The organism is Streptomyces inhibens (genome assembly GCF_022221585.1).
Lineage (GTDB): Bacteria > Actinomycetota > Actinomycetes > Streptomycetales > Streptomycetaceae > Streptomyces > Streptomyces inhibens.
In genome coordinates this window covers 7,345,234-7,460,576 of the sequence record NZ_CP084681.1, presented here as the reverse complement: position 1 = coordinate 7,460,576, position 115,343 = coordinate 7,345,234, and the positions used below count along the sequence as shown (strand labels likewise).

The window sequence follows — 115,343 nt, the reverse complement described above, 5'->3', positions numbered from 1 at the left end:
CGGGGTTCAGGACCGGTAGAGCTCCTTCGCGATGATCGAGCGCTGCACCTCCGTGGCGCCCTCGTAGATACGCGGCGCGCGGACCTCGCGGTAGAGGTGCTCCAGGAGGTGGCCACGGCGCAGCGCGCGGGCGCCGTGGATCTGGACGGCGGCGTCGACGACGTACTGGGCGGTCTCGGTCGCCAGCAGTTTGGCCATGGCCGAGCGGCGGGCGATGTCCGGGGCCCCCATGTCGTACGCGGAGGCGGCCGCGTACACCAGGAGGCGGGCGGACTCGACCCGGGTGGCCATCTCGGCGAGCTGGTGGCCGACGGACTGCAGGTCCTTGAGCGGGCCGCCGAACGCGGTGCGCGCGCCCGCGTGCGCCAGCGCCGCGTCCAGCGCGGCCTGCGCCATGCCCACCGCGAAGGCGCCGACGCTCGGCCGGAAGAGGTTGAGCGTGGCCATCGCGACGGCGAACCCGCCGTCCACCTCGCCCAGCACATCCGCCCTGGTCACAGGCGTGCCGTCGAAGACCAGCGTGCCGATGGGGTGCGGGCTGAGCATGTCCAGATGCTCACCGCTCAGGCCCGGCCGGTCGGCGGGGACGAGAAAGGCGGTGACGCCGCGCGCGCCCGCCGCGCCGCCTGTACGGGCGAAGACGGTGGCGAAGTCGGCCTCCGGGGCGTTGGAGATCCAGCATTTCTCGCCGGTCAGCCGCCAGCCGTCCGGGCCGTCCGGCTCGGCGGCCAGGGACAGCGCGGCGGCGTCCGAGCCCGCGCCCGGCTCGCTGAGCGCGAAGGACGCGACCGCGCGCCCGGCGGCCACCTCGGGCAGCCAGCGGGCGCGCTGGGCCCCGGTCCCCGACTGCACGATCGGATAGGCCCCCAGCCCCTGGAGCGCCAGCGCGGTCTCCGCCTCCGTGCACTCCTGGGCGAGGGATTCCCGCAGCAGGCACAGGTCCAGGGCGCGCAGGGCCCCGTCGGCGGGGAACAGGCGGCGCAGCAGGCCCAGTTCGCCGAGGGCGGCGACCAGGGGGCGGTTGACCCGGCCCGGTTCGCCCTTCTCGGCGAGCGGACTCAGCCGTTCGGCCGTCATGGTGCGCAAGTCGGCGCACCATTCCTGTTCGTCCGGTCCCAGCGCGAATACGGTCACGAGGCGGCTCCCTGGTAGCGGTCCTCTATCGCGGTCTGTTGACTGCCGTCATGAACACGTTACGCTGACGACGCATCCGAACGGCAGTCCTCGACCACTCATCGACCGGTCGTGAGCCGGTCGACGAGCGGTCGCACGAGCAGCCGACCGAGTCGGCCACCCGGCCCTAGGGGGCGCATCCGCCATGGAGCTACGGTCCTCGGCCCACGCCGACACCTTCACGCGCGACCGGCTGCCGCCCCGGGAGCAGTGGCCACACCTCACCGATCTGGGCTATCCCGACCGGCTGAACTGCGGCGCCGAGCTGCTGGACGGCACCATCGGACGGCTCGGCGCGGACCGGCCCGCGGTCCGCGACGCGAGCGGACCGGTGTGGACGTACGGACAGCTGCGGGCGCAGGTCGACGCGATCGCCCATGCGCTCACCGACCGGCTCGGGGTGCTGCCGGGCAACCGCGTCCTGCTGCGCGGCCCCACCACGCCATGGCTCGCGGCCTGCTGGCTGGCCGTGATGAAGGCGGGGGCGGTCGCGGTGACCGTGCTCGCCACGCAGCGCCCCGACGAGCTCGCCACGATCTGTGAGATCGCTCAGGTGGGGCATGCGCTGTGCGATGTGCGCTCCGTCGACGATCTCGCCAAGGCCGGGGTCCCGGGGCTGCGGATCACCACGTTCGGCGGGGACGGGCCGGGCGATCTGCGGCAGCTCGCCCGGCCCGGCGGTGCGCCGTACCCGGCGGTGGCGACCTCCGCCGACGATGTCGCGCTGATCGCCTTCACGTCGGGCACCACCGGCCGCCCCAAGGGCTGTATGCACTTCCACCGCGATGTGCTGGCCATCGCGGACACCTTCTCGGCGCAGGTGCTGCGCCCGGGCCCGGACGATGTGTTCGCCGGCAGCCCGCCGCTCGGCTTCACCTTCGGTCTCGGCGGGCTGGTCATCTTCCCGCTGCGGGCCGGTGCCTCGGCCTTTCTCGCGGACTGGGGCGGGCCGGAGCGGCTGCTGGGCGATATCGCCCAGCACCGGATCTCGGTGCTGTTCACCGCGCCGACCGCCTATCGCGCGATGCTGCCCAAGCTCGCCGGGTACGACGTCTCCTCGCTGCGCCGGTGTGTGTCGGCCGGTGAGAATCTGCCCGCCGCGACCTGGCAGTCCTGGTACGACGCGACCGGTCTGCGGATCATCAACGGCATCGGCGCCACGGAGCTGCTGCACATCTTCATCTCGGCCGCCGACGAGGCGATCCGGCCCGGTACCACGGGCCTGCCGGTGCCGGGCTTCCAGGCACGGGTGGTGGGCGCGGACGGTACGCCGCTGCCGGACGGTGAGCCGGGGCTGCTGGCCGTACGCGGGCCGACGGGCTGCCGCTATCTCGCGGACGCCCGGCAGACGGAGTACGTACAGGGCGGCTGGAACATCACCGGCGACACCTATGTCCGCGAGCCCGACGGCTACTTCCACTATGTGGCCCGCGCGGACGACATGATCATCTCGGCCGGCTACAACATCGCGGGTCCCGAGGTGGAGGAAGCGCTGCTGCGGCACCCCGATGTGACCGAGGCGGCGGTGGTCGGGCGGGCCGACGAGGACCGCGGGCAGGTGGTGGTCGCCCATGTCGTACTGCGAGCCGGCGTCCCGAAGGGGGAGGACACCGTGGCCGCGCTGCGCGCCTTCACCAAGGCCCGGATCGCGCCGTACAAATGCCCCCGCGAGATCGTCTTCCGCACCTCGCTGCCCCGCACCCCGACCGGCAAACTCCAGCGCTTCCGGCTACGCGGGCCCCATCTAGAGTGACCCGGTGAACGACCGGCAAACGCAGCGCACCCCACGGTCCCTGATCGTCACGTTCTACGGCGCCTACGGGCGCGGCGAGCCCGACGCGGCGGGCGGCACGGCCGGTCCGGTGCCGGTCGCCGTGCTGATCCGGCTGCTCGGTGTACTCGGTGTGGACCCGCCGTCGGTGCGCTCCGCGGTCTCCCGGCTCAAGCGGCGCGGACTGCTGGTGCCCGCGCGTACGGCCACCGGGGCGGCCGCGTACGGACTGTCCGACGCCGCCCGGCAGCTGCTGGAGGACGGCGACCGGCGGATCTTCGGCCGGCCGGCCGCGCGGCTGTCCGACGGCTGGGTGCTGGCCGTCTTCTCGGTCCCCGAGGAGGAGCGGCACAAGCGGCATCTGCTGCGCTCACGGCTGGCCCGGCTCGGCTTCGGGACCGCCGCGCCGGGCGTGTGGATCGCGCCCGCACAGCTCTACGAGGAGACCCGGCACACCCTGGAGCGGCTGCAACTGGCCCCGTACGTCGATCTCTTCACCGGTGCGCACGCCGGTTTCACCGCCACGGCGGACGCGGTGGCGCGGTGGTGGGACCTGGACGCCATCGCCGCGCAGCACCGCGCCTTCCTGGAGGAGCAGGAGCCGGTCCTGCGACGGTGGTCGCGGCGCCGGTCGGTGCCCCCCGAGGCGGCCTACCACGACTATCTGCTGGCGCTGGACGCCTGGCGCCGGCTGCCCTACGCGGATCCCGGACTGCCCTCTCCCCTCCTGCCGGAGGACTGGCCGGGTGGCCGTGCGGCGGAGGTGTTCGGCCGGCTGCACGGCAAACTGCGGGCGGCGGGCGCCCGTTACGTGCGCGAGGCGACAGCCGGGCCGTAACCCCCCTCCACTCCCCCCGCGCCTCAGCGGCGCCGCTGCTGGGCTCCCACCGTGACGGCCGGCCGCGGGCGGGCGGCGGCGATGACGGAGACCACGTCCTTGAACGAGCTGCACATCCGGGTGCCGGCGACCGCGGCGAGTTCGCCGAACGTGCCGACGCCGTAGGTCACCGCGACCGGCTCCATGCGCGCGGTGACCGCCATCCTCATGTCCCCCACGGTGTCCCCCACATACGCGCTCTGCCAGGCCGCGACGCCCAGCCGGCCGGCGGCCCGCAGCACCATCTCCGGGTGCGGTTTGCCGCGCCGGACCATGTCCTGGCCGATGACCGGGCCGACCAGGTCGCGGATGCCCATGACATCGAGCAGCGCCTCGGCGCTGCGGGTGCTCTTGGACGTGGCGACGGCAAGTTCGACGCCGTGGGCGCGCAGCGCGGACAGTCCCGCGGTCACGCCGGGGAAGAGCAGCTGCGGTCCCTGGCACAGGACTTCGTAGGCGAACAGTTCGCGGTAGCGGGAGATGGCGGCCTGCACCCGGCCGTCCTCCTCGGGCTTGCCCAGCAGCCGGCCGAAGGCGGGGCCGGGCGGTTTGCCGATGGCGGAGGCCGCCTGCCGTGCGGTCACCGAACACCCCTGCTCCGAGGCAACCTTGACCAGCAATTTGCTGATCGCCGGCAGAGTGTTGGCGAGCGTGCCGTCCAGATCGAAGACAGCTGCCCTGATCGTCTCGCCTCCGGCGCCCCGTGCTCCTCTGACGGGACGTTCGCCGACTTCCGTTGCTACGCGCATGGCTGGAGACCTTTCCGGATTCCGATGGTGGGTGCAGGGGCTCGGGTGACGTTGCTGGCTCGGCTGGTCCGTGCGGCCTGCTGTCGACGACTGATGAAGGCAGAGGCGGTCTCGCCATGGCGCACCGCTGTCCAAGGGCGGTACGCGGCCGTCGGGGCAGTTGCAACGGAAGGGATCGTCCCGTTTACCGCCTTCAGATTTAAAAACCGCCCGCGCTGTTTGTCAATGTGCCTTGGTCACACCCTGACGGGTCGACAACACACCCCATCAGAGCCACACTGGTGACACGCCTCCCCCGAGAGCCACTGCAAGACCGAACGAGCGGGGCTAGCGTCGTCTTCGCGTCAGGGCGCGAGAGTTCCAGCCAATCCTCTTGAGCATATCGAACCGCACGGTTGGTTTTCTATGTAGACTGCAATCAGCAGCCGTACTAGAGACGGGACGGACACTGTGCCCACCCAGCATCGCGCCATCCAGAGCCGCCAGGCTCTCATCCGCTCGGCCGCAGAGACCTTCCTGGAGAAGGGGGTTCCCGCCGCGGGCATGGTCGAGATCAGCCGGCGGGCCCGGCTGAGCAAAGGGGCTCTCTACTTCCACTTCACGTCCAAGGACGACCTCACCCTCGCGGTGCGGGACGCCGCGCTCGCCACCCTGCAGGAGATCGAGAACGGCTTCACCTGCTCCACACAGCCATTGGCCACCGCCGTACGGGACTTCGCCGTCGAGCTCTTCGGCCGGGTGGAGTCGGACGTCGTCCTGCGCGCCGGACTGCGGCTGCGGCCCGAGACCGCACCGGGCCTGGGCATCTACGCCCTGGAGCAGCGCTGGTACGCGCTCTTCCTCGACAAGGCGGTGACCTGCGGCACGGGTGAGCCCGGCGGCCGCGCCCCCTCGCAGGCGCCGGACGCCGAACCGCGGCGCACCGCCCAGCTGTTGACCTCGCTCGTGGTGGGCCTGCTGCATCTGGGCGGCGAGGACGGAACGTGGTGGGACAAGGAGGCCGTCGTCGATCTGTGGCGGCTGCTGCCGGCCGCGCCGAGCCGGGTCCCGGCCGCCGGCATCCCGACGCCGGCACAGATGCCGGCCGCGGGCTGATCCGACCCGGCCGTCACGGCCGTACGACCGCACCCCGGAACAAGGCGCCCCGTCCGGCGTCACAACTCGACCAGCACGGCCCCGACATGGCGCCCCTGAGTGAGCTCGCACAGCGCCCTCGGCGCCTGCTCGATCCCCTTCAGCAGGGCATGCGGGAAGACAAGGGAGCCGTCCCGCAGGCCCTGACCGAACTCCTTGGTCCACTCCCGCGGCAGATCCGGGTGTGCGTGCAGCCCGAAGCCACGCAGCGCGACCCGCCGCGTGATGATCAGCCCCGCGTCCAGCTCCACGGGCGCAACGGCACCGCCGTCCCCGCCCAACTGGCTGGAGAGCGCGCCGACCAGCGCGAACCGCGCATCGGGACGGGCCACCGCAAGCGCCGCCGTGAGCTGCTCGCCGCCCACGGTGTCCAGCAGTACATCGATACCATCCGGTGCCGCCCGGCGCAGCTGCCGCTCGATCGGCCCGGCGCCGCGCACGATCGTGTCGTCGTACCCCAACTCGGCACGCAGTCGGGCGGCCTTACGCTCCGAGCCGGTGCTGCCGACGACCCGGCCGGCACCCAGCCGCCGGGCGAGCTGACCGGCCAGGCTGCCCACACCGCCCGCCGCGCCGGTGACGAACACCGTGTCACCGGGTCGGACTTCGGCGGTCCGACGCAGCGCGCCCCAGGCCGTCGCGCCCTGCGACAGATGCGCGGCGGCGGTGGGCAGCGCGTCCGGTGCGAGGCGTCGTATCCGCGACTCCTCGACGAGAGCGAACTCCCGCCATCCGTACGGGTGATGGACGAGTTCGCCGGGGGTGAAGCCGCCGCCGGGGGCGGCCACCACCTCACCGACCGCGGAGCCCCACAGCGCCGCGCCCGGCACGAAGGAGGGCATCGGCAGCGGGGCCCCGGTCATCTGGGTCCGCATCGCGGCGGTCACCGCCATCACCCGGGTGCGCACCAGCACCTGTCCCGGCTCCGGTTCCGGCACCGCGACCTCGGCGATCGTGAAGTGGTGCGCGGTCAGCTCTCCCTCGGCGCGGGCGGCGAGCCGGACCTCCCGGTGCACGGCGGGCGGGGCGGGCACAGCGGTGGGGGACATCGTTGAAGCTCCTTGCACTTGTGGCACTCGACGGTGTCACACCGGAGCGCTCCGACGGGCCACGGCCGCCGAGCCGCACCGCGCTCAGTGGGCGCGAATTCAATACCGCATGGTTGGCTTCTTTATGATGCGGAAATAGACTGCGCGGCCACAGGCGGCGGGTCGCGCTCAGGCACAACAACTCCAAGAGAGCATACGGAGGATGATCGGTGGTCAAGCAGGCACGCGCAGTGCGCACCCGACGCGCCGTCCTCGAAGCAGCGGCTCATGTCATCGGTGCCCGCGGGTACCAGGCCGCCACGATAGCCGAGATCATCCAGCGCGCCGGCGTGACCAAAGGGGCGGTGTACTTCCACTTCACGTCCAAGGACGCACTGGCGCGCGCGGTCATCACGGAACAGACCGATCCGTTCCTTCCGCAAGTCAGCGAGTCCCGGCTGCAGGACGCCATCGACTTCACCCACCAGGTGGCGCTGGCCCTGCGCATTGACCCGCTACTGCAGGCCGGCACCCGTATCGCGGTCGAGACGACCTTCAGCGAGGAGCCCCTGGTGCCCTACCAGGCCTGGACCGACATCATCACCACGATGTTCACCGAGGCGCGGGACAACGGGGAATTACTGCCCGGTGTGGCACCGGACCGGGCGGCCGAGTTCTTTGTCGCCGCCTACATGGGCGTGCAGTTGTTCTCGCGGGCCGCGACCAATCGCGCCGATCTTCCCGAGCGCGTCACGGCTCTGTGGAAGCACACCCTGCCGGGTCTGGCGTCGCCCGGCGCGATGAGCCATCTCGACCCGCACGGCCGCTGTGTGGAGCTCTCCGTCTGACGCCACCGACCCACCGCACCGACAGAGGAACAGCCCCCTTGGCACCGGAAAACAAACCACACGGCCCGCATCTTAGTGCCGCAGGGCCGTCAGCCGGACTCAGCCCGTCAGGGCGCTGAGAGCCGCACCTCACCGCAGCGTGAGGCGGGGCTTCGGCGCGTCGGTGCGCCCGGTGGGCGGTGTGCGGCTGCCCGCCTGGTAGGGCAGCGGCCAGGGGGCGCCCGGCCCCGCGTAACCCTGCTCGGCTGCGGCGTGCAGCGTCCACTGCGGGTCGTAGAGATGCGGCCGTGCCAGCGCGCACAGGTCCGCGCGCCCGGCCAGCACCAGGGAGTTGACGTCGTCCCAGGAGGAGATGGCGCCGACCGCGATGACCGGCACGCCGAGGGTGTTGCGGATCCGGTCGGCGAACGGCGTCTGGTACGAGCGGCCGAAGTCGGGGCGCTCGTCGGGGACGACCTGCCCGGTGGAGACATCGATGGCGTCGGCGCCGTGCTCGGCGAAGGCCCGGGCGATCGCCACCGCGTCGTCGGCGGTGGTGCCGCCGTCCGCCCAGTCGGTCGCGGAGATCCGGACCGTCATCGGGCGTCCGGCCGGCCAGACGGCGCGGACCGCGTCGAAGACCTCCAGCGGGAAGCGCAGCCGGGCGGTGCGGTCGCCGCCGTAGGCGTCGGTGCGGTGGTTGGTGAGCGGGGAGAGGAAGCTGGAGAGCAGATAGCCGTGGGCGCAGTGCAGTTCGAGGAGATCGAATCCGGCGCGGGCCGCGGACTCGGCGGAGCGTACGAACTGCTCGCGGATCAGGGCGAGTTCGGGCTCGGTCAGGGCGTGCGGGACCTGGTTGACGCCGGCGTGGTAGGGCAGCGCGGAGGGCGCCACGACCGGCCAGTTGCCCTCCGGGAGCGGCTGGTCGATGCCGTCCCACATCAGCCGGGTGGACCCCTTACGGCCGGAGTGGCCGAGCTGGACGCCGATGGCGGTGCCGGGGGCGGAGGTGTGGACGAAGTCGGTGACCCGGCGCCAGGCCGTCTCGTGGCCCGGCGCATACAGCCCCGTACAGCCCGGGGTGATCCGCGCCTCGGGGCTGACGCACACCATCTCCGTCATCACCAGCCCGGCGCCGCCCAGCGCGCGGGCGCCGAGGTGGACGAGGTGGAAGTCGCCGGGGGTGCCGTCGCCGTCCACGGCGGAGTACATGTCCATCGGGGAGACCACGACCCGGTTGCGCAGCGTCAGTTCACCCAGCCGGAAAGGGGTGAACATGGGTGGCGTGCCGGGTGGGGTACCCGCCTCGTCCTCGACGGCCGCGACGAATCCGGGATCGCGCAGCCGCAGGTTGTCATGGGTGACGCGGCGGCTGCGGGTGAGGAGGTTGAAGGCGAACTGGCGGGGCGGCTGGTCGATATAGGTGGCCAGCTCCTCGAACCAGGCGAGGCTGGCGCGGGCGGCGCGCTGGGTGGAGGCGACGACGGGGCGGCGCTCCTCCTCGTACGCGGCCAGGGCGCCGGCGGTGTCGGGCTGCTCCTGGAGGCAGGCGGCCAGCGCCAGGGCGTCCTCGACGGCGAGCTTGGTGCCGGAGCCGATGGAGAAGTGCGCGGTGTGCGCGGCATCGCCCAGCAGCACCGTATTGCCGTGCGACCAGCGGTCGTTGACGACGGTGCGGAAGGCGATCCAGCTGGAGTTGTTGGAGCGCAGCGACCGGCCACGCAGCGCGTCCGTGAAGACCTTCGCGCACCATTCGGCCGACTCACGCTCGTCACAGCGGTCGAGTCCGGCCGACCGCCAGACCTCCTCGCGCATCTCGACGATGACGGTGCTGGCGTCCTTGGAAAACGGGTAGGCGTGGAGCTGTGCGACGCCGTGTTCGGTCTCGGCGATCTCGAAGCGGAAGGCGTCGAAGGCGAAGTCGGCGGCGAGCCAGATGTAGCGGCAGCGGTGGGTGGTCAACCGCGGGCCGAAGGCGTCGGCGTGCGCGGTGCGGGTCGCGCTGTGCACCCCGTCGGCGGCGATCACCAGGTCGTACGCGCGGGCCAGTTCGGCTGCGGGCGGCGCCTCGGTACGAAAGCGCAGCTCGATGCCGAGGTCGCGGCAGCGCTGGTGCAGTACGGCCAGCAGCCGGCGCCGCCCGAGCGCCGCGAAGCCGTGTCCGCCGGAGGTGAGGGTGCTACCCCGGTGCACGATGTCGATGTCGTCCCAGCGGACGAACTCCGCCTGGAGCGCGCGGTAGACCTCCGGGTCGGCGTGCTCGATGCCGCCGAGGGTCTCGTCGGAGAGCACGACGCCGAACCCGAAGGTGTCGTCGGGGGCGTTGCGCTCCCATACGGTGATCTCGCGGGTGGGGTCGAGGCGCTTGAGGAGGGCCGCTGCGTACAGTCCGCCCGGCCCACCGCCGATGATGGCGACCCGCATGGCTATTTCCCCTGCCACTTGGGCGTCCGCTTCTCCGTGAACGCGGCGTGGAATTCCGCGTAGTCGGCGCTGTTCATCAGCAGCGCCTGGGTGGCGGCGTCCATCTCGACAGCGGCGGCCAGCGGCATGTCGAGCTCGGCGGTGAGCAGCGCCTTGGTCTGGGCGTGCGCCAGCGCGGGCCCCTCGGCGAGCCGCCTGGCGAGCGCGGCGGCCGCCTCGTCGACCCGGCCCTCCTCGGCCAACTCGCTGATCAGACCGAGCCGTTCGGCCTCCGGCGCCCGTACGGCGTCACCGAGCATCAGCACCCGGGTGGCGTGGCCGAGGCCGATGACGCGGGGCAGCAGATAGGCCGCGCCCATGTCACCGCCGGACAGGCCGACCCGGGTGAAGAGGAACGCGAAGCGGGCGGAGGGGTCGGCGACACGGAAGTCGGCGGCCAGTGCGAGCACGGCGCCGGCCCCGGCCGCCACGCCGTGCACGGCGGCGATCACCGGGAAGGGGCACTCCCGCAGCGCCCGCACGACCTGACCGGTCATCCGGTTGAAGTCGAGCAGCTGCCCGGTGTCCATGCCCAGGGTGGCGCCGATGATCTCCTCGACATCGCCGCCGGAGCAGAATCCGCGCCCCTCGCCGGCGAGCACCAGGGCGCGTACGGAGCGTTCCCTGGACAGCTCGGCGAGCAGGTCGCGCAGGTCGGCGTAGGCCTCGAAGGTGAGTGCATTGAGCTTCTCGGGGCGCGCCAGGGTGACGGTGGCGATCCCGTCCTTCCTGGTCACGCGGATGTGCTGCCAGGTGTCTGTGCTGCGGGCGGATCCTGCGAACGGGCTCATCGGACTGCCTGCCCCCTTTGGCCGGTCGGCCGGTGGATTGCTCTTCCGGATGCTCCTCGCATCTTCTGGATGCCCTTCGAAGCTATCACCGCTTCATGACTCTCGTCACGAGGACGCGATATGAGACAGCGGCGTGGCGCACCCCGCGCCCGGCGCCGTCCGGCCGCCCGTAGCAGCCCACGGGAGCTGCGGAGTTTCGGTTCCCGGAGATCCCGCCGACCGAGGCCGGGGCGCGGGCAGGGCCGACCGGGCCACAGGGGATGGGCCGAAGGTCCCGGCCACCGGATGACTTAGGTCACCCCATTCCCGGCCGCTCGCCCCTCACCCGGCCACCCCCGCGCTCTCTACGGTGGACGTGTCCGATCTGGCCCACAGGTCTTCGACCAGGCCTTTTTGTGAATGGAACGAACAGCGCAATGCTCATGTTCACACCGCCCGCCCCCACCACCTGGCGCCTCACGCTGCCGCACAGCGCGGCCGCCGTCCCCATTGCCCGGGCCATGGTCAGATGCGCCATGCAGGACCTCCGGGCCACGGCCGACCGCACCACGGCGCAGCTGCTGACCGCCGAGCTGGTCGCCAATGCCGTCAAGCACACCCGCGGTACGGACCACCCCATCGAGCTGGTGGTGGAGCGGGGGCCGGAGGGCTGCCGGGTGGAGGTGCACGACGGCGATCCGATGCCCGTCGAGGGGCTCGGCGCTCCGCTCCCCGTGGAAAGGCCGGGTGCTCCGGTGCCGGCGATGGCGGTGACCGGACCCGCGCCGGCGGCGACGGAGGGCGGTCACCTCGCGGACGGCCGCCACCCGGCGCAGCAGGCCGAGGGCGCCGGCACCGCCGACGACCGCACCGGCCGGGGCTGCGCGTACCGCCGTGGCCTGCTGCTGATCCGGGCGCTGAGCTCCGCCTCCGGCTGCCGCCCGACGCCGCACGGCAAGGCCGTCTGGTTCACCCTTCCCGAGCTGCGGGGGCCGCGCCGACACTGACCACGGGCGTCCCGGGAGCCGCCACGGCCTCCCCGGTCCCGGCCGCGGGCGACTGAGGTGTCGTCGTCCCGAGACGCGAGCGACGGCGCCCGTACAGCGCGTAGACCAGCGCGCCGACCACCAGGAACGCGGCGAACTGCAGCCAGGTCGCCGGACCCGTTCCGTACATCAGGTAGCCGCAGAAGCCGATGCCGAGCACCGGGCTGACCGGGAAGAGCGGGACCCGGAAGCGGCGCGGCAGATCGGGGCGGGTGCGGCGGAGCACCATCACGCTGAGGTTGACCACCGCCATGACCGCCAGCGTGCCGATGGTGGTCAGATTCATCACCACGTCCAGCGGGACGACCGCGGCCGGCACGGCGAAGACGGCCGCGACGATCCAGGTGTTGGCGACGGGGGTGGACGTACGGGGTGAGATCCGCTCGAAGATCCGCGGGATCAGACCGTCCCGCGACATCGACATCAGAATGCGGGTCTGGCCGTACATCACCGCGAGCACGACCGAGGCGATCGCGACGACCGCGCCGAACGCGATCACCCCGCCGCCGAACGCCGAGTGGGTGACGTGGTTGACGATCAGCGACAGCGCGGCGGGCTGATCGGCGACCTGGTCGGAGGAGAGCGCACCGATGGCGGCGACCGCAACCAGGCAGTACAGGACGGTGACCACACCGATGCAGACCATGATCGCGACGGGGATGTTGCGCCGGGGGTTCTTGACCTCTTCGCCGGCGGTGGTGATCGCGTCGAAGCCGATGTACGAGAAGAACGCGACCGAGGCGCCGGAGGTGATGCCGGCGACGCCCTGCGGGGCGAACGGCGCGAGGTTGCCGTCCTGGAAGGCGCTGAAGCCGATCACACAGAACAGGGCCAGGATGGCGAGCTTGAGCACCGCCATCGCGGCGGTCGCCCGGGCGCTCTCCCGGATTCCGCGGACGAGCAGGAGCGCGGCGAGCGCGATCACGACGACGGCCGGGATGTTGACGATGCCGCCGTCGCCGGGCGGGTTGGAGAGCGCGGCCGGCAGCTGCCAGCCGGTCAGGCTGCCGAGCAGCTCGTTCAGGTACTGGCCCCAGCCGACGGCGACCGCCGAGACCGAGATGCCGTATTCGAGCAGCAGGCACCAGCCGACGAGGAAGGCGGTGCGCTCGCCGAGGGTGGCGTACGCGTAGGAGTACGAGCTACCGGACACCGGTATCGCGCCGCCCAGCTCCGCGAAGGAGAAGGCGGTGAAGACGCAGGTGACGGCCGCCAGCAGGAAGGAGACGATGACGGCGGGGCCGGCCTCGGCGACGGTGTCGGACAGGCCGACGAAGATGCCGGTGCCGACGATGGCGCCGATGCCGAAGCTCACGAGCTGGAAGAGCCCCATGCTGCGCTTGAGGCCGTTGCCTTCGAGGTCCGCGCCTGATTCGGCGACGAGGACGTCGGGGGACTTGATGCGCAGTCCGGACGGACCTGCAAGAGGTGCGGCGCGCAGCGCCTCCTTGGGGCGGTGGCGGGAGACGGGCGGGCGCATGGGTGGTTCTCTCTCTGGTGGTGCGGTGCGCGTGGCGGGGGTGGGCCACACGCAGAGCGGGGTCCGGACCGGTGGGTCCGAACCCCGCGAGCGGCTCGATGGTAACCGCTGATACCGCATGATCGCCCGCTCGGGCGTATGGCTATACGGCGTGAGGGCCGCCTTATCGGGCGAGCGTCGCGACCAGAACGGCCTTGATGGTGTGCATCCGGTTCTCCGCCTCGTCGAAGACGACGGAGTGCGCGGATTCGAAGACCTCGTCGGTGACCTCCAGCGACGACAGCCCGTGCCGGGCGTGGATCTCCCGGCCGATCGCCGTGCCCAGGTCGTGGTACGCGGGCAGACAGTGCAGGAACTTCACCTCCGGCTTGCCGGTGGCCCGCAGCACCTCCATCGTGACCGCGTACGGGGCGAGCAGGGCGATCCGCTCGTCCCAGACCTCCTTGGGCTCCCCCATGGAGACCCAGACATCCGTGGTGACGAAGTCCGCGCCCCGCACGCCCTCGGCGACGTCCTGGGTGAGCGTGATCCGGGCGCCGCTCTTCTCGGCGAGCGCGCGCGCCTGCGCGACCACCGCGTCATCGGGCCAGAGCTGCCGGGGCGCGACGATCCGTACGTCCATGCCGAGCAGCGCACCGGTGACGAGGTAGGAGTTGCCCATGTTGTTGCGGGCGTCGCCGAGGTAGGCGAAGGCGGTCTCCTCCAAGGGGCGGCCGCCGCCGTGCTCGACCATGGTCAGCACATCGGCGAGCATCTGGGTCGGGTGCCAGTCGTCGGTCAGCCCGTTGAAGACGGGCACACCGGCGTACGCCGCCAGCTCCTCGACGTCGGACTGCCGGCTGCCGCGGAACTCGATACCGTCGAACATCCGGCCCAGCACCCGCGCGGTGTCCTTCACCGACTCCTTGTGCCCGATCTGCGAGCCGGACGGGTCGAGGTAGGTGGTCGAGGCGCCCTGGTCCGCGGCCGCGACCTCGAAGGAGCAGCGGGTCCTGGTCGAGGTCTTCTCGAAGATCAGGGCGATGTTCCTGCCCTGGAGGCGAGGGACCTCGGTACCGGCGCGCTTGGCCGCTTTCAGCTCGGCCGCCAGGTCGATCAGTCGGCGGAATTCCTCGGCGCTGAAGTCCAGCTCCTTGAGGAAGTGGCGGCCCGTGAGGTCTATCGCCATGGGTGGGCTCCTGGTTCGCGGCGGTCGGGACGGGGCTCGTACGGACTCGTACATGGACTCGTACCCTTGGAAGTGTATACGAACCCCTGCATCTCTATACGGCTGCCTGTGAGGCACGCCCCTTGGCCGTCACCTCTGCGCGGCCGTCACGCCTCAGGCTGCCCCCGGCACCGCGTCCCTCGCCACCGGACAGCTCATACAGCGCGGCCCGCCCCGCCCCCGCCCCAGCTCGCTCCCCGGGATGGTGATCACCTCGATGCCGCGCTTGCGCAGAAAGGTGTTCGTGGTGACGTTCCGCTCGTACGCCACCACCACGCCCGGCTCCACCGCCAGCACATTGCAGCCGTCGTCCCACTGCTCACGCTCGGCCGAGTGCACATCCTGGGTCGCGGTCAGCACACGGATGTCGGACAGGCCCAGCGAGGCCGCTATGGCGCGGTGCATATGCTCCGGCGGATGGTCGGTGACCTTGAGGTCCTGGTCGCCCGAGCCCGGCTCGATGGTGTACGAGCGGAGCATCCCCAGCCCCTCGTACTGGGTGAAGGTATCCCCGTCGATCATGGTCATGACGGTGTCCAGATGCATGAAGGCCCGCCGCTTGGGCATGTCGAGCGCCACGATCGTGCGCGCGGAACCCGCCGCGAACAGCCCGCGCGCCAGCAGCTCGACGGCCTGCGGGGTGGTCCGCTCGCTCATCCCGATCAGCACCGCACCACTGCCCATCACCAGGACGTCGCCGCCCTCGATCGTCGAGGGGAAGTCCGCCTGCCCCTCCGACCAGACATGGAAGTCCGCACCGCGGAAGAGCGGGTGGTACCCGTAGATCGCCTCGTAGTGCACGGTCTCGCGCTGCCGGGCGGGCCAGCGCATCGAGTTGATCGACACCCCGTCGTAGATCCAGGCGGAGGTGTCGCGGGTGAAGAGGTGGTTGGGCAGCGGGCCCAGCAGGAAGTCGTCCAGGTCCATCACATGGAAGCGGACCGAGGTCGGCTCGGGATGGCGCTCCAGGAACTCGCGCTTGGTCATCCCGCCGACCAGCGCCTCGACCAGATCCGGCACCGGCAGTTCGTCGAAGGCGGCCCGCAGATGGTCGGTGGCCAGCGGCCCGTACTCCTTCTCGTCGAAGACCCGGTCGAGGACCAGTGTCCGCGCCTCGGGGATCTGCAGGCTCTCGGCCAGCAGATCCCCGAAGAGATGCACCTCCACGCCCCGGTCGCGGAGCACATCGGCGAACCCGTCGTGCTCGGCCCGCGCCCGGCGCACCCACAGCACGTCATCGAAGAGCAAGGCGTCCTTGTTCGAGGGGGTCAGCCGCTTCAGCTCCAGATCGGGGCGATGCAGGATGACCCGGCGCAGCCGCCCGGCCTCGGAGTCGACTTGGAATCCCATCTCCCCATCTTGGCCGCTTCCGGGGCCCGGCGGAGGGAGTCGGGGGATGTCGGGGAGATGTCGGGGTGGCCGGCCCGTCGGTCGCCCTCTCCGCCGTCCCCTCAGCCGTCCTCTCCGCCCTCCTCTCCGCCGTCCCGTCCACCGGCCGGCCGCAGGGTCAGCGCCGCGACCACCGCGGCCGCCGCGGCCACCGCCGCAATGATCCAGCCGCCCCGCAATCCCTCTGTCCCCGGGCTCTGTTGCCCTCCCGTGACGGCGATCAGTACGGCCACGCCGAGCGCCGTACCGAACTGCCGGGAGACCATCAGGACGCCGGAGCCGAGGGACAGCCGGTGGGACGGCAGCAGACCCGTGGCGGCGAACATCACCGGCTGGTACAGACCCGTGCCGAACCCGGCGAGGATCAGGCCGGGCAGGAAGTGCGCCGCGTAGTGCGTGCCCGCGCTGCCGTCGTCGGCCAGGACGAGCCACCAGAGGGCGGCCGCCACGAAACACAGGCCCCCGATGACGCCGGTGCCGCGGGCGCCGATCGCCGCGACGAGCCGGCCGGAGAGTGCGGAGACCACCAGCACCGTGACCGGCCAGGGCGCCAGCGCCAGGCCGGCCGTGCGGACCGAGTAGTGCCAGACATCGGTGAACAGCAGGCTCGCGCCGAGCGTCATCGCGGAGTACGCCACGAAGTAGCTGAGCAGCCCCAGGGTGGCCGCCGTGAACCCGGGCGTCCTGAAGAGCGCCGGATCCACGACGGGCTCCGCGGCCCGGCGCACATGCCGTACGCCCAGCGCTCCGGCCACCACGCCGACGGCGAGGACGGCGAACGTGGCCGGGCCGGTGAACCCCCACTCTGGAGCCTCGACGCATGCGGTCACCCACGCGCCGATGCACACCAGCACCAGCCCCGTGCCCGGCAGATCGAGGGCGTGCCGCTCGCCGCGTACGGACCGGGGCAGCAGCCGGACGCCGGCGCCGACCGCGAGCAGCACCACCGGGACATTGATCAGGAAGATCAGCCGCCAGTCGGAGGCGGCGAGCAAGCCGCCGATCACCGGGCCCGAACCCGCCGCCACGGCGCTGACCGCCGTCCACGCGCCGACCGCGGTGGCCCGCTCGTGCGGCGGGAAGGCGGGCAGCGCGAGGGAGAGGGAGGTGGGGATCAGCACCGCGGCGGCCACCCCCTGCACCACGCGGGCCGCGATGAGCAGGGTGAGGGTGGGCGCCGCGCCGCAGGCCGCCGAGGCGAGGCCGAAGAGCACCATGCCGATCAGGAAGCAGCGCCGCCGCCCCGCCTCGTCGGCGATCCGGCCGGCCGGTACCAGCAGGGCGGCGAGCACGATCGTGTAGCCGTTGAGCACCCAGGACAGCGCGGAGGCGGGCGCCGGCGCGAAGTCCCGGCCGATCTCGGGGAACGCGATGGTGACCGCGAGCAGATCGAGCACGGCCAGGAACTGGGCCGCGGACGCTATCGCCAGGACGAGCCAGCGGCGTGGGTCGGGGGCTCCGGGAGCGTCGGGAGCTGGGGAGGTGTCGGGGGCTGGGGAGGTGTCGCGAGCTTGGGAGGCGTCGGGGCGCGGCGTGGACGAATCGTGCAGGTCACAGGCGCCTGCGGGCGTACCCGTCCCCTGGCGCCCCGGAAGAGGAGTGGTCATGTCGATCAAGCATCGGCCCCGCGCCCGACCGTCACGAGTGGCAGCCCTGACAACACCCGCTACATTCCTGCCACTCGTCCTGCCATACTCGCCGCATGCCCTCCATCGCGGTCGCCGCCACCGAAGGAATGCCGTTCTTCGAACTCGCCATCCCCTGCCACATCTTCGGCTTCGACCGGATCCAGACCCCGCCCGACTGGTACGACCTGCGGGTGTGCGCGATCGGCACGGACGGCGCCGCACCCCGCACCGACGCCTGGTTCAGCACCCGAACCCCGTACGGGGCCGAGGAGTTGATCTCCGCCGACACCGTTCTCGTACCGGGCTCGGCGGATGTGCACGGCGATCCGCCGGCCGAACTCGTCACGGCGCTGCGCGAGGCCCACCGCCGCGGCGCGCGGCTGGTCTCCCTCTGCTCGGGCGCCTTCACCCTCGCCGCGACCGGACTCCTCGACGGCCGCACGGCCGCCACGCACTGGATGTACGCGTCCCTGCTCGCCGAGCGCTATCCGGCCGTCACCGTCGACCCGTCGGTCCTCTACGTCGACCACGGCGATGTGCTCACCGGCGCCGGATCGACGGCCTCCATCGACGTCTGTCTGCATCTGGTACGCGAGGACTTCGGCACCGAGATCGCCAACTCGCTGGCCCGCCAACTGGTCGCCCCCGCGCACCGCCCCGGCGGCCAGGCGCAGTACATCGAGACGCCGCTGCCCGAACGCCGCGACGACTCCCTCGCGCCCCTCCTGCACTGGGCCACCGAACGTCTGCGCCGGCCGCTGACCGTGGCCGACCTCGCCCGCCAGGCCAACACCAGCCCGCGCACCCTCGTCCGCCGCTTCCACGCCGCGACCGGCACCACCCCCATGCAGTGGCTGCAGTCCCAACGCATCGCCCGGGCCCGCGAGTTGCTCGAAGGCACCGACCTTCCCGTGGACCGGGTGGCCGAGGTCTCCGGCCTGGGCACCGCCGCCAACCTCCGCCGTCACTTCACCCGGGCGATGGGCGTACCGCCGATCGACTACCGGCGGTCCTACCGGGCGGCACGAGTGGCGTGACGGGGGAGGAGCAACCGGCGCCCCTCCCCCCTTCGGTCCCCTACAACCGCGGGTCCACCGGCTCCGACTCCAGCGCGAGCACCGCGAAGACCGCCTCGTGCACCCGCCACAGCGGTTCGCCGTCCGCCATCCGGTCGAGCGCCTCCAGGCCGAGCGCGTACTCCCGCAGGGCCAGCGAGCGCTTATGGCCCAGATGACGGATCCGCAGGCGCTTGAGGTTCTCCGGGCGGGTGTACTCCGGTCCGTAGATGATCCGCAGGTACTCGCGGCCACGGCACTTGACGCCCGGCTGTACGAGCCGCCCGTCGGCCTGCCGTATCAGCGCCCGCAGCGGCTTGACGACCATGCCCTCACCGCCGTCGGCCGTCAGGTCCAGCCACCAGGCGATACCGGCCGCGACCGACGCCTCGTCCTCGGTGTCGACGACGAGCCGCCGGGTCGGCGCCAGCAGCCCCGGCCGGTCCGCCGCGCCCTCGGCGGCCGTGACACCGTCCCGGGCCGCCCTCACACCCTCCGCCGCGATCATCCGGTCGATCAGCGCAAGCTGCTCGGTGTGCGCCAGCCCGGCGAGGCTGCGCCCCTGCACCGCGAGAATCTGGAACGGCGCGAGCCGGATCCCGTCCAGCGCACCGAGCCCGGCCGGCTGCTCCCCGGCCGACTCACCGGCACCGTCCGCCGCCTCCGTACCGACGCGCCAGCAGTAGCGCCGGTACGCCTCCGTGAACGCCGCAGCGTCCGCGGCCCGGTCGCGCTGCCGGTCGAGCAGGGACGCCACATCGACGCCCCGGGCGGCGGCCGCCTCCAGCGCGCCGAGCGCCCCCGGGAACGCCGCCCCGGAGGCCGCGCCCACGGCCGCGTACTGCTTGCGCAGCAGGCCGGTCGCCTTCAGGGACCACGGCATCAACTCGGCGTCCAGCAGCAGCCAGTCGGTCTCCAGCTCCGCCCACAGGCCGGCCCCTTCGACGCACTCGCGGACCCGCTGCAGGAGGGACTCGGTCATCTCCGGGTCGTCGAAGAACGGCCGGCCGGTGCGGGTGTACAGGGCACCCGACACTCCCTTCGGCACCCCGAAGTCCGCGGCCACCGTTTCGTCGCGGCACACCAGGACCACCGCACGGGACCCCATGTGCTTCTCCTCGCACACCACCTCCCGCACACCGTCCGCCCGGTAGCCGGCGAACGCCTCCGCGGGGTGTTCGAGGTATCCCTCTTCCGTCGAGGTCGCGCAGGGCGCCATCGTGGGCGGGAGGTACGGCAGCAGCCGCGGGTCGATCGCGAAGCGGCTCATCACCTCCAGCGCGGCCGCGGCGTTCTCCTCCTTGACCGCGAGCCGGCCCATGTACCGGGTCTCCACGATCCGGCGCCCCGCCACATCGTTCAGATCGAGCGGACGGCCGTCCGCCCCACCGGGCGCTTCGGTGGCGAGCGGTTTGGTGGGCTCGTACCAGACCCGCTCCGCCGGTACGTCCACCAGCTCACGCTCCGGCCAGCGCAGCGCGGTCATCGTGCCGCCGAAGACACAGCCGGTGTCCAGGCAGATGGTGTTGTTGAGCCAGTTGGCGCGCGGGGTGGGCGTGTGGCCGTAGACGACGGCGGCGCGGCCGCGGTAGTCCTCGGCCCACGGGTAGCGCACCGGCAGGCCGAATTCGTCGGTCTCGCCGGTCGTGTCGCCGTACAGCGCGAAGGACCGCACCCGGCCCGAGGTCCGGCCGTGATACTTCTCCGGCAGTCCGGCGTGGCAGACCACCAGCCCGCCGCCGTCCAGGACGTAGTGGCTGACCAGGCCCTGGATGAACTCCCCGACCTCGGTACGGAAGGCGGCGTCCTCCTTGTCCAGCTGCTCGATGGTCTCGGCGAGTCCGTGGGTGTGCTGCACCTTGCGGCCCTTGAGGTAGCGGCCGAGCTTGTTCTCGTGGTTGCCCGGCACACACAGCGCATGCCCGGCCCCGACCATGCCCATCACCAGGCGCAGCACGCCGGGGCTGTCCGGCCCGCGGTCGACGAGGTCACCGACGAAGACGGCCACACGGCCCTCCGGATGCGCCGCGTCCACGGCCCTGCCGAGCGCGTCGCGCACCAGCGCATAGCCCAGCCGGCCGAGCAGTGTCTCCAGCTCGGAACGGCAGCCGTGGATGTCACCGATGATGTCGAACGGGCCGGTGAGATGGCGTAGATCGTTGAACCGCCGCTCCATGACGACCTCGGCGGACTCCACCTCCTCCTGGCCGCGCAGGATGTGCACCTTGCGGAATCCCTCGCGTTCCAAATGCCGCAAGGACCGGCGCAGTTCACGCTGGTGGCGCTGGATGACACGGCGCGGCAGCCCGGCCCGGTCGGCGCGCGCCGCATTGCGCGCGGCACAGACCTGCTCGGGCACGTCCAGCACGATCGCCACCGGCAGTACGTCATGCTCACGGGCCAGCCGCACCAGCTCGGCGCGCGCCTCGGGCTGCACATTGGTGGCATCGACGACCGTCAGCCGCCCGGCCGCCAGCCGCTTGCCCGCGATGAAGTGCAGCACCTCGAACGCGTCGCCGCTGGCGCTCTGGTCGTTCTCGTCGTCGCTGACCAGGCCCCGGCAGAAGTCCGAGGAGATCACTTCGGTCGGCTTGAAGTGCCGCGCGGCAAAGGTGGACTTGCCGGAACCGGTGGCTCCGACCAGCACCACGAGCGAGAGGTCGGGGACGGCGAGCGCACGCGACGCCGGCTGGGGGCCGGGGAGCGGCCGGGACTGCGGCGGATTCGGCTGCGGCTGGTGCTGGTGCGGACTCTCCTGCGGGGCCTCGTGCCCGTGCTGGTTCCCGTTCCGGCTCTCGTTCCGGTTCGGGTTCTGGTTCTCGTTCCGGTTCCCGTTCCCGCTCTCGTTCCGGTACTGGTTCTCGTGCTCCGTACGGTCGGCGTCCGTCATGCCGCGACCTCCTTCCCGCTCACCGAACTGCTCCTGCCGTCATTACCACTATCGCCCCTGCCACTGCCTGCACCACTGCTGTCTTCACCGCTGGCGTCATCACCGCTGGTGTCATCACCGCTGGTGCCTTCACCGGCGATACGGAAGTGCGCAAGCTGGGTGGGCGGGCCGACCTCGGGGTCGTCCGGCCCCACCGGTCCGAAGCTCACCTCGTAGCCGTGCCGCGCGGCGACCTCCCGCGCCCACCGCCGGAACTCCTCCCGTGTCCACTCGAAGCGATGGTCCGCATGCCGTACCCGACCGGCCGGCAGTGACTCCCAGCGCACGTTGTACTCGACGTTCGGCGTGGTCACCACGACCGTCCGTGGTCTGGCCGCCCCGAACACCGCGTACTCCAGCGCCGGCAGTCGCGCCGGATCGACATGCTCGACGACCTCGCTCAGCACCGCCGCGTCATACCCCTTCAGCCTGCTGTCGGTGTACGCCAGCGACCCCTGTACGAGCCGTACGCGCTCGGACTGCCGCTCGGACATCCGGTCCAGCCGCAGCCGGCGCCGCGCCTCGTGCAGCGCCCGCATCGACACATCCACGCCGACGATCTCGGCGAACTGCCCTTCCTTGAGCAGCGCACCGACCAACTGGCCCTGCCCGCAGCCCAGGTCGAGCACCCGCGCCGCCTTGGCCGAGCGCAGCACGCCGAGGATCGCCTCCCGCCGCTGTACGGCGAGCGGCACCGGCTTCTCCTCGGTGTCAGCCTCCTCGTCCACCGCGTTGTCGATCTCCTCCGCGGCCACATCGTCCGACTCGGCCAGCCGCTCCAGCTCCAGCCGCTCCATGGCCTGGCGGGTCAGCGACCAGCGCCGCGCGAGATAGCGGCCGACGATCACCCGCTGCTCCGGGTGGTCCTCCAGCCAGCCCTCGCCGGCCCGCAGCAGCTTGTCGACCTCATCGGGCGCGACCCAGTAGTGCTTGGCGTCGTCCAGCACCGGCAGCAGCACATACAGATGCCGCAGCGCCTCGGCGAGCGTGCGCTCCCCCTCCAGAACGAGCCGTACGTAGCGGGAGTCGCCCCACTCCGGGAACGTCTCGTCCAGGGGCACCGGCTCGGCCAGCACCGTCCAGCCCAGCGGCTGGAACAGCTTGCGCACCAGCTCCGCACCGCCCCGGGCGGGCAGCACCGGCACCTCGATACGCAACGGCATCGCCCGCGCCACCAGCTCGGGCCGCGCCGTGCACTGCCCCTTCATCGCGCTCGCGAAGACGCTCCGCAGCGCCACCGCCAGCAGCGAGGAGGCCGCATACGGCCGGTCGTTCACATACTGACCGAGCGCCGAATCCGGAGCGCCGCCACGGCCCTTTCCGCGGTTCCGGCGGACCAGGGCGATCGGATCGACCTCCAACAGCAGCGCTGCCGTGCAGCGTTGTGTGTCCGCCTCCGGGTAGAGGACATGCGCGGTGCCGTGCGACGTCGAGAACTGCTGCGACTTGTCAGGATGCTTGTGCAGCAGGAATCCGAGGTCGGTCGCGGGACGGTCGGCGCTGCCGGTGGTGGTTATCGTCAGAAACACGCGTCCGAGTATTGCCGCAACGCGCCCCGATCCACACCGGTTTTCCGACCGCACCGCCCGACGCCATCTCGACTCGGCCCGACGCCACATCTCGACTCGGCCCGACGCCACATCTCGACTCGGCCCGACGTCATCTCGACTCAGCTCGACCCTTCTCGGCCCAGCTCGACCCAGTTCGGCCCAGTTCGGCCCAGCTCAGCGCGACTCAGTCAGCGCGACTCAGCTCAGCCCGGTTCGCCCGGCTCAGCTCAGCTGCGACTGCACCTGCGCCGAGATCAGTTCGAGGTGGTCCAGATCATCGAGGTCCAGCATCTGGAGGTAGACACGGGAGGCGCCGATGGCGGCGTAACGCCCGATCTTGTCGACGACCTCGGCGGGTGAGCCCGCAAGGCCGTTGGCCTTCAGTTCGTCCACACTCCGCCCGATGGCCGCGGCCCGCCGCGCCACCTCGGCATCGTTCTTGCCGACGCACGCCACGAGGGCGTTGGAGTACACCAGCTCCTCACCCTTCCGTCCGGCGGCTTCGGCGGCCGCCCGCACTCTTCCGAACTGGCGCTCACTGTCTTCGAGCGAGGCGAAGGGGATGTTGAACTCATCGGCGTACTGCGCCGCCAGCCGCGGTGTACGCGTCGCACCGTGCCCGCCGACCAGCACCGGCACCTTGCCCTGGGCGGGCTTGGGCAGCGCGGGCGACTTCTCCAGCTGGTAGTAGGTCCCGTCGTAGCTGAACTCCTTTCCCGTCTCCGTGGCCCACAGGCCGGTGATGATCTCCAGCTGTTCTTCCAGCCGCGCGAACTTCTCCTTGGGGAACGGAATGCCGTACGCCTTGTGCTCCTCCTCGAACCAGCCCGCGCCGAGGCCGAGTTCGACCCGGCCGCCGGACATCTGGTCGACCTGGGCCACCTGGATGGCCAGCACACCCGGCAGCCGGAACGTGCCCGCCGTCATGAGCGTGCCGAGCCGGATACGCCGGGTCTCACGAGCCAGGCCGGCCAGGGTGATCCAGGCATCCGTCGGGCCGGGCAGCCCGTCGGTGGTGCCCATCCGGAGATAGTGGTCCGAGCGGAAGAACGCATCGAACCCGAGATCCTCCGTGGCTTTGGCGACCTTCAGAAGGGTGTCGTAGGAAGCCCCTTGCTGGGGCTCGGTGAAGATTCGTAGATCCATACCTCCATCCTGCACACCGAGCGGCGGACCAACCGTCAGGGCGGGGACGGTTCGAGCCGCGGGAACCGTTCGGACCGTGCGAGGGGTGCAAGTGGTGTCGGCCGTGCGGGCGGCGCTACCGGGCGGCCCACGGGCGGAACGCGGTCCGTAGTGGTGCGTGGATCCGTAGTGGCACGTGGATCCGTAGTGGCACGTGGATCCGTAGTGGCACGTGGATCCGCAGTGGCACGTGGATCCGCAGTGGCACGTGGATCCGCAGTGGCATGTGTGGAGTTGTCCCCATCCGGCGGCGGGTGACCAGGTCCGGCGGGTCTGCCGCCCTGGCCGCCGCGTCGCGTCTTCGCAGGTAGCGGCGGTTTCTGCGGGAGGAGTACGCCTTGTCGCCGCCGAGGTGGTCGGGGCGGGCGGACGTCCGCCGCCGTGCCGGGGTACCCGGGGCCGGTGGTTGCGGGCGAGGGTCTTGTGCCGGCCCCCGGGGCGGCTTGTGGCGTGCGCCGGCCGCGTGCTGGTGGACACGGCACGACGTGGAGTGCACGCTCACCATGGACCGGTCGATGCGGCCGGCGGCGGCCGCATCGGCCTGGACGGCGGCCGGGATCCGGTCGCCACCGGCGCTGGGCGGCGGACCCCCGCGCGACGCCCGCAGAGGATCCCGTTGACCACGGTGCGGTGATCACGCCAACGACCACCACGCCGCCCTGGCCTGGGCAGATGCCGTTCCAGCCTCGCCCATTCCTCATGCGTCAGAGCGCCACGCCCCGTGCCCGGGTCAACGAGACGAGCACGGACCAGTCGCAGCTGAGGGTTTCACTTCGAGGTGACGTGCTGGTAGGGGCGGGTGTAAACCCTGGCCCTCGTCACTGGCCCACCCTTCCGTCGATGCGCTCGCGCAACAGGTCGGCGTGCCCGCAGTGACGGGCATACTCCTCGACCCTATGCACCATCAGCTCCCGAACCGCGATCTTGTCCTTCCCCACGCGCTTGCCCAGGTCCGGGTGCTCGGCCAGCGCGGCGTCGGTCGCGGCCTGCTCGCGCTCCAGATCAGAGAACGCCGCATCGACCACGGCCTGCTCCGCGACCGCTCCGTGGAAGTCCGCATCCTTCTCGCCGTACAGCTTCCGCAGCGGGTCACCGTCGCTGATCCAGTTGCGCCAGTCCCGTTCCACCTCGGCGAGGTGCCGAACCAGACCGAGCAGCGACATCGTCGACGGCGGAACCGAGCGATGGGCCAGTTGCTCCGCATCCAGGCCGTCGCACTTCATCCGCAGGGTTATGCGGTAGTTCGTCAGGAAGTCCTGCAGCGTCGCAAGCTCGCCGTCCGGACCAGGACCTTCGCTGTCGCGGGGGTCGTCGTCCGGATCGGTCCACATGTCGGGGTAGACGGTTGCCTGGGTCCATCGCGCGGGTTGGTCACTCATGCATTGCATGTTCGCCTGTGACGGCCCAAGCTCGCTACTGAGTTCTCGCTTCGAGGCGACGTCATGGTGGCGTCAGGATGAGGGGCCGGTCTCGGCGACGAGGCCCTCCGGCAGGCCAGGCCGGTACTGCATCCGCTTCAGTCAGGTGCGGGTCAAGCCGCCCGGCAGTGGCAGCGCAGTTGCAGTTGCAGTTGCAGTTGCAGTTGGGGAGGCGAGCCCGACGGTGGGCGTACCGTCGAGGTGTGGGGCGTGAGCGCTCCTGGCCCCGCGGCCGGCGGGCACCGTCCGGGGCATTGCATTCCGCGTGGACGCGGTCGGTCTGGTGTTGTCTCACCTCAGGCAGGATTCCGGTCGCGCACCTCCAGCTTCTCCAGTATTCCGGACACGCGATCTCTCGCTTCGTCGACCGTGTCCATGGCCTCGACGCAGTTCCAGTACATCGCCTCCTCGTCCGCGAGCAGCACCACTCCCACCAGCGCCTCGCACACCTCTTGCAGTAGTCGGCACAGGCCGTGTAAAGCGGCCCTGACGTCGCGCACTTCGGACAGCTGAGCCGCCCGCAGCCCACCGGTAGCCGATGCCGGGCACAGCAGTCCCCCGCTGAACCGCCCGCCCGCGTCGCCCAACCCTCGGGCTCTGGACCGCACTTCATACGGCCCGAATATCGCGAGATGGCTGCCGATCGCCTCCGCCAAGGCTTGCGCCTGCCATGCCTCGACGATCACGTCCTGAAGCGTGGCCGCCTCCGTCAGACTGCGCCGACTGGCCGCGATGATCCGCACCGCGTCCATCCGCGCCCCTCCTTCCCTCGTCACTCGCATGCACCCTGCACTCTTTCCACTACCCAGAGTGAAGGCGAACACCCAAAAAAGCCAGGGGAATTCGCAAATCTGTGGACAAGCGAGGCGATGTGGAAAGATCCATGACTCCGGAGAGTGACTGCGGGTGGATACGGATCCGCTCCTCCCCCGCACGCCACAGCGCCCCCACCCGTCACATGGCCGGCACAGGTCACAGGAAATCCGGAAAGGGGCGGAATGAGCCGGGAGCTCGAATTCAACGAATACGAGGCGGGACCGACGCCCCCGCCTCGCCACCCCCGCCTCGACGCACCCACCCCGCCGGCCCCGTCCGCACCGCCGCCCTCTTACTCCTCACCCTCCCGCGGCCGGTCCGGCCGTGCGTCACGGACCGCCGGGAATCGCGACTCGTTGCGCTCGATCTTCGCGGCGAGCGCCGTCAGGGCGTCGATCCCCAGCGTCTCGCAGAACTGCAGCAGATACGCCAGTACGTCCGCGACCTCGTCCTCGACCCGGCCGGCCTTCCGCGGATCGGACATCACCCTCGCCGACTCCTCCGGCGTCAACCACTGGAAGATCTCGACGAGTTCCGCCGCCTCCACGCTGAGCGCCGCGGCCAGGTTCTTGGGGGTGTGGTACTGCTGCCAGTCCCGCGCGGCCGCGAATTCGGCCAGGCGGCGCTGCAGCGCTTGAAGATCCTCACTCATGCCCCTAGGTGTAGCACCTGCACGCCGGGCAGCCCGTCGACGACCGACGGGTCCCGCACCGTCCCCAGCAACCGGACGTGCCCGCGCTCGGCCATCCGTACGGCCAGCGACATCAGCTCGCGCGCCTGTCTGCGGTCCATACAGCGGTCCATCCCGTCCGCCATGACCGTCATCTGCTGCCGGGCCGACGGAATCTCCCCCGCCGGATCCATGGCCAGCACGCCCGGCCCGGTGAGCAGCACCAGCGCCAGCGCGAGAAAGCGCAGCTCACCGTCGCCGAGCTGCTCGACGGGCATCTCCCCGAGCTCACCCCGGTCGAGCACGGCCCGCACACCCGCCGCACCTCCCGCCTCCTGCCCGGTCTGCGGGCCGTGTGCCGTGCCGTGCCCGGCCGCCGTCGAAGCCGCGGCCGTCCCCTCGCTCGTACCGCTCGACTGCCGCGGCACCGCGCGCAGCCCGTCGACGGGGCCGGCACATGCCTCCCGTACCGCCGCGACCAGCACCGCATGCCGCCGCGCGCACTCCCGGCTCGTACGCTCCAACACGGCGGGCAGGTTGTCGCAGGACGACCGCAGCCGCCCCTCGTCGCGCTCCTCCCCCACGTCCGGCCCCCAGCCGCCGGCCTCCCCGCCGCCTCCGTTCCCCCTGCGCCCCCGCGTGCCCCAGGCCCCGACAGCACCCCCGCCAGCTCCGGCCCCTCCGGACCCTCCCGTCTTCCCCGAGCCGCTCCCCGCGCCCCCTCCCCGACCACCGCCACGGGCTCCGCTCCCCTGCCCCGCACTCCCCCGACCACCACCGGCCCCACCACCCACGCCGAATCCACCACTCCCACCAGCCCCACCCGCCCCCGCTCCGCGCATGGCCTCCGGCCGTGGGTCGCACACAAACGCCGACCGGAGCGCGACCACGACCTGCTCGGCCGCGGCCAGAACCAGCCGCTGGCCCGCCGTCTTGCCCGCGACCCGCAACGGCAGCAGAGACGTACCCAGCCGGTCGTCGGGCAGCGGCGCACGGGTCACCGGGGTCGCGCCGGCGGTGTGCCAGGCCGCCTGGACGGCGGGGCGGGTGGGGTCGGTGAGCGCGGTGGTGAGCAGCGTCTCGCCGCCACCGGTCAACCGCTCGCCGACGATGCGGAGTTCGGGCTCGGCCTGTACGGCGAGATCGAGGCTGACGGGGCCGGCCGGGCCGTCGACCGTACAGCCGATACGGAACCCGCGCCGCCCCTGCCCGTCGGGACGCGCCCCCGCCGGCACACACGCCGACGGACCGCCCGCCACCCCCACGGCCCGTGCGAGCGGCTCCCCGCTGCCGAGCCGGGCGAGGATCTCGTACGCCTGCAGCGCACTGGACTTACCGCTTCCGCTCTCGCCGCTCAACAGCGTCAGCGGGCCGAGCGGCAGGGTGATGCCACGGTGGGTCTTGAAGGCGGACAGCCGTAACTCGGTGACCGCCGGTCGCACACTGTCGGTATCCATGAGGGGACGCTACGCAGCGCCCCGACCGGAGAACCGTTACGCCCAACTGCTCTTCCTACGAACGGGGGACGGCCCCCGTTGCCGCTTCCGCGACCTCGGTGCCGGCCGGTGCCAGCAGGAAGACATTGGTGTCGACGCGGTGCATCCCGCTGCCCAGCCCGAAGACGACTCCGCTGGAGAAGTCCAGGATGCGCTTGGCGACATCGGTGTCGGCGCTGCTGAGGTCCAGCAGGACCGGGATCTGCGTCATCAAGTACTCGGCGACCTCACGGGCGTCCGCGAAGGTCTGGACGCGGATGACGATGAACCGCCGCGGCTCTTCCGCCGGCTCCTCCTCGGGGAGGGCACGGTGGTCGGACCAGGAAGGCCATTCGCTGCTGCTGCGGAGCGGGACCACCTCGGCGAGCCCTTCCCACTGCTCGTCGGTGGCATCGGGGCCGTTCACCGAATCACCTCACCCAGAGGAGCGCTGGCTGTCTGCGGTATCTGCATCGCACAATTCTAGAGATAAACATACAAAGCTCGACGCACGCGACACACGCCGCGCCACGTCCCGTTCCATCCTGCACCATGGCCCCTGACCTGTGCCGACATCCTCGACAGATATCCTGCGTCGAGATTGTGTGTGCCTGTTCATCCCCCCTTGTGACGGAGGTCGGTTCTGTCGTGAGTCCTGAGCCTCCCGGTCGCCGTCTGCGCGGCCTGCGTGGCCTGCGTAAACCTGCGAAGAAGCGGCCCGCCGGGCCCCCGCCCGCCGAAACCACGGACCAGTCCGACGCGCCGGAACCGCCGGCCGAAACCACCAGCAGCGTCATCAGCGCCGCCCTCTACCGCGACGGACACCGCGTCAGCACCCACGACACACTCGCCGACGCCTTCCGGCAGCAGCGCGACGCCTCCGGCACCCTGGCCTGGATCGGGCTCCATCGCCCCACCCCGGCCGAACTCGTCACCCTCGCCTCGGAGTTCGACCTCCATCCGCTCGCCGTCGAGGACGCCCTGGAGGCCCACCAGCGGCCCAAGCTGGAGCGCTACGGCGGCACCCTCTTCGTCGTCCTGCGCGCCGCGCGCTATCTCGACGACCGCGAGGTGGTCGACTTCGGCGAGCTGCACGTCTTCGTCGGCCGCGACTTCGTGATCACCGTGCGGCACGGCGGCGCCCCCGATCTGTCGGCCGTACGCCACCGCATGGAGGAGGCCCCCGAACTCCTCAAGCGCGGCCCCGAAGCCGTGCTCTACGCGATCCTCGACGCCGTCGTCGACGGCTACGCGCCGGTCGTCGCCGGCGTCCAGAACGACATCGACGAAATCGAGACCGAGGTCTTCGGCGGCGACCCCCGGGTCTCCCGCCGTATCTATGAACTCTCCCGCGAGGTCGTGGAATTCCAGCGCGCCACCCGCCCGCTGAACGACATGCTGGAAAGCCTGACCGCGGGCTTCGAGAAGTACGCCATCGACGAGGAGCTGCGCCGCTATCTGCGCGACGTGGCCGACCATGCGCTGCACACGACGGACCGCGTGGACAGCTTCCGGCAGGCGCTGCAGGACATCCTCACCGTCAACGCCACACTGGTAAACCAGCAGCAGAACGCCGAAATGCGGGCCCTGGCCGAGGCCGGCTTCGAACAGAACGAGGAGATCAAGAAGATCTCGTCGTGGGCCGCCATCCTCTTCGCCCCGACCCTCGTCGGCACCATCTACGGCATGAACTTCCAGAACATGCCGGAACTGCACTGGGGTTTCGGCTACCCCTTCGCGATCGGGCTGATGGCTGTGGTCTGTGTGAGCCTGTACTTCGTCTTCAAGCGGCGGGACTGGCTCTGACGGGGACGAGCACCCGCCGGCCACCGAGCGGAACGGTGCGTTGTCAGTGGTGGCTCGTATGGTGGGGGCGGGCTCAAGGAGGCGGTGCGTACTGCCGGAGGGGGTGCGTGGGCGGAGCAGTGAGGTGGGGTCAGCGGGCCAGGCGGCCCAGGAGTGAGGAGGCTGCGGCGATGCCGAGTGCCGCGGCCGCGACCAGGACGGCGTAGTCCAGGGCCAGGTGGGCCTGGGTGCCGAGGAGTAGGCCGCGGAGGGCGTCGACTTGGTAGCTCAGGGGGTTGAGCTTGCTGACCGTCTGGAGCCAGCCGGGCATGATCGCCACCGGGTAGAGGGCGTTGGAGGCGAAGAAGAGCGGCATGGTGATGGCCTGGCCGATACCCATCAGACGGTCGCGGGTGAGCACGATTCCGGCGATCGTCATCGACAGGCAGGAGAAGAAGGCCGAGCCGAGGACCACCGCGACGACCACGCCGAGCAGGCGTAGCGGGTTCCAGGTCATGGCCACACCGAGCAGTGCGGCGATGGCGATCACCACCACGGCCTGGATCAGCGCCTTCACCCCGGCGGCGAAGGCCTTGCCGGCGATCAGGGCGGATCGTGGGGTCGGGGTGACCAGCAGCTTGGTGAGGATACCGGCGTCCCGTTCCCAGATGATCATGATGCCGTAGAAGATCGCGATGAACATGGCCGACTGGGCGATGATGCCGGGCGCCAGATAGTCGATGTACGGGGTACCGCCGGTCGGGATGGCGTTGAGGCGGGTGAAGGTCTCGCCGAAGACCAGGAGCCACAGGGCGGGCTGGACGGCGCGGGTGTACAGCTCGGTCCGGTCGTGGCGCAGCTTCTGCAGTTCGACCATGCACATCGCGACGACCCTGGCAGGCAGCACCCGCCAGCCGGTGCGGGCGCGCGGCGGGACCAGCAGCAGGTCCAGCCGTCCGGCGCCGGTGGCGGTGTCAGCCGACTCGGTTTGCGGTGCGGCGGGTGCTTCGGACATCGCGGAAGTCTCCTGACTGCTCGTCGAGGCCGCTGCCGGCGACGTCCCGGAAGACGTCCTCCAGTGTCGGTGCGGCGTCGGACGAGCGCGATGGGGCCGATGGGGTCGAGGGGGTCGAGGGGGTGGGTGTGGCTGTTGGGGGCGGTGTCGTGGGTGGGGACGCGGTGTGGGCGGCGCGGCGGCGGGCGCGTAGGGCGGCGCGGAGTTCGTCCGGTGTGCCGAGGGCGCGGATCCGTCCGTGGTGCATCAGGGCGACGCGGTCGCAGTACTGGTCGGCCTCGTCCATGTAGTGCGTGGTCACCAGCACGGTCATGCCGGTGGCGGCCCGTACCGCGTTGATGTGTGCCCAGACGCTGGTGCGGGCGATCGGGTCGAGGCCGATCGTCGGCTCGTCGAGCATCAACAGACGGGGCGCGCTGACCAGTGCCTGGGCGAGTTCGAGGCGGCGGATCATGCCGCCGGAGTACGTCTTGGCGAGCCGGCCGGCCGCGTCGGTGAGGCCGACCGCCTCCAGCGCCTGGGTCACGCGTGCGGCGCGCTCGCGGCGGGAGACGTCGAAGACCCGGGCGAAGAGTTCGACGTTCTCGCGGCCGGTCAGCCCGGCGTCGGCGGACAGCTGCTGCGGTACGTACCCGAGCAGCCGGCGGACGGCCATCCGCTCCTTCGCCGCGTCGTGCCCGAACACCCGCACCATGCCGGGCGGGACGGGCAGGAGGGTGGTGATGCAGCGGATCGCGGTGGTCTTGCCCGCGCCGTTCGGGCCGAGCAGACCGAAGACCTCGCCCGTGCGGACGGAGAGGTCCACGCCGTCCACGGCCTTGGTCTCGCCGAAGGCGTAGCGCAGGGCGTGGCAGGTCACGGCGTCGGAATGAGGGGAAGAAGGGAAAGGAGGAGATGGAGGGGAAGGAGAGGAGAGTGAGGCGTGGGGGGAGGGCGGGGCGGGTGTTGGACCGGCAGCCGGTCCCGGCTCGCGCTCGTCGTCGGTGGTCATGTGCCGTCCGCCTCCTCGTGCAGGTTGTGGGCGAGCCTGCGCAGCGCCGGGAGGGCCGCCGCGAGCGCTGCCTGGTCGGCCTCGGGCAGGCGCGCGACCTGCTCGCGGACCAGGGCGCTGCGGCGGGTCTCCCAGTCGTGCAGCCGCGCCCGGGCCGCGGCGGTGGGGAACAGCAGTGCCGAGCGGCGGTCGTCGGGGGCGGTCTCGCGGCGCAGACAGCCGGCCCGGCTGAGCTGATTGACCAGGGTCGAGACCGAATTGCCCGCGAGACAGAGCTCCTTCGCGGCGGCCGAGACCCGTATGCCGGGCCGGGCCGCGACCAGCCGCAGGAGTTCCACCTCGGCGCCGCGCAGCCGGGGGGTGGTCAGGCCGGCCCGCAGCCGGCGCCGGATCAGCCGCGGAACAACAGACAGCACATCGGCGAGCGAGTCGGGGAACTCCCCTGCAGCCATGCCTCAATTTTAGTTCTGAGTGAGAGGTAGTGCCGGGGACACGCGCGGGCGGGGCGCCGAACGGCCCACCCGGTAGCATCACGCCCCATGGCCAGGCCCAAGGAGTTCGACCCGCACGCCGCGCTCGCGGTGGCGGTGGAGACATTCCGCCGCCAGGGCTACGAGGGCACCTCCGTACAGGATCTCGTACAGGCGCTGGGCATCAACCGCTCCAGCATGTACGCGGCCTACGGCTCCAAACACGACCTCTACCTCAAGGCCCTGGAACGCTACAGCGCAGGTGAGGCCGCCAAGGCGCAGGAGGACCTGGCGGGCACCGGGCCGGCGCTGCCCGCCCTGCGCGCGTTTCTGCTCTCCTCCGTGGATGCCGCGCTCACGGACCCGGAGCGCGCGGGGTGCATGGTCACCCACGGGGTGATGGAACGCCTCCCCGGTGACCCGGAGGCCGCCACCCGCCTGCGGGGCGCGCTCGGGTCGATGGAGGAGGCCTTCGCCGCCGTGCTGCTGCGCGCCCGCGCGAACGGGGAGCTGGCGCCCGGCACGGACGTACGGAGCGCGGCCCGGTTCCTGGTCACGTTCACACAGGGGCTGCGGGTGATGGAGAAGGCCGCCGACCGCGGGTATCTGACCGAAGTGGTGGATCAGGCGCTGACGGTCGTTTTCGGCGACGGATAGGCACGGGGCGAGGGCCTGACGCTCAGGGCAGCGGTCTGCGGTGCCCTTCGCCGAGTGCAGCGGCCCCTCGCTCGGTCCAGCGGCCCGTCGCTCAGTGCTGTCCGGGAGGCGGGGGCGGAACCGGCGCCCCCGGTGGCGGCGTGATCTTCGCGTGGACCCGGATCTCGGCAACGGCCGTGGCGGACGTCGCGGGTGCCTCGCGGGGCAGGAAGGCGTCGCGGCGGGCGCCCGGGTCCCAGCCGGTGTCCACGACGCGCTTCTGGAACAGAATCGCGGCGCCCAGGAGTACGGCGCCGAGCGCCAGCATCACCAGGACGCCGCCCGTCGCGCCCGCCTTGGCCGCGTTGCCGATCAGGGTGCCGAACCAGCCGAAGTCGGCATCGCCGAAGGTGGTGTTCTCCTTGCCGAAGGCGCCGAGCACCTTGAGCAGCAGCGCCGGTAGAAAGGTGATCAGCACGCCGTTCAGGAAGGCGCCGAGCACCGCACCGCGTCGGCCGCCGGTGGCATTGCCGTAGACGCCGGCCGCACCGCCGGTGAAGAAGTGCGGTACGAGGCCCGGCAGGACCAGCGCGAGACCGAACGCCGGATGCCCCACCCAGGTGAGCAGGCCGAGGCTGACCAGGCCGCCGACGAAGCTGGCGAGGAAGCCGATGAGCACGGCGTTCTGCGCGTACGGGAAGACGATCGGCGCGTCGAGGGACGGCACCGCGCCCGGTACGAACCTGCCGGCGATGCCCTGGAACGCCGGGACCAGTTCGCCCAGGATCGTACGGACGCCGAAGAGGATCACCGCGACCGCGATGCCGAACCGCAGGCCTTGCATGACGGACTGCATGACGTAGTTGCCGAGGTCACCGGCCGCGCTGCCACCGTCGGCCGCGAACGCCTTGAAGGCCGTCGCCCGGCCGGCCTTGGCCAGGTGGACCAGCGACATGATGACGTAGATCAGCACCATGGACAGCGCGGTGGCGACCATCGAGTCCCGCAGAAAGCGCAGGCCCTCGGGGAGCTTCATGTCCTCGGTGCTGCGGCTGCGCTTGCCGACGAGCTGTCCGGTGGCGCCCGCGACGATGTACCCGGCGGTTCCGAAGTGGCCGATGGCGATGCTGTTGTTGCCGGTGACGCGTTTGGTCCAGGGGTGTGCGAAGGCCGGCATGGCGACCAGGAGTATGCCCAGCAGCAGTCCGCCGACGACCACCACGCTCACGGAGGACTGTCCGGAGGTGGCCAGGACCATCGTCAGCAGGGTGGCCATGAAGAGCATGTGATGGCCCGTCAGGAAGACGTAGCGCAGGGGTGTGAAGCGGGCCAGCACCAGGGCGACCGCGAAGCCGAGGATCATCAGCCAGGCGACCCGGGCGCCGAACTGCGCCTGGGCGATACCGACGATCGCCTCGTTGGTCGGGATCACACCGTGCGCGCCGGTCGCGCCCTGGATCATGCCGCCCAGCGGCGCGAGCGAGCTGACCACCAGTCCGGCACCGGCGCCGATCAGCAGAAAGCCCAGCGTCGCCTTGAGGGCGCCGCCGACGATCTGCCCGGCGGTCTTCTTCAGCGCGATCAGGCCCGCCGCGGTGATCAGGCCGATCAGATACGCGGGTTGGCTGAGGATCTCGTTCACGAGGAACATGGCGAGGGATATGAGCCAGTCCATGGCGGCTGTCCGTCCTCCCGGATCGGTGGGGTGGTGGCGTCGCTTCTCAGGCGCCGCGCCTCAGGCAGGCACCGCTTCTCAGACGTCGCGTCTCGGCCGTCGGCGTCTCAGACGTCGTAGGTGTCGCGGAGTACGCGGTCGACCTCCGAGCCGCTGGTGAAGTCCTCGACGACCTTCACCGGTACGCCGAGCTCGCCCAGCGTCCTGGCGATCTCCCGGGAGGTGAGGATCGCGACGGCCTCGGACGCCTTGCCCTTGGCCGAGATGGTGTCGGTCGCCTCCACCGTCACATGGCGGGACCAGCCCCAGCGGTCGAGCACCTGCTCCAGCGTGTTCTTGAGGAACAGACTGGTGCCCACGCCGTTACCGCAGACGGTAAGGATCTTGTGTACGGCGGGCCCGCCGCGCGGCCGCTCCGCGCCCTCCCCCGTCGGCCCGGCGAGCACCGTATGCAGCTCCTCCGGACCGGCCGCGTCCCGCAGGGCCCGTGCCGTCACCGGGTCGGCCAGCAGTTCGGCGAGGGCGGCCATCGCCGCCGTGTGCGCGCCGGAGTCCTGCGCGGCGAGCCCCACCACCAGATGCACCGGGTCATTCGCCTCATGGCCGAATTCCACCGGTTGTTCCAGGCGGACCCAGGAGAGCCCGGTCCTGCGCACGGCGGGTGAGGGCCGGGCGTGGGCCAGGGCGAAACCGGGTGCGATGACGAGGTACGGCCCGTTGTCCTCGACGTTGCGGATCATCTCGGCCGTGTACGCGTCGGTGGTGGCTTCCGTCTCCACCAGCAGCCCGCCCGCCACCCTGATCGCTTCGCGCCAGTCCGCCGCCGGGACGTCCAGGCGTACGGCCGCCAGGGGGAGAAGATCACTCAGCGCTGCCATGGCAGGGGACTCTACCTACGCGCAGGTGGCCGGCACATCGGTGCGGAAGGCCGAAATTCCGGGAGTCTGTCTCCCAACTTCCCTCCGGGGCAACGGCCTTGACAGTCTCCTGTGGGGGGAGAAGCCTGGTTCTTTCGGCAGTTGCCGGAAGTCGGGGGATACCGGGGGAATCGGGGGACTCATCATGAGGTACACGTCTGCGCGCGCGACGGGCCGGACATCGGCGTACGACGCGGCGCGCGCCGCAACCGGAGACCGGCGGCAGCGACCTCGACCCACCCGCCCTACGCGCCGGGCCGCCGCCCTCGGCACCGCGGTCCTCACCCTCGCCCTGCCGCTGGCGGCCTGTTCGTCGGACGGCGGAGGCGAGGATCCCGCGGGCGGCGCCGGCAGCTCGGCGGCCGCTTCGGCGCCCTCCCCCAGCCCCACCCCGACCGTCGACCCCGACGCCTACCGTCATGCGCTGACCGGCGCCCTCGGCCCGCTCGACAGCGCACTGCGCGCGGTCGACAAGGCGGACGAGGGCGGATCGCTGGACAAGGCCCTGGACGCCGCCGCCACCAAGGCCGATGCCGCCGCGGACGCCCTGGAGACGGCCCGTACGCCGGACAACGCCACCACGGGCAACAGCCAACTCGCCCTCGCGCTACGCGCCTTGGGTCAGGACCTCAAGAGCGCCCACGGCGACGGCGGCCGCTGCGCCACCTCGCCGCGCGTCGAACTCGGGACGGCCCAGGGCCCGAAGAGCGTCAAGGAGGCCGGTCGCACGCTCACCGCCCTCGGGTACGACGCCTCGCTGCGGCTGCCGCGTACGGAGCAGGCCAAGCACCGGCGGCTCGCCAACGGCTCGTTCGTCCGCGACGGCAGCCGGGGCGGTCTGGGGCGGCTGACGATCAACAACGGCACCAGCAGCGATGCGGTGGTGACGCTGACCCGCGGCGAGCGGACGGCGTTCTCCGTGTATGTACGCAAGGGCTCCGAGGCGACCGTGCGCAGCGTCAACAGCGGTTCGTACACGGTGTACTTCACCACCGGTGAGGACTGGAGCGCGGGCAAGCGGTCCTTCACCCGTGGGTGCAGCTTCGAGAAGTTCGACGACAAGGCGAACTTCCGGACGGTCCAGGTGTCCGGCGGAACGCAGTACACCGTGCTGAAGTTCACCCTGAACAAGGTGATCGGCGGCAATGCGACCACGAGTCAGGTGCCGCCGGGCGAGTTCCCCTCGTAGCGGTGGCCGGGGCGCCGCAGCGGCTCGGTATCGTGGCGACGTGGGTGACAGCACTGTATGGACTCTGGCGATCGCGGCGGTGACCGGCGGCACGGCCGTGCTCGCCAGTTGGGTCACCGGCCGCGGCAGCACCCGGGCCGCCAGGATCCAGGCCGAGATCGGCGCGCGTGCGCAGCGCGCCGAGCGGCTGCGCGAAAGCCGGCGCACCGCCTATCTGGATCTGATCGAACAGACCCACCGGATGGGCGAGTTGTACTGGGAGATCTCCGCGGCGCTACGGCTGCCCGGCTCCGACGCCCGTACCGCCGCCCTCGGTGCGCTGCACGACCGGGAGGTCGCCGAGTACGCGAAGATCCGTCGCTGCGCGCGGGTGGTCGAACTGGAGGGCCCGCCCTCGGCCGCCGCCGCGGCGCTCGCCCTCCAGAAGGCGACCGGCCCCTTCTACGAGGCCGTCAAGGCCGATCTGGCCGGCGACTCCGATCGCCGGCCCGATTTCGACGCCGCCTACAGCCCCTTCTGGGCGGCGCTGGAGAGGTTCGTGGACGCGGCGCGGGACGCCCATCAGAGCGAGTGAGACAGCGGGACGCAACGGCGCGGATCGGGACGGACCTGGTGGAGACGATGTTGCGGTGAAGGGTGGTGGGGGTGGTGGGAGTGGCGAGCCGGGCGGGCGACGGGCCGGGCGTCCTCAGGGGTTCCGGACGCGCTGACGCGCGCGGTAGGCGCGCAGATTGGCGGCGTTGCCGCAGGTCTTGACGTCGTGCCAGACCCCGCTGTTGTTACGGGAGCGGTCGTAGAAGGCCACCCGGCAGCGGGGGTTGCGGCAGGTCTTGAGGCGGCGGCGGGTGTCCGCCTGCTGTCCTTCCAGGATGGCGGCGAGGATCAGCGAGACCAGGCGCCGCCACCCCGTGCCGCGCGGCTCCAGGCGGACGAGTCCGTCCTCGCCGAGCTGGAGCGCGGCGGTGGCGCTGTGCACCACCGGTGCGGCGGCCACCCCCGCCCCGGATGTCGCGCCCTGCGCCGTCGCGGTCGCCTCGTGCAGAGCATCGCGGAAGGCCCGGAGCTCCTCCAGCCCGTCGGCGTCCAGCTCCACCTGAGGGGCGGGTTGCCCGGTGGCCTGCGACCACTGGGCGATCGCCTCGTTCGCCCACGCCTGCGCGTCCTCCAGGGAGGCGAGGAGGTCCGGCTTCCGAGGGGTGCCCGCGGCGACGGTGTTGAGCAGGTCCTGGGCAAGGCCCAGCCCGTCGGGCGCGGGGTCCAGGTGGTAGCGGGCGTTGGCGGGCCAGGTCATCGCGATCACACCTCCTGGACGTCTTACGGGCGGGCCATCTTTTCACAGGCGTACGAGACGCCTGCCGTTATGCAAGATCCGCCATAAGAAGTAACATCATTTGGGTTCTTTCCCCTGTGGCAGTCAGACCAGGCTGCCGAGCCGCGCCGCGTCGTACGGCACCGCCTCGTCCAGCCGGCCGCTCAGCGCCTTGTCCGGCCAGTTGGGGTCGGCGACGAGGGCGCGGGCGACGGCGACCAGGTCGAACTCGTCGCGCTCCAGGCGGTCCAGGAGCAGATCGATCCCGGCGACGCCGGACTGCTGAGTACGGCTCCGCGGGCCGGAGAACTCCTTGTCCAGGCCGATGGATCCCACGGTCATCACGGCCTTGCCGGTCAGCTTCTTGGCCCATCCGGCGAGGTTCAGCTCACTGCCCTCGAATTCGGGCAGCCAGTAGCGGCGGGTGGAGGCATGGAAGGCGTCCACGCCGGCCGCGGCGAGCGGGGTGAGCAGCTGCTCCAGCTCCTCGGGGGTCTCGGCTATCCGGGCCTGGTAGTAGTCGGTCTTCCACTGCGAGAAGCGGAGGACGACCGGGAATCCGGGCGAGACGGCGGCGCGCACCGCGGCCACGATCTCGGCGGCGAAGCGGGCCCGGGAGGCGGGGGCGCCACCGTATTCGTCGGTACGCCGGTTGGTGGCCGCCCACAGATAGTTGTCGATCAAGTAGCCGTGGGCGCCGTGCAGTTCGATGCCGTCGAAGCCGATGCGCTCCGCGGTGGCGGCCGCCTCGGCGAAGGCCCGGATCACCTCGTCGATGTCCCGCGGCGTCATCGCGGAGCCGTACGGACGGCCGTCGAGGCCCACGCCGGACGGGCCCTCGGCGGGGACGCCGGCCGGCAGGCTCCCGGGCTCGCGCGACATGCCCGTGTGCCACAGCTGCGGCATGATGCGGCCGCCCGCGCGATGGACCTCGTCGACGACCCGGGCCCAGCCGGCCAGCGCGTCCGCTCCGTAGAAGTGCGGCACATCGTGGTACGCCGCCGCGGCCGCGCGGTCGATGAAGGTGCCCTCGGTGACGATCAGCCCGGCCCCGCCGGCCGCCCGCCGCGCGTAGTACGCGGCGACGTTCTCACCAGGCACCCCGCCCGGCGAGAAGCACCGGGTCACCGGCGCCATGGCGATCCGGTTCCTGAGGGTCAGATCCCCGAGGGTGAACGGCCGTCCCAGAAGCTGTGCGGCTCGCGAGTCCTCGTACGTCGTCATCGCCATCGTGCGCTCCTCCGCTGCGACAAATCCAGCTGCAAGTCCAGCTGGCGACATAATCGTAACACTTTTACTTCTGTCTCAGCGGTGCGATGGCCAGGAGGGCGACATCGTCATGGAAGACGCGGGTATGGCGGGGCAGGTCGGTGTTGAGGAAGTCGATGACGTCACAGGGGCCGGGCGCGGGGCGGCCGGCGAAGCGGTGGCTGAGGCGGTCGAGAAGCGGGTAGAAGGCGCCGGTCCGGTCGCGGGCCTCGATCAGTCCGTCGGTGCAGAGCAGCAGGACGTCGCCGTGGGTGAAGCGGTGGGTGTAGGCGACGGGCGGCTCATCGGCCAGGGTGCCCAGGCCGAGCGGGAGCGCGGGTGGTCCGGTGAGGGCCGTCACCTCGCCGTCGGAGATCAGGACCGGCTCGATGTGCCCATGGTTGACGATCGTCACCCGGCCGGCCGGGGCGTCGTACTCGATCAGGGCGGCGGTCGCGAACAGCTCGTCGTCGGGCAGCTCTTCGGCCTCGCGGGCCAGCCGCCGTTCCATACGGGCGGCGACGGCCAGCAGATCCCCCTGTTCGTAGACGGCCTCGCGGAAACTGCCGAGGATGTCGGCGACCGTGCGTACGGCCTTGAGCCCCTTGCCGCGGACGTCGCCGATGATGGCGCGCTCACCGTCCGGGGTGGCACGGATGTCGTAGAGGTCGCCGCCGACCATGGTGCCGACCTCGCCGGACCGGTAGAGACCGGCCGCGAGTACCTGTCCGACCCGGTGCGGCACCGGCCGCAGCAGGGTCCGCATCAGGGCTTCGGCCACCGAGTTGGCGCGTACCAGGTGGCGTTCCTGGCGCCGGCGGTGGGCGGCCAGCGCCACGCCGAGGATGCCGACCAGACCGGTGGCGATGTAGGCGGCGACATAGTGGTTCGCCCACAGTTGGTGGATGTTGTGGCCGGTGCAGCACGGGGTGCCGGCCAGGACGCCTTCCAGTACGACGGCGAAGACCGTGACGGCGGCGACGCCGACGGGGCCGAGGGTGTACGCGGCGATCACCGGCAGCGCGATGAGCAGGAAGCTCACCGCCCACATCGTGGGGGTCACGGTTTCGAGCAGCAGCACGAACACGACGTAGGCGGCCGGCAGCCAGCGCATCCACGCCGGCGGGCGGGTCACCTCGCTGCCGCCGTTGTCCGCAATCGCCGCCGGCCGCCCGGCCGTTCGGCCATGGCCCGGCCGGCGACCACGACGGATCCGCTCAAAGATCGACTCACCCGAACTGTTCACACGGGCTCCTGACACGACCGCGACCGAGGGCCACAGCCTGACGCGGCCAAACAGCCCAACCCGCCCATTACGCCGTCAGCGGCATGTCACCCGTCGGCGGACCGGGCACGGGGCCGGGCGCGTACGTGCATGCGCTCGCCCTGGCGGCCGAAGAGGCTGAGGAGTTCGACGGGGCCCTCGCCGGTGCTGCCGAACCAGTGCGGCACCCGGGTGTCGAACTCGGCGGCCTCGCCCGGGCCCAGGACCAGATCGTGATCGGCCAGGACCAGACGCAGGCGTCCGGCGAGGACGTAGAGCCACTCATAGCCCTCATGGGTACAGGGCTCCGGTGTGCTCCGGGTGTGCGGGAGGACCATCTTGAAGGTCTGCAGCGGGCCGGGCTGCCGGGTCAGGGGCAGCACGGTGTTGCCGTTCACGCGCTGGGGCGTGAGCCGGATGCGGGGGTCGCCGACCTCGGGGGCGCCGACCAGTTCGTCCAGCGGGACCTGGTGGGCCTGGGCGATGGGGAGCAGCAGTTCCAGGCTGGGACGGCGCTGACCGGACTCCAGACGGGACAGGGTGCTCTTGGAGATACCGGTGGCCTCGGAGAGCGCCGCAAGTGTCACACCACGCTGAGCGCGCAGGCGCTTGAGGCGGGGGCCGACGTCGGAGAGGACTTGGGTGAGGGCGGGTGAGTGCTGCACGCCGCCCATTGCACAAGCTCGTTCCGGAAACGGCAACAAAGGTTGTCCCTTCCGGGTCGCGGTCGCTGCCTGTCGGCGGGAGGACCACCGGGTATCGGACGCGGCCGAAGGCAGGGCCACGGTGTGCGGGGCCCCGCCTTCGGCAGGGGTCAGCCGAGCTCGCTCCAGGACAGGACGCGGGCCGCCGGGGAATGGACGAGCGCGAGCAGACCGAGGCGGTTCGCGCGCTTGGCCGGGTCCTCGGCCATCACCATCACCTGGTCGAAGAACGCGTTGATCGCGGTGACGAGTTCGCCGGTCTCGCGCGCGAAACGGAGCAGCGAGGTGTCGTCGCCGAGCGTGCTGCGGAGCTTTTGCACCGCGGCGTGGAGGTCGTGCTCCGCCGGGCTGTCGAACAGCGCCGGGTCACACGTGGGCTCCGTGTCCTGCGGAAGGATGCGCCGGACGCGCTGCAGCGCCGCGATGAGAGCGGTGAACGGCGGGGTGCCGAGCAGCGAGTCGAGTTCGGCGAGGGTCTGCTCGGTGTGCAGGGGGCTGCCGCCGCGCGGCAGGACCGCCCGCACCTGTGCCACCGAGTGGCCGCTTTCCAGGAGTTGCTGCTCGAAGCGGCGCAGTACGAACTGCCGCGCATCGGCCAGCGCCTCCGTCGAGCAGGTCACCGGCTGGTGCTCCGCCGCGATCCGCAGACCGTCCTCGACGGTGAGGGACGCCAGTTCGGGGCGGCTGCGCAGGATGTTGACCACGCCCAGCGCGGAGCGGCGGAGGCCGTAGGGGTCCGAGCTTCCGGTGGGGACGGAGCCGATGGCGAACAGGCCCGCCAGGAGGTCGAAGCGGTCCGCCAGGGCCAGCAGGGCGCCGGCGCGGGTGGCGGGGAGCGCGTCCCCGGCGAATCGCGGCAGCTCCATGTCGAACAGCGCGGTGGCGACGGCCTCGCCCTCGCCGGCGCGGTCGGCGTACTCCCGGGCCATGACACCGGCGAGACCGGAGAGTTCGGTGACCATGTGGGAGCCGAGGTCGAATTTGGCGAGCCGGGATGCGCGGTCCAGGGTGCTCCGGTCGTCCGGGCCCAGTTCGACGGCCTGCGCCAGCCGCGCCGCGATGGCCGCGATACGCCCGGCCCGGTCGGCCATCGAGCCGAGTCGCTCCTCGAAGGTGAGCAGGGTCAGCTTGTCCCGCATCTCGGTCAGCGGCGTGGCCAGGTCCGCGCGCCAGAAGAACGCGGCGTCCTCGTAACGCGCGCGCAGCACGGCCTCGTTGCCCGCGCGGACGACCGCTTCGTCGCAGCTGCCGTTGGCGACGGCGATGAAGTGCGGCAGCAGCGTGCCCTCGGAGTCCTGGACCGGGAGGTAGCGCTGGTGCTTGCGCATGACGGTGGTGAGGATCTGCGCCGGCAGCTGGAGATAGCCCGGGTCGAAGCTGCCGAGGAGGGGGACGGGACGCTCGACGAGATCGGTGATCTCCGAGACGAGGTCGCGGTGCTCCTCCAGGTCGACGGTGCCACCGGCTCCGGCGGCGAGCCGCACCGCACCGTCCTCGACGAGCCGGCGTCGTACGTCCGCGTCGGCCAGGATGCCGTGGTCCGTCAGAAGGTCCAGGAAGCCGTCGGCCGAGGGGACCTCGACCGTGGGGGACGGCGCGTCGCGGTGCACATGTGTCGTACGCCCTGCCGTGAGGCCGGCGAGCGAGAAGGGCACGACGCGGTCGCCCAGCAGCGCCAGGATCCACCTGATGGGGCGGGTGAAGACCAGGCCGGGGGCGTTCCAGCGCATGTTCTTCTCGGCGCGCAGTCCGGTCACGATCTGCGGCAGGATCTCGGCGAGCACCTCGAACGCGGTGCGGCCGCGCACCTGGCGGGTCACCACGACATGCTCGTGCCCCCCGAACTCGGCGCGGGCCAGCTCATCCGCCTCGATGCCCTGGCTGCGCGCGAACCCGAGTGCGGCCTGGGTGGCGTTGCCGTCCTTGTCGAAGGCCGCGGCGACCCGGGGTCCGCGTACGGTCCGCTCGTGGTCCGCCTCCTGGCCCGCCACCTCGTGCACCAGCGCCACCACCCGGCGCGGGGAGGCGACGACGCTGATCGCGCCGTGCGGGAGCCTGGTGTCACCGAGCTTCTCGGTGAGCGCCTCGCGTACGGCCTGTGCCGTGCGGCTCACCTCGGCGGGGGGCATTTCCTCGACGCCGATCTCGAAGGCGAGGGTGGCGGGGCCGGCCGGCGGCTGTCCGGCGTCGGCCGCGGGCTGTGCGGCGGGTACGGCCTCGGCCCGGCCGAGCGGGTGACCGAGCTCCTCGCGCCGCGCCGCCCACAGGCCCGCGACATCGTGGGCGAGCGCCCGCATCCGGGCGAAGGCGCGGGCCCGCTCCGTGGTGGAGATGGCTCCGCGCGCGTCGAGCACGTTGAAGGTGTGGGAGCACTTGAGCACATAGGTGTACGCGGGGACCGGCAGCCGGGCGTCCAGCATGCGGCGGGCTTCTTCGGCGTAGGTCTCGAACAGCGCGCGCTGCGTCGTCACATCGGCGTCGTCGAGGTAGTAGCGGCTCATCTCGTACTCGGCCTGGCCGAAGATCTCTCCGTAGGAGACGCCGGGCGCGTAGGTGATGTCCTTGAAGTGGCTCACGTTCTGCAGCGCCATGAGGATGCGCTCCAGGCCGTAGGTGATCTCCACGGACACCGGGTCGAGCGTGATGCCGCCGGCCTGCTGGAAGTAGGTGAACTGGGTGATCTCCAGCCCGTCCAGCCACACCTCCCAGCCGAGTCCCCAGGCGCCGAGGGCGGGTGAGGCCCAGTTGTCCTCGACGAAGCGGATGTCGTGTGCGGCGATGTCGATGCCGATGGCCCGCAGGCTGCCGAGATACAGCTGCTGGGCGTTGCCCGGTTCGGGCTTGAGGATCACCTGGTACTGGGTGTGGGTCTGCAGTCGGTTCGGGTTCTCGCCGTAGCGTGAGTCGTCGGGGCGGACGCTCGGCTCGGGGTAGGCCACGCGCCAGGGTTCGGGGCCCTGGACACGCAGGAAGGTGGCGGGGTTGAGCGTTCCCGCGCCGACCTCACTGTTCATCGGCTGGGCGACCAGGCACCCTTGCTCCGCCCAGTAATCGTTCAGTGCGAGCAGGGTGTCTTGCATCGTGCGCACGCGCGCCCTCCAAGGGCCATATCGGTGTCATGTGTGGTGCTTCCCTCGACGCCGGCGGCGACGTAGGGAGAGTTCATGGTCTCCGCGACCTTGACCAGCCAGTCGATCTCGTCGGTGAGGTCGGCGCCCTGCGGGCCCGTGACGGTCCGCGGCGCCGGGTGTGCCGAGGGCGGCACATTGCGTTCCCGGGATCTGACCATGGAGGCCAGCTGGGCGGCCTCCTCGATCGCCTGGAGTTCCTTGCCGGTCAGCCCGGCCCTGCGGCCCAGTTCCGTCGCGGTACGGACCGCCTCGGGATCGGTGTACGAACGCAGGGCGAGCTGACCGTCCCGTATCTCGATGACCTGGCGGTACAGCTTGAACTCCAGGGTGGAGGGCCGGAATCGGCTCCAGAAGCCGTTCGCGGGGGCGGTGAGTTCGATCATCGGCGCAAGTTCGTGCAGGACGTTCCACAACGGTCGCAGCCGACGGTACTGGCGCCAGGCCCGCAGCCAGCGGCGCGGCGCGTTCAGCGTCGGGCCCCAGCCGGGGAGGGTCCAGCCGACATGGGTCAGCAGCGCCCCGACGTCACCGCACACCCAGGCGACCGGTTCCAGCGGCCGCAGGTCCACCGCGTACGGGGAGAGGATGACGTCGGTGATCCTGATCAGGCTGAAGCCCAGGGTCGTCCATGCCCCCACGGCCGTCAGCCGCAGGCCCCTGCGCAGCCACAGGCGGTGCGAGACCTTGGCGTAGCGCTGGCTCAGGCGTGCGGTCTCGATTTCACCGATGGTGTAGAAGACGAGGTAGATCAGGAGGTAGACGGCGTAGAGCGGGTGGCCGGCGTAGTACAGCGAGAAGTCTTTCGGGCGCGGCTCGGACGGGGCCGTCATCGCGAAGAGGGTGATGAGCGCGGCCAGTACGAGGGCGGCGGCGAGCACCCTGGGCCGTGCTCTGCGCCAGGCACGTTCGGGCGGATGCGCCCAGAAGGTGAGGACGATCTGCTGGTTCGTCAGGACCAGCACGACGCACACCATGGACACCAGGGCCGCGCTGTTGGGGAAGCCGAACAGCCGGTCGACATATCCCCAGACGTAGGGGTGGGACACCGTGAAGCTCAGGGCGGAGCACATGAGCGCCCCGCACAGCGCGATCAGTGCGTAGTCGCGTGGCGATTTCCGTAAGGCGCTGAGTTTGTATCCAAAGGCCAGCCAGGCGACCACCGCACACACCGGGTGCAGATAGACGTTCACCGGCCCCCTTTGGGGATGTGCCGCAGCGAACGGTCCAGCCGCTGGATCACCTCGGCGGATCCGGAGGGCACCGTCCAGGTGGGCTCCCGGGTTCTGCGGTGCGCCTCCTGGAGGATCAATGAGGCGATGACCTCGGCCTCCTGCTCCTCCACGCTGTTGTACTGCGTGCGCTGGAGCACCCGTTGGACCATCCGGGGGTCCAGGTTGGGCAGGATCAGCAGTGACGATTCCTCGCCCACCACGGCGCTGGTGCGGTGGTCGCACAGCACATGGCCCAGTTCATGGGCGATGATGTGCTCCTGATGCAGCGGGCTGGTTTCCTGCTCGTAGAAGATGTAGTCCGTCTCGCCGACCGCGACCCACAGACCGCACGGGCCGTCGGGTGGGAGCGAAATCGATTCGAGCCGGATCGGACGGCCCGTGTGCTGTGCCACACGGTCGCACAGCGCCCGCACATCCAATGGAGAGGTGATTTCGAGATCGCGGACCAGAGCTCGACAGCGCCGGTTCACCGCCCGAGAACTCACTGACTGGCCCCCTGGTTCGGTCGGTGCTCACGTCTGGCCGACATCAGAGACCTGACGTGCATGGTGGTGGCTAGGAATCCTCGCCCGCAGGCCTACGCGGGAGCCCCTCCAACTCCCGCACCCGTTCGATCACTTCACTGATCGAGCTGAGTGTCTGCGGCGAGAGACCGGCGGTGCGGAGTGCGACCTGCTGCACCTGCGAATCCCGAAGGGCGGTGAGCAGCGTGAGGTCGGCGTCGACCTTCGCGGACACCTGGTCGTCGAAGAAGTAGGCCGGCGGAACTCCGAAAAATCTTGCCATACCCTCAAGATGGCGCAACGTCGGGTTGTCCCGTTGCCCTCTGCGCAGCAGCCAGATGTAGCTGCCCGAGATCGACACGCCGTCCGTGGTGATGGCGCGCGCGACCTCCTCCGTGCTGTAGGGGCCGCGGCCTGCGGGAATCACTGTCTCGAAGAGATGATTCAACTTGGCGGCCAGCGTGCGTCCTGCCGTGTTGCCCGTATCGGTCACGACCACGCCTCCATCCCGTTGGGCATCAGAACAACCTAACCTCACACTCGTGTGCAAGCCGAAGTGGCCCGCATCCTATACCCGTTGACACCGATCACAGCGGCTGCTTACAGTCCCGAGCTGTAGCACTCATCGACTCATGTGCAATCACAAACCGCAGCTGATCGACCATCAGTTGATGGTAGTTGCACGTATCCGAGTTGGTAGCCGGCTCCTTACGGGAAGACGGGGGAACGATGAATCACGACCTGCAGATCGGGACGCTGAGAACACTGGCGACAATTGTCGACCTGGGCGGGTTCGGTCGCGCGGCCGAGGCCTTGCACCTCACCCAGCCCGCCGTAAGCCAACAGATACGCCGTCTGGAATCTTTTCTCAAGCAGCCCGTTTTCGCCACAACCGGCCGAAACATGAGACTCAGCCCCGCGGGGGCGGAGCTGCTCGGTTATGCACGCAAGATGCTGCGACTCAATGACGAGGCCGTCGCGCGGTTCACACCACCACGCGACGGTATACGCATCACCTTTGGCATATCCGACCAATTCAGTGACGCACTACCGGAAATCCTGCGGGGCCTGAAGCGGGTGGATCCCGATTCCCAGGTGACCATCCGGACCGGACTGAGCGAGTCGCTCACGGAGCAGATCACCGCCGGCAGTCTCGATCTGGCGCTGCTCATCAATCCGTGGCCGGACCCCGCCTACCGGATCGAGGAGATCGGGCATCTGAAGATGGCCTGGTTCGGACGCCCGGCGGTCGGCAGCGACGCACCGCTGCCCCTGGTCCTGTTCACCGAGCCGTGCACCCTGCGCGGGCGGACCCTGGCCGCCTTCGAGGAGAACGGCGTCAAGTGGAAGCGCGGCTACGAGGGATCCGAGCTGATCGGTCTGCGGGCCGCCATCCAGGCCGGTCTCGGAGTCGCCTGTCTGGTCGCCAACGCGGACGAGCTGTGGGGGCTGCCCACAGCCGTCCGTCCCACCCTCCCACCGCCGCCGGGGCCGGTGCCGACCGGTCTGGCCATCTCCTCCCGGGTCCCCGAGGAATACGCCCGCGCCGCGCTGAAGTCCATCCGCGAAGCGCTGCACACATACCCCCTCGCGGTCCCGCAGCACTCATAAGAAAAGCCCTGGGGCGTTTCTTACGACGGGACCACGTACCGCCCGCCGCATCGCGGACCGGGCGGCTCAGCCGGGCACGGTTCCTATCGCGACGACATTCCCCTCACTGATATACGCCTGCGGATCCCGGAGAGGATTGTCCGGTGCCTCCGGATCCGTAAATGCCTGCCACTGTTCCGTGCCGCCCATCGCCAGGGCCTGCTCCGCCACCCGCGCACATGCCAGCCCGTAGAACCGCTGGACGGCGGCGTCGAAGGGCGCATAGTGCTCGATCAGCAGCGTGTGCTGCCGTACGGAGCCGAGCCCGGCGGCGGACAGCCGGCGGTAGAGATCGCGGGCGCGCAGCAACTGGTGTGCGTACCCCGGGGACCCGCCGGCCCTTCGGAAGAAGTCCGTGAAGAGGAAGGGGTCGGCGGGCCGTGCCGTGATCAGACCCGCGTCGAGATCCTTGACGGCGACCAGACCGCCCGGCCGTACGACCCGGATGAACTCCGCGAGAGCCAGCTCCAGTTCGCGGTCGCCGAGGTACTGGGTGGTGTTGGCACACCAGACGGCGTCGAAGGAGTTGTCCTCGTACGGCAGGCGCAGCACATCACCCTGCCGGGCCTCCAGCGGGGCCTCCAGCCGCTCCCGGCGGGCCAGTTCGGTCACCAGCCCGACGTTCTCCGCGGCCAGGTCGACGGCCGAGAGACGGCCGGTGGGCCCCACCAGTTCGGCCAGCCAGGGCAGGAACGCGCCGCTGCCGCAGCCCGCGTCCAGCACCTGCCAGCCGGGCCGGATCCCCACCCGATCGAGCGCCGCCCGGTACTGCGGGGCACACGCCCGGAAGTGGGCCTCGACGATCTCCTGGTGGGTGAAGCCCAGTCCGGTGGAGGAGGCGTATCCCCAGTCCTTGTGGTCGTCCGTCAGCATGTGCGCCCTCCCGGCACCCGTTCCTGCTCGTCGATGTCGTCCAGCAGCCGCGTGAGCACCCCGGTGAAGACCTCGGGAGCCTCCAGCGGCTGGAGGTGGCCGGCCCCCGCCACCGTGACCAGCTGCCCCTGGGGCAGTGCCGCGGCCATCCGCCGCGCCTCCTCCAGCGGGACCAGCTCATCCTCCGTGCCGGCGACCACCACCGCCGGCACGGTCGTGGCCCCTAGCACGGCGAAGGAGTCCGGCCGTGCCGCGATCGCCCGTTGGGCCCACGCCACGGCTGCCGGCGGCCCCTGCGCCACGTCCCGCAGCAGCCGTTCGAGCAGCTCGGGGCGGTCGGCCCGGGTCGTGGCGCCGAGCAGCAGGGGCATGGTTTGTGCGAGGAGGCCGTCCCGCACCCGCTCGTCCTCCATCAGACGGGCGAAGCTCTCGCGCCGGGCCACCTCCTCAGGGGAGTCCGCGGACGCCCGGGTGGCGGACAGCACCAGGCCGCACACCCGGTGCGGATGACGCTGGAGGAACCGCATCGCCACATACCCGCCCATCGAGGAGCCGACGAGCACGACGCGGTCGTGCCCCTCGGCATCGAGGGCGGCGGCGAGGTCGTCGGCCACCGTGTCCAGTGCGGGGACGTCCGTGCCGAGCGGTGTGCCTCCGAATCCCCGCTGGTCGAAGGCGAGGACGGAGTGGCCGAGCCGCTCCAGGGCACGGCGCTGGGACTGCCACATCGACGAGTCCAGGAACAGCGCGTGGAGCAGGACGACGGTTTCGGTCCTCCGGGCGGTCACCGCTCACCGTCCCCGCGCCGCACGCTCTCGACGAAGGCCCGCACCCGCTCGGTCAGTGGCTCCGCACGGCGCCAGGCCACGGCGACCGGAGCACTGGGCAGATCGTGGATCGGTACGATGGCCACCTGGGGCGGTGCCACCTCCGCGAGCGAGGCCAGCGAGATATGGACGGCGGTGGACCCGGCCACCAGGCGCATCATCTCCGCAATGGTCGACACCTGGTGGCTGCGTCGGATCGGCCGGCCGGAGGGGGTGCGCGGCGGTACGACCTCGTCCCAGACGTAGGCGGGCATCCGCCCGGGCCGGTCGAACGCCTCGTAGTCGGCGAGTTCCTCGATGGACACCGACTCCCGGCCGGCGAGCGGGTGCCCGGCGGCGACCACGGCCGCCCTGGCGTCGTACGCAAGGACCGGGCTGACGGCGAGATCCGGCTCGTCCACCCGGAACTTGACGGACATCACGTCCAGTTCGCCCGCCCGCAGCGCCCGGAAGGGGTCCATGACGTCGTACTCGCGCAGCAGAAAGCCGGTGTCATCGAAGCCCACGTCGCGGATCAGGCTCCGGACGAGCGTCGATGAGCCGTGGTAGCCGAACCGGATGGGTCCGTGGTCAGCGGTGGTGCGGGACGGCATCGGGAATCTCCTGGGTCAGCCCGGCGAAGGCGTGCAGCCTGTCGGGCGCGTCGGTGGCGGTGTCGATCCGGAGGGCGGCGAACGTCCCTGCGGAGTCGTCGAGTTGGGGTACACAGCGGACGGTGAGCCGGTCGCCGGGAATGATCAGGCGGTCCATGACCGCTTCTGCGAGCAGGTGGTTGAGGTGGACAAGGGCGTCGGTGAGCGTGACGCCGTCCGTGGCGAGGTGCACGGCGCGGTGTACGGGCGGCCGGTGCCCCGGCTCCGGGCCAGGGGGGATCACCACGGTGGTGGCCGGCAGTCCGGCCACCACCCGTCGTCCGTCGAAGCTCTTGAGCAGGCGGCGCAGCCCGGTCGACGCGGCGGCGGGCGCCGGGCCGAGCCAGGCCGTCGCCCCGTCCGGCGCGACATGGTCGAAGGCGAACCGGCCTTGGAGACGGTCGGGCGCGCCGGCCAGATAGACGGTCCGGGTCAGGGAGCGGCGCCAGGTCTGTGCGTCTTCGGGTGTCAGGGAAGAGGCGAACACACAGGTCTCGCGCACCCACTGGAAGAGGTCGAGGGTGCCGATGACCACCACCGCCACCGCCTCGTCCCCCGGGGCGTCCCCGGTGAGTTCGGCTCTGAACGCGCGCAGGGCTTCCGTGCTGGAAAGGTCCCGGCGGGCCCTCAGCTCCGGTCTGGCCGTGTGGAGCCGTTCGAGAGCGAGGGACAGCAGACGATCCGCGGACAGCGTCATAGGAACACCGAGGAGATCAGGTCGAGGGGCGGGGTGGGGCGGCGCTTGCCTAGCAGGGACGAGGTGAGGCGGTAGGGGTCGACATAGACGTGGTCGCGCCGGTGCCGGGCCAGGGCGGCGGGCATGCCGGCCGTCTCCGGCTCCGTCGCTCGGGCGGCGCTCAGCAGCCGTTCGGCGCGCGTCATGCACTGGTGCAGCAGATCGCGCCGGAAGGACTGCTGTTGTCCCGGGCCCAGCGTCGCGATGAAGTAGAGCCGCATGCCGAGCCGTACGGCAGCGGCGTCATGCTCCTGAGAGCAGGCGCGCAACAGGGCACCGGCCGTGGTCGCATGCCAGTTTCCGTGGCGGGCCGAGGTGATCCGCCCGTCGATGGGAACCCTGCCGATGGGTGTGCGCCGCACCTGCGGGCCGAGCCGGCCCAGGACGCGGGCGAGCAGCTGGTAGTCCGGGTCGAGCTCCTTGTCGTAGAGCAGGACCACCTCGTCGAAGCGCGGGGCCAGCGGCAGCAGTTCCCGTAGCGCACAGGCCAGATAGTTGGGCTGTCCGTCCGGGGTGACGATCTGCCGCAGGGGCAGTCCGTGGCGGGTCAGGTCCAGGTAGACGGGGCCGCCGGCCGGCCGGTGGTCCAGACAGATCCCGAGTTCGCCGATCCGGTCCAGCATCTCGTCCAGGCTCAGCCCGGGTGGCTGATGCTCCGTCAGCCCGGGGTCGTGGAGTCCCAGGCGTGCGTAGTGGGACGCCCAGATCTCCAGGACCCGCTCCCCCGCCGGGTGCCGCCAGCCGTACCGCTCCACCGCTTCGGCGTACGGGCGCAGCGCCGTGGCCGGCGGGTGCCGCCGCTCGGCCCGGTAGGCGACATACAGCTCCCCTATCTCCTCCTCCGTCAGACCGGAGTAGTCGGCCCGGCCCACCGCGCGGTCGAGGTACTCCCAGAAGCCGAGGGTCTGTTCCGTCGGGTCGTAGGTGGTGTGGCTGTAGCGGTAGGAGACCTCGGCCAGGTGGGCGGTGGCTCGGTACATCACATCCGTCCACAGCAGTCCCTTGAGATGGCTGGGGGTCAGCGGTTTGGACGGGGTGATGGTGACCGGTGCCAGCAGCACCCGTCGCCGCGTGGTCATCGCCCCGCTCCCTTCGCCGCGGTGACCGCGGCCGCCAGCGCGTCGCGGGCCGGCGGACGGGCGGCCGCCGGTGCCGGGCGCGGGCGGGCGGAGGCCACCCGTTCGCGGAACAGCGTGTCGCCGAAGACCTTCGCCGGCGTCTCCAGGCTCATCAGCATCCGCGTCAGCCCCCGCCATACGTGCCCGTCGGCGGAGGCCGCGGCCGCCACCTCGTGGAACGAGGGCCGGCCCGCGGGCACCCGTGGGCCGGGCCGCCTCGGCGGCTCTCCGGCCACTGCCGCCGACCAGGCGGCGATACGGTCCGCGTCGGCCTGCGCCGACTGCTCGTACCAAGGCCGGAGGAGATCCTCGGCCGCGGCCGCCACCTGGGCGCTCAGCGTCTCGTCCACGGCAGGGGCGGCGCCGAGCATGTCGGCCAGCTGAAAGGCCTGGGTCAGCGCCAGCGAGAGGCCGCGGCCGAAGAGCGGGTTGGTGACGCAGGCCGCGTCGCCGACGGAGAACAGGCCGGCCACCGGCTCCTGACGGCGGGTCGCGACACCGCGCAGCACATTCGGCGGGCAGGTGATCGCCTCCACGGGGCCCAGTGGCTCGCTCACGCCCTCGGCGACCCACGGCGCCACGTACGGGCTGGCGCTCGCTGCCACGGTGAAGCCCGCCGGGTGCCGGAGCGCGGTCATCGTCGCGTCGTCAGGCAGCACCGCGAGCGCGATGGCGAAGGTGTGGTTGTCACCGGGGTGCAGAACGCCCGCGTAGTGGTCCCAGACGCCGCCCGCGGCATTGCCCCGGTTGAGCGGGGCGGGTGCGGCCGTGCCGGTCAGCCGGTAGAAACGGCTGAAGCCGCGCAGGCCGGAAGGAGAGCTGAGGTCCTCGGCGACCGGGACCCCGGCGTCCGCGAGCCAGGACCGGGCGAGCCCCCTGCGGCCGCCGGCGTCCACGACGACATCGGCCGCCAGGTGCCGGCCGCCGGCGTCCACCACGCCGCGGACGCGCCGCCGGCTGCCGTCCAGGACGAGATGACGCACCGTCACCCCGTGGCTGATCTCGATCCGCGGGTCGGCGCGGACGACGCGGTACAGCACCAGATCGAGGACCGAGCGGCGGATCGCCAGGGCCGCCAGCTCGGCGTCGGCCGGCTCCCGGGAGAAGCCGCCGTCCGCCCGTGGCGCCGCGGTGGTCAGGTCTAGCAGGGTGCCGCCCGCTTCCAGGGCGGCGTGCAGGACCTGCGGCGCCCGCTCGCGCAGTACCCGTACGCCCAATGAGGTCAGGGTGTGCGAATGGTGCGACTGCGGGACGGTGGGGCGGCGCCAGCCCGCCACCGCGCTCCCGGCCGGGCCCTCGGGCGGCGGGGCGGCCCGCTCCAGGACCCGGACCCGGTACCCGGCCTCCGCGAGTGCGAGGGCGGTGGCCAGGCCCGCGACGCTGCCCCCGGCGATGACGGCGGTGTCCATGTCAGCGCCGGTATCCGTGCACGAAGAACACCCGGCGGACGTCCTTGACATGGCGCGGCGGCACGGGGTCGGGCCAACGCCCGAAGTCGGCGCCGTCCTCGCCCGGCTGGACGGCCTCGACGTCGAAGCCATGGCCGGCGAACAGACCTTCAGGGTCGTCGGTGCCGAACAGCCAGGGGCAGCCCCACCCGGCGAAGACGTCCAGCAGCGCCCGCATGTGGGGCAGTTCGAGGGCCGCGGTGTTGACGATGTCGGCGGCGAAACGGCTGCCGGGTGCGGCGATGGCGGCCACCCGGTCCAGCATGCGTCGGGCGTCGGGCTCCGCTATGTAGTAGAGCAGCCCTTCGAGCAGCCATGTCGAGGGCAGTGCGGGGTCGTAGCCCGCGGCGATGAGCTCGTCCTCCCAGTTGTCCGCCGTCAGGTCGACGGCGACCGTGTGGTGCTCCACCTGCGGCCGGGCGTCGCCCAGCCGCTCCTTCTTGAAGGCGAGTACGGCCGGCCGGTCGACCTCGAAGTAGCGGGTGCCCTCGGGCCACGGGAGCCGGTAGGCGCGGGAGTCCATGCCGGCGGGGGCGAGGACGATCTGGTGCATCTCCGGTTCCCGCGCGGCCCGTTGCAGGTACTCGTCGAAGAACCGGGTCCGGATGGCGTTGTAGTCAGGGGTGCTGGGCAGCGTGCGGGCGCGGTGGGGCGGGAAGGTCGCGGCCCGTACCTCCGCGAGCAGCCCGGGGCCGCTGTCGCCGACGAGTCGGGCGGCGTACGGGTCTTCGTACAGCCGGTCCGCGCGCCGCGTTTCGGCGGCGCGCAGCGCGGCGGTGAGCAGAGCCGTACGTTCCACGGCATCCAGGGCCTCGGTCATCTGTGTTCCCCTTCGTGAGTGGCCGGCAGCTGGGTCAGCCGCTGCCAGAGGGCGGGATCCTGTCGGAAGATGCGGTCCTTGACCTGCGTGGGACGGACTCCGGCGCCGACCGCGTCGTGCCAGTCGCGCTGGAAGGCGTCGCGCGGCAGGAGGTGCAGGGTCGGATCACCGAGCCGGCCGGCCTCGCGGGCCCGCCGGTAGCCGGGCGACTGCTCACCGAGGTGGCTGTCGAGCAACCGGGCGAAGCGGGTGGTCTCCTGCGCGCTCCACGGGGTGTGCGGTGCCAGGGCGAAGCGGTAGTGCGGCTGCCCGGTGGGCGGCGTTGCCACCTGGCAGGTGGCGTTGCGCAGTTCCAGACCCGTGGCGCTCAGCGCGGCCCGCAGCGCGCGGATGACCTGGGCCTCGCGCAGCCGCTCACCGGCCGCGTCGGACCGTGTGCCGCGGCCCGCGTACTCCACCCGGGGCACCCCGTCGACCCGGTCGACGACCCGGACCACGTCGCCCACCGCGTAGCGGTACAGCCCGCCGACGTGGCTGAAGAGGACGTGGTAGTCGCGGCCCGGTTCGAGTTCGTCCGCGAGCAGCGTCGCGACGTCGGGCGTGAGGTCCTGATCGGCGTCCACGAACTCGTACACCGATGCGGTGGCCACCAGGCTTCCCGCGGAGGGGTGCCGGTCGAGCGCGACGCCCACCGGGCCCTCCGACGCGGCCACGGGTGCCGGCAGGACGGTCACGCCGGGGCCGAACTCCTCGCGCAGCCGGGGCAGATAGAGCGAGGCCGCACCGGTGGTCCAGCAGAACAGCGCCCGCATGTGGGGCCAGATCTGCGCGGGGCGGACGGTTCCGAAGTGGTCCGCCAGTCGCTCCAGTTCGGCGGCCCGCCGGGGTGCCGGGGCGCCGTACGGCACTCCGCCGAGGGTGCCGTCGTGCACCTCCTTGACGATCCGCGGCCACCAGAGGTTCAGCTGGTACGGCACGGCGGCCACCATCGCGGGGTTGATCCCGATGAGGCACCGGACATCGCTCTGCACGGCCAGCCGGAGCCGCAGATACATCTTCTCCAGATGCGCGTCGGCCGCCACGGGGACGGGGAGTGCCGCCCAGGGCGCGGCGGTTCCCGGTTCGGCGGACAGCGGCTCGCCGAACTTCTCCCCGAAGTCGACCTGGCTCGCGCCGACGTGCGGGCGGCCGTCGGCGGCGGTGGGCGGGGCGGCCAGGGGGTCGTGCTTGAGGTTCAGTACCGCGTCCGGGCGGGCCAGTACATCCGGGAAGTGCTCGATCAACGGCGCCCAGGCCGCGTAATAGAAAGGAAAGAAGGTGGAGCTCATAAAGCGTGGGGTGACCGGTATTTTCTTGTGTGCACCGGTACTTCCGCTGCTGGTGAAGTACACGGTCGGCCGGTCCGCGGTCAGCACATTCGCCTCGCCCGCCGTGGTGCGGTCGATCCATGGGGCATGGTCGGCGTAGTCCTGGACGGGGACGGCACGGCGGAATTCCTCCATCGTGCGGATACTCCCGAATCCGTGTGCCTTCCCGAAGGCCGTATCGGCGTTGAATTCCAGGAGGTCGGCGAGCACCCGCTGTTGGTGGCCGGCGAATTCGGCGGCGGCGCCGTCCAGCCGGGCGCGTTCCGCGAAGACCCGCTCCCGGTAGCGCTGTTCGTGGCCGGGCGAACCCCATCCGTCAGTGGAAGTCATCAGCGAGCGCCTCTCGTACAGCTGCCGCGGTGCGTGCCACGTCACCGCATTCCTCGATCACCGTCATGGGGACGTCCCTCGTCTCCTCGAGCATGACTTTGCGCAGGTCGCGTTGGTAGCTCTCGAATGCGTGCTCGTGCGGCAGGGCTCCGGAGTGCTCCAGCCGGTTGAGTCGCGTGCCCTGCCCGCTCCGCCGCCAGGCCGTTTCGTGGGTCACGTCCAGGTACACGATCCGACGTGGCCGCGGAAAGGAACGCCACCATGTGAACATGGGGTTTTCCTCGACACCGGCAAGCCGGCATTTCGCGAGAATTTTGTAGTAGTAGGAGTCCACCACTATCGGCGCGCCGGGTTCGCTCGCCCGGATCCGGTCACGGAGATGGACGACCGCGGTCTGCAGCAGTGCGGCGAGGAAGTCCGCGGAATAGGTGGTGCCGAGGTCTGGCAGTACGTCGCTGACCACATTGCGCCGGAGCTGGGCCACCAGGGGGAATGCGGTTTCGGTGAACTTTCCGTCGGTGGACAGCAGACGCCAGGTGGGCACGGTCGCCGCCAGCTCGGCCATCACCGACGACTTTCCCGCGAAGTCGGCGCCCAACAGCACGGAGAATTCGGCGTGTGCGGCGTTCTCGACGTGTGCAGCGTGTTCGGCGTGTTCCATCGGCATACGGTTCCTCCTCAGGCGGTGAGCACGGCGCAGGTGAAGGTGAAGCCCATTCCGGTGCCGATCAGCACGACGCGGTCCCCGGGGCGCAGCAGTCCGTTGCCCAGCAGGTGGTCGAGGCTGAGCAGCTGGTCGACCGAGCCCAGATGCCCTGTGGTCAGGCCGAATTCGAAGAGGGTCCGCTCCGGGTCCAGCCCGAGCGGCTCGACGAAGCCGGACTCGAAGAGCCGGCGGCCCACGAAGGGCGGGACGACCCAGCGGGCCTCCCCGATGGAGCACCCGGCCTCGTTCAGTGCGGCCGTGACCACGCGCTGGACGGCGTCCACCGAGCGCTGTCGGGCCTCCTTCGGCGCCATGGTGCCCTGGGCGAAGAACTCGCGGGCCCTGCGCCGCATGGGCAGCGTCTCCAGCGCGGTCGGCGACACCGGGTGGAACGCCTCGTCGCCCCGCTGCAGGCCCTCCAGCGAGGTGTCCGTGTACGAGACGACGGACAGCACGCGCAGCGCGCCGCCGCCCCGCCCCAGAACCGCAGCCGCGGCGCCGTCTCCGAAGGCCATCCCCGAGTCGATGTTCCAGCGGTCGACCCCGGGGGGCGCGAACCGGTCGGCGCAGGTCAGCAGGGCGCCGGACAGGTCGGGACGGCCGGCCAGCAGGCTGCCGGCGAGCTCCAGGCACGCCAGCGAGCTGTTCGACAGCGCGGAGGCCTGCATCGAGAGGGTGTCCAGGGTCTCGCCGAGCAACTGCCCGGCGATCCAGCAGGCGGCGGGCCACATGTCGAGCCCTTGGAAGTAGGTGCTGCCGTGCAGATGCAGGGTCGATGAGGGCCGGGTGGTGCCGGCCGCCGCCAGCGCGGCGCGGCCGGCCCGTACCGCCATTTCGGGGGGCGCGAGGTCCGCGGTGGACACGGAGACCGTACCGGCCTCCCGGGCGTCCTTCTCCGCGTAACTGCCGTCGGCTATGTCCGGTGCCACGGGGCGGAGTTCGCCCAGGTAGCTGCCCGTACCCTTGATCCAGAGGTCGTCGTAACGCACTTACTCGCGCTCCTCGTTCCGCATCCGTAGCCAGTGCCGCAGTCCCGCGGCGTTGGACTCGAAACCGCCCATGACCGCGAAGCGCTCGGGCTCGTCGGCCGGCATTCCTTCCTCCGCGGCGAACCGGCGCAGCAGCTCGGCCTCCAGGCCCTCGTCGAGGCCGTCGGCGGCCGAGCGTTCCGCGACCGTGCACCACCGCTGGAGCCGGTCCTCCGCGTCGGCGAGGAAGGCCGCCGGATCGCCGGGATCCCCGAAGTGGGTCAGTACGAGCCGGGCCGGCCTCAGCTCTGCCATGCGGCGCATGCTCGCCACCGCCGCGTCGCGGTCGAAGTGCGGCGGGGGGCAGGCCGGGCGGGCCGACCGCATACCGTCGACCCGGACTCCGGCCGCGTCCCCGGTGAAGAGCACCCCGGTGCCGGCGTCCAGCACGACGAGGTGGTGGGGGGCGTGGCCCGGGGTGTGCAGGATGCGCAGTTCCCGGTCGCCCAGGTCGATCCGTGCACCGTCCTCGGCCGCCTGGATACGGCTCCCCTCCACGGGGGTCATCGATCCGTACACCCGGTCCAGCAAGGCCCCGTGGACCCGTCGTGCGCTGGCCTCCAGCCGCGCCGGATCGGCCAGATGACGCGCGCCGAAGGGGTGCACCACGACCTTCGCCGCGGGGAAGGCACGGCTCAGCGCGCCCGCCCCGCCGGCGTGGTCGAGGTGGACATGCGTCACGATGATCCACCCCAGGTCGCCGGGGGCGAGCCCGAAGGCGTCCAGGGCCGCCCGGGTGCGGGCGACGGACAGCGCGGTGCCCGTCTCGATCAAGGCGGGGCGGGCGCCGGGGATCAGGAAGACGCCGTTCATGCCGGGGTAGCCGGCCATGGTCGAATCCGCGACGAGCACCCCGTCACCGAGGCTCACACAGCCGGCCGGCGGTGTGCTCACGGCGCGTACTCGCGGCCCAGCAGCTGCCGGGCGACCACGAGTTTGGTCGCGTTCTCCGTACCGTCCGCCAGCTGCAGACCGATGACGTCACGGAGGCGGTGGGCCACGGGCTGGTCCTCCGACCAGCCGAAGTGGCCGAGGGTGAGCAGCGCCTGGTGGGCCGCCTCCATCGCCGCCCTCGGCGCCCACCACTTCGCCATGTTGGCCTCGACCCGGTGGTCCTTGCCGACGTCGTTGCGCCACAGCGCCTCGTAGGCCAGCAGCCGGGCGCCGTGCAGGTAGGTGGCGTGCTCGACGAGGGGGAAGGCCACGCCCTGGTAGGTGCCGATGGGCTGGCCGAACGCCACCCGCTCCCGGGCGTGGGCGAAGGCCTTGTCCATGGAGGTGCCGGCGGCCCCGACCGCCATCAGGGCGATCAGCGCCCGCGAGTAATCGAAGCCGCGCATGACCTGGACGAAGCCCAGCCCCGGCCCGCCGACCACCTCGTCCGGTGTGACCAGAAGGTCGTCGAACTCCAGCTCGGCGCGCCCGGCCGACCGGCACCCGAGGTCCGACAGCTGGGTCCGGGACACCCGGTCCTCGTCGAGCCGGGTGAAGAACGCCGTGACGCCCCGGGCGCCGGCCTCACCGGTGCGCGCGAAGACCAGGCCGTGGGTGGCGTAACTGCCGATCATGATCGACGTCTTGCGGCCGGTCAGCCGCCATCCGGCGCCGTCGGGCCGGGCGGGCAGCTCGATGCCGGCCGCGTCGGTGCCGTGCTCGGGTTCGGTCAGGCACAGCGCCACGACGGACTCACCGCGCGCGATCGGCGGCAGCCACCGTGCGAGCTGCTCCTTGGTCCCGTTGGCGGCCAGCACTCCGGCGATCAGGGCGGCGTTGAGGACCGGGTAGCACACCGACTGGTCGGCCTTCGCCAGTTCCTCCAGCACGATGCCCGTACTGACCGCGTCCAGGCCCTGCCCGCCGTACTCGACCGGGATACGCAGGGAGAAGAGCCCCTGCTCCGCCATGTCCTTGAGGAGCCCGGGCGGATAGCTGCCCCGGCGGTCGTTCTCCTGGTAGTCCGGCGCGATCCGCTCGGCCGCGAAGGCGCGGACGCGTGCGCGCAGGGCTTTCTGCTCGTCGGTGAACTCGAAGTCCATGTGTCTTCCTCTCAGTTCGACTGCAGCTGTGCCCGCAGCAGGAACTTCTGGATCTTTCCCGAGGGGGTCTTGGGCAGCGTCTCGACGACCTCGACGCGCTCGGGCCAGTACTGCTTGGCCATGGCCAGGCCGTCGAGGTGGGCGCGCAGATCGTCGAGGGTGGGCGGGGTGCCGTGGGCGATCAGCACGGCGCAGGCCCGCTCGCCCAGCCGCTCGTCCGGGTAGCCGACCACCGCCACATCGCGGATGGCGGGGTGCCGCAGCAGCGCGGCCTCCACCTCGGTGACCGGGATGTTCTCCGCACCGCGTGAGATGACGTCCTTGGTCCGGCCGGCGATGCGTATCCCGCCGTGGCCGTCGTCGCGCGCCAGGTCGCCGGTGTCGAACCAGCCGTCCTCGGTCAGCGACGCCGCATAGACCTCGGGCCGCCGGAAGTAGCTCAGGCACTGGCTGGCGCCGCGGACCTGTAGCAGCCCGGTCGCCCCCGGGGCGACCGGCACTCCGGTCTCCTGGTCGACGATCCTGACCTCCATGCCCGGGACCGCGGTGCCGTCGCTCTCGGCGGCGCGCAGTACGGGCTCTTCGGGGCGGGTGACGGTGACACAGCCGTTCTCCGTCATGCCCCACAGGGCGTACACCCGGCAGCCCAGCACCTCCCGGGCGCGCTCCACCACCACGGGGGCCACCGGTGCGCTGCCGGTGGCGAAGGTGGCCAGCTCCGACAGGTCCCGCCGGTCGGCGCGCTGTGCCTCGATCAGGTCGGCGAGGAAGGTGGGCGCGCCCATGAAGAAGGTGACGCCCTCCTGTTCCAGGATCCGCAGCATCAGCTTCGGGTCCCATGCGTCGATGTGGACCGAGGTCGCGCCGAGCAGCAGCGGCATCACGAAGTTCCAGGTGTAGCCGCCCTGGTGGGTGGTGGGCGAGCCCATCGCGGTGACTTCGTCGGACGTCAGACGCAGCACGTCCGCCTGTGCCTTGTTCATCGCGTACAGCGTGTTGTGGCTGTGTACGACGCCCTTGGGCTCGCCGGTGGTCCCGGAGGTGAACATGACCTGGGCCGGGTCGTCGGGCCCCGCCTCCAGGGCGTCCAGCTCCGCCGCCGGATGCTCCTTCTCCCAGACCCTGCCGAGCAGATCGCGCTCGAAGTCGAGGGCGTCCTCGGCCCCGGCCGCGGCCCCGCCGAGCAGCACCCGGTGCCGCAGCGTCGGCACGGCCTCGGCCACTTCGGCGCTCATCTGCGCGTACGAGAAGCCGCGGTACTCCGCGGCGCCCACATAGAGCGGGCTGCCGGTGAGCCGCGTCATGAACTCCACCTCGCGCCTGCGCATGATCGGCACGACCGGTCCGGCGACCGCGCCGGCCCGTGCGCAGGCGAGGCTGAGCGCGATGAACTCCCAGGAGTTGGGGAGCTGGAGCGTGACGACGTCGCCGGGCTTGACGCCCAGCCCGACGAGCGCGGCGGCAAGGCGCTCCACGTACCAGGCCAGCTTCCGGTACGTCAGCGACTCGGCCGGCCGGCCGTCGGTGTACCAGCAGACGAGCGCGGTCTTCTCGGGGTGCTCGGCGACCGCCCGGCGGAGGTCGTCGAGCAGGGTCTCCGCGCGCCACCAGCCGGCTTCGCGGTACCTGCTGCTGAGGAGGTCGGGGATGCCGGCCGCCGCGTCGGAGGTGTTCGGCTCGTGGGTCACCGTGGGTCCTCTCCAATCGTCTGTGGGCTCGGTGGTGCGCTCATGAGCCGAGGATTTCCTTGGCCCGGGCGGCGACGGCCCAGGACGTGACGCCGGCGCGCTCCAGCTGGTACTGCTGGCCGCCGGCGACCGAGGCGAACGCCCCGGGCACACCCACCGCGCTGACGGTGGTGTGCGGCATCTCGGACAGCGCTTCGGCCACCGCGCCGCCGAATCCGCCGCCGATCCAGTGCTCCTCGACGGTGATCACCGCACCGGTCGCCGCCGCGGCCTCGCGCAGCGTGGCGGTGTCGAGCGGCTTGACCGTGTGGGCGTTGAGGACCGTCGCCGCGACACCGTCGGCGGCGAGCTGGTCGGCCGCCTCCAGGGCGATGTGTACGGGGTAGGGGCCGCAGGCGGCGAGCGTGATGTCGCCGCCCTCCCGCAGGACCTGGATGCGGCCCAGCTCCACCGGGGGCGCGCCGGCGGGCAGGTCCGGGGTGGCGTTGCGGCCGAGCCGGAGGTAGACCGGGCCCGGCAGCTCCAGGGACTGCCTGAAGAGCCGGTCGGTGGTGTCCGCGTCCGTCGGGACGACGACCGTCATGTTCGGCAGCGCACGCATCACCGCCAGGTCTTCCAGCGAGTGGTGGGTGGGCCCCAAGTGCCCGGCGGACAGCCCGGAGTGGGTGGCGGCGATCTTCACCGGCAGGTCGTTGAGCGCGATGTCGAGCTTGACCGCTTCCACCGCCCGGCTCGCGGCGAAGGTCGCCATGGTGTTCACGACCGGGATCCGGCCGCTCCTGGCGAGCCCGGCGGCGGCGCCCATGAGGGTGTGCTCGGCGATGCCGAGGTTGACGTAGCGGTCCTGTGCGGGGGTGAGGTCGACGCCGTTGAACAGCCCGGTGTCGGTGTCCAGGCAGACCAGACGCTCGTCCGAAGGCAGCAGCTCCATCAGGGCGTTGCGGTAGATCTCCCGCGAGGAGAGCACGGTCTTCGGCTCGGCGGCGGTGGCGTTGCTCATGCCTGGCTCCTCTCGGTCGCGGCGCGCAGGGCGCTCATCGCGCGTTGCCGCTGGCGGCCGCTCAGTCGCGCGTAGTGGCTGCGGGCCTGTCCCTCGACGAAGGGCAGTCCCTTGCCCTTGACCGTCCGGGCGATCACCATCGTCGGTCTGCCGGGTTCGGGGGCCGCGTGGAGTACGCCCCTGAGCGCGTCGAGGTCGTGGCCGTCCACCTCGTAGGTGTGCCAGCCGAAGGCCCGCCAGCGGTCGGCGAGCGGTTCGAGCCGGACGACCTCCTCGGTGCCGCCGGTGATCTGCAGCTCGTTGCGGTCGATAACGGCCGTGAGGTTGTCCAGGCCCTGGCTGCTCGCCACCGCGGCGGCCTCCCAGACCGAGCCCTCCTGGAGCTCTCCGTCCCCCATGACGACGAAGGAGCGCCGGTCGCTGCGGTCGAGCCGGGCGGCCAGGGCGAAGCCCAGGCCCAGTGCCAGCCCATGGCCGAGGGAGCCGGTGGGCATCTCCACGCCGGGGATCTCCGGATGGGGGTGTGCCATGAACTCGCTGCCGGCCGTGCCGTATTCGGCGAGCCGCTCGACGGGAAAGAATCCCCGCTCGGCGAGCGTGGCGTACAGCCCGATGCCGCCGTGGCCCTTGCTGAGCACCAGGATGTCCCGGTCCGGGTCGTCCGGGTGCTCGGGGTCGATCCGCAGCGCGTCAAAGTAGAGCGCCACCAGAATTTCCACCAGGGACATCGAGCCGCCGATGTGGCCGCCTTCCTGGCTGGCGCACATGTCGACGATGCGTTCCCGGATACGGCCGGCCGCGGCCCTCAACTGCTCGGTGCCGGGCACGGACCGTATGTCCGGCGGCGCGATCGCGCCATTCATCCTTTTCTCCATCCCGCTGTGACTGGCATCAATTCGGATGCAGACCGGTGAACTCCAGGCCGAGGTGCTCGGGCAGGCCGCATCGGATGTTCATGGCCTGCACGGCGTTCCCGGCGCCGCCCTTGACGAGGTTGTCCAGTGCCCCGATCAGCAGCGCGTGCGGCGATCCCGTTTCCACCGAGAAACCCACATCGCAGAAGTTGGATCCGGAGAGGATCTTCGGATCGGGGAACCGGTGCAGCCCGCGGCGTTCGGCCACGATCCGCACGAACGGCTCGTGCTGATAGCTCGTGCGATAGGCGGCCCGTAGCGCGCGCTCGTCCACTCCGTCCGCGAGCCGCACCCGGCACAGCACCTGGACGCCGCGTACGGCCTCCACCCCGCTGGCGGTCATCCGTACGGTCAGCCCGGTCGCCTGGGCCATCTCCGCCTCGTGCCGGTGCCGGTTCGGCGCGAACACGCGTAGCGCGCCGCTCCGTTCGGCGTGCAGGTTGCCCGGCCCCGCGGTGGCGCCGGATCCGCTGGAGCCGGTCCGGGCGTCGACGGTGACCTCGCCCTCGACGAGTCCCGCCCGGGCCACCGGGGCCAGGGTGAGAATTCCGGCCGTGGCCATGCAGCCGGGCACGGAGATCCGGTCGGCCGTCCGCAGTTCTTCCCGGTGGAATTCCGGCAGGCCGGGCGTGAAGGAGTCGAGCAGATCGGCCGCCTCGTGGGGTACGCCGTAGTAATCGGCGTACACCTCCGGGGAACGCAGCCGGAAGTCGCCCGACAGGTCGATGACCGTCTTCGCATGACCGAGGAACTCCGGCATGCGCCGCATGGTCTCCCGGTGCGGCGCCGCCAGGAACAACAGGTCGTACTCGCCCAGCGCGGCCGGATCGCAAAAGCGCAGTTCGGTGCGTCCGCGCAGGTTCGGATGGACTCCGGCGACCGCCCGGCCGGCGAAGCTGCGGGACGTGGCGGCCGCCAGTTCCACCTCCGGGTGGCCCACGAGCAGGCGCAGCAGCTCTCCGCCGATGTATCCGGCACCGCCCACCACGGCAACGCGCATCATGTCGCCACCTTGGTCAGCATGTACCGCACAATGCGGTCGGCAACGTCCACCCGGTTTCCCTGGGCCTCCTGGAATCCCGCGAATTCCACCCGGTGATTGACCTCCAGCACCGACGTCATGCCCTCGTCGTCGACGACGAGGTCGACGCCGGCGATTTCCGCCCCGACCGCGTCCGCCGCGGTGACGGCGAGTTTGGCGTCCTCCTCGCTGAGCGCAAGGAATTCACTGGCTCCGCCGCGTGCGACATTGGTGCGCCATTCGGAACTACGGCGGTGGATGGCGCCGAGCACCTCACCGCCCACCACGATGACGCGTATGTCGCGGTCGAGTTTGGGGATCATTTCCTGCACATAGACGATGTGGGACTGCGGCGAGGGAAGTGCCGCGATGTGTTCGAGGACCGTGGCCGCGATCCGCGGGTCCTCCACCGGGGTGACCAGCCGGCCCCACGAGCCGACCAGCGGCTTGATCACCGCCGGGTACCCGATCTCGTCCAGCGCGGCCAGGGCCGCGTCCGGGGTCATGGCCAGCGCGGTCCGCGGCGTGGGCAGTCCGCGTCGTTGCAGCGCCACGGAGGTCAGCCACTTGTCACCGCAGACCGCGGTGGCGGCCGCGGTGTTCACGACGGTCGCGCCCGTCGCCTCCAGGGCGGTGGCCGCATAGCTCGCGCGGTATTGACCGATCTCCCGGTTGAGAACGACCCGGTGGGCCGGCAGGCTCCCGCCGAGAGTGACGGACAGTTCCCGCGCGTCGAGGTAACTGAAGGCGACCGAGCGCTTTTCGAGCGCGGCCATGATGCGCTTCTCCTCCGTGCGGACTCTGGACGCCAGCACGGTGATGGAAGGTTCCGGAGAACTCACCGCTACTCTCCCCAGTCCTCCTCGACCTCCGGCGCCTGGGCCAGGGTCGCCGGTTCCAACGAGGTCACCTCCAATTCGCTTCGGCAGTCACCGCATTCGACGATTTCGCTCACCCGGGTATCGGGTTCGATGTTTACCTGAGCATCACACTCAGGACATGCCGCGACGGACATGTGCCCTCCAATGGATCCGAAATTGCTGCGCTCCGCCGCAGTGCATGAATTCACTGCGGCGCGGCCAGGAAACAGTAACGCCGGAACGAGCAGGGGAACCATGCACAGATCGTTTTCGATCCCATCACCGGAGCTTATTTGAAGCGACAAATAAGGTGCCATTATGCGGGCCATAAAGACCTGCAACGAGTAACGGCCCTGACCCGGCGGAGGAAGCATCTAGTGTCCATCGGCATCACCTCAAGATTTCTTCCGCATATCCATGCGTACCGCTAGGAGTTGTCATGCAGGGAGCTGTCGCCAGTACCGCCGTCCACGAGGGCGTCCGGGTCTCGCTCGCCGACCCGGCGCTGCACACCCGCACCCCGGGCGAGGAGTTCGCCTGGTCCGTGCGGGGAGCGGGTACCGCGGAAGACCGGGTCATCCCCTTCCGGGCCCATCTGCCGGCGGTGTTCCCGCTGTTCGCGACGCGTCCGCGCTACGCGGTGCGTCATCTGCTGAAGACCGCGTCCGTGCCCGACCGCACGGTGCCCTTTGTGCACGAGCCGCCCGCCACCACGCTCAGCGCGTCCGGCACCTCGTACGACACCACGCCCGAGGCGGCCTTCGCGCCGCGTATGAGCGAGGCCGAGCTCACCGATCTGTCGGTGGCCGTACCGCTGCCCGCCGGCCTGCTGGACGAGCCGAGCCTGCTGGCGTCCTTCGTCGACTACCGGGTGCTGGTCCGGCTGTCCGCCGTGGAGAACGACGCGCTGCTGCACGGCACCGCGGACAAGAAGATTCCCGGACTGCTCACCCTTCCCGAGAGCCGCCAGGCCCCGCTCGGTGACGACCTCGCCGAGGCCCTCACCTCCGCCGCCGCGGAGGTCGAGGAGACCGGCGGTTCGTGTGACGGCATCGTCGTCCACCCCTTCACCTACTGGGAGCTGGTCAAGGGCGGCGTCCTCGAACTGCTCGCCAGGGCCGGCATCACCGTCTCCCGTACCCGCATGATCCCGCGTGACCAGGTGCTACTCGGCGACTTCCGGGCCGCGGCCACCCTCCTCGTGCCGGACGTGGCGTCGCTGGCGCTGCGCAGGGGCGCCGGGCCGGAGGGCTGCGACCTGATCGAGGCAACCACCCGTGTCGGCCTCGCCGTTCACCTGCCGCAGCACTTCCTGCTGCTGTCGCGCGACTGAAGCACGTGCCGGAGAAATCGGACGACCGCGATGACGACGGAAGGATCCCTCCCCCCGATGGCCGAAAAGCCCCCACGCATCCTCTACGTCACCGGCTGGATGCGCAGCGGCAGTACGCTGCTGGGCAATGTCCTCAATGAACTCCCCGGGGTATTGCATGTCGGAGAACTGCACTATCTGTGGCAGAACGGAGTGCTGGAATCGGGCACCAATTCCGACTGCGGCTGTGGACTGAGTCTGCGTGACTGTCCGTTGTGGTCGGCCGTGCTGACGGCCACCCAGTCGGCGACACCGGATGCCACCGCCACCGCCCACCACGTGACGATGCGCCAGCACGCCCTGCTGAGGACCCGCCACACCCGTACCCGGCTCGCCGAGGCGCGGGGCGAGGCAGTGCCCGCACCCGGTATCACCGAGCTCCTCGACCGTACGGCGGACATCTACCGGCTGGTCGCCCGCGAGGGCGGTGACCGCCTGATCGTGGACGGCTCGAAGTACCCGGCGGAGGCGGCGGCGCTGCTGGGGCGCAGCGACCTCGACGTCCGTGTGCTGCACGTCGTACGGGACCCGCGGGCCACCGCGCTGTCCTATCGGCGCAGCAAGCAGTACATCGACCCGATGAGCCCGGCACGCAGCAGCAACTACTGGACGGCCTTCAACCTCGCCTCGGAGCTGATCGGCGAGAGCGCCGGCGGCCGGTATCTGCGGATCCGGCACGAGGACCTCTCGCAGCGGCCGAAGGACGTCGTCACCGAGGTGCTGCGGTTCGCCGGACTCGACGACGCCTCACCGGTGGACGAGTCCGGAAAGGTGCACCTGAGCGGGAACCACACGGTCACCGGCAACCCCGACCGGCTGCGCCAGGGCGAGACCCTGATCCGCCCCGACAGCCGCTGGCACACCGAGCTCTCCGCCGCCGACACCGCCACGGTGACCGCGCTGACCGCTCCTCTGCTCGCCCGTTACGGCTACCCGGTGCTGCCCGGCCGGGTGTGGCCCTCGCCAGAAAAGGACCTCGGATAGTGGATCTCGGACTCGACGGCCGGGTCGCCCTGGTCGCAGCGTCGAGCAGCGGGCTCGGCCTCGCCGTCGCGCGCACCCTCGCGGCGGAAGGCGCCCATGTCGCGCTCTGCGGCAGGGATCCGGACAAGTTGGCGCGGGCCCGTGCGGAGGTGGACGGCTGCGGCCCCGGCAGGGTGGTGAGCACCGTGGTCGACCTGCGCGACGAGGACGCCGCCGCCGCGTGGGTACGGCAGACGGCCGAGGAGTTCGGCGGGCTGCACATCGTGGTGACCAACTCCGGCGGTGTGCCGTTCGGCCCGGTGGAGAGCTTCAAGGTCGCCGAGTACCGGCAGGCGGTCAACGACAATCTGCTCCCCCATGTGTCGCTCTCGCTCGCCGCCGCGCCCTATCTCACCGAAGCCGGCTGGGGCCGGATCGTCATGATCACCTCCGAGGCGGTGCGCCAGCCGCACCCCGGGAGCGGTCTGTCCTCCGTCGCGCGGCTGGGCGTGCTGGGGTTCGTCAAGGGGCTGGTGCACTCCCTCGGCGCCAACGGGGTCACCGTGAACGTCCTGGCCCCCGGATTCCACCGGACACCGATCCTCGACGAGCAGTACGGGGCGCAGGTGGAGGAGCGGATCGCCGAAGTCGCCAGGGAGCTGCCGCTGGGCCGGATAGGCCGGGCCGAGGACCTGGGCAGCCTTGCCGCCTTCCTCGCCAGCGAGCAGGCGGCGTTCGTCACCGGCACCGTGCTGGTGGCGGACGGCGGCAACACACGCGGTATCGGCTGACGGAGCTGATGAAGCTGACGGAGGGGAATGTGAGCAAGGAAGCGTTGCCGGCAGGCACAAAGGTCGCGCCGTCCTCAGGAGCGGAGGCACAGCAGCCCTGGGTGCGCACCTTCCTGGGTGTCATCACCGCGCTGTTCTGCACCTTCGCCTCGTTCGGCCTGGTGATTCCGGTCATTCCGCGGCTGGTCACCGAGCAGCTGCACGGGTCACCGTTCGAGGTCGGGGCGACCTTCACCGTGTCGGGCGTGGTGGCGCTGCTCGTCCGGCCGTACGCGGGACAGGTCGCCCAGCGGCGGGGCAGCCGGCCGGTGATGATGCTGGGCGCGCTGCTCATCATCGTCGTCGGCGCGCTGTACGCACTGCCGTTGGGCCTGCCCGGCCTGCTCGTGGCGCGTCTGGTGATGGGTGTGGGAGAGGCCTTTCTCTTCACCGCCGGGTCGGTGTGGACGGTGTCGCTGACTCCCCCGGAGCGGCGCGGCCAGATCGTCGGCTTCTACGGGCTGGCGATGTGGACCGGGCTCACGGTGGGGCCGGTCCTGGGCGAGGTGGTGTTCCGCACCGGCTCGTACACCACCGTGTGGATCCTTGCCTCGGCGCTGCCCGCCGTCGCGGTCGTGGTGCTGACGCTGCTGCCCAACAGCACCCGTCTGGGCACCGCGGTCTCCGGCCGACTGCTGCCGCCCTCGTCGGTGCTGCCCGGCCTCTCCCTGGGCTGCGGTGCCTTCGGGTACGCCGCGGTCGCGAGCTTCGGGGCGCTGTCGCTGACCTCCCGCGGTATCGCCAACGGCTCCTTGCTGCTGAGCCTGTTCAGCGTGGCGTATGTGGTCGTGCGGCTGGTCGCCGGGCGGATGCCGGACCGGATCGGCGCGCTGCCCGTGATCGTCGTCTCGGCCTCGGTCGAGGCCATCGGCATGGTGCTGATCGCGTTCGCCCCGTCCCTGTGGCCGGCGGCGGTCGGCGCGCTCATCGCCGGCGGCGGCTTCACCCTGCTCTACCCCGCCCTGGCCCTGATCACCATCGACACCTCACCGGAGGCCGAACGCGGCGCCGCGCTCGGCGCCATCACCTCCTTCTTCGATATCGCTGTCGGTATCGCGGGGCTGCTCGGCGGGCTGCTCGCCGAGGTGAGTTACACCGCGACCTTCCTGCTGTCCGCGGTGGCCGTCCTGGGCTCGCTGTTCACCGGCACCGTCGCGGCCCGGCGCCGCAACAAGGCGCTGGGGCTGTAGGCCCGCTGACCGCCCGATCCGCACAGCACTCTTCCCGTCCACGCATGAAAGGGAACGCAAGCATGCCCACCCTGGGAGAAGTAGCCAGCTCTCGCGATGCCGCGCTCTACGTGGTCAAGCTGGGCAGCGCGAGCCTCGCCCACAGCCAGGTCTTCGACGAACTCCTCGCGCTGCACAGGCGCGGCGCCCGGCTGCTGGTCATCGCGGGCGGAGCGGCCGGCATCACGGAGCACTACCGCCGCACCGGACGCGAGATCCGCACGGTGACCTCGCGCGACGGCGACGCGATTCGGTACTGCCCGCCGGATGAAATACCGCATATCGTCGCGGCCTACGAGCAGATCACCCTGCCCCTGATCGAAAAGGAACTGGCCGACCGCGGCATGTCCGTGTTCGCCACGGTCGCCCGTGCCGGTTCCCTGGTACGGGCGACGGCCAACGGCCCGCTGCGGGTGGTCGAGGACGGCCGAACGCGGCTGGTCCGCGACCATCGCGCGGGCACCGTGAGCTCCGTGGACGTACCCCGGCTGACCAGTCTGCTGGCCACCTTCGACGTGGTGTGCCTGTCGCCGCCGGTCGCCGACACCGAGGGCGGCACGGCCCTGAACGTGGACGCCGATGTGCTGGCCGCCGAGGCCGCGAAGGCCCTGGACGCCGACCATCTCCGGCTGGTCACCGGCACCGCGGGTCTGCTCACCGACCCGGACTCGCCCACCAGCACCCTGCGCCACGCCGTCGCCGGCGAGGGAGCGCACTACGCCCGCGGCCGGATGCGGCAGAAGGTCCGGGCCGCGGAGATCGCCCTCGCGGGCACCTGCGACATCGCCATCACCGGGCCGCACACCCTGGCCACCTCCGAGGCCACCTGGTTCTGGCGGGCACCGGCTCCGGCGGCGGACCTCACCCTCCTCGCCCGCGCCGTCGAGCTGTCCTCCGTCTCCCGGGACGAGAGGGAGATCGCGGAATTCCTCGTCCGGTGGTGTACCGAGAACGGGATCGACGCCGAGATCGACGCGGCCGGCAATCTGGTGGCCACCCGCGGTACGGGCTCCCGGCGGCTGCTGATGCTCGGTCATATCGACACCGTGCCGCACCGCTGGCCCGCCCGCTGGGACGGTGAGGTCCTCACCGGACGCGGCTCCGTCGACGCCAAGGCCAGCCTGGTGACGTATCTGGAGACGCTGGCCGAACTGGACCTTCCCGACGATGTGCAGGTGCGCGTGGTCGGGGCGGTCGAGGAGGAGATCACCGCGGCCGGTGCCTTCCACGTCCGCGATCACTATCCGGCCGACGCGGTGATCATCGGTGAGCCGAGCGGCGCCGCCGCGCTGACGATCGGCTACTACGGCCTGGTCAAGGTCCGGCTGAGCGTCTCCGAGCACACCGAGCACACCGCGGGCAAGGGGGTCAGCACGGCGGGCGACCGGATGGTCGAATCGCTGCACGCCGTCCGCCAGGCGGTCGAGCGGCTGGACCAGGAGGCCATGACCGCGGTGCTCGGGATCCATGCGCTCAACCACGGCGATGTGCAGGTCGGCGAAGCGGTGGTGGATGTACGAGTCCCGCCGCAGCTCGCCGTCGACGAGCTGCTGGCCGCGCTGCGGGCCGCGGTCGCCGCTCCGGTCGAACTCGAGGTCCTGCGGGCGACCCCGGGGGTTTCGACAGGACGCTCCAGCAGCCTCGTGAAGGTCTTCCAGCGTGCGTTCCGGACCGCTGGTGTGACACCTCGGTTCCTGCTCAAGAAGGGCAGCAGCGATATGAACACCTTGGCAACCACATGGCAGAACATCCCCATGGTGGCCTACGGGCCCGGTGATGCGAAGCTCGATCACACCCCGCACGAGCACATCGACGTGGCCGAGTTCCGGGCGGCCCGGGCCGTGCTGGCCACGGCGGTCCGAGAGTGGAGCGCGCTGTGAGCCACGCCCCGTACTGCACCTGCCGGCCCGGCGCGACCATCTGGCTCACCGGTCTGCCGAGCGCCGGCAAGAGCACCATCGCCCGCGCCGTCGCGGAGCTGCTGCGCGCCAGGGACCGGCGGGTGGAGGTGCTCGACGGCGACGAGCTGCGGATGTCGCTCTCCCCCGAACTGGGCTTCTCCCCCGAGGACCGGCGCCGCAATGTGCAACGGATCGGCCTGATGGCCGAGGTGCTGGCGCGTAACGGCGTCACCGTGCTCGTCCCCGTGATCGCGCCGTACGCCGATGTCCGTGAGGCGGTGCGCACCCGGCACGAGAAGAGCGGGACGGCATTCCTGGAAGTGCATGTGGCCACGCCGGTCGAGGTGTGCTCGGCACGGGATGTGAAGGGGCTCTACGCCAAACAGGCCACCGGGCAGATCTCCGGGCTCACCGGGGTCGACGCCCCGTACGAGGAGCCGGAAGCACCGGATCTGCGGATCGAGTCGCATCTGCAGACCGTGGACGAGTCCGCGGCGGCCGTACAGACGCTGCTCATAGAGAAGGGACTGGCATGACCACCGCGGCACCACGCGCCGGCGACACCGGCAGTCCGTACGCGCTCGCGCACCTGGATGTGCTGGAATCGGAAGCGGTGCACATCTTCCGTGAGGTGGCGGGCGAGTTCGAGCGGCCGGTGATCCTGTTCTCCGGCGGCAAGGACTCCATCGTCATGCTCCATCTCGCGCTCAAGGCCTTCACCCCGGCCGCGCCGCCCTTCGCGCTGCTGCATGTGGACACCGGGCACAACTTCCCCGAAGTACTCGACTACCGGGACCGTACGGTGGCCCGGCACGGTCTGCGGCTGCATGTCGCCTCGGTGCAGGAGTTCATCGACGCGGGCAGGCTGCAGGAGCGGCCCGACGGCACCCGTAATCCGCTGCAGACCGTGCCGCTGCTGGACGCCATCGAGAAGAACCGCTTCGACGCGGTCTTCGGCGGCGGCCGGCGCGACGAGGAGAAGGCACGCGCCAAGGAGCGGGTCTTCTCGCTGCGCGACGAGTTCGGCGGCTGGGACCCGCGCCGCCAGCGCCCCGAGCTGTGGCAGCTCTACAACGGCAAGCACTCCCCCGGCGAACACGTCCGCGTCTTCCCGCTCTCCAACTGGACCGAGCTGGACGTATGGCAGTACATCGCCCGCGAGAAGATCGAACTGCCGTCGATCTACTACGTCCACGAGCGTGAGGTCTTCCGCCGCAACGGGATGTGGCTGGCGCCGGGCGGCTGGGGCGGCCCGAAGGAGGGTGAGCAGCTCGAACTCCGGCAGGTGCGCTACCGCACCGTCGGTGACATGTCCTGCACGGGGGCGGTCGAGTCCGATGCCGACACCGTCGAGAAGGTGATCGCCGAGATCGCCGCCTCCCGGCTGACCGAACGCGGCGCCACCCGCGCCGACGACAAGCTCTCCGAGGCCGCCATGGAAGACCGCAAGCGCGAGGGGTACTTCTGATGATCGTTGACACACTGCGTTTCGCGACCGCCGGCTCGGTGGACGACGGCAAGTCCACCCTCGTCGGGAGACTGCTGCACGATTCGAAGTCGGTGCTGTCCGACCAGCTGGCAGCCGTCGAAGCGGCCTCGCTGCGACGCGGGCAGCAGGCACCGGATCTCGCGCTGCTGACCGACGGGCTGCGCGCCGAGCGCGAGCAGGGCATCACCATCGACGTCGCCTACCGCTACTTCGCCACCCCCAGGCGCCGCTTCATCCTCGCCGACACCCCCGGCCATGTGCAGTACACCCGCAACATGGTCACCGGCGCCTCCACCGCCGACCTCGCCGTCGTCCTCGTCGACGCCCGCAACGGCGTCGTGGAACAAACCCGCCGGCACGCCGCGGTCACCGCGCTGCTGCGCGTCCCGCATGTCGTCCTGGCCGTCAACAAGATGGACCTGGTCGACTACGCCGAGCCCGTCTTCGCCGCCATCGCCGAGGAGTTCACGACGTACGCGGCCTCGCTCGGCGTCCCCGAGATCACGGCCATCCCGGTCTCCGCGCTGGCCGGTGACAACGTCGTGGAGCCCTCGGCCCATATGGACTGGTACGGCGGACCGACCGTGCTGGAGCATCTGGAAACCGTGGCCGTCGTGGCGGACCCGGCCGGGGACGCGGCCCGTTTCCCGGTGCAGTACGTCATCCGGCCGCAGACCGCCGAGCACCCCGACTACCGCGGCTACGCGGGCCAGATCGCCTCCGGTGTGCTGCGCGTCGGCGACGCCGTCACCGTCCTGCCGTCCGGCCGTACGAGCACCATCGAGGCGATCGACGTCCTGGGGGAGGCCACGGACGCGGCCTGGGCCCCGCAGTCCGTCACCGTCCGGCTGGCGGACGATCTGGATGTCTCCCGCGGCGACCTGATCGCGTCGGCCGCCTCGGCCCCCACGCCGACCCGGGACGTCGAGGCGACCGTCTGCCATGTCTCGGACCGCCCGCTCCATCCGGGTGACCGCGTACTGCTCACGCACACCACCCGCACCGTCCAGGCCATCGTCAAGGAGATCCCCTCCCGCCTGACCCTGGGCGACCTCTCGCAGCACCCCGCACCGGGCGCGCTCACCGCGAACGACATCGGCCGTATCGTCGTCAGAACCGCCGAACCCCTCGCCCTGGACGCCTACGCCGACTCCCGGCGCACCGGCTCCTTCCTCCTCATCGACCCGGCCGACGGCACCACCCTCGCCGCCGGAATGGCAAGCACGGCCGTGTGATGGGGGCGGCCAGAGTCCATACCGTCGCCGTGGTGGGGGCCGGTGCCGCCGGCACCCTCACGGCGGCCCGGCTGCTCGACGCGGCGGACACCGCGCGGCTTCCCGTCGAGGTCCAGCTGATCGACCCGGCGGCGGCGACCGGGCAAGGAGCCGCGTACGCCACCACCGACCCGCGGCACCTCCTGAACGTGCCGGCCGGCAAGTTGAGCGCCCGCCCCGACCGGCCGGACGACTTCACCGCATGGCTCACCGGGAAACTGTCCCGGAGGGTCGGCTCCGGGGAGTATGTGTCGCGCCTCCACTACGGCCACTATCTGTCCGATCACCTGGCACGGGCCATCGACGGCACCGCCCACGGCCGCTTCCGCAGACGGCACGAGCGCGTCGTGGACCTGGTCGACGACGACGGTCTGCGGCCGGTGTTCTCGTCGGGAGCGCAGCTGCGTGCCGACTCCGTGGTGCTCGCGCTCGGCCCACTTCCCGCCGGCGGCGGCTGGTTGCCCGGCCCGGTGACCTCACCGGGGATCATTTCCGATCCCTGGGCGCCCGGCGCGCTCGACATGATTCCGCCGCACTCCGATGTGCTGCTGGTGGGCACCGGGCTGACGATGAGCGACCTCGCACTCACGCTGGCGCGGCCGGGCCGCGTCGTCCACGCGGTCTCCCGCCACGGCCTCGTACCGCAGCGCCACGCACCGCGGCCACTGCCCGCGGTCACCCCGCCCCCGTACCGCGAGTGCGGCGATCTGTCCTCCCTGCGCCGGATGGTGCTGCACCAGGCAGCCGTCTGCCGGCGTCTTTACGGGGACTGGCGTCCGGCGATCGACGGTCTGCGGCCCTGGACCGCCGCACTGTGGCAGCGGATGACGCCTGAGGACCGGCGCCGCTTCCTCGCCGAGGACCACCGCCACTGGGAGGTGCACCGGCACCGGATGCCTCCGCAGACCGCCGACGCGCTGTCCGCGGCCCGCGCGGACGGCAGGGTCGGCATCACGGCCGGCCATATCGTCCGCGCCACGCCCACCGACAGCGGCGTACACCTCCGGCTCTCCGACGGACGCCCCCTGCACGTCGGTGCCGTCGTGAACTGCACCGGAGCGCAGCGCGCCCTGCACGAATCGACCGACCCCCTCATCAGCTCCCTGCTGAGCACCGGCCTCGGCCGCGCCGGCCCGCTGGGCCTTGGTCTCGACACGGCCGACGACGGAAGGCTCCTCCCGTCCGCGGGGCGCCGCCCGGCGCCCGTGTGGACCCTCGGATCCCTGCGGCTGGGCAACCTGTGGGAGACCACGGCGATCCCCGAGATCCGCGTCCAGGCGGCGGAGGTCGCCGCCGGTGTGGTCGCGCACGCGCTGCGCCCGGCGCGGGCGTCCGTCACGGCAGGGGAAAGGGGAGCTCCAGGCCGGTGAGCGTGTCGGGGCAGCCGCAGGTGCGTTCCTTCGGCAGCCGGTCGACGGTGTCCAGAACGAGCTCGCGCAGCCGCTCGGTGTTCTCGGCGAAGACCCTGAAGACCTCCTCCTGCGACACGCTCTGCTGTGCGTCGATGCCCGCGTCGAGGTCGGTGACCAAGGCGATCGCGGTGTAGCACAGGGCGAGTTCACGGGCCAGCACCGCCTCGGGGTGCCCGGTCATGTTGACCAGCGACCAGCCCGCGGCGGCGTACCACTGCGACTCGGCGCGGGTGGAGAACCGCGGCCCCTGGATGACGACCATCGTCCCGCCGTCCGTCGCCCCGGTCCCGGCCGCGGCGGCCGCCTCCAATGCCGCCTGCCGCCCGTGCGAGCAGTACGGGTCGGCGAACGAGACATGCACCGCGCCCTCCTCGTAGAAGGTCTGGACGCGGCCGCTCGTACGGTCCACCAGCTGGTCGGGGACGACGACGGCGCCGGGGCCCAGCTCGGGGCGGAGCGAACCGACGGCGCACGGTGCCAGGATCTGGCGGACGCCCAGCGAGCGCAGTGCCCACAGGTTCGCCCGGTAGTTGATCCGGTGCGGGGGCAGTGCGTGGCCGCGCCCGTGACGGGGCAGGAAGGCGACGCGCCGGCCGCCGACCCGGCTCAGGGTGATCGCGTCGGAGGGTTCGCCGTAGGGGGTGTCCACGGTGATGCGCTCGGCGTCGGCGAGGAGTTCGTAGAAGCCGCTGCCGCCGATGACGGCGAGGTCGGCCGCGGGGGCAGTGGTTCGGGTGGTGGTCATGTGTCCTGTCTCGCTCACGGGGTGCGGTTCGAGGGGGCGGGTGTGGTGCCGCCGGGGTGGGGCGGGGGAGGGGAACCTACGGGCGAGGGGGTCGGAGGTGAAGTCCCCGACCCAGCGTCCTCCTGACGAACGGTCCCGTTGCGCACACGAGCAAGGCGAAGGCGGTGAGCCGCTGCAGGCCCGGCTCGGCGAAGAAGTCGCTGTGGTGGATGCCGTATGCGGCATACCAGTTCGCCGCCAGGTCGGTCGCCATGATGGCGCACATCAGGTCCACCCCCGCCCGCCTCCCGCCGACCAGCAGCAGGGCTGCCAGCGAGTCGAAGACCGCCAGCGAGGACCAGAACAGGTTCAGCCATTCCGGAGCCCAGCGGTAGGGGTGCAGGCCGCTGTGGACGAGGTCGGTGAAATGGGCGGCGGCCCCCACGAAGACCAGCACGCCGGCGTACACCACGACCATCGCGACCACCCACCATGGGGCTTTCCGCATCCAACCGGTCACACGATCGATCATCTCAGGGTCTCTGTGGCCGTCGCTCAAGGGGAGCTCCCGGACGTGCGAAGGGGCGTGTGTTCATCAGAGGTTGTGCGCGGTGCGTGCCGGGTTGTGCTGAACGGATCAGCAGGAGCGCGTAAGGCAGTCCGGCGCAAGCGCGAACCGCCTGGAGCCTCCTTGTGCATCCTCGCCACTGTGCGCGATGCCAAGGCAACGACTTGACTTTGGTCATCGCGATTCTGTCCCGAATGGTGGGTAATGACTGTCCAGTCACGGTCTCTACGGATATGCCAACGTGAAACGTTGGCGGCATGTGCTTGGAGGCACACCATGGCCGCCCGACCACTCGTCGCGCGTCAGATCAACCAGCGCCTGCGGTCGCTGATCCAGGAAGCCTCGATGTCCAACTCCGGGCTGGCCCGTCAGGTGAACGTCTTGGGAGAGGAGCAGGGTCTGGATCTGCGCTACGACAAGACATCCGTGAGCCGGTGGCTCAGAGGTCAGCGCCCGCGGGGCCGGGTACCGGCCATCATCGCAGAAGCGCTCAGCAGCAAGCTCGGCCGTACGGTGTCGACGGAAGAAATCGGCATGGCCAACGGCAACAGCGTCACCTGTGGGGTGGGGCTGCACTTCGCGGCGACGGTGGAGGACACCCTGGCCCAGGTCCGCGAACTGTGGCACATGGACGCCGAATCCAGGGGGCTGCTGTCCCGCTCCGCCATGACCGCCTCGGCCCTGGTCGAGCCCAGCAGGGACTGGCTGGTCAGCTCCTCGGACCCCCAGGTGGCCCGCAGCCGGCGGCTGGGGCCGCGGGTGGGGATGACCGACGTGGAGCTGGTGCGGACGACCACACAGGCGCTGGTGGAGCTCGACCACAGGGTGGGCAGCGGTCATGTACGGCCGGTCGTCGTGGCGTGCCTGAGCAGTGTGCTGTCCGGGCTGATGGACGGGAGTTACGGCGAGACCACCGGGCGGCATCTGTTCGCCGCGGCCGCCCGGCTGACGGAGCTGGCCGGCTACACGGCTCTGGACACCGGTCAGCCGGGCCTGGCGCAGCGGTACTACATCCAGGCACTGCGTCTGGCGCAGGCGGCCGACGACCGCGGCTACGGCGGCTACGTACTGGCGGCCGGCCTGAGTCATCTCGCCCTCGGCTTCGGCTGTTCCCGGGAAGCGGTTCAGCTCGCCCGGGCCGCCCAGGAAGGCACCCGGGGGCAGGCCCCACTGGCCGCGCGGGCCATGTTCTATGTGACCGAGGCGCGCGGATACGCCCTGCTCGGCGACGCGCGTACGTGCGGAATACTGATGGACAAGGCCACCGAGGCGATGACGCACGTCGATCCGGACAACACTCCTGACTGGATCGCACATTTCGACCGGGCCTATCTGGCAGACGAGTTGGCACACTGCTACCGGGATCTGAAACAGCCGCGCCTCGCCGCCCGCCGGGCCGAGGAGGCACTCGCCCGGCACTCCCAGACCCGGGTGCGCCGCCGCACGATCGATCTGCTGCTGCTCGCCTCCGCGCTGGTGCAGGCGGGCGACATCGAAGACGCGTGCCAGGTGGCGAAGCAGGCGATCACTCTGCTCGCCAGGCTGCGGTCGGCGCTCGGCGAGCGTTACCTGGAGACGTTCCGGAATGAGCTGGCGCGCTGCAGTGACGCGGATCCGGTACGCGAATTCGACGCGCTTGTGCAGGAGAGCGGAATGCGGGTGCCGCTGTAACGACCACCAGGGGGAGGGCACATCGGGGGATGCGGCGGCCTGTCACAGGGGCGCCGACGGCCAGGTGGCTCGTCCGGTCCCGTGGGGAGGAATGCGGAACCGGTGCCTGCCTGACCGTCGGCTGTCGGGGTTCCACCCCCAAGGGGGTGAAGTGGCAAGGGATTACCGGTCGCTGGTCGCGACCTGCCTTGCCGATTCCGGCCCTTCGTCGTGCGCCAGAGAGCCTGAAAGCTCCATCCGATTCGGGTAATTGCCGCTCTGCCGTCGGGAGTTGCCGTCGTGCGCGTTCGTTACGGCTCCGCACTCATTCCCCGATTCGACCGTGAGTGGCACCGCTGCCCAGACGGTGCAGCTGTTGTCGGCCTCTACTCTGCGCCCCCATTTCGAGGACGACTTGGCGACCAATTCCAGACCGCGGCCATGCTCCTGCCCCTGCCCCGGGCGGCGCATTCGTGGCACTGATGGCGTGCCTCCACGGTCGTGCACCTCGACATACAGGAGGTTCTCCGACCTCCACAGTCGGCAGGTGATGCGGTTGCTGGCGGAATACCGGATCGCGTTGGTGAAGAGCTCTGACAGGACGAGCAACACCAGATAGCGTGTGTCGGCATCGTGGATCCGATGTCCGTCCAGCCACGTACGTGCCAGGCTTCGGCACACCGGCACCGCCCGCTTGAGCGGTGGCAGATGAAGCACTACGCGCTGCGCCGAACGCCAGCAGTCGGTTGGTATCAGGGCGCTCGCCGCCGCGGGCCAGCTGTCGATGTGCCGGGCGGTCAATATGACTTCGGCCCCGTGCATGGTGGTGGGTAACACGACTACCCCTTTCGTACGTGCCTCACGGACCCCGATGCCGCTTTCGCCTTGTGAGGCTACCGGCGCCATCCTCGCTCTGTTCCGCCGGCGGCTTTCGGAGTTCACCGGGCCGCCGCGTACTGGGATTCCGCACCTCGATTTACCTCATTCATTCAAGCAGTGCGCAGGCCGCCCCGGAAGGCGCACAGCGAAGCGAAGAGAGCAACCCGGAAGATTGAGGGGTGAAGTAATATCAGCACAAGAAAACGGTTGTGCATTGACAGAAATACGCGAGAAGGCGACGGCATCTTGCAGATGACGACCAGGTGGCGGCGGGACGCTGGAAAAACAGCGGCCGGAGCGCAGGTGAATTAGCAATTACCGGGCCGGTGCGCCCAGTTATGTATGGTACTGGTTCCGCCCGGTAAATTCAGGAAGCACGCTTGAACAAATCGGCGTTCGGCGGGCACACGATTGTGCCCGCCGAACGCCGAGTGATCCGCAAGGACCGGTGAGGGTATTACGTCGCCGCCAGCTCCACGCCCAGAAGCTCGGCGACACCGACGGCGAGCGCCGCGATCGTCGGATGCTTCCACACGAAGTCCCGCGCGAGCGTGACGGCACAGGAGCGTTCGATGCGCGCCCGCAGCTCCATGGCCAACAGGGAGTCGAACCCCAGCGACTTCAACGGGGTCTGCGGGTCGAGAGAGCCCTTCCCCAGCCGGAGAACGGCGCGCACATGGTCCGACAGATGGTCTTCCAGCGCCGCCCGTCTCGCCAGACCGGCAGGCAGGGCGGCGAGCCGGGCACGCATGTCCTCGGGGCCGGCCTGGGAGGGCGCGGCCTGCTCCGCCGCGGCATCGCCGGACACCCCGCCGAAGAACGGAAGATGCCGGCCCGCGGGCGGCACCCAGGTGTCCGGCGGGCCGGGGATGACACCGGTCTGGACCCGTCGCTGGGACAGCAACGCGTCCAGGGCCGCGAGGCCCTGATCCGTGGGAATGGTGCGGTAACCGCGGCGGCTGAAGTCCGTCGCCACACCGGTCTCGCCCCACGGCCCCCAGTTGACCGACAACGTGGGCAGGCCCCGTCCGGAGCGCCAGGCCGCGAAGCCGTCGAGCCAGGAGTTCGCCGCGGCATAGGCGCCCTGACCGGGGTTGCCCAGCAGTGAGGCCATCGAGGAGAACACCGCGAACCAGTCCAGCGTGTGTCCCGCCGTGGCGTGATGGAGATGCCAGGCGCCGACGGCCTTGGGCAGCCAGACCCGCTTCAGCTGGTCGTCGGTGACGTTGGTGATCACGGCATCGTCCAGCACCATGGCGCAGTGCACCACACCGTGCAGTGTGCGCCCCTCGGACACCGCCGTGGACACCAGCCGTTCCGCGGTGCCCGGTTCGGCGATGTCACCGAGGATCACCGACACCTTGGTGGTGTCGCCGCACCATGTGGCGAGCGTCTGCGCGACGTCCGGGGACGGGGCGGAGCGGCCGTTGAGCACAAGGTGCCCGGCGCCCTGCTCCGCGAGCCACTTCGCGGTGGCCAGGCCGAGGCCGCCCAGCCCGCCGGTGACGATGTAGGCCCCGCCCTCCTGTACGGGCAGGTCCATCTCGGGCAGCACGGCGGGCGCGGACCCATGCCGGGGCACGGTCAGTACCAGCTTGCCGACGTGGTCGGCGGCTGCCATGGTGCGAAAGGCCGTTGTGGCCTCCGGAAGCGCATACTCCGTGCAGTGCAGGGGTTTGAGCCGGCCGTCCTCGAACGCCGTGAGGACTTCCTTCCACACCTCGGCGAATGTCTCGGGGCGGTTCCGCTGCAGCTCGATCAGGTCGACGGTGCTCAGGGTGACGTTGTGCCGCAGCGGCCGCATCCCCAACGGAGCGTCCGAAAGGATGTCGCGCACCCCCAGCTCCACGAAACGGCCGAACGGGCGCAGCGTCTCCAGACCCGTCCGGATGGCCGCTCCGGACAGTGAGTTGAGGACGACATCGACGCCTTCGCCTCCTGTCGCCTCGCGGGTGCGCTCGCCGAAGTCCAGCGTGCGGGAGTCCATGACATGGCTGACTCCCATGCTCCGCAGATAGCGGCGCTTGTCCTCGCTGCCGGCGGTGGCCAGCACCTCGGCGCCCAGCAGCCGGGCCACCGCGATCGCCGCCAGACCCGTGCCACCGGTGGCCGAGTGGATCAGCACCCGTTCCCCGGAGGTGAGCCGGGCGACCCGGCGCAGCGCGTACCAGGCGGTCACGAAGGCGATCGGCAGCCCGGCCGCGGCGATCGGTTCGATGCCGAACGGGACGGGGGCCACCGCTTCGGCCGGGACGGTCAGGAAGGAGCCGAACGCTCCGCCTCGCAGATCGATGGCGATCACCTCGTCCCCGACCTGCGGACGCTGCACCCCGGCGCCGACCGCGCTCACCACACCGGCGCATTCGAAACCCATCCGGTAGCGGACGTCCGAGTCACCGGGCAGCAGGCCCATGGCCGTGAGCACATCACGGAAGTTCAGACCGGCGGCGGTGATCCGTACCTCGACCTCACCGGCCTGTGGGGCACGCCGTCCGGTGACGGCGTACTCCAGGGTGGACAGATCGCCCAGGCTGCCGGCGCGCAGCCGGAACCCGTCCACTCCGTACCGCACGGTGCAGGGGGTGGCGATCTGGTCCCGGTCGCGTGTCGGTGCGGCACGTTCCAGACGGGCCACATGCCGGCCGCCCGCGCGCAGGGCGACCTCGTCGTCGTCCGCGTCCGCCAGCAGTTCCAGGGCCACTTCCTCGGGATCGGCATCGTGCGGATCGGCGTCCACCAGCACCGGCCGGAGCTCCGGATGCTCCAGCGCACCGACCCGCACCAGTCCGCGCACCGCGCTCTGGCCGACGTCGATGACGTCCCCCGGCACCACGCCACGGGCCCCCCGGGTGACGACGTACAGACGCGGTGACGTGTTGGTGGCGGTGATCGCCTGAACGGCGCCGAGCAGCCTGCGGGTGCGCCACAAGGACTGCTCCGTCGGTTCCCCGCCACTCGCGCCTCCGCACACCAGCACCACACCGCGCGGGGTGTCGAGCGCGGCGGCCAGACGCTCGGTGAGGGAGTCGCGGAACGTGTCGAGGGGGGTGTCTTCCAGGGGCGGATCCCAGACCACCGTGCGGGCACAACGCGCCCGCAGGGCCGAGGCCAGCGCCCGGGCCGAGCCGTCCGCCTCCCCCACGATCACCCAACTCCCCGGTGCGTGGCCCCCGTCGGGCGTCGCACGGGGCGCGGACCGCCAGCCGACCTCGAGGAGCCAGTCGTCCACCGCCGGTGCTCCGCGTACCGCCCGTCGTGCGAAGCGCAGGCCGTTGACGACGAGGACGACCGCACCGCTGTCGTCCAGGAGGCGCACGTTCGCGACGACGGCCTCCGGCGTGACCTCGCTGACGTGTGCGTGGCAGTACGCGGCGCTCAAGGGATCGCCGATGACGCGCAGCGCCTGCATGCCCACCGGCAGCACCAGTCCCTGGTCCTCCTGGTCCATCAGGGTCGCCACGGCGAGCTGGGCGCAGATGTCGAGGAGTACCGGGTGGACCGGCAGCCCGGGTGCGGGCGTGTCCGCCTCGGACGGGACGCCGACCTCCGCCCAGAAGCTGTCGTGGTGGCGGGTGGTGTGCAGTTGCGTGACACCGGTGAAGGCCGGGCCGTGTTCCAGTCCGCGGCGGCGCAGGCTCTGGTAGAGGTCGGCCGGATCCAGCGGCAACGGGTGACGCAGGCTCATGGCGTCGACGGACCGCTGCCGGTGCTCGGGCCGTACGCTCAGCCGGTGCAGCACCGCGTCGGCCTGCCGCTCCCATGCGCCCTCCTCGTCGCGCGCGAGGATCTCGCAGTGCGCCCGGTCCGGTGCCGTCATCGTGACGACCGTGCTGATCTCGGTCTGCCGCTCCAGCCGCAGCAGTTGCTCGAAGTGGATGTCGGTGACCTCCACCTCGTGCGGGGCGACGCCGAAGACCTCGCAGCCCGCCATGAGGGCGAGGCCGCAGTGGGCCGCTCCGGGGAAGACCGGGTTGCCGTGGACACGATGGTCGGCGAGCCAGGGCAGTGCGTCGGTGCCGGTGTCGGCGTGCCAGCAGTGCCGCGTGGGTTCACCGGGCACTTCGGTGTGCTGGCCGGGCAGATGGCTTCTGGGGGCGGTGGCGCCGTCCGCGGGGTGCGCGGCGGCCGCCCAGTGGTGGCGGCGGTGGAAGGTGACGGTGGGAGCGTCCACGAGGTTTCCGTCACCGTAGAGGTGGTGCCAGTCGACCGGGACACCGGCGCAGTGCAGTGCGGCGAGCTGGGTCCGCACCATGGTCTGGTCGTCCTCGTCGCGGCGCAGCGTGGGCAGCACGACGGGGTCACCGACCAGACCCTCCAGGCTCTTGTCGACGGAGTGCACGACCACGGGGTGGGGCGAGATCTCGACGTAGACCGCGTGCCGGTCGGCCGCAGCGGCGGCCACCGCCTCGGCGAACCGGACCGGGCGGCGCAGGTTGTCGCACCAGTAGTCGGCGTCGAAGGCCGGCGTCTCACCGGCTGCGACGACGGTCGAGTAGAACGGCACCTTGGGCGGCCGGGGAGCAAGATCGGCCAAGGCCGTGCGCAGGGCCGGCAGCACCGGATCCACCAGTGGGCAGTGGGAGGCGACGTCCACGGCGATCGGGAACACCGGGATCTTCCGCGCCTCCCAGGCGGCGGCCAGCCGGCTCACCTCCGCGGTTCGTCCGGCGATGACGGTCGAGTCGGGCGCGGAGAGTACGGCGATCGAGACGGTGTCGACCGCACTGTCCGCCAACTCCTCCCGCACCGCGGCGGCGTCCAGGCCGACGCTCACCATGCTGCCGGTGCCGGCGATATCGCTCAGCAGACCGGAGCGCCGGCAGATCACCCGGACGCCGTCGGCCAGGGTCAGCGCTCCGGCCACCACCGCCGCGGCGACCTCGCCCATGGAGTGGCCGATCACCCCGGCGGGTTCGACACCGTAGGAGCGCCAGGTGGCGGCGAGGGCGATCTGGAGGGCGAAGAGCACCGGCTGCACCGTGGCGCACCCGTGGACAGGTTTGCCATGACGCACCACATCGAGCACCGACACCTCGCTCTGCGCCTGGATCAGCTCGTCGACCTCGGTCAGCGCGTCGAGGAACGCCGGCTCGGCCCGCAGCAGGCCGCGCCCCATGCCGGGCCACTGTGAACCGTGACCGGAGAACACCCACACCGGCTGCCGTTCCACCGCGGCGCCCACGGCGCCGGTCACGACCGAGGGCTGCCGCTGCCCGGCGGCGAAGGACCGCAGGGCGCCGGTGAGTTCCCTGCGGGTGGACGTCACCAGCCCCATCCGGCCCCGGCCCGCGCAGCGTCGCAGGGCCAGGGTGTGGGCGATGTCCCGCAGCGGCACGTTCGCGCCCTCGCCCTCCATCCAGTCCGCGAGCCGGGTGGCCGCGGCGGGCAGCGCGTCGGCAGAACCGGCCGCCACGAGGAAGACATCGGGCGCGGTCTGCGTCGGCCGCTCGGCGGAGGTACGGCGCCGGGCGGCCGACGGCTGCGGGGCCTGCTCCAGCAGGGCGTGGACGTTGGTCCCCGAGAAACCGAAGGACGACACGGCGGCCAGGCGGGTGGGCGCCTGAACGGGCCATGCCGTCAGCTCGGTGGGGACGAAGAAGCGGGTGTCCCGTGCCGTGATGGCCGGGTTCCACCGTCTGAAGTGCAGGTTCGCCGGAATGGTGCCGCGTTGCAGGCACAGCACGCTCTTGATCAGTCCGGTGATTCCGGCGGCCGGTTCCAGATGCCCCACGTTGGTCTTCACCGACGTCAGGGCGCACCGGCCCGGCCCGTCGCCGTAGACGTCGGCGAGGCTGGCGAATTCGATCGGGTCACCCACCGGGGTGCCCGTGCCGTGGGTCTCCACCATCCCCACGTCCCGGGGGTCGACCCCGGAGCGCATGAGGGTTTCCCGGTACAGGGCCTGCTGGGCGGTGACCGACGGTGCCGCCAGCCCTTCGGACGAGCCGTCCTGGTTGGTCGCCGAGCCCCGCAGCACCGCCAGGATCCGGTCACCGTCCCGTACCGCGTCGGCGAGGCGTTTGAGGACGACGACGCCGCAGCCCTCCCCGCGGACGAACCCGTCGGCGTCGGCATCGAAGGTCCGGCAGCGTCCGCCGGTCGACAGCATCCCCATCCTGGCGAAGGACCGTGTGATGCGCGGCTGGAAGGTGAGCGTGACACCTCCGGCGAGGGCCAGGTCGCACTCACCGGCGCACAGCGCCTGGCGCGCCATGTGCACGGCCACCAGTGAGGAGGAGCAGGCGGTGTCCAGTGCGACACAGGGTCCTTGCAGTCCGAGCAGGTAGGAGACACGGCCGGCGGCCACACAGTGGCCATTGGTCAGGATCGACCCCGCCAGTTCCTGGGGCGCTCCCGCCAGATGGTCCATGTAGTCGCTGTAGCTGATCCCGGTGAAGACGGCGGTCGGTGTGCCTCCCATCCGGTCCGGCGGGAGGCCCGCGTGTTCCAGGGCCTCCCAGGTGACTTCCAGCAGCAGACGATGCTGGGGGTCCAGGACGTCGGCCTCGCGGCCCGAGACGCCGAAGAACGCGGCGTCGAAGCCCGTGACATCGCGCAGGAAGCCGCCCTGCGCAGGGGGTGCCGCTTCAGGATCCCCCCGGCCGAGGGAGCCCCCCGGGGCGAGGCGCCGGCGCTCGGCGGGAAGTTCACCCACCGCGTCGCGTGCGTCAACCAGCAGCCGCCACAGGGCTGCCGGTGAGTCGGTGTCTCCGGGGAGCCGGCATCCCATGCCGATCACGGCGATCTGCTCCGCCTGTTGCGTGGATGGTGTGGTGGATGTCGAGTCATGCGTGTCGTTGTTCATCTCGTCTCCGTACGTCGGCGCAGTCCGTCCGCGGTCACACGGCATCCGGGCTGCCGAGGAGGATGGCGTTCTTCACGCCGCCGACCTGGTAGTTGAAGGTCAGGGCGTAGTCGAAGTCGAGCGGGCGGGTCCGCACACCGGGGACCGGGTCGAACGGCAGGTCGGCCGGCTGCTCGCAGTTGGCGGTGGGGCACACCTGCCCTCGCTCCATCATCATCAGCGTCATGGCGACGCCCAGGCATCCGGCCGGCGCGCCGTTGTGGCCGAAGCAGCCTTCCTGGGACGTCATCAGCACCTGGGATTCGGGCCCGTAGAGCTCGCTGATGGCGTTGGCCTCGAAGGCGGTGACGACGACATTGCCGTCGCTGCCGCCGTGCACGTACGGCACGTCGTCGATGCTCCACCGGTCGCCGAGACAGCGGCGGACGGCGGTGACGAGTTCGGCGCCGGTCGCGTCACAGGCAAGGGGGTTGGCCAGCCCGTCCCGGGTCATGGCGGTGGACAGCACCTGGCCGTAGATGTGCGCACCGCGCCGGGCCGCGTGTTCCCGGCTTTCCATGATCACGGTTGCCGCGCCCTCGCCGTGGTTGATGCAGTCCGCCCGCCGGTCGTAGGGCCGCATCAGGGAACTGAAGGACGGCAGCAGGTCCGGCATCCCGGGCGTGCGCAGGGAGTCGTAGCTTCCCTGCGCACCGAACAACAGGCGTTGGATGTTCTGGATGAGGTGGACGTCGAAGACGTCGACGCCGGTCACCACCACGATGTCGGCCTCGCCCTGGGCGATCATCCGCCGGGCGTTGCCGATCTGTACGGCGGACGAGGCGCAGCCGCACGAGACGGTGTAGCAGGGGCCGTTGGACCGGGTCAGCGCCCCTTGCACCAGTGCCACATCGGAGGGTGTCACGGCTTGTTGGGCCGCGACGAACAATTCCATGGCTTCCGGTGCGGTGGTCGTGCCGGGATCGGCCCGCAGCACCGAAAAGTAGCTTTCGATGTTCGCGTCCACGCCGCCGCGGCCCACCAGGATCGCGGCTTCACTCAGCGCTCCGTCGCGGAAACTCAGCCCGGCATCGAGGCATGCCTCCGCCATCGACACCAGACCGAAACGGTGCGCCGAGGTGTAATGCCGGGAGAAGAACGGGGGCACGTCCGGGAGGCGTTCGTCGAACATCTCCTGGGTGAGTTCGACGGAACCGTAGTAGACCTCGTTCCGTTGGAGGCATGACTGGCCGTTGGCGGCGATGTTCCACACGTCGTCGGCCGTGAAGACCGGCTCTGCCTGACCGGGCAGGCAGAATCCGACACCGGTCACCACAGCGCTCCGGCGGGCGTCGCGCTCTTCGAACTTCTCGGATTCTCTGTTCACGACACAACTCCGTTACTCCCTAGGTCACTCACGAGGTGACCAACGAGGATCTTCATGTTTCTTCCCCTCTTCGGATGGGCCTGCTCCTCGTACCGCACAGCGCCTACTCGGCAATGGACGTGCGGTAACACCAGCGATATACGGGGACCCGATCTCCATCCACCTCTACGTATTCGCCGTAGAATTCGAAACGCTCGTACCCGTTTCCCCGCACGAGCCTTATCGGATTGCCTGTATCGTCGCGTGGATTCTGCGGCAGGGCCTTTCCCTCCGGCCCATCGACGAGGATCACTAACCTTCTACGAGGCATATTTCACTCCCGTGTTCTTTCGCGGTGGATTTCTCGGCCGCCTCCCTCATTTCTGTGCCGGCCGACTTCACAGGTGAGGCGGCAGGGCCCGGGTGCACGTCACCGCGGTGCTGCTGCCGCCGGGGGTGACGGCGATGACGGGGACCGGGCCCGCCGGGCCGGGCGGTACGACGACGGCGACACGGTGGTCGTCGACGGCGGTGAAGGCGGCGGGCACGGCCCCGCACAACACGGCGACGGTGCGCCCGAGTCCGGTGCCGGTCAGGGTGACCAGGGCGCCGCCGGACTTCGGCCGTGTCCGTGGAGAGACCGTCGTCACCACCGGTGGCGGCAGGTAGGCGTAGGAGACCGCGTCGCTGGTTCCGCCGGCGGTGGTCACGGTGACCGGCGCGTTCCCGGCGCTGCCGGCGGGGGCCGTGACCTCGATCCGGGTGTCCGAGCCCGCCGTGAAGTGACCCGCACGCACGGCGCCGAAGTGCACCTCGGTCGCATCGGAGAGGCCGATGCCGGTCAGAGTCACGGCATTGCCACCCGCGAGCGGCCCCAATTGAGGTGCCATGGCCATGAGTTGGGGGGCGTCGAGGGAGTGGCGGGGAATGCCGGTCCGGGATTTCGGTGCCAAAGGGGCTGGACTGCTCGGTGAAGCCTGCACTGCCGTATCCCTTCCCGTGGGGGCAGTCCCGGCCGGCTGCGGGAGCCGGTCAGGCTCGCCCGGGGCAGCGGTGGAGCGGTGGCCGGCCGGTCAGACGCCCGGGCCCGGCACGTGGGTGACGCGCACGGACACCGGGGCGTGGGTGCCGACGGCCGCCGGCTCGTCGCCGAATTTCACTGCGGTGACGCGGGCGAGGCTGCCGGCCATGGAGACCGTGGTTCCACCACCGGCAGAACCCTGGCTCGGGGAAAGCAGCATCGCTCTTCCTTCGTTCTGGAGTTGCGGGCGTTCTGGAGTTGCGGGACATATCCGAATGTGGGGTCGACCGGAAAGCGGCCGGACCCCTGCGTCCGGAGGTCAGTTGTCAACCGGCACAACCGGCGACACCGCCGTGCGGGGCGCGTTGTCCGGTGCGTTGTCCCGGACAACTACGGCCGGCAGGGTGACCGGGCCGAAGTGGCGGGAGATACCCCCGACGACGTGGGCAATACCGCTGCCCGGACAGGGGGATTCGGCATAACTGCCGGGGAGGGTGATCGCGTCCGGTCCGGGTCGCGCCGCGGTACCGGGGACGTAGCGATCTGCGTCCACCTCGGTGGCGAGGGAATTCCGGGCGGATTCCGCGCGAGCGGGAGGGGTGCGCAGTCCCACCGGGGAAACCACGGTGGTAGGACGCGGGAGACCCGCCGCACCTGCATTGACTGCGTTTGCCGCGTTGACCGCGTTGACCGCGTTGACCGCGTTGACCGCTACGACGAGCGCCGATTCCTCGCCGGGCACCGGGACCGCCTGGTCCGATTCACCGCCGGACCGGGCACTTGCCGGTGTCGCGGTGAGGCCCAGGATCAAGGCGCATACGCCGTTGACCCAACGAATGGTGGAAATGATTCGCATGACGCGCCCCCTGGATCGGGTGGCGGTGGCCGGTCAGCCGGTGCCGAGTTACCGACACCGGCTGACGGATCCAAAACCCTCTACCGGGGACGCCCATACGGCATCACGGTCTGACCGCAACCAGGCACGGGGCCGGGCCAACGAGTAGGCCAGATGCCGCTCCCCGGAGAGGATGGGCGGCCCACCGGTTGGATGCAACTAGTTATCCATGCGCCACGGCGCGCTACAACAGTCAACCGATAAGGCCACCCGATCGGAGCAGCGTGAAAAGAGCAATCTCGTACCAACTTGCGCAGTGGCCTTAGTTGATGCCTTTATTCGACCCATGACTGATGAAGCGCTCGATTGCTCACTGCTCCTGCTCGGTCGCGAAATGAAACCGTGTGCAGCAGAGAGCTCGCCGCTTGTCATTCCCCTGCGCGGAACTCAACTACCGCCCACGCAACGGCAATAGGCGGCGTCGGCGCGAGGCACAGCCCGGCCTTTCTCAGCCCCCGGTACGGCTGTCACCCCCGCACACAAGGCGGCACATCGAAGCGCTCTCCGACAGGGCGCGCTCGGTTCACAGCACCGTTCACAGCACCGTCCCTCGTGTCATGTGGCACCGCTCCGGAACACCGGTTTCGCGCTCAAGAGTCCATCGCACTCAGAACACCGAACGGCCGGAAACTCTCTCTCAGGCAAGGTGATTCGAGAATGAACAGTAATGGCGTGTTCCGGTCTCCCCTGGAGACCGGCGCACACACGACGTCACTGACGGACTACGGAGAACGGAGGTGGTCGGCGGCGATGGACGGCCTGGAACCGCTGACCATGTCTCCCTACCGGGCCGGGTGGCGGTTGCGTGTCGTCCCCAGCATCGGACACATCCTCGTCCCGAAGGTCACCCGCCGTGTCGTCAACCGCGCGCTGCACTGCTGGATCGCCGACGAATGCGGCCTGTCGACGGTGAAGAACAGCCTTGCCGTGCTCATCCGCGTCCTCGAACAGGCCGTACGCGACGGTGTACTCGACGCCAATCCGGCCCGGGTGGCCGGCTGGCAGCAGGAGTACCAACGCGCCCAGACCGAACGCACAACGCCCCGTTCGCTGGCCCTGCCGGATCCGGAGGCACTCGACCAACTGGCGACCACACTCGTCCAACGCTCCTCGGACGGCCACGAAGGGTGGGGGGAGATCGTCCGGTTCGCCGCGTGGACCGGTACCCGTTTCAGTGAAGTGTCCGGACTGCAGGCACAGGACATCGATATCAGCACCTGGACCTGGCAGGTCCGCCGCTTCACCACCTCCGAGCCGGACGGTCTGGCCGACCGCGCGTACCGGGGCCGGAATCAGCGTGTGGTGCCGCTGCGCCCGGCCGCACGGGAACTGGTGGCCGGGCGGCTGGCGGCCGCGCGTCACACCCCTCTGGTCCGGCTGTTCACCGGTCCGCTCGGGAGCCGGTTCACCACCGCGGCGCTACGCAGCGCGACCCACTGGGACGACGTCGTGGTCGGCCTCGGTCACGAGCACCTGCGACGCCACGATCTGCGCCACACCGGGCTGACGTGGCTGGCCGACGCCGGACTCTCGCTGCCCGAGCTGTGCAGCGTCGCCGGTCACCCCTCGCTGGACACCGCCCGGCGCTATCTGCCCCCCGACAGGCAGCCCGGCCGCGCACAGAGCGACTTGGGAGCCACGGTCAGGTTCGGCCCCCGCCCGTGATCCGGACGGGGGCCGAACGGTGTGCGTGCGCCCTCCTACGGGGCGACAGCACCGGGCCGCTCAGCGAGGTCCAGGCAGGTCATACGCTGCTGATGGACCTCAGGAGCCGCGGCCCGAGCCGTCGTCCGTCGGAGCGGGCCCTCACAGATAGGTGAACGACCCGGCGTTCGCGGTGCCGCCCGCGGTCTGCACGATCACCCCGACGGTCGACCCGGGCGTGCCCGGAGGCACGATCCCGGTCAGGGAGGTGCCGCCCACGCCGACCACCACTCCGGTGGCGGGAGTGCCCCCGAAGAGCACGGTCGCTCCGGTGAGGTTGGTACCGGTGATGGTGAAGGCGGCTCCCGCGACAGCGGAAGCCGGCGTCACGGTTCCGGTGACCGTCGGTACCGGCGGAAGGTAGGTGTACCCACCGGGGACGGTGGAACTGCCGGCCAGGTTCGACACGGTGACCGGGACGTTGCCTCCGCCGACGGGCCCGGCCGGGACGACACCGAACAGCAGGGTGCCGGTGGGGTCCGTGCCCAGTACGGTCGCCGGGGTGATACCGAAGTTCACGCTGGAGTTCTGCAGACCGGAACCGGCGATGGTGAACGGGGTGTTCCCCGAGGTCGGTCCCGAAACGGGGACGATGGCCGCGGCGACCGGCGGGGTCGGTGCCACGTACATGTAGGTCACCGGGTTGGTGGTGCCCGCCCCGTTGGTGGCGGTGACCTGCACGGCACCAGGTGCGTGCGCCGGAGGCACCACCGTAACGGTCAGCCCCACCGGGTCCTGTCCGACGATGGTGGCCGCCTGGCCCCCGAACAGAACACTGTTGGTGCCGGCCAGGCCGAGCCCGAACAGTGTCACCGTGTTGTTGCCAGCGGCCGGCCCCGAGTTCGGCAGCACGGCGAGCAGAATCGGCCCGAAGCCGGGCAGCTGCACGGGCAAGGTCAGTTGGGGTGTGGGACTGGACATGAAGGTCCTCCTGCTGTCTGCGGCTTGTCGCTCGGCCCCGCTCGTGACAGATACGGCTCACAAACCGGAGCCCGAGCACTGGCAGCAGTCGGCCGTACGGGAGGACAACACAGGCGGCGCACACCCGGCCCGCTCACACATGGAGCGTGCAAAGGGCCGTCGCGCTACTGGCCGTCCTTCGAAGCCCTACAGCGAAGAGGGCTGGCGGGTGGGCCGACTACTGAAGCCCGAGGGGGATGGACGGCCCACCGACCAGGCCTCACCAGTAACCCAGAAGGGTTGTCACCGGACAATCGCGTTGACACACAACCACCCTTACGGCGCAGCGCACATGACCTCCACTTCACACCCCCGGCCCAACAGGCAAGTTCCCGCCACTCCGCCTTGCGCGCCGACAACTGCCGACCACTGCCGACCACTCTCGCTGCCGACCACATCGCTTGCCGTCACTCGCTCAGGGTCCAGATGGAGCTCGTACGCGGTACTGCAGTCGCTGATCTCCACGCCCACCTCGACTCGACGACGACAGAGCCGGTTCCTTCCGCTCCTTCCGGTCTTCCCGTCCACCCGGCACACCCGGCACACCCGGCACACCCGGCACACCCGCAACGTCCCGAGTGATCGGCCCAGTTCTCCTTCTCCCGAAGTGACGAGGCCCGGCGAACACACCAGCCGGCCCTCTCCCTCACCATCGGGAACACAGGGACCACCGGGAAAGATCGGCAAGAGCCGTCCCACTCGGGCCGCACCGGCATCTCCGCCGTCTGCTGCAAGGTCACGGTCAACACCTGGCCACAGGCGGCTCACTGAACGTGAGTCACAACACGTTCTTGGACGGCGCGGGACGGGGCCTGGTCGCCGGTCAGAGGCGCCCAGGCGGCGGGTGTGGTGGCGGGCGACGACCCGACCCTGACGGCCTCGACCCCGGTGGGGGCACCAGCCACACGCCACGCACTGCCTTCCGACGCCATCACCCAACACACCTACCCGCCGGTCGAGTTGCCGATGGGCGCGCTCACGTGAGTGGTCGACGGACCGTACCTACTGACGCTGCCGATGCTGCCGGTGACGACAGGCAGAGCGGGCGGCTCGACGGGTCACCGAGGAAATCGATCTCCGAGGTGAGCGCTATGCCGGTGCTGTGCAGCACCGTCCGGAACACCCGGTCGGCCGCCTCACCGAAGCTCGTGGCGCTCGCCCCCGACCGCGCGACCAGCGTGTAGTGCCGCGAGGACACGCGTACCCCCTCGGCGAGCGGGCTGCGCAGCGCGAAACCGGACTGCTGGATCAGCCAGCTGGCGCTGACCCTGGTCGAGCCGTCGGAGAAGGAGTTCAGCGGCGCACCGTCCGCCCGCAGCCGGGCTCTCTGCGCCCCGCTGACCCTGGGGCTGAGGAAGACGCTGCCGACCGTCCGGTGGTCTGCGCCCGAGTCCAGCACCATGCCCTTCCCACGGCGGACGGTGAGCACCGCCCGCACCGCGTCCGTCAGCAGCACCCTGCTGCCCACCGGTACGTCGAGAACCTCGGCCACGCTCCGGTAGGTGAGCGGCGCGCTGAGCCTGGAGGGCCGCAGCGCGAGCGTCAGCACCAGGAGCGTCCAGCGGGTGGAGCCCTTGAACCTGCTGGTGCGATGCCCCAGGGCGCACTCGGCGGCCGACAAGGTCACCCTGCGGCCCAGTTTCCAGTCCCACGCCTCGACCCGGACCAGGCAGTCACCGATCTCCTGGCCGTACGCACCGACGTTCTGCACGGGCGTGGCGCCCACCGTGCCCGGAATGCCACTGAGCATCTCCAGTCCGGACAGCCCCTCGCCGATGGCGGTGTCCACCAGGTCCCCCAGAGGGTGCCCGGCCTGGACCTCGACCAGGACCCGCCCGTCACCGGCGGGCCCGAGCACCCGGACGCCTCGGGTGGCGATCCGCAGCACGGGCCGGTCGCACCCCGCGTCGCTGACCAGAACGTTGCTGCCGGACCCCAGGCAGACCGGGGGGCCGCCGTGCTGCCGGGCCCATTCGACGACACCGGGTAAGTCGCGAAGATCCCCCAGCTCCGCGAGGGTCCTGGCCGGCCCGCCCAGGTGAAGGGTGGTCATCGGCGAGAGCGGGGCGCCATACGTGATGCGCAAGGTCTCTTCTCCTCCAAGTCCGCCGGGATCAGGGACAGTCGAGCCGCCGGGCCACCGAGCCACCGAGCCACCGGGCCACCGGGCCACCGGGCCACCGGGCCACCGGGCTATACAGCCCAGCGGTCGGTCCGCCACCGTGCCGGGCGACCGGACGGGCGCCGCCCTTAGCACCTCCGCCCGGCCCGGGTCAGCCGCAGGGGGCCGGCGTCCGGAGTTCGCCGTCCAGTGCCGCCGTAGTGCGCAAAGTCGATCTACCGGGCGACGACCATCGCCTCACACTGTAGGAAGCGCGCCCACAGCCCGACCAGCCGGCTGCCGGCGCGCTCCGAGGTGACCCGTTCGTAGAGGCCCAGGGCATTCTCGGCCGCGACGTCGGCGCCGCCCACGTCCCACGTCCCCCCGACGAGCCGGGCCTCGGCGACGAGGTGTCTCCGTGGCCCATCAGTCCTGCACCGGCCACAAACCACGGACCGCAACCTGCTCCCCAGCTCGCCGGACAGAATCCCGGCCACCACGTGGGGCATGTCACGCCGGGCCACCGCACCCTTGAACGAGTTGCACGGCACCTTGTCGCTCATAGCGCCCCCGCCACGGGACCCGATACCGAGGACCATTCAGACCACACCAACCGGCCCAAATCACCCCAAACAGAACACCTCTACACCCGCCCAGCGGCCCCCTCCCCACGCCGCCGTGACCCTGGGACCCGATCACGGCATCCCGCTCAGGTGACACCGCTTGAATGATCAAAGTAGCGAGGGGCTAGCATATGAGCACCGCCTAGCTCGAAAGATAAACCTGTGACTGTCAACGACGACTCGTTCACCAACTGGAAGAACCGCGAGGAGATCGCGGAGTCGATGATCCCGATCATCGGGAAGCTGCACAGGGAGCGGGACGTCACGGTCCTGCTTCACAGCCGCTCCTTGGTGAACAAGTCGGTGGTCAGCATCCTCAAGACCCACCGATTCGCCCGGCAGATCGCCGGCGAGGAACTCTCGGTGACTCAGACGCTGCCGTTCCTGCAGGCTCTCACCACGCTCGATCTCGGCCCTTCCCAGATCGACATCGGCATGCTCGCCGCCACGTACAAGACCGACGAGCGCGGTCTCTCCGTGGAGGAGTTCACCGCCCAGGCCGTCGCCGGCGCCACCGGCGACAACAAGATCGAGTGCCGCGAGGGGCGCGACGTCGTCCTCTACGGCTTCGGCCGCATCGGCCGCCTCGTGGCCCGCCTGCTCATCGAGAAGGCCGGCTCCGGCAACGGCCTGCGCCTGCGCGCCATCGTCGTCCGCCAGGGCGGCGACCAGGACATCGTCAAGCGCGCCTCGCTGCTGCGCCGCGACTCCATCCACGGGCAGTTCCAGGGCACGATCACCGTCGACGAGGCGAGCAGCACGATCATCGCCAACGGCAACGAGATCAAGGTGATCTACGCCAACGACCCGTCCGAGGTCGACTACACGGCGTACGGCATCAAGGACGCCATCCTTATCGACAACACCGGTAAGTGGCGCGACCGCGAGGGCCTGTCCAAGCACCTGCGCCCCGGCATCGACAAGGTCGTCCTGACCGCGCCCGGTAAGGGCGACGTCCCCAACATCGTGCACGGCGTCAACCACGACACGATCAAGCCGGACGAGCAGATCCTGTCCTGCGCCTCCTGCACCACCAACGCGATCGTCCCGCCGCTGAAGGCGATGGCGGACGAGTACGGCGTCCTGCGCGGCCACGTGGAGACCGTCCACTCGTTCACCAACGACCAGAACCTGCTGGACAACTACCACAAGGCCGACCGCCGCGGCCGTTCGGCGCCGCTGAACATGGTCATCACCGAGACCGGTGCCGCCTCCGCCGTCGCCAAGGCGCTGCCCGACCTCAAGGCGCCGATCACGGGCAGCTCGATCCGCGTCCCGGTACCGGACGTCTCGATCGCGATCCTCAGCCTGCGGCTCGGGCGCGAGACCACCCGCGAGGAGGTCCTCGACCACCTCCGCAACGTGTCGCTGACCTCGCCGCTCAAGCGCCAGATCGACTTCACCACCGCCCCCGATGCGGTCTCGAGCGACTTCATGGGCTCGCGTCACGCCTCGATCATCGACGCCGGCGCCACCAAGGTCGACGGCGACAACGCGATCCTCTACCTCTGGTACGACAACGAGTTCGGCTACTCCTGCCAGGTCATCCGCGTCGTCCAGCACGTCTCCGGGGTGGAGTACCCGACCTACCCGGCCCCGGCGGTCGATCACGGCTGACCGTCGGATCCGTCGTCCCGAACGGCGGGTGGCGGTGGGGCGACAACCGACGCCGGTCGGCATCCGGCTGCCCTCCCACCGCCACCCGCCGGCCGGTGCCGGCACCGGCACCGGCACCGGCCGTACGCTCGGTTCACCCCCAAGTGAACTGCGGTAACGACACACAAGCGTCCACGCAGCCCGCTGACAACTGACGGCAGACTCCCCCTCACCCGGACCGGCGCCCCCTGCCTCGGGCCAGGGATATGCGGATCCGGCCTGGAGTGCCGGTCCGGCCGAGGGACGCCCCGGTTGGAGTGCTCCCGCGATGCTCTTCGCGGTCCTGCATGCGGTCCGCTGGCCTCCGAGCCCCGTAAGACCGTTCCCTCCCGTCGATCGCATGACCTGAGGGTGGTGCCACCGACCCAGCGGGGCCGCTGGAGACACTGCAACCTTCGGCGACGAGCCGCTCAACAAGCTCGGTCGCTCCACGTGATGCGTCATAGAAATCGCGTCACCACGAGGGTGTCGAGAGAATTAGCAGGTCAGGGGTACATTTTCCTTTCCGTCGCGGTCTATCAGAGGCGTGGGGCGTCAAATGGGCGTCACGACAGAGAAGCAACGACACTGCTACGGACTGCTGCAAGTCCGTACACCTGCCGCCGCGCCAGCCCGGAAGACCCTCGGTGCTCTCACTGCCAGGCTTCCTGCCCAGCCCGAACTGCCCGAGCACCCGGGCTACCCGCGTCATCCCCGTATGCGACGAGTTACGCGCCCCCCTTCGGGCCCAGGACGTCTGCGCAGCTCACGACCACGACCCACACTTTGAGGCGATGACGGAACCATTCAAGCAGTCATCAGAAGCCTGTCAGCGCCCGCGTCCCAAGCGGATGTTCTGGGTCCAGGCGTTCGTCCCACCCCTCGGCGTGATCTTGCAGGCGGTGGTGTAGCAGCGCCAGACCCAGGTGCCGTTCTGCCTGCGGCGGATCTCGATCTCCGCCCCGTCGCAGCGTCCGCAGCGGGGCGGAGCCGCGAAGACCGCCGCATGCTCGTGTTCCAGCAGCTTCCGGGCGAAGTGCGCACCCCGCATCGTCAGCATGACCTCACGTGTCCAGTACTGCGAGAGGACGTTGAGGCTACCGAGCATGACCGTCCGCTCGTCGATGACCGCGATCTTCTGGTGCATGACGTTCATCGGTACGACCACATGCGCAACGGTTCGCAGGTCGGTGATGAGTTTCTGGTTGGCCGGCTTCTTCTGGAGCTGGTCGGTGTCGTCTCGGATGAAGACACTGATCCGCACTCCGCGGTCGGCCGCCGCACGTAGCTCGGGCAGCAGGGAGCTGACCCGCTTCGCCACCCAGGGGGCCCAGAGCCACAGGGAATGTCGTGCGTGGCGGATCTCTTCGGTGAACGTACGGTAGAAGTCGCGTTCGTCGTCGATCTCCGTCACCTCGACATGCCGGCTCAGCACCTCGGCGAGCGCGGTGCCGAACTCCCCACGGAACGTGGGCGGCGCGGTCGATGGGGTGATCAAGGTCTTGGCCTGGAGGACCCGCACGCCGCGTCGGGTATCGATGAGCGCCGCGAGCTGCGCCAGGGCCGTTCCTGGTTTCGCATTCTTGACGCGTTCGCCGCTGGCGATGACGTACAGGCGGGTCTTGACCCGGGTAACGGCCACGTTGAAGAGGCGGACGCCGTCCCGGGGCCAGCTGCTGGCCGCCGGCTGGAGGTGGGCGCAGGCCATCCACAGCTCGCGGCTGCCCACCCCTCCCTCCACCGTGTCGAAGACGACGATGTCGAACTCCCGGCCCTGGAACTTGTGCGCGGTGCCGACCTCTGCCAGCGCGCCCCCTCCCGAGCCTTCGACGTCCCGCAGGGCCTCCAGAGTGGCGTCGGACTGGACTCGGTAGGGCGTGACGATGCCCGTTTCCTCGCCCAGCTCGCGGTGTAGCTCCACCAGCGCCCTCGCGATCAGTGAGCCCGCCGGCCACCAGCCGCTGCGGCTTCCGGTCAGGTGCGCCCTTGCCAGCTCGTGCAGCCCGTCCGTGTCGATCAGCACGATCTCCGGGTCGTCTGTGGGGCGGGCTGCCTGTGTCTGGCTGCCTCCGCCGAGCACTCCGCCATACGCGAGGTCGTTGGCCAACTGCATAACGGCGGGGCCGAAACGGTGCTGTTGGGTGAGGGTGACGCAGGCCGGGTGCGCCTGGGCGTCGGACGGTTCCGCGATCCCGCAATGCTGGAAGACGTCCGGAAGCAGCCAGCGTTTGATGTCCGCGCGATCCTGTCCCTTGAGCTCGGGCGGGATGACCGCGCCCAGCTGCATGAAGTCCCCGAGAAGGACCGCGGTCCGACCGGCCTTGCCCGTGGCGAGCAGAACTTCGGGCAGGGTGGCTGCGCCTGCCTCGTCCACGAGAACGACGTCGTACGGGCCCTCGAAGACCGCTCGGTTCGTGCGGAACCGGGCCAGGGTCGTGGCGACCAGCTTGGCGCCTTTGATGATCTCGCTCTGGGCGTCGCGGGCGAGGCGCTCGTACTCCTCCTGGACTTCCTGGTATTGCTTCTCCAGCGCAGGCTGCCGGGTCGTGTCGGCGGCTACCGCCGGGCGTAGGCGGCGGGCCAGATCGAACCGGGCCGGCCAGCCCTGCTGCTCGGCCCGCCCCGTCAGATCGCCAGCCTGCTGAGCCCGCTCCGCGGCCTCCTCCGCCCGGGCCTTGTCCTCTTTGCACCTGTCGTAGTGACGTCCGGCCTGCTGTTCTGCCGCCAGCCGGGCCTTGACGTCGGCCGCCAGGCCAGCGGTCTGTTCCCGAGTGAGCGCGATGGTGTCGACCAGAGCTGTGATCTGGGCGCCGAGGGCCGCGATGTGGGTGGTGGCCGTGGCGCGTGCCTCAGTCGCCGACTGCTTGGCGGACACGGCAGCCTGCTCGGCGTCGGCCAACTGCCGCTGCAGCTCGCCGACTTTTTCGCGCAGACGCCACTTTTTCATAGCGCCCTTGCCCTCTATTTCCTCCAGCTCCTGGCGCAGGGGGTCGCAGGCGCCTTCCGCCAGCAGCGCAGCTGCCTCACGGCGCTCTGCTGCCTTCCGCACCTGGACCACTTCCTCGGACAGCCGGTCGACCTGGCGCCACTGCGCCCGCGACGACTCCGCAGCCTTGTCGCGGGCCGCGGCCGTCTCGACCTCGGACAATGCGTCCCGGTACATCGCCTCGGAGTCAGCCACACGTCGACTGGCAGCTTCCTCACGCGACCGCGCCGATGCGAGATCCTCACCGGGCGTGCGAAGCAGCTTCAGCGCTGCGAAGTAGGAAGAGGAGTCGAATCCGGCCAGACTGCTATCTAGGGTGGCGAGCTGTTCGGCTCGGTGCTTGATCGCGACGAGCTCGGCTTCGAGGGCGCTGCGCCGGGCAGCCGTGTCCGCTAAGCGCGCCTTGATCATCAGCGGCAGCGACACCGAAGCGTCCTCGGCCACCTCCCGCAGATGCGGTGGGCCCACCCGGACTATGTCGCCGGGGTTGTGCTGCTTGGCCCGCACCACTCCGAGCAGAGCATTGTCCACGGCGATGTTCGTGGCCGAGACCAGCAGTACCCGGTCGCCCCTTGCGATGAGATCGCCGATGGCACGCTTCAGGACGGTCGTCTTCCCTGTTCCCGGAGGGCCCCACACCAGGTATACCCCCTCGCCGAGGCAGGCCCGGTACGCGTCGCCTTGCGCGGGGTGGAAGCCGGGCGGGTCTGCCTCGTGGGCCGGTGCTCCGCCGATGCGGCCAGCCGCCAGGGCTGCCGCCAGAGGGTGCTCACTGAGGCCGGAAATGCCGTCACGCAGGGCCTCGATGAGGAAGGTGGGCGGCTGCTTCAGCATCCACAGGTGCGGGTCGGCCACGTCCGAGAACTCGGCCACCCGTAAAGTCAGCAGGGAACCGTTCTGGACCATTTCTGAGACCGCGAAGCCGTTCGTCTCGACGCTGTCGTTCTCCGGTCCGGCAAGCCGCAGGCTGTCGAGCTGATCGGGCCCAATATCGGAGCCACGGAGGTCGACAGCGTACTGGCCGGCATCGCCGGTGCGTGCCGCCCGACCGATGCGCTGCCAGCGGGGCTGCTTGCCGGCACCGCCTTCGACGTTGATCCACTCACCGAGCGCCGTGGCGATCTCCTCGCGCCAGCCCACGTGCCAGTCCCCCTGTCTGTGGCCCTCGTGTCCGGAGCGACAAATCTACCCACGCCCACTAAGTGACATACAGCGAGGTTGTGTGATGGATAGTCAGAAGCGAGCGCACGGCCCTTGCTGGAGCCGGTGCAAGATGCCGACGACTACCGCGCCCAGTCCCGCGCCATTTCCTCGTCCGTCGCCTCAGTCGTCCTGTCACGAGCGATGGCCCCTCGAAATCCGCGGTCACGCGCAGGCCATCTCTCCGAGGCGCTCCCGCAATCACGCTGCCCTCCAAGGATTCACTGTGTGCAGACCTCCGAAATGCTCTGATACAGAACAAGTCCCAACCCGGTTGACGACCAAGACATCGCCTTCCGCCGCGATCTGAGCCATGCAGCGGCATCCGAACCGGATGGAATGCCGTCTCCGGAGATCAGGGAACCCTCCGCAGCGGCCTGTCCCGGACGTAGAGGCCGGAAGGTCGATCCAGTCCTGTGTGATCGCTTCCTACGGCGGGATGTCGATCAGTAGGCTTGTAGCAGTGATTCGTCGGTGTCCACGTCACCCACGCCGTTCTTTTGCGGCCGCGTGGATGCACACACCGAGCGAGGTCGCGCTGTCGTTACGGGAGTCAGGGGGGTGCGGTGAACGGCAGAACTTTGCCGCCGCGTATCGGTCCGTACCTCGTCGAGCGGCGGCTCGGCACGGGCGGCATGGGGGAGGTGTACCTCGCCTACTCCGTCGCGGGTGAACCGGTCGCGGTGAAGGTGATCCGGCCCGACCGCACGGATCCGCACACCCGCGCCCGCTTCGAACGCGAAGCGACGATCGCGCGCACGATCTCCGGCACGGGCCGTGTAGCCCGTTTCATCGACGCGGACCCGTTCGCCGAGGAGCCGTGGCTGGCCATGGACTACGTCCCGGGTCGCGCGCTCTCCGACCTCGTGAAGGACCAAGGCCCTCTCGCCGCGCCTCTTGTGGCGAGCCTGGGCGCATTATTAGCCGAGGGCCTGGCCGCCGTGCACGCCGTGGGCCTGGTCCACCGCGACCTGAAGGCGCCGAACGTCATTCTGGGCGACTTCGGCCCAGTGATCATCGACTTCGGTCTCGGCGCCTTCCTCGGAGCCTCCAAGGGCTCGCTCTCCCAGGCCGGCACTGTCATCGGCACAGTGCGCTGCATGCCACCCGAGCAAGCCTTGGGCGAGGTGGACATGACGCAGGCCGCCGATGTGTACGGCCTGGGCACGGTGCTTCTCTACGCAGCGACCGAACACTACCCGTACGACGGCGCCCGGTGGGAGGCGGTGGCCGCGCAGGTGGTCAACCCCGAGGTCGACCCCGATCTGTCCGGGCTGCCCAAGGAACTTGCCTCCGTCGTGACGCCGATGCTGGCGCACAAAGCGGATGACCGCCCCTCTTTGGAGGAGGTGACCCGGCAGTGCGCCGATCTCATGCGTCTGCTGGGTACGAGTCCAGCCCGCGCACGACGCGCGCTGATCCAGGAGACGACGGCGAAGGATCACCCCACGATGGTGCTTCCGCAGCCGGACGCACCGATGCTTGACCGGCTCGACTCGCTCGAGAGGCTGCTGCGCGAAGAGTTGGTGTCCGGGGAGCGAAACACCCCTGTCCCCACCGTCGCTGTTCAGCCCGGTACGAACACTGCGGGCGAGATCAGCGTCGAGATCTCTCTATCGCCCGAGCCCTTGACCGCGCTTGGTTCCGAACCCGGGAGCGGAAGACCGGCGGAGCCCGTACCGCAGCGAGGCCGTCCCCCCGCTTCCCGCAGGGTTGCCGACGAGCTGCGCGAGCGCTACGCGAGACGACCGGCACTCGCCTGGTCGAAGCGCTGAGCCGTTGCCCTCCTCCGCCCTCCTGCCAACGAGCCGACACAGTGCGGAACTCGGGGCGTCGGTATGGCCCTGGATACAGCGCACCCGGCTCACCGGACGACCGCGCAGGCCCCCCATAAGCACACCGGACAGCACGAGTAGACCGTTCACAGAGGAGCACCACGTGACCACGGCGATGCAGCCAGAGGTCCCTGAGCCGCGCGACGCCGATCCGGCACATCCGCAGTACCCGACCGGCGCGAAGCCGGTCTTAGCCCCCGGCGCCCAGGTGCGCATCCGCGACGAGCAGTGGCTCGTGAAGTCCGTCTCGGAGTCGCGCGACGGACTCATGGTCGAGGTCAGCGGGGTTTCCGCGTTCGTCCGTGGCACGGACGCGGTGTTCTACTCCGGCCTCGACCAGATCGACGTACTCGATCCGCGCAAGACCCGGCTCGTGCCCGACGACACCTCCAAGCACGCCAAGGCCCGCCTGTACCTGGAGGCGGTCATCCGCAAGACCGCGCTGCCGCAGACCGAGCACGGCATCGCGCTCGCCGACTCCTTCCTCATGGACCGGCAGGAGCATCAGCTGCGCCCCGCCGAGCTGGCGCTGTCCATGCGCAACCCGCAGCCCCGGCTGCTGATAGCCGACGTCGTCGGTCTGGGTAAGACGCTGGAGATCGGCGTCACGCTCTCGGAGCTGATCCGGCGCGGGCGCGGCGAGCGCATTCTCGTGGTCACGCCCGCCCATGTGTTGGAGCAGTTCCAGCGCGAGTTGTGGACCCGCTTCGCCCTGCCGCTGGTGCGCCTGGACTCCACCGGTATCCAGCGCATCCAGCAGGAGATCCCGGCGGGCCGGAACCCGTTCGCCCACTTCAAGCGGGTCATCGTCTCCGTCGACACCCTCAAGTCGGCGACGTACGCCCACCACCTGGAGAAGATCACCTGGGACGCGGTGGTCATCGACGAGTCGCACAACCTCGTGAACAAGGGCACCCGCAACAACCGCCTCGCCCGCCGCCTCGCCGAGCAGACCGACGCGCTGATCCTGGCCTCTGCCACTCCGCACAACGGCGACGCGGAGTCCTTCGCCGAGCTGATCGGGATGCTCGATCCGGCGGCGATCGCCGACCCCAAGAACTACAAGGTGGCCGCCCTCGACCACCTCTACATCCGGCGCACCAAGTCCGACCGCGAGGTGCGCGACGGCCTCAAGGACAAGCCCTGGGCCGAACGGGGCGAGTCCCTGCCGGTGCCGGCTCCGGCGACGCGCAAGGAGGTCGCCGTCCTGGAGAAGCTCGCGAGCGAGTGGACGCCCGGGGAGCCGAACCGTTCATCGGTGTGTGCCGATCCGCTGGTCGGCTACAACTTCCTGAAGGCGTTCCTCTCCTCCCACGTCGCCCTGCGCAAATCCCTCACCGCCCGCCGCGCCTACCTGGACAACCCCAGGAGCGCCATGGTGCAAGGCAAGGACGGCAAGAAGGCGGACTCTCCCGAGCGCCGCGCCGCCCTGACGGCAGAGGGCACAGCCCTCGCGGAACTGGAGGCACTGGTCGCGGATTTCACCGATCAGGACTCCTCCAAGCTCGACGCGCTCGTCCGCACATTGAAGAACGACCTCAAGGTCGGCCCGGGCTGCGAGCGCCGCGTCGTGATCTTCTCCGAGCGGGTCCACACCTTGGACTGGCTGGCCCAGGAGGTCCCGGCCCTGCTCGGCTTCAAGAAGAAACCGGCGGCCAAGGCCGACAAGACGCGCCCCTGGCAGGCGTACGGCGGTGTCATCGAGGTCATGCACGGCGACACCACCAACGACCAACAGCAGCGGGAGATCATCGACCGCTTCGGTCGGGCCGAGGAGCCGGTGCGGCTGCTCTTCACCGGCGACCTCGCCTCCGAGGGCGTCAACCTGCACCACCAGTGCCACGACCTCGTCCACTATGACCTGCCCTGGTCCCTCATCCGCATCGAGCAGCGCAACGGACGCATCGACCGCTACGGCCAGGCGGTGAGCCCCGAGTTCCGTGCGATCACCCTCACCGCCGACGTCCCCTGGCGGCACGACGAGGAGAGCGGTGAGGCGCTCACGCTCGACGACCGGCTCGTCGGCGCCCGCCTGCTGCGCCGCGAGGCCCAGGCGCACGAGATCGAGACCGGCGAGGGCAGCGCCGAGGCCGTCACCGGCCTCTACGACGACAAGAAGGAAGAGGATCGCCTCACCCGTGACCTCATCAAGGGCGGCACCGTCGAACGCTCCATCAAGCAGTCCCAGCAGGAGTCCGGCGGGATCCTCGCCGACCTCCTCGCCGGCGCGAACGCCCGGCTCGCCGACCCCACAGCCGCTCCGGCCGCCCTCGGCACGGCTTCGGTGCCAGAAGCCGACGTGCCCCACGTGTTCGCCGACACCAAGGCGTACTTCCACGCCGCGATGGACCTCATCTACCCGCAGGCCGACCGCGAGGCTCTCGACTGGAAGCCCGAAACGGCCCACGGGCGCATCGAGTTCACTCCGCCCGGCGACCTGCAGTACCGCTTCCGGGAGCTTCCGAAGTCGTACCTGGAGCAGGAGAAGATCCTCACCACCCCCAAGTACGACGGCACACTGCGCATCACCTTCGACAAGCGGTACGCCGCCGACCGCCTGGACGCCGCCCGCAACGCCAAGCAGGGCAAGGGCGACCAGCCCACCTCCCAGTGGCCCAATGTCTCCTACGTCTCCGACATCCACCCCGTGCTCGACTGGGTGACGGACAAGGTCCTCGCCAAGCTCCGGTATGACGAGGCGTTCGTCCTAGCCCACCAGCCCGACACCGACAAGGCCAAACGGATCGATGCCGCCCTGCCCGAGGCCCTGACCAGCCCCGTCTACCTCCTCCAAGGCGTCTACTCCAACGCGGCGGGGAAGCCGACGGTCGTGGAGTGGATGGCCGTCACCGGTCTCACCGAGGCCGCCCCTCGCGTATGGCGCATGGACTCGGCGTTCCTCGCCGCCTGCGGTGTGGGCCCCGGCATGCCCGGCCGCGGCCGGCCCGTCGACCCCGACCTCCTCCAGGCACTCGTCCCAGCGGCCGTCGACGCGGCCGAGACCCACCTGCGCGAGCGCCGTGCCGACTACGACAAGCAAGTCGACTCCTACCTGGCCCCGTACGAGGACCAGGTACAGGTCTGGGAGCAGGGCGCCCTGATCGCCGTGGGCAATCAGCAGCAACGCCGCAAGCAGGTGTACGACACCGCCGCCCGCCGCCGCGACCTCGTACGCCGCCTGCGGACCGACGGCGACCCGATGCTGCGGGTCCTCGGCGTCCTCGAACCCCTACACACCACCACCGTGTCCGCCGCGCACGCCGAGGAGTCCGCACGATGAGCTACACCTACGACTCCTTCGCCAACCGCGGCGAGTACCTCTCCGCCCACTACTTCAGCGAGGAGCTGGAGAACACCCTCAAGAGGAGCAAGGCCGGCGACGCGGGCTTGTTCACACTGTGGACCAGCCGCGAAACCGACCCGCACGACCCGCAGCCCACCCCGCGTGAACTCCTGCCCCGGCTCCGCGGTGAGTACCTGTCCACCGTGCGCCCCTTCCTGGCCTCCCGCGCCCAGCAGGAAGAGTTCGGCAGCACCTACGACGACCCGACGGGCGAGTGGACCGAGCGCGTCACCACCTGGCACACCACCGTCCTCAAGGCTCTCGGCTACAGCGGAGACCGGCCCGGTCCGATCACCGTGCACAACGCGGGCAGGGAGTACGCACTCCAGGTCGCCTGGCACGGTGACGGCATCCTCGCCGTCGACTGCGGCTGGACCGCCAAACTCGACGACGCTCTCGACCCCGACAAGGCCGGACGGCTCCTCCACCCCCACAAAACCGCAGACAGCCTCCTCGAAGTCGGCGAGAAGCTGGCGGGCTGGCTCTTCCAGAGCGAACTGCACGAGCCCGGCGGCGACGCACCCCGCTTCGTCCTACTGCTCTGCGGTGGCGTGCTCGTCCTAGGCGACCGCAACGCCTGGGCCGAGGGCCGCTATCTCGCCGCAAGTCTGGACGCGGCCCTCACCCGCAACGACACCGCGAAGGCCGGCGAACTCGCCCTCCTCGCCGCCCTCTTCTCCCACGACATGCTCGCGCCCCGCCCCGACGGCAAGGGCCGCCGCATCGACGACCTGCTGAATGCCTCCCGTGACAACGCCGTCGGCGTCAACTCAGAGCTGCGCAAGGGGCTCCAGCACTCCGTCGAGATCATCGCGAACGAGGTGCTCGCCCGGTTACGCAAGGCGGAGGTCGAGCCACGGGAGATCGAGGACCTGAAGAAGGGCCCGTTCGCCAAGCAGCTCACCCGCGAATCCCTGCGCTACCTCTACCGCATCCTCTTCCTCCTGTACGCCGAGGCCCGCCCCGAGCTGGGCATCCTGCCCGCCGACGACTCCACGTACGAGGCCGGATACTCGATCGCCCGGCTCCGCGAACTGGTGGCACGCGAGCGAAAGCTGGTCGACGAGGACAGCCGAGGCGGCTTCCACCTCTACGCCTCCCTCGACGTCCTCTTCAACAAGGTCAACTACGGCCACCGCCCGCACGGCACCGAGGCGGACGACGACAAGCCCGCCGAGGAACGCAGTGAACTGCGCGGCCTGCGATTCGAGCCGCTGCGCAGCGAGCTGTTCGACCCGAGGTCAATCACCCTCATCGGCGGCCGCGTCCTCGACCCCCGGTGGGACGAGGACGGGGACGAGCCGCCTCGCTGGCTGGACCTGCGGCTGCGCAACGAGGCGTTGCACCAGGTGCTGCGCCTGCTGACCATGAAGGAGGCCGGTCAGAAGGGCCGCCAGGGCGGCTTCATCTCGTATCGCAATCTCAGCATCAACCAGCTCGGCGCCGTGTACGAGGGGCTTATTTCGTACACCGGCATCATCGCCGATGAAGAACTCGCCGAGGTCGCCAAACCTGGCGCGAGACAGGGCGACAAGCAGTACGGCGACCCCGAGAAGGGCTCCTGGCTCATCCCCGCCGACCGGCTAAGTCAGTACAGGGAGAACACGCACGTCGTGTACTCGGCTCAGGACGCCGAACAGTACGGCCTGCGCGGCCCGAAGAAGTACCCCGAGGGTACGTTCGTGTACCGCCTGGCGGGGCGGGACAGGGAGACGTCAGCGTCGTACTACACGCCGCAGTCGCTCACCAAGGTGACGGTCGAGCTGGCGCTCAAGCACCGCATCACCGACGAGACGCGGGCGAGCGAGCTGCTGCGCTACACGATCTGTGAACCGGCCCTGGGGTCTGGCGCGTTCCTCAACGAAGCGATCAACCAGGTCGCGGAGGAGTACCTCAAGCGCCGCCAGGCAGAACTCGGCGTCACACTGGATACGTCAAAATCGCTCGACGCCAAGCAGAAGGTGAAGGCGTACATCGCGCTGCACAACGCGTACGGGATCGACCTCAACCCGACGGGCGTGGAGCTGGCGGAGGTGTCCCTGTGGCTCAACACCATGCACCCCGGCATGCGGGCACCGTGGTTCGGGCTACATCTGCGACACGGCAACTCCCTTATAGGGGCGCGCCGTTGGGTGTACGAGGCCGAGCGCATCAAGAAGGAGCGGGCTATCGGCGCACAGACGCCGACGAAGCTGCCATTCCGGGAGAAGGGGAACGGCGCGGAGCAGCCGCTGCCGGACGGCGCCGTGCACCAGTTCCTGCTTCCGACGCCCGGCTGGGGTGCGGTCGCGGGGGCGAGCGGTGACGCCAAGAAGCTTGCCGAGCAGCTTGCCGGGCCGCATGTCGAGCACCTGAAGGCATGGAAGAACAGCATCAAGGCCAAACCCAAGACGGTGGGCGGCAAGAGCAGCCAGCTGGCCCGACTTCAGGCCGCGGCCAGACGAGTTGAGTTCCTGTGGCAGCTCGTCGCCAAACGCATGGAACTGAGCGAGCGCGAGATCGCCCGAACCATCGACGTGTGGGGCACGGGCCGGGAGGAGGACGCAGAGGAGTACGCGTTCCTGCGCCGTGACAAGGAGAGCGCTGGGGACAACGATCTGCCGCAGACCAAGGAACGGGTCTTCAAGGACCTGTTCGAGGCGGAAGGTTCGCCGTACTGGCGCCTCAAGCAGGTCATGGACGCGTGGTGCGCGCTGTGGTTCTGGCCGCTCGACAAGGTCGGGCTGTTGGATGGCACGGACGCGGAGTACGAGACTGCGCCGGTCGTGTCGGTGGACGCTCTGCTGTCGGCAGGAGTCGTCGGCGAGGTCGGGGCGACGTCACAGGCGGAGCCCGAACCCGAACCGCGTTTCGTCGAGAACGGGCTGCTGTTCGCCCTCGAGGGTGACCAGATGTCCTTTGGTGACGATTCAGGCGACGGCGACCTTGTCGAGAAGCAGGAGATCAGGAAGAAGCGAGTGGCTGAGGCCGGGGCGAAGAAGCGCGGGGGGCCGACCCAACGCCGCGACATCGTGCCGATGGCCGACCTCGATGACTGGCTCGACTTCCTCGAGTCCATGCTCGGCACCAAGGACGTGAAGCAGGGCACCATCGTGTCGTCTGTCGAATCTCTCGAGGAGCTGAAAGACCTCGAGGACCTGATCCAGACTCAGCCTGAGATGGACATGGACGATGCCCGAAAGGCGGTCGAGAGCCGTTATCCGTGGATGCGTGTCGTGCGCGACATCGCGAAGGAGCAGGGCTTCCTGCACTGGGAGTTGGACTTCGCGGGCGTGTTCGCCAGTGAGGCGGGGGGCTTCGACCTTCAGGTGGGGAATCCGCCATGGGTGCGGCCGCGCTGGAACGAGTCCCTGGTGCTGGCGGAGCGCGAACCGTGGTTCGAGCTGGAGGAGCGGGTCTCCACGTCGGTGAAGGCGGAGCGCCGGGATGACCTGCTGAAGACGCCGGCTGCGGCCACCTATGTGGTGGGCGAGATCACGGACAACGTCGGACAGGTCGCGTTCTACGGAGCGCCACAGGTGTATCCGTTGTTGGAAGGAACCCAGCCCGATCTGTACCGCGCCTTCATGTGCCAGGTGTGGGACCACGCGTCTGTGCGGGGGACGACCGGATTCCTGCACTCGGACACACACTTCACCGGGGACAGGGAGGGTGCGCTGCGGGGTGCGGCGTATCGGCGGTTGCGGATCCACGGAGACTTCGTGAACTCCGGTCAGCGCTTCTTCCCTCGCCCCGTGGGCGACGCCACGCACTTCGGCGTGCATGTCTACGGTCGCCCTCAGGACATCGACTTCAGCCACCTCTCCTGGCTGGTCTCGGCCGACGCCCTGCGCTTGTCGGCGAACCATGACGGTTCGGGAGAGGCCCCGGGAATCCGCTACCAGAACGGGGAGTTCGACGAGCGCCCGCACAGGACGCGCGTGGTGCACGTCAACAGGGAGCTGCTCACGGTCTGGAAGCGGCTGTTCGGGGACACGGGTCCGGTGGACGAGGCACGTCTGCTGTTTCCCGTGAGCACGGCCGAGGCGACCGCTATTGAGGCCCTGGCGAACTATCCACTGCGTCTCTCAGCTTTCAAGCCGCAGATCACGCCCGGCTACCACGAGAGCGGAGCCAAGAAGGATCGCCTGATCGACTACAACCGGCCGGACCCGAAGACGGGCGAGCCGTACGAACCCGACCGGTGGCGCCACGTGATCCTCAAGGGAACGCAAATCAGCGTCGCCACACCGGTTTTCAAGCGGCATGACGCCAACTCCAACGCGCCCTTCGGCGCCGACCTGGTCTCGCTGCCTTCGGACTTCGTCCCGGACACGGAGTACGTGAGGGTGCCAGGCCGTGCGCAGGAGTACCTCAAGGTTCAGGATCGCTGGATCGACCACCAGGCGCTCGAACGCCTTCGCGAGGACGACAAGGCGGTGGCCCGTGCGCGGGCTCAGGTGGCCGAGACGACGGGGAATGCTCCCCAGGATGCCGATCCGGAAAAGGTTGATGCGCTACTCGTTGGACGGGCGCAGAGACGGTATACCGCGTTCTATCGGGTGGCTTGGCGAGAAATGATCGCTCCTAACACGGAGCGGAGTCTCTACCCCGCCGTGGTCCCCCCGGGTACCGCTCACACCAACGTGGTTCGCAGCACAGCCTTGCGTAACAACCACCTGTCTGTACTCGCTTCGGGACTGTGGTCCTCCGTGCCGATCGACTACCTCCTACGCATCACAGGCACGGGCCATCTCGACGTGGGTCGCGCTGGTGCCCTTCCTGCACCAGCACCGGCTCACCCCCTCGCCCCCGCCCTCCTCCTCCGTACCCTCCGCCTGAACTGCCTCACCACCGCCTACGCCGATCTCTGGCAGGACCTCTACGACCCCACCTGGTCGGCGTACGAACCCTGGGCCCTCAGCTGGCCAGTGATGAACACGGAACTCCACGCCGTGACCCCGACTTGGCAGCGCGACACCCCCCTCCGTACCGAGTACGCCCGTCGCGCCGCACTCGTCGAGATCGACGCTTTGGTCGCCGTCTGGCTCGGCATGGATGCGGATGCCCTGATCGCCGCATACAAGGGACGATTCCCCGTGCTCCAGAAGTATGAGGCGGCAAGTTGGTTCGACGCCGAGGGGTGGAAGCTGGCGAGCAATGCCCGAACCATCGGTCAGCGTCAGACCAAGGAGACCTGGACTCAGTTCGAGGCCTACCGCGAAGCGGTCGGTGAGCCGTCTTCCGAAGGTGTGCTCCCCGCCGGCCCCAACGCCACACCTCCCCACGGCTACACCGCCCCCTTCTACAAAGCCAACCGCGAACGCGAAATGCGCGAGGCCCACGCCTACTTCCAGAAGCGCCTCGATGAAGCCGTGAGCAAGGGTCTCTGGGACCCGGAGAAGATGGAGGTGCCGACCCCGTGAGGCCGACCCTCGAAGCACAGGGACTCAAGGAGAGCCTGCTCCAGTACCTGTCCACGACGTACGGTCTTGCGGACGAGGGTGCCCGAAAGGCCCTGCACACCTTCCTCGGGGACGAGACGACGGGCATGTTCCGCGGACCGTACCTCCGCCTGCGTACCCCCTTCACCCCGGCCAACGACGGCTGGCAGCAGCACCTGGACTGGGTACGTACTGACGGCTGGACGCCGTACGCTCACCAGGCCCGCGCCTTCGCTCGTCTCACCTCCAAGGACGGCCACGCACCCCAGCCCACCCTCGTCACCACAGGCACCGGCTCCGGCAAGACCGAGTCGTTCCTCTACCCCGTACTCGATCACTGCGCCCGCGAACGCGCGGCCGGGAACAACGCGGTCAAGGCAGTCTTCCTCTACCCGATGAACGCCCTGGCCACCGACCAGGCGGCCCGTATCAACCAACTACTTACTGACTACGACGAGTTAAGCGGCGTACGCGCCGGCCTGTACATCGGAGAGAAGGCGGCGACGCACTACGAGCGGGTCTACACCCGCCGCCAGGACATGCAGCTGTCCCCGCCGGACATCCTGATCACCAACTACAAGATGCTCGACCTGCTCCTGCAGCGTGCCGCCGACGCACCGCTGTGGGACGGCAGCGACATCCGATACGTCGTCGTCGACGAGTTCCACACGTACGACGGCGCGCAAGGCACCGACGTGGCCATGCTGCTACGCCGCCTCGCCATCGCCGTAGACGCCAACCAACCCGGCAAGCCGCTTGGCACGATCACCCCCGTCGCCACCTCCGCGACCCTCGCCTCCGGCACCGATGAGGACGGAGTTCGTCAACTCCTCTCCGTGGCCACCAACGTCTTCGGCGCCGAGTTCACCGAGGACGCGATCGTCGGCGAAGACCGGCTGACGGTCGACGAGTTCATGCTCGGCAATGACGAGTCGATCCCTGACGCGAGATTCCTCCCCGGCCAGGCCACTCCCCCCGAGACACTGACCGCCTTACCCGACCCGGCCGCCGGCCCCGAGGCGCTCGCGGACCTAGCCGAGGCCGTCACCGGAAGTCGTACCACCGATCCGGTCGTCCTCGGTGCCGCGCTCAAGCGCAACCGACTCACGTACGCGGTTCTGAACGCCTTCGGCGGCACGGTGCGCACATACGACGAAGTGCTCGACGTGATGCGTCGCAGTGGGGCGAGGAGCTGGGACGAGGCGATAACGACACGGCCGCAGATCGCCGCGGTGGCACTCACCCGCTTCGTCGCCCTGCTGGCCGTGGCGCGGGCACCGGAGGCGCCGGCCGGGATGAGCCGTCCGCTCGTCCAGATCGAGGTGCACCAGTGGGCGCGGTCCGTGACGCGGATGCTTCGTGGCGTACTGCCGTGGCCCAAGGCCGAGTTCGCGTGGGACACAACCGGGGCACAGAGCCAGTCGCGTACGACACCGAACACCACCACCTCCCGCGACACCAAGATCTTCCTACCCGCGGTGTACTGCCGCGAGTGCGGGCGCTCCGGCTGGTCGGTCCTCGCCCCCGAGTCGGACCTGGAGGAGCTGAACTTCGAGCCCCACAAGATCCGTCGGGCCACCGTCACCGCCGACAAGGCGAAGGTGCGCACCCTGGTGGCGGCCACCGACAACGAGGCCCGTGAGGGCAGCGGCCGTGCCGCCATGGACCGGGCCGCGCAGAAGTCGCTGACCACCGGCGGTGCTGGCGTACTCATGGTGCTCGACGGCCTGTCCCAGCGCCTGCGGCTGCCCGCCCCCCAGGCCGACTACGACGACGAGGGCAACCCGGCGCCCGCCGGTCCCGACTCCGCCTTCGTCCTCGTCCAGCTCGGCGACACCGCGGAACGAGCCGCCAAGGACGACTGGTGCCCGGCGTGCGGTACGCACAACGCAATCCGCTTCGTCGGTACGGGCGCCGCCGCGCTCGCCGCCGCGTCCGTCACCCAGCTGTTCACCGGCGGGGAGATGGACAAGGAGCAGCGTGAGACGAAGACGCTGATGTTCAACGACTCGGTGCAGGATGCCGCCCACCGGGCCGGGTTCGTCGCATCCCGCTCGTACACCTTCTCCCTGCGGGCGCTGTTCACCAAGCACCTGAGCGAGCAGCGGCCCAGTGCGCTCAACGACCTCGTCGCCGACGTCGTCGCGGCCACCACCGACCGTGAGACGCTGGCCGCCGTCGTCCCGCCGGACCTGCACGACGACACGGGCGTGGCGCGTCTGCTGTCTGGCGCGGGGCGGGGCGGGGACAGGAAGACGTGGGACCTGATCGGTGAACGGTTCGCGTTCGAGGCCGTCATGGAGTTCGGCCACCGCTCGCGCAACGGCCGTACCCTCGAACTGACCCGTACCGCGGCCGCCTGGGTGGACATCCCCGACATACGGGTGGCCGTGGCAATCACACGTGCCGCCCACGAGGAATCCACCGATCACGGGCTGGCACTCACCGCACACGACGACGGACGCTATCTCGCGTTCTTGCGCGGGCTGTTGGAGCGGCTGCGTATGCGGGGCGCGGTCGGGCACCGGTGGCAGGAGAAATTCCTCGACGAGGCGGGCACCAGCCGTTACTTCATCTGGGGTGGCCGCCCGCGCGGCATGAAGGCTTTCCCGAAGGGCGTCTCCGCGCCGACGTTCCTGCTCGCGCGGCCCAAGCAGGGAAGCGAGTTCGACTTCGCCGCAGGGCGTCTGTCCTGGTACCAGACCTGGGCGCAACGCTGCCTCGACATGACCCGCGAGCAGGCCGACGAGTTCTGGGTGCGGCTGCTGCCCCGACTCACGGACGCCGGTCTGCTCTCGGCCCGCACCCCGGGCGACACGGCCGCCCGGCTCTACGGTCTCCAACCGGGGGCCGTTCAGATTCAGTTGCTGACTGACGGCCAGGTCAATGAGTCGTATGTGCGCTGCCCTAAGTGCTTCTGGGAGCAGACCGTCCACCCCTCACTACTGGCTCAGTATCACGGGCAGCCCTGCCAGGCGTACCGCTGCACGACCGGACGCCTGATCGCGGGTGACCGGTGGCTGGAGTCCGTGGACCGGCACGACCGGGACCGCGACTACCGCGACGACTACTACCGAAGCCTGTACCGGCGAGCCGGCACCTACCAGGTCATCACCGCCGAGCACACCGGTCTGCTCTCGCGCGGCAAGCGCGAACGCGTCGAGGCCGCCTTCCGCAGTGGCAAGGGGTTCAACGACCCCAATGTGCTGTCCTGCACGCCCACGCTGGAGATGGGCATCGACATCGGCGAACTGTCCGCCGTCGTCCTCGGTGCCCTGCCGCGCCGGCCTGCCAACTATGCCCAGCAGGCGGGGCGGGCCGGGCGCCGTACCGGAAACGCCTTCCTGCTGACCATCCCCGACCGCTCCCGCCGTGACCTGTACTTCCTCGACCGGCCACGGGACATGATCGAC

Annotated in this window: 88 protein-coding genes and 1 pseudogene (1 of these 89 running past the window's edge); 27 read left to right on the top strand and 62 right to left on the bottom strand. The window is 70.4% G+C overall.

What is annotated here, in order from left to right; genetic code table 11:
* Positions 1-6: 6 nt before the first annotated feature.
* Positions 7-1,134: an acyl-CoA dehydrogenase family protein gene (locus tag KI385_RS33570; RefSeq protein WP_238575813.1), complete on the bottom strand. Its 1,128-nt coding sequence runs from the start codon at positions 1,132-1,134 to the stop codon at positions 7-9.
* Between the two features lie 184 nt (positions 1,135-1,318).
* Here KI385_RS33570 and KI385_RS33565 point away from each other — a divergent pair, with 184 nt between their 5' ends.
* Together KI385_RS33565 and KI385_RS33560 are read left to right on the top strand one after the other, a co-directional pair.
* The gene (locus KI385_RS33565; protein ID WP_238575812.1) at positions 1,319-2,926 is read left to right on the top strand and encodes an AMP-binding protein; all 1,608 of its coding nucleotides are present in this window, start codon (positions 1,319-1,321) and stop codon (positions 2,924-2,926) included.
* Positions 2,927-2,930: 4 nt separating this feature from the next.
* A complete protein-coding gene (locus tag KI385_RS33560) occupies positions 2,931-3,782 on the top strand; it encodes a PaaX family transcriptional regulator (protein WP_238575811.1) in 852 nt (283 codons plus the stop codon).
* A gap of 23 nt (positions 3,783-3,805) precedes the next feature.
* Here the strand turns inward: KI385_RS33560 and KI385_RS33555 are convergent, their stop codons facing one another.
* Entirely contained in the window at positions 3,806-4,570 is a 765-nt protein-coding gene (locus KI385_RS33555) for an HAD family hydrolase (RefSeq protein ID WP_238575810.1), read from the bottom strand.
* A 450-nt stretch (positions 4,571-5,020) separates the two neighbouring features.
* Here KI385_RS33555 and KI385_RS33550 point away from each other — a divergent pair, with 450 nt between their 5' ends.
* Entirely contained in the window at positions 5,021-5,665 is a 645-nt protein-coding gene (locus KI385_RS33550; RefSeq protein WP_238575809.1) for a TetR/AcrR family transcriptional regulator, read from the top strand.
* Between the two features lie 59 nt (positions 5,666-5,724).
* On the opposite strand, the gene KI385_RS33545 is transcribed toward KI385_RS33550, so the two are convergent.
* Entirely contained in the window at positions 5,725-6,753 is a 1,029-nt protein-coding gene (locus KI385_RS33545) for an MDR family NADP-dependent oxidoreductase (RefSeq protein WP_238575808.1), read from the bottom strand.
* A 209-nt stretch (positions 6,754-6,962) separates the two neighbouring features.
* On the opposite strand from KI385_RS33545, the gene KI385_RS33540 reads away from it, so the two are divergent.
* Positions 6,963-7,580: a ScbR family autoregulator-binding transcription factor gene (locus KI385_RS33540; RefSeq protein ID WP_238575807.1), complete on the top strand. Its 618-nt coding sequence runs from the start codon at positions 6,963-6,965 to the stop codon at positions 7,578-7,580.
* A 129-nt stretch (positions 7,581-7,709) separates the two neighbouring features.
* Here KI385_RS33540 and KI385_RS33535 read toward each other — a convergent pair whose 3' ends face one another.
* A complete protein-coding gene (locus KI385_RS33535; protein ID WP_238575806.1) occupies positions 7,710-9,983 on the bottom strand; it encodes a bifunctional salicylyl-CoA 5-hydroxylase/oxidoreductase in 2,274 nt (757 codons plus the stop codon).
* Between the two features lie 2 nt (positions 9,984-9,985).
* Positions 9,986-10,813, bottom strand: coding sequence for an enoyl-CoA hydratase family protein (locus tag KI385_RS33530; RefSeq protein ID WP_128510593.1), 828 nt, complete (start codon positions 10,811-10,813; stop codon positions 9,986-9,988).
* Positions 10,814-11,229: 416 nt separating this feature from the next.
* On the opposite strand from KI385_RS33530, the gene KI385_RS33525 reads away from it, so the two are divergent.
* A complete protein-coding gene (locus KI385_RS33525; protein ID WP_238575805.1) occupies positions 11,230-11,799 on the top strand; it encodes an ATP-binding protein in 570 nt (189 codons plus the stop codon).
* On the opposite strand, the gene KI385_RS33520 is transcribed toward KI385_RS33525, so the two are convergent.
* From KI385_RS33520 to KI385_RS33505, 4 genes are all read right to left on the bottom strand, one after another.
* Complete coding sequence (locus tag KI385_RS33520) at positions 11,762-13,318, bottom strand: amino acid permease (RefSeq protein ID WP_238575804.1); 1,557 nt, start codon at positions 13,316-13,318, stop codon at positions 11,762-11,764. The two genes, KI385_RS33525 and KI385_RS33520, sit on opposite strands and share 38 nt — an antisense overlap.
* Before the next feature lie 163 nt (positions 13,319-13,481).
* Positions 13,482-14,486: an ornithine carbamoyltransferase gene (gene argF, locus KI385_RS33515; protein WP_238575803.1), complete on the bottom strand. Its 1,005-nt coding sequence runs from the start codon at positions 14,484-14,486 to the stop codon at positions 13,482-13,484.
* Between the two features lie 153 nt (positions 14,487-14,639).
* Positions 14,640-15,875 (bottom strand): arginine deiminase, encoded by a 1,236-nt coding sequence (locus KI385_RS33510; RefSeq protein ID WP_238575802.1) that lies wholly within the window; start codon positions 15,873-15,875, stop codon positions 14,640-14,642.
* Positions 15,876-15,976: 101 nt separating this feature from the next.
* The gene (locus KI385_RS33505; protein ID WP_238575801.1) at positions 15,977-17,521 is read right to left on the bottom strand and encodes an MFS transporter; all 1,545 of its coding nucleotides are present in this window, start codon (positions 17,519-17,521) and stop codon (positions 15,977-15,979) included.
* Between the two features lie 95 nt (positions 17,522-17,616).
* On the opposite strand from KI385_RS33505, the gene KI385_RS33500 reads away from it, so the two are divergent.
* On the top strand, positions 17,617-18,579 hold the full coding sequence (locus KI385_RS33500; protein ID WP_238575800.1) for a GlxA family transcriptional regulator: 963 nt from the start codon (positions 17,617-17,619) through the stop codon (positions 18,577-18,579).
* A 40-nt stretch (positions 18,580-18,619) separates the two neighbouring features.
* Here the strand turns inward: KI385_RS33500 and KI385_RS33495 are convergent, their stop codons facing one another.
* From KI385_RS33495 to KI385_RS33455, 9 genes and pseudogenes are all read right to left on the bottom strand, one after another.
* Entirely contained in the window at positions 18,620-21,487 is a 2,868-nt protein-coding gene (locus tag KI385_RS33495) for a polynucleotide kinase-phosphatase (RefSeq protein ID WP_238575799.1), read from the bottom strand.
* Positions 21,484-23,055, bottom strand: a complete 1,572-nt coding sequence (locus tag KI385_RS33490) for a 3' terminal RNA ribose 2'-O-methyltransferase Hen1 (RefSeq protein WP_238575798.1) — start codon at positions 23,053-23,055, stop codon at positions 21,484-21,486. The genes KI385_RS33495 and KI385_RS33490 overlap by 4 nt, the downstream gene beginning before the upstream one ends.
* Positions 23,056-23,298: 243 nt before the next feature.
* On the bottom strand, positions 23,299-24,222 hold the full coding sequence (locus KI385_RS33485) for an LLM class F420-dependent oxidoreductase (protein ID WP_238575797.1): 924 nt from the start codon (positions 24,220-24,222) through the stop codon (positions 23,299-23,301).
* 277 nt (positions 24,223-24,499) lie between these two features.
* Positions 24,500-25,014 (bottom strand): annotated as a pseudogene (locus KI385_RS33480) (transposase family protein); the annotation flags it as partial.
* Between the two features lie 65 nt (positions 25,015-25,079).
* Positions 25,080-25,640 (bottom strand): DinB family protein, encoded by a 561-nt coding sequence (locus tag KI385_RS33475; protein ID WP_238575796.1) that lies wholly within the window; start codon positions 25,638-25,640, stop codon positions 25,080-25,082.
* A 335-nt stretch (positions 25,641-25,975) separates the two neighbouring features.
* Positions 25,976-26,431, bottom strand: a complete 456-nt coding sequence (locus tag KI385_RS33470; RefSeq protein ID WP_238575795.1) for a DUF6099 family protein — start codon at positions 26,429-26,431, stop codon at positions 25,976-25,978.
* 356 nt (positions 26,432-26,787) lie between these two features.
* Entirely contained in the window at positions 26,788-27,147 is a 360-nt protein-coding gene (locus KI385_RS33465) for a nucleotide pyrophosphohydrolase (RefSeq protein ID WP_238575794.1), read from the bottom strand.
* Positions 27,144-28,622 (bottom strand): AAA family ATPase, encoded by a 1,479-nt coding sequence (locus KI385_RS33460; RefSeq protein WP_238575793.1) that lies wholly within the window; start codon positions 28,620-28,622, stop codon positions 27,144-27,146. Before KI385_RS33460 ends, KI385_RS33465 begins: the two co-directional genes overlap by 4 nt.
* A 55-nt stretch (positions 28,623-28,677) precedes the next feature.
* Positions 28,678-29,067 carry a cell division protein SepF gene (locus KI385_RS33455; RefSeq protein ID WP_238575792.1) on the bottom strand — a complete coding sequence of 130 codons (390 nt, stop codon included), beginning with the start codon at positions 29,065-29,067 and terminating at the stop codon, positions 28,678-28,680.
* 221 nt (positions 29,068-29,288) lie between these two features.
* On the opposite strand from KI385_RS33455, the gene corA reads away from it, so the two are divergent.
* The gene (gene corA / locus KI385_RS33450) at positions 29,289-30,446 is read left to right on the top strand and encodes a magnesium/cobalt transporter CorA (RefSeq protein WP_238575791.1); all 1,158 of its coding nucleotides are present in this window, start codon (positions 29,289-29,291) and stop codon (positions 30,444-30,446) included.
* A gap of 130 nt (positions 30,447-30,576) precedes the next feature.
* Here the strand turns inward: corA and KI385_RS33445 are convergent, their stop codons facing one another.
* The 3 genes from KI385_RS33445 to KI385_RS33435 are packed head-to-tail and all read right to left on the bottom strand — an operon-like array spanning position 30,577 to position 32,883.
* Entirely contained in the window at positions 30,577-31,440 is an 864-nt protein-coding gene (locus KI385_RS33445; RefSeq protein WP_238575790.1) for an ABC transporter permease, read from the bottom strand.
* Positions 31,400-32,431 (bottom strand): ATP-binding cassette domain-containing protein, encoded by a 1,032-nt coding sequence (locus KI385_RS33440; protein ID WP_425357004.1) that lies wholly within the window; start codon positions 32,429-32,431, stop codon positions 31,400-31,402. Before KI385_RS33440 ends, KI385_RS33445 begins: the two co-directional genes overlap by 41 nt.
* On the bottom strand, positions 32,428-32,883 hold the full coding sequence (locus KI385_RS33435; protein WP_238575788.1) for a MarR family winged helix-turn-helix transcriptional regulator: 456 nt from the start codon (positions 32,881-32,883) through the stop codon (positions 32,428-32,430). Before KI385_RS33435 ends, KI385_RS33440 begins: the two co-directional genes overlap by 4 nt.
* Before the next feature lie 87 nt (positions 32,884-32,970).
* On the opposite strand from KI385_RS33435, the gene KI385_RS33430 reads away from it, so the two are divergent.
* Entirely contained in the window at positions 32,971-33,558 is a 588-nt protein-coding gene (locus KI385_RS33430) for a TetR/AcrR family transcriptional regulator (RefSeq protein WP_238575787.1), read from the top strand.
* 91 nt (positions 33,559-33,649) lie between these two features.
* Here the strand turns inward: KI385_RS33430 and KI385_RS33425 are convergent, their stop codons facing one another.
* On the bottom strand, positions 33,650-35,212 hold the full coding sequence (locus KI385_RS33425) for a PTS ascorbate transporter subunit IIC (protein WP_238575786.1): 1,563 nt from the start codon (positions 35,210-35,212) through the stop codon (positions 33,650-33,652).
* Between the two features lie 107 nt (positions 35,213-35,319).
* Positions 35,320-36,090: a PTS sugar transporter subunit IIAB gene (locus KI385_RS33420; protein ID WP_238575785.1), complete on the bottom strand. Its 771-nt coding sequence runs from the start codon at positions 36,088-36,090 to the stop codon at positions 35,320-35,322.
* Positions 36,091-36,274: 184 nt separating this feature from the next.
* Between KI385_RS33420 and KI385_RS33415 the strand changes: the two genes are divergently transcribed.
* A complete protein-coding gene (locus KI385_RS33415; RefSeq protein ID WP_238575784.1) occupies positions 36,275-37,318 on the top strand; it encodes a hypothetical protein in 1,044 nt (347 codons plus the stop codon).
* 40 nt (positions 37,319-37,358) lie between these two features.
* Positions 37,359-37,892 (top strand): hypothetical protein, encoded by a 534-nt coding sequence (locus tag KI385_RS33410; RefSeq protein ID WP_238575783.1) that lies wholly within the window; start codon positions 37,359-37,361, stop codon positions 37,890-37,892.
* Between the two features lie 114 nt (positions 37,893-38,006).
* On the opposite strand, the gene KI385_RS33405 is transcribed toward KI385_RS33410, so the two are convergent.
* The 8 genes from KI385_RS33405 to KI385_RS33370 all read right to left on the bottom strand — a co-directional run bounded on the left by KI385_RS33405 (position 38,007) and on the right by KI385_RS33370 (position 47,202).
* Positions 38,007-38,609, bottom strand: coding sequence for a CGNR zinc finger domain-containing protein (locus KI385_RS33405; RefSeq protein WP_238575782.1), 603 nt, complete (start codon positions 38,607-38,609; stop codon positions 38,007-38,009).
* Positions 38,610-38,732: 123 nt separating this feature from the next.
* The gene (locus tag KI385_RS33400; RefSeq protein ID WP_238575781.1) at positions 38,733-39,857 is read right to left on the bottom strand and encodes an NADH:flavin oxidoreductase; all 1,125 of its coding nucleotides are present in this window, start codon (positions 39,855-39,857) and stop codon (positions 38,733-38,735) included.
* 64 nt (positions 39,858-39,921) lie between these two features.
* Complete coding sequence (locus tag KI385_RS33395; protein ID WP_238575780.1) at positions 39,922-41,121, bottom strand: PP2C family protein-serine/threonine phosphatase; 1,200 nt, start codon at positions 41,119-41,121, stop codon at positions 39,922-39,924.
* Between the two features lie 86 nt (positions 41,122-41,207).
* Positions 41,208-41,813, bottom strand: coding sequence for a helix-turn-helix domain-containing protein (locus KI385_RS33390; protein ID WP_238575779.1), 606 nt, complete (start codon positions 41,811-41,813; stop codon positions 41,208-41,210).
* 140 nt (positions 41,814-41,953) lie between these two features.
* Positions 41,954-44,923, bottom strand: coding sequence for a glycine--tRNA ligase (locus tag KI385_RS33385; protein ID WP_238577964.1), 2,970 nt, complete (start codon positions 44,921-44,923; stop codon positions 41,954-41,956).
* Positions 44,899-46,164 (bottom strand): MAB_1171c family putative transporter, encoded by a 1,266-nt coding sequence (locus KI385_RS33380; RefSeq protein ID WP_238575778.1) that lies wholly within the window; start codon positions 46,162-46,164, stop codon positions 44,899-44,901. Before KI385_RS33380 ends, KI385_RS33385 begins: the two co-directional genes overlap by 25 nt.
* Complete coding sequence (locus KI385_RS33375; protein WP_238575777.1) at positions 46,161-46,598, bottom strand: M48 family metalloprotease; 438 nt, start codon at positions 46,596-46,598, stop codon at positions 46,161-46,163. The genes KI385_RS33380 and KI385_RS33375 overlap by 4 nt, the downstream gene beginning before the upstream one ends.
* A gap of 163 nt (positions 46,599-46,761) precedes the next feature.
* Positions 46,762-47,202 carry a helix-turn-helix domain-containing protein gene (locus tag KI385_RS33370; RefSeq protein WP_238575776.1) on the bottom strand — a complete coding sequence of 147 codons (441 nt, stop codon included), beginning with the start codon at positions 47,200-47,202 and terminating at the stop codon, positions 46,762-46,764.
* Positions 47,203-47,438: 236 nt separating this feature from the next.
* Here KI385_RS33370 and KI385_RS33365 point away from each other — a divergent pair, with 236 nt between their 5' ends.
* Entirely contained in the window at positions 47,439-48,320 is an 882-nt protein-coding gene (locus KI385_RS33365) for a LysR substrate-binding domain-containing protein (protein WP_238575775.1), read from the top strand.
* Positions 48,321-48,386: 66 nt separating this feature from the next.
* Here the strand turns inward: KI385_RS33365 and KI385_RS33360 are convergent, their stop codons facing one another.
* The 18 genes from KI385_RS33360 to lysW are packed head-to-tail and all read right to left on the bottom strand — an operon-like array spanning position 48,387 to position 66,020.
* Positions 48,387-49,232 carry a class I SAM-dependent methyltransferase gene (locus tag KI385_RS33360; protein ID WP_238575774.1) on the bottom strand — a complete coding sequence of 282 codons (846 nt, stop codon included), beginning with the start codon at positions 49,230-49,232 and terminating at the stop codon, positions 48,387-48,389.
* Positions 49,226-50,020 carry an alpha/beta fold hydrolase gene (locus KI385_RS33355; protein WP_238575773.1) on the bottom strand — a complete coding sequence of 265 codons (795 nt, stop codon included), beginning with the start codon at positions 50,018-50,020 and terminating at the stop codon, positions 49,226-49,228. The genes KI385_RS33360 and KI385_RS33355 overlap by 7 nt, the downstream gene beginning before the upstream one ends.
* Complete coding sequence (locus KI385_RS33350; protein ID WP_238575772.1) at positions 50,017-50,652, bottom strand: LysR substrate-binding domain-containing protein; 636 nt, start codon at positions 50,650-50,652, stop codon at positions 50,017-50,019. The genes KI385_RS33355 and KI385_RS33350 overlap by 4 nt, the downstream gene beginning before the upstream one ends.
* On the bottom strand, positions 50,630-51,388 hold the full coding sequence (locus KI385_RS33345; RefSeq protein WP_238575771.1) for a DUF6182 family protein: 759 nt from the start codon (positions 51,386-51,388) through the stop codon (positions 50,630-50,632). Before KI385_RS33345 ends, KI385_RS33350 begins: the two co-directional genes overlap by 23 nt.
* Positions 51,385-52,506 carry a hypothetical protein gene (locus tag KI385_RS33340; protein WP_238575770.1) on the bottom strand — a complete coding sequence of 374 codons (1,122 nt, stop codon included), beginning with the start codon at positions 52,504-52,506 and terminating at the stop codon, positions 51,385-51,387. The genes KI385_RS33345 and KI385_RS33340 overlap by 4 nt, the downstream gene beginning before the upstream one ends.
* Positions 52,503-53,954: an NAD(P)/FAD-dependent oxidoreductase gene (locus KI385_RS33335; RefSeq protein ID WP_238575769.1), complete on the bottom strand. Its 1,452-nt coding sequence runs from the start codon at positions 53,952-53,954 to the stop codon at positions 52,503-52,505. Before KI385_RS33335 ends, KI385_RS33340 begins: the two co-directional genes overlap by 4 nt.
* Position 53,955: 1 nt before the next feature.
* Entirely contained in the window at positions 53,956-54,813 is an 858-nt protein-coding gene (locus tag KI385_RS33330; protein ID WP_238575768.1) for a class I SAM-dependent methyltransferase, read from the bottom strand.
* Positions 54,810-56,510, bottom strand: a complete 1,701-nt coding sequence (locus KI385_RS33325) for a GH3 family acyl-acid amido synthetase (protein WP_238575767.1) — start codon at positions 56,508-56,510, stop codon at positions 54,810-54,812. Before KI385_RS33325 ends, KI385_RS33330 begins: the two co-directional genes overlap by 4 nt.
* Positions 56,497-57,177 carry a hypothetical protein gene (locus KI385_RS33320; protein WP_238575766.1) on the bottom strand — a complete coding sequence of 227 codons (681 nt, stop codon included), beginning with the start codon at positions 57,175-57,177 and terminating at the stop codon, positions 56,497-56,499. The genes KI385_RS33325 and KI385_RS33320 overlap by 14 nt, the downstream gene beginning before the upstream one ends.
* A gap of 11 nt (positions 57,178-57,188) precedes the next feature.
* Entirely contained in the window at positions 57,189-58,205 is a 1,017-nt protein-coding gene (locus KI385_RS33315) for a ketoacyl-ACP synthase III family protein (protein ID WP_238575765.1), read from the bottom strand.
* Positions 58,206-59,138, bottom strand: coding sequence for an MBL fold metallo-hydrolase (locus KI385_RS33310; protein WP_238575764.1), 933 nt, complete (start codon positions 59,136-59,138; stop codon positions 58,206-58,208). It abuts the gene before it with no gap.
* On the bottom strand, positions 59,135-60,280 hold the full coding sequence (locus tag KI385_RS33305) for an acyl-CoA dehydrogenase family protein (protein WP_238575763.1): 1,146 nt from the start codon (positions 60,278-60,280) through the stop codon (positions 59,135-59,137). Before KI385_RS33305 ends, KI385_RS33310 begins: the two co-directional genes overlap by 4 nt.
* 11 nt (positions 60,281-60,291) lie before the next feature.
* Positions 60,292-61,968 carry an AMP-binding protein gene (locus tag KI385_RS33300; RefSeq protein ID WP_238575762.1) on the bottom strand — a complete coding sequence of 559 codons (1,677 nt, stop codon included), beginning with the start codon at positions 61,966-61,968 and terminating at the stop codon, positions 60,292-60,294.
* A 40-nt stretch (positions 61,969-62,008) separates the two neighbouring features.
* On the bottom strand, positions 62,009-62,968 hold the full coding sequence (locus KI385_RS33295; RefSeq protein WP_238575761.1) for a transketolase family protein: 960 nt from the start codon (positions 62,966-62,968) through the stop codon (positions 62,009-62,011).
* A complete protein-coding gene (locus tag KI385_RS33290) occupies positions 62,965-63,831 on the bottom strand; it encodes a transketolase (protein ID WP_238575760.1) in 867 nt (288 codons plus the stop codon). The genes KI385_RS33295 and KI385_RS33290 overlap by 4 nt, the downstream gene beginning before the upstream one ends.
* 28 nt (positions 63,832-63,859) lie before the next feature.
* Positions 63,860-64,885: an N-acetyl-gamma-glutamyl-phosphate reductase gene (argC, locus tag KI385_RS33285; RefSeq protein ID WP_238575759.1), complete on the bottom strand. Its 1,026-nt coding sequence runs from the start codon at positions 64,883-64,885 to the stop codon at positions 63,860-63,862.
* A complete protein-coding gene (locus KI385_RS33280) occupies positions 64,882-65,718 on the bottom strand; it encodes a RimK family alpha-L-glutamate ligase (RefSeq protein WP_342593533.1) in 837 nt (278 codons plus the stop codon). The genes argC and KI385_RS33280 overlap by 4 nt, the downstream gene beginning before the upstream one ends.
* Positions 65,719-65,747: 29 nt before the next feature.
* Positions 65,748-66,020 carry a lysine biosynthesis protein LysW gene (gene lysW, locus KI385_RS44280; protein ID WP_342593486.1) on the bottom strand — a complete coding sequence of 91 codons (273 nt, stop codon included), beginning with the start codon at positions 66,018-66,020 and terminating at the stop codon, positions 65,748-65,750.
* A gap of 182 nt (positions 66,021-66,202) precedes the next feature.
* On the opposite strand from lysW, the gene KI385_RS33270 reads away from it, so the two are divergent.
* From KI385_RS33270 to KI385_RS33230, 9 genes are all read left to right on the top strand, one after another.
* Complete coding sequence (locus KI385_RS33270) at positions 66,203-67,096, top strand: family 3 encapsulin nanocompartment shell protein (protein WP_238575757.1); 894 nt, start codon at positions 66,203-66,205, stop codon at positions 67,094-67,096.
* A gap of 57 nt (positions 67,097-67,153) precedes the next feature.
* Positions 67,154-68,119, top strand: a complete 966-nt coding sequence (locus tag KI385_RS33265; protein ID WP_238575756.1) for a sulfotransferase — start codon at positions 67,154-67,156, stop codon at positions 68,117-68,119.
* On the top strand, positions 68,119-68,889 hold the full coding sequence (locus KI385_RS33260) for an SDR family NAD(P)-dependent oxidoreductase (protein ID WP_238575755.1): 771 nt from the start codon (positions 68,119-68,121) through the stop codon (positions 68,887-68,889). The genes KI385_RS33265 and KI385_RS33260 overlap by 1 nt, the downstream gene beginning before the upstream one ends.
* Before the next feature lie 8 nt (positions 68,890-68,897).
* Positions 68,898-70,118 (top strand): MFS transporter, encoded by a 1,221-nt coding sequence (locus tag KI385_RS33255; RefSeq protein WP_238575754.1) that lies wholly within the window; start codon positions 68,898-68,900, stop codon positions 70,116-70,118.
* A 62-nt stretch (positions 70,119-70,180) separates the two neighbouring features.
* Positions 70,181-72,037 carry a M20/M25/M40 family metallo-hydrolase gene (locus tag KI385_RS33250; RefSeq protein WP_238575753.1) on the top strand — a complete coding sequence of 619 codons (1,857 nt, stop codon included), beginning with the start codon at positions 70,181-70,183 and terminating at the stop codon, positions 72,035-72,037.
* The gene (gene cysC, locus KI385_RS33245) at positions 72,034-72,594 is read left to right on the top strand and encodes an adenylyl-sulfate kinase (protein WP_238575752.1); all 561 of its coding nucleotides are present in this window, start codon (positions 72,034-72,036) and stop codon (positions 72,592-72,594) included. The genes KI385_RS33250 and cysC overlap by 4 nt, the downstream gene beginning before the upstream one ends.
* Positions 72,591-73,526, top strand: coding sequence for a sulfate adenylyltransferase subunit CysD (cysD, locus tag KI385_RS33240; RefSeq protein ID WP_238575751.1), 936 nt, complete (start codon positions 72,591-72,593; stop codon positions 73,524-73,526). Before cysC ends, cysD begins: the two co-directional genes overlap by 4 nt.
* The gene (locus tag KI385_RS33235) at positions 73,526-74,782 is read left to right on the top strand and encodes a sulfate adenylyltransferase subunit 1 (RefSeq protein WP_128507060.1); all 1,257 of its coding nucleotides are present in this window, start codon (positions 73,526-73,528) and stop codon (positions 74,780-74,782) included. Before cysD ends, KI385_RS33235 begins: the two co-directional genes overlap by 1 nt.
* A gap of 32 nt (positions 74,783-74,814) precedes the next feature.
* Complete coding sequence (locus KI385_RS33230) at positions 74,815-76,191, top strand: FAD/NAD(P)-binding protein (protein WP_238575750.1); 1,377 nt, start codon at positions 74,815-74,817, stop codon at positions 76,189-76,191.
* On the opposite strand, the gene KI385_RS33225 is transcribed toward KI385_RS33230, so the two are convergent.
* Together KI385_RS33225 and KI385_RS33220 are read right to left on the bottom strand one after the other, a co-directional pair.
* On the bottom strand, positions 76,157-76,978 hold the full coding sequence (locus KI385_RS33225; protein ID WP_238575749.1) for an S-methyl-5'-thioadenosine phosphorylase: 822 nt from the start codon (positions 76,976-76,978) through the stop codon (positions 76,157-76,159). The two genes, KI385_RS33230 and KI385_RS33225, sit on opposite strands and share 35 nt — an antisense overlap.
* A gap of 76 nt (positions 76,979-77,054) precedes the next feature.
* On the bottom strand, positions 77,055-77,489 hold the full coding sequence (locus tag KI385_RS33220) for a hypothetical protein (protein ID WP_238575748.1): 435 nt from the start codon (positions 77,487-77,489) through the stop codon (positions 77,055-77,057).
* Between the two features lie 312 nt (positions 77,490-77,801).
* Between KI385_RS33220 and KI385_RS33215 the strand changes: the two genes are divergently transcribed.
* The gene (locus KI385_RS33215) at positions 77,802-79,196 is read left to right on the top strand and encodes an NsdA family TPR-like regulatory protein (RefSeq protein WP_238575747.1); all 1,395 of its coding nucleotides are present in this window, start codon (positions 77,802-77,804) and stop codon (positions 79,194-79,196) included.
* 162 nt (positions 79,197-79,358) lie between these two features.
* Here the strand turns inward: KI385_RS33215 and KI385_RS33210 are convergent, their stop codons facing one another.
* The 7 genes from KI385_RS33210 to KI385_RS33180 form a co-directional block, all read right to left on the bottom strand.
* Complete coding sequence (locus KI385_RS33210) at positions 79,359-80,012, bottom strand: ATP-binding protein (RefSeq protein ID WP_238575746.1); 654 nt, start codon at positions 80,010-80,012, stop codon at positions 79,359-79,361.
* Between the two features lie 499 nt (positions 80,013-80,511).
* The gene (locus KI385_RS33205) at positions 80,512-86,859 is read right to left on the bottom strand and encodes a type I polyketide synthase (RefSeq protein ID WP_238575745.1); all 6,348 of its coding nucleotides are present in this window, start codon (positions 86,857-86,859) and stop codon (positions 80,512-80,514) included.
* 34 nt (positions 86,860-86,893) lie between these two features.
* Positions 86,894-88,225: a beta-ketoacyl synthase N-terminal-like domain-containing protein gene (locus KI385_RS33200; protein WP_238575744.1), complete on the bottom strand. Its 1,332-nt coding sequence runs from the start codon at positions 88,223-88,225 to the stop codon at positions 86,894-86,896.
* Between the two features lie 103 nt (positions 88,226-88,328).
* Complete coding sequence (locus KI385_RS33195) at positions 88,329-88,535, bottom strand: DUF5988 family protein (RefSeq protein ID WP_238575743.1); 207 nt, start codon at positions 88,533-88,535, stop codon at positions 88,329-88,331.
* Positions 88,536-88,602: 67 nt separating this feature from the next.
* Positions 88,603-89,100 (bottom strand): IPT/TIG domain-containing protein, encoded by a 498-nt coding sequence (locus KI385_RS33190; RefSeq protein WP_281066990.1) that lies wholly within the window; start codon positions 89,098-89,100, stop codon positions 88,603-88,605.
* A 177-nt stretch (positions 89,101-89,277) separates the two neighbouring features.
* Complete coding sequence (locus tag KI385_RS33185) at positions 89,278-89,445, bottom strand: IPT/TIG domain-containing protein (protein WP_238575741.1); 168 nt, start codon at positions 89,443-89,445, stop codon at positions 89,278-89,280.
* 99 nt (positions 89,446-89,544) lie between these two features.
* Positions 89,545-90,081, bottom strand: a complete 537-nt coding sequence (locus KI385_RS33180) for a hypothetical protein (protein ID WP_238575740.1) — start codon at positions 90,079-90,081, stop codon at positions 89,545-89,547.
* 696 nt (positions 90,082-90,777) lie between these two features.
* Between KI385_RS33180 and KI385_RS33175 the strand changes: the two genes are divergently transcribed.
* The gene (locus tag KI385_RS33175) at positions 90,778-91,785 is read left to right on the top strand and encodes a tyrosine-type recombinase/integrase (RefSeq protein WP_238575739.1); all 1,008 of its coding nucleotides are present in this window, start codon (positions 90,778-90,780) and stop codon (positions 91,783-91,785) included.
* A gap of 141 nt (positions 91,786-91,926) precedes the next feature.
* Here KI385_RS33175 and KI385_RS33170 read toward each other — a convergent pair whose 3' ends face one another.
* From KI385_RS33170 to KI385_RS33160, 3 genes are all read right to left on the bottom strand, one after another.
* A complete protein-coding gene (locus KI385_RS33170) occupies positions 91,927-92,745 on the bottom strand; it encodes an IPT/TIG domain-containing protein (protein ID WP_238575738.1) in 819 nt (272 codons plus the stop codon).
* A gap of 1,015 nt (positions 92,746-93,760) precedes the next feature.
* Entirely contained in the window at positions 93,761-94,870 is a 1,110-nt protein-coding gene (locus KI385_RS33165; protein ID WP_238575737.1) for a UDP-N-acetylmuramate dehydrogenase, read from the bottom strand.
* 251 nt (positions 94,871-95,121) lie between these two features.
* Positions 95,122-95,448 carry a hypothetical protein gene (locus tag KI385_RS33160; protein WP_238575736.1) on the bottom strand — a complete coding sequence of 109 codons (327 nt, stop codon included), beginning with the start codon at positions 95,446-95,448 and terminating at the stop codon, positions 95,122-95,124.
* Between the two features lie 222 nt (positions 95,449-95,670).
* Here KI385_RS33160 and KI385_RS33155 point away from each other — a divergent pair, with 222 nt between their 5' ends.
* Positions 95,671-97,125, top strand: coding sequence for a glyceraldehyde-3-phosphate dehydrogenase (locus tag KI385_RS33155; protein ID WP_238575735.1), 1,455 nt, complete (start codon positions 95,671-95,673; stop codon positions 97,123-97,125).
* An 847-nt stretch (positions 97,126-97,972) separates the two neighbouring features.
* On the opposite strand, the gene KI385_RS33150 is transcribed toward KI385_RS33155, so the two are convergent.
* Positions 97,973-101,269, bottom strand: coding sequence for an AAA domain-containing protein (locus tag KI385_RS33150; protein ID WP_238575734.1), 3,297 nt, complete (start codon positions 101,267-101,269; stop codon positions 97,973-97,975).
* Positions 101,270-101,895: 626 nt separating this feature from the next.
* Between KI385_RS33150 and KI385_RS33145 the strand changes: the two genes are divergently transcribed.
* From KI385_RS33145 to KI385_RS33130, 4 genes are all read left to right on the top strand, one after another.
* Complete coding sequence (locus KI385_RS33145) at positions 101,896-103,104, top strand: serine/threonine-protein kinase (protein ID WP_238575733.1); 1,209 nt, start codon at positions 101,896-101,898, stop codon at positions 103,102-103,104.
* Between the two features lie 163 nt (positions 103,105-103,267).
* On the top strand, positions 103,268-106,444 hold the full coding sequence (locus KI385_RS33140; RefSeq protein ID WP_238575732.1) for a DEAD/DEAH box helicase: 3,177 nt from the start codon (positions 103,268-103,270) through the stop codon (positions 106,442-106,444).
* A complete protein-coding gene (locus tag KI385_RS33135) occupies positions 106,441-111,912 on the top strand; it encodes an N-6 DNA methylase (protein WP_238575731.1) in 5,472 nt (1,823 codons plus the stop codon). Before KI385_RS33140 ends, KI385_RS33135 begins: the two co-directional genes overlap by 4 nt.
* On the top strand, positions 111,909-115,343 hold the 5' portion of the coding sequence (locus tag KI385_RS33130) for a DEAD/DEAH box helicase (protein ID WP_238575730.1). 3,279 nt of this gene lie beyond the right edge of the window; only the first 3,435 of its 6,714 coding nucleotides appear in the window; it begins with the start codon at positions 111,909-111,911; the stop codon falls past the right edge of the window. The genes KI385_RS33135 and KI385_RS33130 overlap by 4 nt, the downstream gene beginning before the upstream one ends.

Excerpts from the sequence above, each read along its gene's own strand:
- KI385_RS33565 (WP_238575812.1), top strand. The coding sequence starts at position 1,319 with ATGGAGCTACGGTCCTCGGCCCACGCCGACACCTTCACGCGCGACCGG.
- KI385_RS33555 (WP_238575810.1), bottom strand. The coding sequence starts at position 4,570 with ATGCGCGTAGCAACGGAAGTCGGCGAACGTCCCGTCAGAGGAGCACGG.
- KI385_RS33545 (WP_238575808.1), bottom strand. The coding sequence starts at position 6,753 with ATGTCCCCCACCGCTGTGCCCGCCCCGCCCGCCGTGCACCGGGAGGTC.
- KI385_RS33535 (WP_238575806.1), bottom strand. The coding sequence starts at position 9,983 with ATGCGGGTCGCCATCATCGGCGGTGGGCCGGGCGGACTGTACGCAGCG.
- KI385_RS33530 (WP_128510593.1), bottom strand. The coding sequence starts at position 10,813 with ATGAGCCCGTTCGCAGGATCCGCCCGCAGCACAGACACCTGGCAGCAC.
- KI385_RS33525 (WP_238575805.1), top strand. The coding sequence starts at position 11,230 with ATGCTCATGTTCACACCGCCCGCCCCCACCACCTGGCGCCTCACGCTG.
- KI385_RS33520 (WP_238575804.1), bottom strand. The coding sequence starts at position 13,318 with ATGCGCCCGCCCGTCTCCCGCCACCGCCCCAAGGAGGCGCTGCGCGCC.
- argF (WP_238575803.1), bottom strand. The coding sequence starts at position 14,486 with ATGGCGATAGACCTCACGGGCCGCCACTTCCTCAAGGAGCTGGACTTC.
- KI385_RS33510 (WP_238575802.1), bottom strand. The coding sequence starts at position 15,875 with ATGGGATTCCAAGTCGACTCCGAGGCCGGGCGGCTGCGCCGGGTCATC.
- KI385_RS33505 (WP_238575801.1), bottom strand. The coding sequence starts at position 17,521 with ATGACCACTCCTCTTCCGGGGCGCCAGGGGACGGGTACGCCCGCAGGC.
- KI385_RS33500 (WP_238575800.1), top strand. The coding sequence starts at position 17,617 with ATGCCCTCCATCGCGGTCGCCGCCACCGAAGGAATGCCGTTCTTCGAA.
- KI385_RS33495 (WP_238575799.1), bottom strand. The coding sequence starts at position 21,487 with ATGACGGACGCCGACCGTACGGAGCACGAGAACCAGTACCGGAACGAG.
- KI385_RS33485 (WP_238575797.1), bottom strand. The coding sequence starts at position 24,222 with ATGGATCTACGAATCTTCACCGAGCCCCAGCAAGGGGCTTCCTACGAC.
- KI385_RS33475 (WP_238575796.1), bottom strand. The coding sequence starts at position 25,640 with ATGAGTGACCAACCCGCGCGATGGACCCAGGCAACCGTCTACCCCGAC.
- KI385_RS33470 (WP_238575795.1), bottom strand. The coding sequence starts at position 26,431 with ATGGACGCGGTGCGGATCATCGCGGCCAGTCGGCGCAGTCTGACGGAG.
- KI385_RS33465 (WP_238575794.1), bottom strand. The coding sequence starts at position 27,147 with ATGAGTGAGGATCTTCAAGCGCTGCAGCGCCGCCTGGCCGAATTCGCG.
- KI385_RS33460 (WP_238575793.1), bottom strand. The coding sequence starts at position 28,622 with ATGGATACCGACAGTGTGCGACCGGCGGTCACCGAGTTACGGCTGTCC.
- KI385_RS33445 (WP_238575790.1), bottom strand. The coding sequence starts at position 31,440 with ATGTCCGAAGCACCCGCCGCACCGCAAACCGAGTCGGCTGACACCGCC.
- KI385_RS33440 (WP_425357004.1), bottom strand. The coding sequence starts at position 32,431 with ATGACCACCGACGACGAGCGCGAGCCGGGACCGGCTGCCGGTCCAACA.
- KI385_RS33435 (WP_238575788.1), bottom strand. The coding sequence starts at position 32,883 with ATGGCTGCAGGGGAGTTCCCCGACTCGCTCGCCGATGTGCTGTCTGTT.
- KI385_RS33430 (WP_238575787.1), top strand. The coding sequence starts at position 32,971 with ATGGCCAGGCCCAAGGAGTTCGACCCGCACGCCGCGCTCGCGGTGGCG.
- KI385_RS33425 (WP_238575786.1), bottom strand. The coding sequence starts at position 35,212 with ATGGACTGGCTCATATCCCTCGCCATGTTCCTCGTGAACGAGATCCTC.
- KI385_RS33420 (WP_238575785.1), bottom strand. The coding sequence starts at position 36,090 with ATGGCAGCGCTGAGTGATCTTCTCCCCCTGGCGGCCGTACGCCTGGAC.
- KI385_RS33415 (WP_238575784.1), top strand. The coding sequence starts at position 36,275 with ATGAGGTACACGTCTGCGCGCGCGACGGGCCGGACATCGGCGTACGAC.
- KI385_RS33405 (WP_238575782.1), bottom strand. The coding sequence starts at position 38,609 with ATGACCTGGCCCGCCAACGCCCGCTACCACCTGGACCCCGCGCCCGAC.
- KI385_RS33400 (WP_238575781.1), bottom strand. The coding sequence starts at position 39,857 with ATGGCGATGACGACGTACGAGGACTCGCGAGCCGCACAGCTTCTGGGA.
- KI385_RS33390 (WP_238575779.1), bottom strand. The coding sequence starts at position 41,813 with ATGGGCGGCGTGCAGCACTCACCCGCCCTCACCCAAGTCCTCTCCGAC.
- KI385_RS33385 (WP_238577964.1), bottom strand. The coding sequence starts at position 44,923 with ATGCAAGACACCCTGCTCGCACTGAACGATTACTGGGCGGAGCAAGGG.
- KI385_RS33365 (WP_238575775.1), top strand. The coding sequence starts at position 47,439 with ATGAATCACGACCTGCAGATCGGGACGCTGAGAACACTGGCGACAATT.
- KI385_RS33360 (WP_238575774.1), bottom strand. The coding sequence starts at position 49,232 with ATGCTGACGGACGACCACAAGGACTGGGGATACGCCTCCTCCACCGGA.
- KI385_RS33350 (WP_238575772.1), bottom strand. The coding sequence starts at position 50,652 with ATGCCGTCCCGCACCACCGCTGACCACGGACCCATCCGGTTCGGCTAC.
- KI385_RS33345 (WP_238575771.1), bottom strand. The coding sequence starts at position 51,388 with ATGACGCTGTCCGCGGATCGTCTGCTGTCCCTCGCTCTCGAACGGCTC.
- KI385_RS33340 (WP_238575770.1), bottom strand. The coding sequence starts at position 52,506 with ATGACCACGCGGCGACGGGTGCTGCTGGCACCGGTCACCATCACCCCG.
- KI385_RS33335 (WP_238575769.1), bottom strand. The coding sequence starts at position 53,954 with ATGGACACCGCCGTCATCGCCGGGGGCAGCGTCGCGGGCCTGGCCACC.
- KI385_RS33330 (WP_238575768.1), bottom strand. The coding sequence starts at position 54,813 with ATGACCGAGGCCCTGGATGCCGTGGAACGTACGGCTCTGCTCACCGCC.
- KI385_RS33325 (WP_238575767.1), bottom strand. The coding sequence starts at position 56,510 with ATGACTTCCACTGACGGATGGGGTTCGCCCGGCCACGAACAGCGCTAC.
- KI385_RS33320 (WP_238575766.1), bottom strand. The coding sequence starts at position 57,177 with ATGCCGATGGAACACGCCGAACACGCTGCACACGTCGAGAACGCCGCA.
- KI385_RS33305 (WP_238575763.1), bottom strand. The coding sequence starts at position 60,280 with ATGGACTTCGAGTTCACCGACGAGCAGAAAGCCCTGCGCGCACGCGTC.
- KI385_RS33295 (WP_238575761.1), bottom strand. The coding sequence starts at position 62,968 with ATGAGCAACGCCACCGCCGCCGAGCCGAAGACCGTGCTCTCCTCGCGG.
- KI385_RS33290 (WP_238575760.1), bottom strand. The coding sequence starts at position 63,831 with ATGAATGGCGCGATCGCGCCGCCGGACATACGGTCCGTGCCCGGCACC.
- argC (WP_238575759.1), bottom strand. The coding sequence starts at position 64,885 with ATGATGCGCGTTGCCGTGGTGGGCGGTGCCGGATACATCGGCGGAGAG.
- lysW (WP_342593486.1), bottom strand. The coding sequence starts at position 66,020 with ATGGTTCCCCTGCTCGTTCCGGCGTTACTGTTTCCTGGCCGCGCCGCA.
- KI385_RS33270 (WP_238575757.1), top strand. The coding sequence starts at position 66,203 with ATGCAGGGAGCTGTCGCCAGTACCGCCGTCCACGAGGGCGTCCGGGTC.
- KI385_RS33265 (WP_238575756.1), top strand. The coding sequence starts at position 67,154 with ATGGCCGAAAAGCCCCCACGCATCCTCTACGTCACCGGCTGGATGCGC.
- KI385_RS33255 (WP_238575754.1), top strand. The coding sequence starts at position 68,898 with ATGAAGCTGACGGAGGGGAATGTGAGCAAGGAAGCGTTGCCGGCAGGC.
- KI385_RS33250 (WP_238575753.1), top strand. The coding sequence starts at position 70,181 with ATGCCCACCCTGGGAGAAGTAGCCAGCTCTCGCGATGCCGCGCTCTAC.
- cysD (WP_238575751.1), top strand. The coding sequence starts at position 72,591 with ATGACCACCGCGGCACCACGCGCCGGCGACACCGGCAGTCCGTACGCG.
- KI385_RS33235 (WP_128507060.1), top strand. The coding sequence starts at position 73,526 with ATGATCGTTGACACACTGCGTTTCGCGACCGCCGGCTCGGTGGACGAC.
- KI385_RS33225 (WP_238575749.1), bottom strand. The coding sequence starts at position 76,978 with ATGACCACCACCCGAACCACTGCCCCCGCGGCCGACCTCGCCGTCATC.
- KI385_RS33220 (WP_238575748.1), bottom strand. The coding sequence starts at position 77,489 with ATGATCGATCGTGTGACCGGTTGGATGCGGAAAGCCCCATGGTGGGTG.
- KI385_RS33215 (WP_238575747.1), top strand. The coding sequence starts at position 77,802 with ATGGCCGCCCGACCACTCGTCGCGCGTCAGATCAACCAGCGCCTGCGG.
- KI385_RS33205 (WP_238575745.1), bottom strand. The coding sequence starts at position 86,859 with ATGAACAACGACACGCATGACTCGACATCCACCACACCATCCACGCAA.
- KI385_RS33195 (WP_238575743.1), bottom strand. The coding sequence starts at position 88,535 with ATGCCTCGTAGAAGGTTAGTGATCCTCGTCGATGGGCCGGAGGGAAAG.
- KI385_RS33190 (WP_281066990.1), bottom strand. The coding sequence starts at position 89,100 with ATGGCCATGGCACCTCAATTGGGGCCGCTCGCGGGTGGCAATGCCGTG.
- KI385_RS33185 (WP_238575741.1), bottom strand. The coding sequence starts at position 89,445 with ATGCTGCTTTCCCCGAGCCAGGGTTCTGCCGGTGGTGGAACCACGGTC.
- KI385_RS33180 (WP_238575740.1), bottom strand. The coding sequence starts at position 90,081 with ATGCGAATCATTTCCACCATTCGTTGGGTCAACGGCGTATGCGCCTTG.
- KI385_RS33175 (WP_238575739.1), top strand. The coding sequence starts at position 90,778 with ATGAACAGTAATGGCGTGTTCCGGTCTCCCCTGGAGACCGGCGCACAC.
- KI385_RS33170 (WP_238575738.1), bottom strand. The coding sequence starts at position 92,745 with ATGTCCAGTCCCACACCCCAACTGACCTTGCCCGTGCAGCTGCCCGGC.
- KI385_RS33160 (WP_238575736.1), bottom strand. The coding sequence starts at position 95,448 with ATGAGCGACAAGGTGCCGTGCAACTCGTTCAAGGGTGCGGTGGCCCGG.
- KI385_RS33135 (WP_238575731.1), top strand. The coding sequence starts at position 106,441 with ATGAGCTACACCTACGACTCCTTCGCCAACCGCGGCGAGTACCTCTCC.